Consider the following 103,516-nt stretch of genomic DNA (forward strand, 5'->3'; position numbering starts at 1 on the left):
TAGGTCTGGATCAGATAAGCGCGCTGGTTGCGGCCGGCGGCGAGACCCGCGGGATCGTTGAAGATGCGGCGGTTGCGGCTGTTGGCCGTATTCCAGGCGACGTCGCCGGGCCGCTGCGGATGCGAATACACCTTGTTGTGAACCGGCAGATAGCCGTTGCTGTCGATCATGACGCAGAACGCCATCCGCTTGTCCTTGGCGAGGAACGCTTCCTGGAAGGACGGCAGTGCGCGATCGGCCCAGTCGAGCATTCTGGTGCGGTACTGCACCGGATTGGAGCCTGCGATCTCGACATAATCGGTGTCGAACATGTCGTCCATCGAGATGGCGCCGCTGGCGACGCCGCTCTCGAAGATCTTGCTCAGCGCGGAGCCGGCTTCCATGGCGCGGGCGACGAGTTCGGCGTTCTCCTCATGGATCGCCCACATCTTGTCTTCGATCTTTTCGCGCAGCTCGGCATTCACGGCCTCGAACCGTGCCTGCATGCCGGCCTTGCCGTGCTCGGTGCAGCGGATCCGGCAGGCGCCAACGTCCTGCAGCGTGGCACTGAGCGTTTCATTGCGCGGCAATGTCTCGGCATTCGCGCCGCCGATCAGAATGCCGGCCATCGCAATCTCGTAGACCGGGGCCGTGATCGTGCCGCGCGCGGTGATGATCTCGATGGTGAGGCTGCAGGGCAGCCGCTCGTTCTTGCGGCGATCCTCGCGCTCGCCCTGGCGCAGCAGCACCGCGCAGCGCGCCTTGAGCTTTTGCGCAAACGCGGTGACGGCCTTGCCGGCCTTGCTGACGTCGTCGCCATGCGCTGCGGCGTCCCGCGTCGCGCTGTCGATCTCGCCGGCGCTGTCGCCGACGGAGTGGATGAAGTGGGATGCTTGTTCGGCATTCCGGCCCATCTCGCCGGTGATCTGGTTCTGCTCGGCGACCGCGCCGTTGACATGCGCGAACACCGGGCGGATCGCGTCGATCGCCTGCGAGATGCGATGCACCGCGTCCGCCGATCCGGTGGCGTCGCGCTGCAGTGCTTCGATCTTCCGGGTGATTTCCTCGGTCGCGCTCTGGGTCTGCACCGCGAGCGCCTTGACCTCGGTGGCGACCACCGCAAAGCCCTTGCCGGCGGCGCCGGCGCGCGCCGCCTCGATGGTCGAGTTCAGTGCGAGCAGCGTGGTCTGGCGCGCGATCTGCGCGATCAGATTGACGACATTGCCGATCGCCGCCGAGGATTCGCGCAGGCGATCGACATTGGCGGTGGCTTCGCGCGCGGCGGCGGCGGCGTCGTCGGCGAGCTTGCCGGCGTCGCGCACCTGCTGGCCGATGCCCTCGGCGGAATGGGTGAAGCGCTCGGCGGCTTGCGAGAACGTCGTCGCCGTGCTCTGCGCCGCGCTGGAGCGGCCGGTCAGGGCATCCGTGCGCTGGCGGATCGTGGCGAGCGTTGCGGCGGTTGCGTCGGCGCCGCCGGCAACCGACTGAGCAGCCCGCTCCAGCTGGCGGATCATGGCGCCGAGCTCGAGCTCCAGCAGTTCGAGGATTTCCTTGGCCGAATCGGTCTCGGCGGAGGCGGGGGCGGCGTCGGCCGCAGCGGGCGCGGCAGGGCCCTTCGCCTCGACGGCAGGCGCGACCGGCTCAGGCGATCGCTTTCGAAACAAACCGAAGGCCATGGCAATGATCTTGGGAACTCTTGGAAGTTGAAATCGGGCGCGAAAATCCTCTCATCCGAGCATGAAGTCAGGGTTAACAACTGCCTCATATTACCCCGAGCGGTACTAGTACCTAGGTAGAACCGCCGCGTGATTCTTTGATTTTCAGGGGTGAGGGGCCTATAAGGCCGCGTTTCCACCCTCATTTCAGACGCTTGCAAGAGACCTTCGCATGGCCGGCCATTCCCAATTCAAGAACATCATGCACCGCAAGGGGCGGCAGGATGCTCAGAAGTCGAAGCTTTTCGGCAAGCTGGCCCGCGAAATCACGGTGGCGGCCAAGCTCGGCACCCCCGATCCCGCGATGAACCCGCGGCTCCGTGCGGCCGTGGTCGCGGCCCGCGCCGAAAACATGCCCAAGGACAATATCGAGCGCGCCATCAAGAAGGCGGCCGGCAGCGACGGCGAGAACTATGACGAGATCCGCTACGAGGGTTATGGCCCCGGCGGCGTCGCCGTCATCGTCGAGGCGCTGACCGACAACCGCAACCGCGCCGCCTCCGACATCCGCTCCTTCTTCACCAAGTCCGGCGGCAATCTCGGCGAAACCGGCTCGGTCGCCTTCATGTTCGACCGCACCGGCATCATCGAATACGACTTAAGCGTCGCCTCCGACGACGCCATGCTGGATGCTGCGATCGAGGCCGGCGCCGACGACGTCGCCTCCAGCGAAAGCGGCCACGAGGTCTACGCCTCACAGGAGACTTTTCGCGAGGTGGCAAAGGCGCTGGAGGCGAAGTTCGGCGAGCCGCGCAAGGCGGCGCTGACCTGGAAGCCGCAGAACACCGTCGCGGTCGACGACGAGACCGGCGAAAAGCTCTTGAAGCTGATGGATCAGCTCAACGACCACGACGACGTCCAGAACGTGTTCGCCAATTTCGAGGTGTCGGACGCGCTGATTGCGAAGATGGGTGGGTAATTCTCGTGTCCCGGACGCGGTGCAGCGTGCAACGCTGCTCCGCTGAGCCGGGACCCATGTCTCCTTGGATTCGTTTGCCGATAGATGGGCCCCGGTTCAGCGGTGCACCACTTCGTGCTGCGCTGCGCCCGGGGCACGAACGTCACCGGGGATTCCCGTTCTCTTTATGTTTCGTTCACAGCCCTCTGGCGTTATCACTACGCCATGACAGTCCAGCCGATTCGCTCCCCCGTCCGCATCATCGGTATCGATCCCGGTCTCCGCCGCACCGGCTGGGGCGTGATCGAGACCGAGGGCAACCGCCTCGTCTATCTCGGCTGCGGCTCGGTCGAGCCGCCGGACGATCTGCCGCTGGCGCAACGTTTGCTCGCGATCCATGAGGGGCTCGCCGCCGTGCTCGGCGACTACAAGCCGATGGAAGCCGCGGTCGAGCAGACCTTCGTCAACAAGGACGGCGTCGCCACGCTGAAGCTCGGCCAGGCGCGCGGCGTCGCGATGCTGGCGCCGGCGATGTTCGGCATCTCCGTTGCGGAGTACGCGCCGAACCAGGTGAAGAAGACCGTGGTCGGCGCGGGACACGCCGAGAAGAATCAGATCCAGGTGATGCTGAAGATCCTGCTGCCGAAAGCCGAACCTCCGTCGGCCGACGCAGCGGATGCGCTCGCCATCGCCATCACCCATGCCCATCACCGCCAAAGCGCCGCACTCCGGCTGAAGGTGGCGAGCCTATGACGCACGTATCGCAGAGTGAGGCGAGCACGCTGGTGGGGCTCCCTCCCCCCTTGTGGGGGAGGGTTGGGGAGAGGGGTAAGCCCCGGGCGAGATCATCGATGGGTGCATCGCTCTCACAACAATCCTTTCGCAGCGGCACGGACAGAGCACGTCGTGTGGTACCCCTCTCCCTAACCCTCCCCCACAAGGGGGGAGGGAACCCTTCCGCCGGTGCGTCCCTCACTAACTCTTTCATCGGTGCTTCCCTTACTGCGCGCCTCGCATCCGGATTCCCCTCATGATCGGCAAGCTCAAAGGCCTGATCGATTCCTATGGCGAGGATTATGTGATCCTCGACGTCGGCGGCGTCGGCTATCAGGTGCATTGTGCCGGCCGCACGCTGCAGGCTCTGCCGTCGCCGGGCGAGGCGGCGGTGCTGTCGATCGAGACTTATGTCCGCGAGGATCAGATCAAACTGTTCGGCTTCCGCAGCGATCACGAGCGCGAGTGGTTTCGGCTGCTGCAGACCGTGCAGGGCGTCGGCGCCAAGGTTGCGCTCGCGGTGCTCGGCACGCTGCCGCCGACCGATCTCGCCAATGCGATCGCGCTGCGCGACAAGGCCGCGGTGGCGCGCACGCCGGGCGTCGGGCCGAAGGTCGCCGAACGCATCGTCAGCGAGCTCAAGGACAAGGCGCCCGGCTTTGCCAATGTCGATCCGGCGGTGGTGCAGCTCTCGGGTGCGATCGACAACAACCGCGCGCCGCGGCCGGTGACGGATGCGATCTCGGCGCTGGTCAATCTCGGCTACGGTCAGCCGCAAGCGGCGGCCGCCATTGCCGCCGCCTCGCGCAGCGCCGGCGAAAATGCCGAAACGGCCCAATTGATCCGGCTGGGCCTGAAGGAACTGGCGAAGTAGGCTATATCAGCCATTCATTGACCAAGGACTGTGTTTTCAGGAAATGCTGAGCAAGAAGGACAAGGAATTGATTGCCGCCGCCACCGACGCGATCAGCCAGCGATACCGCAACGACTGGCAGGAAGTGGGTGCTGCCATGCGCACGCGTGATGGCCGCATCGTCACCGGCGTAAATATCGATGCCTATATCGGACGCATCGCGGTCTGCGCCGAGGCGATCGCGATCGGGCGCGCCATCACCGAGACCGGCGACCACGGCATCGAGACCATCGTCGCGGTGCGCCATCCGAAGCCCGACGAGCCCGGCACCATCGCGGTGGTCTCGCCCTGCGGCATCTGCCGCGAGCTGATCCACGATTACGACGCCAAGGCGAAAGTGATCGTGCCCGACAACGGCCGCACGCCGAAGGTCGTCGCGATCGGCGAGCTCTTGCCGAACAAGTATCGCAGAGGCAACGAGTGAACACGCCCTCCCGCATCGTCACGCCCGAGCGCCGCGCCGACGATGTCGGCGACACCGCGCTGCGCCCGCAATCGCTGTCCGATTTCGTCGGCCAGGCGCAGGCGCGCAAGAATCTCTCGATCTTCATCGAGGCGGCGCGCAAGCGCGGCGAGGCGCTGGATCATGTGCTGTTCGTCGGCCCCCCCGGCCTCGGCAAGACCACGCTGGCGCAAATCGTCGCGCGCGAGCTCGGCGTCGGCTTCCGCGCGACGTCGGGTCCGGTGATTGCCAAGGCCGGCGATCTTGCGGCGCTGCTCACCAATCTCGAAGAGCGCGATGTGCTGTTCATCGACGAGATCCATCGCCTCAGTCCCGCGGTGGAAGAGGTGCTCTATCCCGCGATGGAGGACTTTCAGCTCGACCTGATCATCGGTGAGGGGCCGGCCGCGCGCTCGGTGAAGATCGAGCTCGCAAAATTCACGCTGGTCGGCGCGACGACGCGTGCGGGCCTGCTGACCAATCCGCTGCGCGACCGCTTCGGCATTCCGATCCGGCTCAACTTCTACACGGTGGAAGAGCTGGAGAAGATCGTCACCCGCGGCGCCCGCGTGCTCAACATCGGCATGACCGCCGATGGCGCCAACGAGATCGCGCGCCGCGCCCGCGGCACGCCGCGCATCGCCGGCCGTCTGCTGCGCCGTGTTCGCGACTTTGCCTCCGCTGCCGATGCCGACACGGTCGATCGCGAGATCGCCGACCGCGCGCTCTGCGCGCTGGAAGTCGACAGCGCCGGCCTCGATGCGATGGACCGCCGTTATCTGACGACGATTGCGATGAACTATGGCGGCGGCCCGGTCGGCGTCGAGACCATGGCCGCGGCGCTGTCGGAGCCGCGCGATGCGATCGAGGACATCATCGAGCCCTATCTGATCCAGTGCGGCTATCTGCAGCGCACCCCGCGCGGCCGCTTGCTGACCTCGCACGCGTTCCGGCACCTCGGCCTCACTGAGCCGAACCGCGATGCCGCGCAGTTCGGCCTGTTCGGCAACACCGAGGATGAGGACTGACCTTACGCCTCTCGCGCGTAACCCTTTAGCTTCGCATCGAGCACGGCGAGCATCTCGTCGCGGATCGGATCGCGCGAGCCTTTCAGCCAGGCGGCGGCGAGCGGCAGGCGGCCGGCGTGGCTGCCGCGTTTGAGTTTCAGCGACACGAAGCGGACACCGGAGATCGCCATCCGCGACGTCCAGCGCGGCACGATGGCTACTCCCAGCCGTGCCGCGACCATGTTGACGATGGTCTGCTTCTCGTCGGCGATCTGGTGGATGCGCGGGCTCAAGCCCGCCTCCTCGAACAGCTTTACGGTGAGATCGTGGCTGTGCGGCCGGGCGCGGCGCTCAGGCACGATCAGTGGCTGCTCGGCGATGTCTGACAGCGTCACCGACGTCCGCCGCGCCAGCGCATGCCTCTGCGGCAATGCGACGACGGCGCTCTCCTGCAAGAGCGCGCGGAATTCGATGCGCTTGTCGGCGCGCTCGGGCGGCCGCACGAAGGCGAGGTCGAGCGCGCCGGACAAGAGGCGCGGCAGCAGGCGAATGGTCTTTTCTTCCAGCAACTGCACCACGACGTCGGGATGCGCATGACGGAAATCGCGCAGCAGCGATGGCAATAGGCCCGCGGCCGCGCTGTCGACCGCGCCGACCCGGAAGCGCCGCAGCGCGCTCTTCCGGTCGCGCTTGCGAAAGCCGGCCTCGATTGCCTCCGCCTGCTTGAGCAGCGCGCGCCCGTCGCGCAGCAGCGTCGCGCCGTCCTCGGTCAGCGACACCGCGCGGGTGGTGCGCGCGAACAATCTCACGCCGAGGTCTTGCTCCAGGAGCTTGATGTGGCGGCCGAGCGCGGAGGGCAGCATCTCCAGCCGCTGCGCCGCGCGGCCGAAATGCAGCTCCTCGGCAGCGGCGACGAAGCAGCGGAGCTGGTGCAATTCCAAGAGCGGTCCTTTCTATGCCGGCAGGCTCGCGCCGGATTATATCATTTTTTTGTATAAACCGCCGTCGATTGAAGCGGAAGGGTGCGGCCTCCTAGTCTTTGCCCAAGGCGACACGAGATGCGCCTTGCCAATGACAATGGAACCAGGGAGGCCCGACCTATGGCCGGCGAGCTCGAGACGCGTGTGCTGCGCAGGATTACCTGGCGCATCGTTCCCTTCATCATGCTGCTGTATTTCGTGGCCTTCATCGACCGCGTGAATATCGGCTTCGCCTCGCTGACCATGAACAAGGATCTCGGCCTGTCGCCGACGGTCTATGGCTTCGGCGCCGGCATCTTCTTCTGGGGCTATTTCCTGTTCGAGGTGCCCTCCAACATCATCCTGCACAAGATCGGCGCGCGCATCTGGATCGCGCGGGTGATGATCACCTGGGGCATCGTGTCGGCTGCGATGGCCTTCGTGCAGGGGCCGAACAGTTTTTACGTGCTGCGCTTCCTGCTCGGCGCGGCCGAAGCCGGCTTCTTCCCCGGCATCATCCTTTATCTCTCCTACTGGTTCCCGGCGCGCCAGCGTGCCGCGGTCACCGCGCTGTTCATGGCGGCCGCGCCGCTGTCGACCGTGCTGGGCTCGCCCGTCTCAGGCGCGCTGCTCGAAATGGACGGCATGCTCGGCTTCAAGGGTTGGCAATGGCTGTTCGTGCTGGAGGCCATCCCGGCCGTGCTGCTCGGCTTCGTCGTGCTCGGCTTTTTGACTGACCGGCCGGAGAAGGCAAAATGGCTCGCCGATGATGAACGCAACTGGCTGGTCACGACCATGAACGCCGAGAATGCCAGCAAGGCGGCAACTGCGAGCCACAGCATCTGGCGCGGCCTCGCCGACCCCAGAGTGCTCGCGCTGTCGCTGGTCTATTTCGGCACCTCGGCGGGCCTCTATACACTCGGCGTCTGGGCGCCGCAGATCATCAAGCAGTTCGGCCTCTCGGCGCTGCAGGTCGGCTTCCTCAACGCGGTGCCGCCGACGGTCGCTGTGATTGCGATGGTGCTGTGGGCGCGGCATTCCGACCGCACCGGTGAGCGCACCTGGCACGTCGTGCTGATGTGCCTCCTGGCCGCCACCGGACTTTGGCTCGCGGGCCTCTCCAGCAGCATCCTCGCGGTGATCGCCGCGCTGACCCTGGTCAACATCGGCATCTCCTCGTCGAAGCCGCCGCTGTGGAGCATGCCGACCATGTTCCTGTCGGGCTCGGCGGCTGCAGCAGGTATCGCCACCATCAACTCGATCGGCAATCTCGGCGGCTTCGTCGGTCCGGCCATGATCGGCTGGATCAAGGACCAGACCGGGAGCTTTGTCGGCGGGCTCTACTTCGTCGGCGGCTTGCTGGTGCTGTCGGCGCTGCTCACCTGGCTGTTGTCGCGAGCCCAGACCGTCAAGGCCGGAGCTGAGCCTCATTCCGCTTCCATCCAAACCCACTGACCATTACACACTCACACCGGAGACCACATCATGCGTACCCATTCCATCGCCGCCATTCCCGCCGACGGCATCGGCCCCGAGGTTATCTCCGCCGGTGTCCGCGTGCTCGAGGCTCTGGCCAAGCGCAGCGGCGATCTCGCCTTCAACGTCAAGACCTTCGATTGGGGCTCGGACTATTACAAGAAGCACGGCGTGATGATGCCGGCCGACGGCCTCACGGAGCTGAAGACGTTCGACGCGATCTATTTCGGCGCGGTCGGCGCGCCCGACGTGCCCGATCACATCACGCTGTGGGGCCTGCGGCTGCCGATCTGCCAGGGCTTTGACCAATACGCCAACGTGCGGCCGACCAAGATTTTGCCGGGCGTGGCCTCGCCGCTGCGCAATGTCGGCGTCGGCGATCTCGACTGGGTGATCGTGCGCGAGAACTCGGAAGGCGAGTATGCCGGCATGGGCGGCCGCGCCCACAAGGGCCTACCGGAAGAGGTCGGCACCGAGGTCGCCGTGTTCACCCGCGTCGGCGTCACCCGCATCATGCGCTATGCTTTCCAGCTCGCGCAATCGCGGCCGCGCAAGCTCTTGACCGTCGTGACCAAGTCGAACGCGCAGCGCCACGGCATGGTGATGTGGGACGAGATCGCCGCTGAAGTCGCGACCGAATTCCCTGACGTGACCTGGGACAAGATGCTGGTCGACGCCATGACGGTGCGGATGACCCTGCATCCGAAGAGCCTCGACACCATCGTCGCGACCAATCTGCACGCCGACATCCTGTCCGATCTTGCCGGCGCGCTCGCCGGCAGCCTCGGCGTGGCGCCGACCGGCAACATCGATCCGCAGCGCCGCTATCCCTCGATGTTCGAGCCGATCCACGGTTCGGCCTTCGACATCACCGGCAAGGGCATTGCGAACCCCGTCGCGACGTTCTGGACCGGCGCGCAGATGCTGGAGCATCTCGGCGAGAAGGAGCCGGCGGCGCGGCTGATGGCGGCGGTCGAGAAGGTCTGTGCGGCCGGCGTGCTGACGCCCGACGTCGGCGGCAAGGCGACAACGAAGGAAGTCACCGACGCCGTGATCGACGCGATCCACGGCTCCAACGTCTGACACGAGAGGCGCCCGATGCGAGCCGAATGGACGGACGCGCGGGCGCGCACCGCGCTGCGGCGGATCTTTGATGCCGCCGTCGCCAGCGCCGATCCGAAACTGGCGGTCGCGCGCGGCCTGCCGGACAAACCGCGGGGACGTTGCGTGGTCGTCGGCGCCGGCAAGGCGTCGGCAGCAATGGCCGCCGGCCTCGAGGCGGCCTGGCCCGATGTCGAGATGTCCGGCGTCGTCGTCACACGCGACGGCCACAGCGTGCCGACGCGCCGGATCGAGATCATCGAAGCGTCGCATCCGGTGCCGGATGCGGCCAGCGAGACCGCAGCGCGCCGCATCCTGCGGGCGGTCGAAGGCTTGAACAGCGACGACCTCGTCATCGCGCTGATGTCCGGCGGCGGCTCGGCGCTGATGACGCTGCCGGCGGAGCCGATGACGCTCGCCGACAAGCAGGCCGTCAACCGCGCGCTGCTCGCCAGCGGCGCGACGATCGCTGACATGAATGTCATCCGCAAGCATCTCTCCGCCATCAAGGGCGGACGGCTTGCGCTGGCCGCGCGACCGGCGCGGGTCGTGACGCTTGTCATCTCAGACATTCCCGGTGACGATCCCGCCGCGATCGCCTCGGGCCCGACCTTGCCGGATAGCAGCACGAAAGCGCGGGCGCGCGAGATCATCGAGCGCTATGCGATCGATCTGCCGCCGGCCGCACGCGCTGCACTGGACGCATCAAGCGAAACGCCCAAACCCGGCGAGATCGCAGCCGACATCCGGATGATCGCGACGCCGTCACTTGCGCTGGCAGCAGCTGCCGAGGCCGCGCGAGCCGAAGGTCTCAATCCAATCATCCTCGGCGATGCCCTCGAAGGCGAAGCATGCGAGCTCGGGACTGTGATGGCGGGAATTGCGCGGTCGGTGGCTGAGCACGGCCATCCCGTGACGGCCCCCGCGGTGCTGCTGTCGGGCGGCGAGACCACCGTCAGCATCGGCCGCGGGCCGGCCGGCCGCGGTGGCCGCAACACCGAGTTCCTGCTATCGCTGGCGGTTGCGCTGTCAGGCAGGTCAGGCATCTGGGCGATCGCCGGCGACAGCGACGGAATTGATGGAACCGAGGACGCCGCCGGCGCCTTGATTGGGCCTGACACGCTGCAGCGCGCAGGCAGCACGGGGCTCGATGCTCGCCACGCTCTTGTCGCGCATGATAGCTACACGTTCTTTGATCGAATCGGCGATCTCGTCCGTACCGGACCGACACTGACCAACGTCAACGATATCAGGGCCGTGCTGATCGCTACCAGAGCGTTTTCAAGCGAAGTGGTGGCCGGTTCGCGTGAAGAAAACGCGTCAAGATAAGAGACTAAGAGGAGCACCTGACCATGCGCAGACATCGACGTGCCAAGATTGTAGCCACCGTGGGCCCCGCGAGCTCTTCGCCGGAGATGCTGAAGACGCTGTTCGCCGCGGGTGTCGATACGTTCCGCCTCAACTTCAGCCACGGCAAGCATGAGGATCATGCCAAAGTCCACGCCGCGATCCGGCAGCTGGAAAAAGACATCAAGCGGCCGATCGGCATCCTGATGGATCTGCAAGGGCCGAAGATTCGTGTGGGCACGATTGCCGGAGGCAAGATCAATGTCGAGCCGGGCGAGGCCATCCGCTTCGTGCTGAACGGGACCGAGGGCGACCGCTCGGCGATTCCGCTGCCGCATCCCGAGATTTTCGCCGCCGTCGCGCCCGGCCACGATCTTTTGATCGATGACGGCCGCGTGCGCGTGCGCGTGAAGGGGCTCGGCGATGATTTCATCGATGCCGAGGTCGTGGTCGGCGGCGTCATCTCCAATCACAAGGGCGTCAATCTGCCGGGCACGATGCTCAATCTGTCGCCGCTGACGAAAAAGGATCGCATCGATCTCGAATTCGGCCTGTCTCTCGGCGTCGACTGGGTCGCGCTGTCCTTTGTGCAGAAGCCGTCCGACGTCATCGAGGCGCGCGCGCTGATCGGCGAGCGGGCCGGGCTGATGGCCAAGATCGAAAAGCCCGCGGCGCTGGAGCGGATCGACGACATCATCCAGATGTCTGACGCCATCATGGTTGCGCGCGGCGATCTCGGTGTCGAAATCCCGCAGGAGGACGTGCCCGGCCGCCAGAAGGAGCTGGTGCGCGCCTGCCGGCTGGCGGTGAAGCCGGTGATCGTTGCGACCCAGATGCTCGACTCCATGGTGAACGCGCCGACGCCGACGCGCGCCGAAGCGTCCGACGTCGCGACCGCGATCTATGACGGCGCCGATGCCGTGATGCTGTCGGCGGAATCGGCGACCGGCAAATATCCGCGCGAGGCGGTCGAGACCATGGACCGGATCATCAAGAGCACCGAGCGGCACAAGATGTACCGCTCGATGATCGAGGCGACCCAGCCGAACGAGGACCAGACGCCGCCGCACGCGGTCGCCACTGCCGCGGCCGATCTCGCTTGCGCGATCCCAGCAACCTCGATCGTCGCCTATACGTCGAGCGGCACCACCGCGGCGCGCATCGCGCGCAAGCGGCCGGCGCTGCCGATCCTCGCGGTGACGCCGAACCCCGCCACGCTGCGCCGGCTCTGCCTCTTGTGGGGCGCGCATGGCGTGCTGTCGGAGGACGTGCACAGCTACGAGCAGATGGTCGATCACGCCTCCGAGCTCGCTGTCAGCGAGGAGTTCGCGCAGCCCGGCGATCTCGTGGTGATCGTCGCCGGCATTCCCTTTGCGCAGGCGGGCACGACCAACAATCTGCGCGTCGCGGCGATTCCGCGCTGAGCGATCGATGCAACTTTGTGAGGGAGCCACCGGCGGAAGGTTCCCTCCCCCCACGCAACCGGGGTTTACCCCGGTTGCGCATCATGAATTTGCGCAAGTCGGGCAAGCCCGACTTGCGTGCGGGGGAGGGTTAGGGAGAGGGGTTCACACGGCATGCTCTTTCCGTATGTGCGTTGATGATGCTCAATTGAACGAGCGATCTGCTCATCAATTATCTCGCCCGGTAACACCCCTCTCCCCAACCCTCCCCCGCAAGGGGGGGAGGGAGCCCGCTGAGTGTGCTCACCTCACGTCGCAGAGCTAATGCCACATGGTCTCACGCCGGCACTGGGGCCTCGGGGCAATTGGTCAGCCGCGCCGGCGTGCCGACGGCGGTGCAGCCGGCCGGCACGTCCGATGTCACCAAGGCGCCGGCGCCGACCTTGGCGAATTCGCCAATCGTGAGATCGCCGATGATCGTTGCGCCGGCGCTGAGGAAGACGCCGCGACCAATCCGCGGCGCGCGGCGGGGATCGTTCTCGGGCCGGCTGATGGTGACGTTCTGCAGGATCGTCACCTCGTCGCCGATGCTGGCGAGCGCGCCGACGATGATGCCGGTGGCGTGATCGAGGAACACCGCCGTGCCGATCGACGCCGAGGGATGGATGCTGACCTGCAACTGCTCGGACGACGCACTCTGCATCATCCGCGCCAGATCGACGCGCTCATAGCGCCACAACCAGTTCGTCACGCGCCAGGCCTGCAGCGCGACAAATCCCTTGAAGTTGACGAACGGTGGTAGAAAGCCCTTGATCGCGGGATCACGGCGAATGATGGCCTGCAAGTCGAGGCTCGCGGCATCGACGAGCGTGGGCTCGGCCGCAAAGGCTTCGGTGGCGACACGCGTGAACCGCGTCCGCTCGGCCTCGTTCATGCCGAGCCGCTGCCCGATCAGCGCGGCCAAAGCGGTCGGAAGATCGGGATGATCGAGCAGCGCCGCGGCTGACGTCCCGAGCACAGGATCGCCGGCGAGCGCAGCTTCCGCTTCACGCCGGATTGATCGCCAGAGCTCATCGGCCGACAGGATTCGATCCATTGTCATGACGCTTACCTCGCCACCCGGATTTCCGAGATGATCAAGTATGCGCAGCCATCCCCAAACGCAAACCGCTATGACCTCGCGTGCGGTTGTAATGGGCGCACCGGCCGTCGGCTCCCTCACCCTGAAAGGGGGAGGGTGGGGTGGGGGTCAAGTCGCGGGCGCTGGCGTCCGAGGAGAGACCTGATCCCCACCCGGTTTGCGCTTCCAGCGCAAACCGACCTCCCCAACAGGCAGGCGTCGTGCATCAGATGGATCATCTCCCCAAACGCAAACCGCCCGCTTGCGGTCATCGCAAACGGGCGGCTCGCGGCCATTCAGACTCTATGGGGGCACATCGCCTGAAGGCTCAGTGCTTGGAAACTAGCCCTGCGGGGGCTGGTCGTTCGGCGGGGTCGGGCGCGTCTTGTGCTGCGCCATGAACTGGTCGAACTCTTCCTTGTCCTTGGCGTGACGCAGGCGGTCCAGGAAGTTCTTGAACTCGACCTGCTCTTCCTCGAGGCGACGCAGCGTTTCCATGCGGTACTCGTCGAAGGCGCGGTTGCCGCTCGTCGGCTGGCCGAAGCCGCCGAACGGGAAGCCGCGGCGCTCCATGCGCGAGCGCATCCGGTCCATCTTGTACTGCATGCGCTCCATCTTGTTCGACCAGCGATCGCGATCCGAGTGAGTCCAGCAACCCATTTTTCTGCTCCCGAGTGTGAAGAAGAGAAGTGCAAGTCCGATCGGCCACCAGATGATGAAGCCGAGGATGGTGACGGCGATCCAGCCGGGATGCCAGGGGCTCTCCAGCATGTGGGGTCGATAGGGCTCTTCCACCGGACCGCGCCAACGTTGATTGACATCTGCGGTGTAGGACATGTCCTTCTCCATGGAACGGCATCACGCCGTTGTGAATGTAAATAACATTTACATAGGTAGCCGATCCCTTGGGAAAGTCAAGCGGTGCGGATGACGCACCATGAGCTTTATTTTTGGAATCTTATTTCGCCTTGCCCCAAGGACCTGAAAACGGACCGGACGGCTTCTCATCCAGCGGCGGCGGCTCGGCGGGCTTCCGTTCGTCAGGCTTGCGGTCGGTCGGGAAGCCGAGGCCGCGCAGGTAGATCAGCACTTCGGCCTCGAGCAGATCTTCCGGCGACATCGGCAGCTTGCGCCGCGCTGCATCGCCACGTCCGAACAGCGAGGCGACGCCATGCGACATCGCCCAGATGTGCAGCGCCATCATCATCGCCGGCGGCCGCGGCTGGCCGGGCGGTGCCAGCGCTGCGAGCCGTTCGGCCGCCGCGCGGATGATCGCGAAGGCGCGCTCGCTCGCTGCCATCAAAGTGGGATTGGAGTCGACGGGCAGGCCGGATTCGAACATCGCCGAATAGAACGCCGGCTCCTCACGCGCGAATTTCAGATAGGCCTTGCCGACGCGCTCGAACGCCGAGACAGTGTCGGGGCGGCCGTCGTCCCAGGCTTGCGTCAATGCGGATTCGAACTGCTCGAAGCCGCGCTGGGCGATGCTGGCGATCAGCTCATCGCGGTCACGGAAGTGACGGTAGGGCGCGGCAGGGCTGACGCCGGCCATGCGCGCGGCATCCGCGAAGGTGAAGCCGGCAGGGCCCTTCTGTCCGATCAGATCGAGCGCCGCCTGCAGCAGCGCCTCTTTCAGATTGCCGTGATGATAGCCGCGCTCGGCGCGGCGCTCGTCCTTGCGCCAGCTCATGTGAACGATCTTTACATGAGCCGGCGTGAAAGGTCACTACAAACGACCGTTAATGATGATTAACGGGGGCTCTCTTCACCTTTCCCCGCTCTTTGGCGGGGAGAGGTCGGATCGCGCTCGGCGATGCGCAGCATCGTCCGACGCGATCCGGGTGAGGGGCCGTGCACCACGGTGCCGCACAATCAGCCCCTCCGACTCCGCGATTGATCCAGTCGGCTAACCGCGACACTCCCGGCTGGCGTCTGCCATGCCCCTCACCCGCCGCCTGCGCTGCGCTCCGGCGTCGACCTCTCCCCGCCAAGTGCGGGGAGGTGATCACCTCACTGTCCCGGAATCGGCAGCACCGGCATGATCTCGACGCGCTCGCCGGGGAAGATCGCGAAATGCGGGTGGTTCTCGAACATCTTCGCCGCCGCCTCGTGCGAGGCTGCGCGCACCACGGTGAAGGCGCCCATCTCGTTGGCGATGTCGGCGATGCCGGAGAGGCTCGCCTGCTTGGTCTTGCCGAGCGGTCCACCCATGGTGACGAGCGCGGCCTGGTGCTTGTTGGCCCAGGCGTGCCACGCCGCCATGCCTTCGTTCTCCTTGGCGCGGCGCTCGGCCTCCGGCAGGGCGTTCCAGGCTGCCATCTTCGCGCTGGTCTTGCTGCCGAGGAAAACGGCGAGATAGGTGTCGTTGCTCATGCGTCTTCTCCTGTTGATCTCTGGCGTGGATGATTGTTGACGTGATCAGCGCAGCGCTTTGCCCCAGCCGCCGTTCGGCGCCTCGAAGGTGGCGGCGGCCTGTTGCACCTCCTCGGAGAAGTCGGCCATCTCCTGCACCTGGCGGATCTCGATGATCTCGTTGGCGGAGGCCGGGCATTGCTTCGCCCATGCGATGGCCTCGGCGCGCGAGGCGACATCGATCATCCAGTAGCCGCCGAGCACCTCCTTGGATTCCGTGAACGGGCCGTCGGTGACCACGGGCTTGCCGGTGGCGAAGGAGACGCGCGCGCCGGCTGCAGGCGGATGCAGGCCGTCGAGCGTGATCAGCACGCCGGCATCCTTGAGCGCCTGGTTGTAGGCCATCATCGCGGCGACGCGTTCGGGGTCGAGATCGATCTCCTTCGGCGCGTTCTCGTAGCCGAGCGGGATCATCAGCATCATGAATCGCATGGTCTTCTGCTCCATTCTGTCCGGCCGAGGCCGTCGCCTGCTTCAAAGACGAAGCAGCCTGTACCGCACCGACATCGCCAGGAAAATTATTTCGGAGGTTATTGCAGTGCGGCGCCTCAGGTCTCCCGCGGCACCATCCTGAAGTAAGGCTCGGCCTCCGCGATGACGCGCGCGACCGCGGGCCGCGCCTTCAGCCGTTCGAGATAGGCGGCAAGCTGCGGCCGCTCCGCGCCGAACGGCTCCACGGTGCTGCCGTAGAACAGCGCCGGCAGCGCCGCGCAATCGGCCAGCGTGAAGTCAGCGCCCATCGCAAAGCCGCCGCCGGCGACCTGCCGCTCGATCATGTCATAGGAGGTGCGAAGCTGCGCCCGCGCCTCGGCGACGCCATGCGGATCCTTTGCGTCGGCCGGACGCAGCCGGTCGAGCATGATCTTCTGCATCGGCAGATGGACGTAGAGATCGAAGACGCGGTCGCGCAGCCGTGTCTCGCGAGCGGTATCGGGATCGTCGGGGATGAATCGTGTGGTGCCCGGATAATGCCGGTCGAGATATTCGATGATGATCGTCGACTCCGGCACGGTCTCGCCGCGCGCCGCATCGCTCAGCACCGGAAACTTGCCGATCGGCCACAGCTTGCGCAGCGCGGCGCGCTCACCGGCATCACCGAGATTGACCAGGTTCGGCGTGAACGGCGTGCCGTTCTCGTAGAGTGCGATCAGCGCCTTCCAGCAGAATGACGACAGCGGGTGGTAATGCAGGGTGAGCGACATCGAGCTTTCCTTGAAACGTTCTGAGCTTGCGAAGGACGAATCACGTTTCGCAATTCCGACATCGACGATGAAACAGTTTCGTCGAACGAAACGCCTGGTTGCAGCAAGCGTTGACTTCGCCGGTATGCTGATATTTGTGCGACGAACGACCGCACGCGCGACGTAAAATAATCTCTGCGTCGCGTCCGTAGGAGTACGGGCGAGCAAATCCGCATCGCTATGTACCCTGGCGTGCATTGTCGGGAAAAAGTTGCACATCCTGAGCCACATAGGCGATCGCTGCGCGCGGCGGCGCTGGCGCTGCCTGAAAATCAGGCTTTACGCTTTTCTAAACAGCTGCCTGCAACTTTTACGGTAGTCGCGTTCGTCTGCGTTGCCGACAAATCCATACCCGAACATTCCATGGAGTCGACGTTGTTCAATTTCAACAACAAGGCCACCCGTAACGCCCTCGCGCAGGCTGCCGCGATCAACAGGTCGCAGGCGGTCATCGAGTTCAGGCTCGACGGCAGCATCGTCACGGCGAACGAGAATTTCCTGAAGGCGATGGGCTACGCGCTCCCGGAGATCCAGGGCAAGCATCACAGCCTGTTCGTCGATCCCGCCTATCGCGACAGCGCCGAATACCGCGCCTTCTGGGCCAGCCTGAACCGCGGCGAATTCCAGGCCGCGCAGTACAAGCGCCTCGCCAAGGGCGGCCGCGAGATCTGGATCCAGGCCTCCTACAATCCGATCCTGGATGCCGGCGGCAAGCCGGTCGGCGTGGTCAAGTTCGCCACCGACATCACCGCGCAGAAGATCCAGAGCATGGAAGACGCCGGCAAGATCGCCGCGATCAACCGGGCCCAGGCGGTGATCGAGTTCAACATGGACGGCACCATCGTCACCGCCAACGAGAATTTCCTCAAGGCGATGGGCTACTCGCTTGCGGAGATCCAGGACAAGCATCACAGCATGTTCGTGGCGCCGGCCGACCGCGACAGCGCGGGCTATCGCGATTTCTGGGCGCGGCTGAACCGCGGCACGTTCGAGGCCGGCGAGTACAAGCGGATCGCCAGGGGCGGCCGCGAGATCTGGATCCTCGCCACCTATAACCCGATCCTCAACGAGGCCGGCAAGCCGTTCAAGGTGGTCAAGTTCGCCACCGACGTGACCGAGCAGAAGATGAAGGCGGCCGACAATGACGGCCAGATCGCTGCGATCCAGAAGTCTCAGGCCGTGATCGAGTTCAACATGGACGGCTCGATCCGCGACGCCAACCCGAATTTCTGCGCGGCGATGGGCTATGGATTGTCGGAGATCAAGGGTCGGCACCACAGCATGTTCGTCGAGCCGGTCGAGGCGAACGCACCTGCCTATCGCGAATTCTGGGAAGCCCTCAACCGCGGCCAGTACCAGGCCGCCGAGTACAAGCGGATCGCCAAGGGCGGCCGCGAGATCTGGATCCAGGCGTCCTACAATCCGATCCTCGACCTCAACGGCAAGCCCTACAAGGTGGTGAAATACGCCACCGACATCACCGCGCAGGCGATCGGCCGCAAGAAGGCGGACAATGCGCGCGGCCTGATCGAGGCGGTCGCCGCCGGCAGCGAGGAGATGAGCGCCTCGATCCGCGAGATTTCCGAGACCATGGCGAAGTCCAAGGTCGATGCCGCGACCGCGACCGGCCGGGTCGAGGCGGCCGACGTGCAGGCGCAAAAGCTCAATGCCGCAGCGCAGGCGATGAGCGGTATCGTCGAGATGATCGGCAGCATCACCGGTCAGATCAATCTGCTGGCGCTGAACGCCACGATCGAGTCGGCGCGCGCGGGCGAGGCCGGCCGCGGCTTCGCGGTGGTTGCCTCCGAGGTGAAGAACCTCGCCAACCAGGCGCGCCAGGCCACCGATACGATCTCCTCGGAGATCGAGGCGCTGAACGGGATCGCCGGCGACGTCGTCGGCTCGCTCTCCGCCATCAAGGCGGCGATCGCAGGGGTCAACGAGTTCATCGCCTCCACCGCGGCCGCGGTCGAGGAGCAGGCCATCGTGACCCAGGACATGTCCTCCAACATGCAGCGCGCCTCGGCCGAGCTCGCGGTGTAGCGGCGAGGAGACGCTGACGACCTGACAATGCCCGGCTGAGCCGGGCATTTTGATTTGGGTGTCTTCATTCGGCGGGTTAAGAAGGCGCGCGCCTTCGCCGGCGCCTTCAGATCAGCAAGCCAAGACGGACCCGCGCCCATGAACTCTTCCTCGTCGAAAGTCGCCCTCGTCACCGGTGCCGCGCGCGGGATTGGTCTGGCGACCGCAAAGCGTTTCCTCGCCGAAGGCTGGCGCGTGGCGTTGCTGGATATCGAGGGTGAGCTGCAGGCGAACGCGGTGGCGGCGCTGAAAAACCCCGACAACACGCAGGCGATCACCTGCGACGTCTCCGATGCCGCAGCCGTGGGAGCCGCGATGGCCGCCGTCATGAGCCGCTTCGGCCGGCTCGATGCGCTCGTCAACAATGCCGGCGTCGCGGTGTTCGCGCCGGTGCTGGAGACGTCGGATGCCGACTGGAACCGGATCATGGCCGTGAACCTCACCGGTCCGTTCCTGTGCACCAAGGCGGCAGCACCCCTGATGCGCGAGCAGGGCGGCGGCGCCATCGTCAACATCACCTCGATCTCGGCGGTGCGCGCCTCGACCTTGCGTTCGGCCTACGGCACCAGCAAGGCTGGCCTGGCGCATCTCACAAAACAGCTCGCGGTCGAGCTCGCTTCATCGGGCATCCGCGTCAATGCGGTGGCGCCGGGGCCGGTCGAGACCGCGATGGCGAAGGCCGTGCATACCGCCGAGATCCGCGCCGACTATCACGACGCGATCCCGCTCAATCGCTACGGCCTGGAAGAGGAACTGGCGGACGCCATCTTCTTCCTGTGCTCGGAGCGTGCAAGCTACATCACCGGCCAGGTCCTCGCCGTCGATGGCGGTTTCGACGCGGCCGGCATCGGCCTGCCGACCCTGCGCGGTCAGCGGCGGAACGGCTGATCGCGTTACCCGAGCATGATCCGGAAAAGTGTGAAGCGGTTTTCCGAGAAGATCATGCTCAAACAAAGAGATAAAGCGCGATGACGATTTGGCCTAACATCGCGCTTTAGGCAGCGCGCTTTCACCGGCGACCTTGATCTCGCCACGTCGCCGCGACAGAGTTGCGGCCATGCCAAACCGACTCCGCAAGATCGTGTTGTGCGCCTCGGCGTTTGCCGCGCTGGTCACCCCTGCCATGGCCGAGATACGCATCCTCGCCAGTCCCGGCGGGCAGGTCGGCCCGTTCCTCGAACTGTTCGACCGCGTCCGCGCCTCCGGCGAGCGCGTCGTGATCGACGGTCCCTGCCTCTCGGCGTGCACGCTGGTGCTGTCGATCGTGCCGGATGATCGCATCTGCGTCACCCGCCGCGCGGTGCTCGGCTTCCACGCCGCGCGCTCGATCGACGGGCGCGGCCGCATCTACGCCGAGCCCGAGGCCTCGCAGGCCGTGCTGCAGGCCTATCCCGCCCCGGTCCGCGCCTGGCTGGTCCGCCGCGGCGGCCTGACCTCGCGACTGCTGCTGCTGCGCGGCAAGGAGCTCGCGGCGATCTATCCGAGGTGTCGCTGATGAATGCTCAGCTTGTAGGGTGGGCAAAGCGACCCCGTCCGCCGTAGCTCAACGAGCGAAGGCGGAAGCGTGCCCACCATCACGAGCACGCCGAGAATGGTGGGCACAGCGCTGACGCGCCTTTGCCCACCCTACGGCTACGACACCTTCGCCCTACATCCCCTCAGCCGGACAGTTCACCATCCAGGGGATGCCGAACTGATCGACGCACATGCCGAAGCCCTGGGAGAAGAACGTCTTGGCGAACGGCATGGTGACGGTGCCGCCTTCGGACAGCGCCTTGAAGCGACGCTCGGCATCCGCGGCGTCTTCGACCTGCAGCGAGACCGAAAAGCCCTGCGGCGTCTGGAAGTGGCCGGGCGGGGCGTCGGAGGCCATGATGATCTCGCCATCGATCGTGATCTTGGCGTGCATGATCTTGTCCTTCCACTCCGCCGGCACTTTCATCTCGGGTGGACCCTCGCCGAACGGGAACGACGCCTCGATCTGCGCGCCCAGAACCTTCTGATAGAATTTCAGCGCATCGGCGCAATTGCCGTTGAATGTGAGATAGGGATTGACCTGCATCGCGTGCTCCTTCCGATCTCGATTGCTGACGAATTATCTCTCGGTGATGGTCTTCAGATTGGCGAGGCCGACTTCAAAGTCCTTGCCGATCATGTTGTCGAGGTTGATGAACAGCTGCATCACCTTGGTCATGAACACGGCGGGGCCGTGCATCGTCCAGGTGAGATTGGTGACATCGCCCTGCGGCAGCATTGTGAACTCGGCGGTGTTGTGGCCCTCGAACGGCCTATAGAAGTCGAGCTTGATCACGATCTTCGACGGCGCTGCGGCGTCCAGTATTTCCATCCGCCCGGAGCCGACATTGTTGTTGCCGTCCCAGGCATAGACCGCGCCGGCGCCGCGCTCGGCGCCGCTGTAGCTGCGCTTCATCGCGGGATCCTTCTGCTCATAGGGCGACCATGTGACCCACTGATGAAAGTCGGAGATCAGCGGAAAGATCCGTTCCGCCGGTGCGCGGATATGGGTGGTGCGGGTAACGCGCAGCGTGCCCGGCTTGCGCAGTGCGAGGATCAGGACGAGCGCGATCGCGACGGCGAGGATCGCGGCGATGATGGCAATGATCTCGAGCATGATGGTCTCCGAAATAGCGAGAATAGCTCCGTCACCATGACGAACGGGGCGGTGCGAGGCCGACAATGGGTCGAAGACTTTTTTGAGCTCTGGCCTGCGTTCCCCGGATGCTGTGCAGCGTGCCGCGCATGCGGCGTGGTGCGCTGCTGATCCGGGGCCCACAGGCGCTTCAGAGGCATGGGTCCCGGCTCTGCGGTGCACCGCTGAAGAAGCGCTGCACCGCGTCCGGGACACGAGAGGCGCTGATTTTTACTTCCCGGCCTTCACATTGCGCCTCTCGCTGTCGCGCATCAGGCGGTCGATGTGCATGCGGATGTGGGCGGCTTCGGCGGTCGTGTTGGCGAGCGCAATGGCGCGGTCGAAGGCGATGCGGGCCTCGTCGTTGCGGCCGAGCTGCATCAGGAAGGCGCCGCGGACGCCGAAATAATGGAAGTAGTTGGAGAGCCGCGGCGCCAGCGGCTCGATCAGGTCGAGGGCGGCTTGCGGCCCGCGCACCTTCGACACCGCGACCGCGCGGTTCAGCGTCACCACGGGCGAGGGCTGCATCACCTCGAGCGCGCCATAGAGCAAATCGATCTGGGTCCAGTCGGTCTCGTCGGGCGTGGCCGCCCGCGCATGCAGCGCTGCGATCGCCGCCTGCACCTGATACGGGCCGCTCCTGCGATGGCGCATCGCCTTGTCGATCAGCGCCAGCCCCTCGGCGATCAGCTTCGGATTCCACAAGGCTCGGTCCTGGTCGTCGAGCAGGATCACCTGTCCATCAGCATCGAAGCGCGCGGCGGCGCGGGCGTGCTGCAGCAACAGCAGCGCGGTCAGACCCATGATCTCCGGCTCGCTCTGGAACAGCCTCAGCAAGAGGCGCGCCAGCCGGATCGCCTCCTCGCAGAGCGGAGACCGGATATCGGCGGTATCGCCGCTCGCCGAATAGCCCTCGTTGAAGATCAGATAGATCATCGCCGCGACCGAGACGAGGCGTTCGCTGCGCTCGACCGCGCCCGGCGTTTCGAACGGCACTTTTGCGTCGGCGACGCGCGCTTTCGCACGGGTGATGCGCTGCTCCATCGCCGCCTCCGAAACCAGGAAGGCGCGGGCGATCTGCTTGACGGTGAGGCCGGAGACGATGCGCAGCGCCAGCGCAATCTGCTGCGTCGTCGGCAGGTCCTTGTGGCAGCAGATGAACAAGAGTCGCAGAATGTCGTCGCGATAATGCGAGCCGTCGAGCCGCTCGGCGATCTCGTCCTCGGCATCGTCGAGGTCGGAGATCGCCTGGTCGTCCTCGGGCAGCGGCTGCTGCTTCTTGTTGCGTCTGACCTCGTCGATCGCGACGTTGCGGCCGACCATGATCAGCCACGCCGCCGGATCGCGCGGCGGGCCATTCTGCGGCCAGCTCCTCAGCGCCCGCAGGCAGGCGTTCTGGAACGCCTCCTCGGCGGTGTCGAGGTTGCGGAAATAGCGCAGGAGCGCGCCGACCGCCTGGGGACGCGCAGACGTCAGCGCTGCATCGATCCAGGCGGTATCGGTCATGTCGTCACCTGTCCGGGGTTGAGCACGCCGACGGGGCGGATCTCATAGGCGCCGCCGGGATTGGCCTTGCCGAGATCCCTGGCGACATCCAGCGCCTCGTCGAGGTTCTTGCAGTCGACGATGTAGAAGCCGAGCAGCTGCTCCTTGGTCTCGGCAAAGGGCCCGTCCAGCACCAGCGGCGGATCGTCCTTGCGCAGCGTGGTCGCCGCCGTTGTCGGCAGCAGCCGGGCCACCGGGCCGAGCCGGCCCTGTTTGGCGAGCTTCTCCTGCACCACGGCCAGTTTCTTCATCACGGCGGCGTCCTGTTCCTTGCTCCAGGAGCCGACCTGGTCTTCGTCGTGATAGCAGAGGATGGCGTACAGCATCGAAAGGCATCTCCGTTCATCTCAAGGAACGAACGATTATGCCCGCTGCCGACACCGGATGCGAAGAAATTTCGCCCGCTTGTTCCAAGGCCCTGGGGCGCCTGATAAGGAGACCGTAACGGACATCGCGCAACAGAGGTATATCGATATGAGCAAGGGCACGATCGCGTTGCTGGTGAACAGCAATGCGCAAAACTGGTCGCCCGAGCGCTGGAAGGCGCGTTTCGGCGAGGTGTGCCCGGACCGGCGCGTCGTGCTGCTGCCCGATCCTGCGCTCGATCCTGCCGAGGTGCATTACGCGGCGGTGTGGAAGCCGAAGCCCGGGGATCTCGCCGCCTTCAAGAATCTGCGCGCGATCTTCAATCTCGGCGCCGGCGTCGACGCGCTGATGGTCGACCGCTCGCTGCCCGACGTGCCGCTGGTGCGGGTCGCGGTCGGCGACCTCACCGACCGCATGACCGAGTATGTCGTGCTGCATGTGCTGATGCACCACCGCCAGGAGCTTTACTTAAGGGACTCGCAGCGCGCCAGGCGCTGGGAGCCGAAATACCAGTGGGTGGCGAGTGCGATCACGGTCGGCGTCATGGGCCTCGGCACGCTCGGCGCCGCCTCCGCCGATGCGCTGCGCGCGCTCGGCTTCCGCGTGGTCGGCTGGAGCCGCAGCGAAAAGCAGGTCGAGGGCGTCACCTGCTTCCACGGCAGTGACGGCCTCGATGCCTTCCTGCGCGCCACCAACATCCTGGTCTGCCTGCTGCCGCTGACGCCGGACACCCGCCACGTCCTCAACCGCGATGTCTTCGCCAAGCTCGATCGCAGCAGCCCGATGGGCGCGCCGGTCATCATCAACGCCGGCCGCGGCGGCCTGCAGAACGAGCCGGACATCTTGCGCAGCCTCGACGACGGCACGCTGGGCGCCGCGTCGCTCGACGTGTTCGAGACCGAGCCGCTGCCCGAGGCGAGCCCGTTCTGGACCCACCCGAAAGTGGTGCTGACGCCGCACAACGCCGCCGACACCGATGCCGACGAAATTTCAAAATACGTCGCGCGCCAGATCGCGCAGTTCGAGGCCGGCGGTGCGCTCGAGAACGTGGTGGATCGGGGGCGGGGGTATTAGACGGGTATTTGCCGTCGTCCTGGCGAAAGCCAGGACCCATTACCACCGAGTTCTGTTGTGAACGGGAACATGGCCCCAGCGTCGCGCAACAATGTGCATCTGTGGTAATGGGTCCTGGCTTTCGCCAGGACGACGTTGGAGGTCTACGCCGCCTTCCGCACAATCTTGACGTGGGTCGCGTTCTCGCCCGTCACGCGTTCAACCGTCGCATAGCCCAGCGCGGGCAGATCGAGTCCCGCAAACAGGCTTTCGCCCGCGCCGAGCAGCACCGCCGGCAACGCCAGATTCATCTCATCGAGCAGGCCGGCCGCGAGATACTGCCGCACGACCGAAGCGCCGCCGCCGATCCGGATATCCCTGTCCTTCGCCGCTTCACGCGCCTGCTTCAGCGCGGATTCAATTCCGTCGGTGACGAATTGGAACACGGTGCCGCCCTCCATCTCGATCGGCGCGCGCGCGTGATGGGTGAGCACATAGACCGGCGTGTGGTACGGCGGATTGGGGCCCCACCAGCCCTTCCATGACTCATCCGGCCAGGCCCCGCGGATCGGGCCGAACATGTTCCGTCCCATGATCCAGGCGCCGATATTCTCCATCGAACGCTCGGCGAACCCGTTGTCGACCCCGGTGTCGCCACCGTCCCGCCCGGTCATCTTGTGGAACATGCGCGTCTTCAGCATCCAGCCCGGCAACACCATGCCACCCTCGCCAAAGGGATTGTCGAGGCTCTGATGCGGCGCGGCGGCAAAACCGTCGATCGAGACCGAGAAGGCCGAAGTCCTGACTTTTCCCATGATGCTCCACTTCCACGAATGAGGGTCCAAACCGAGGACGAGCGGGATAGCCCGGAGCCGACATCGCGCGCGAGAAAAAATCGCGAGCCGCTATTTCGAGCCCACCATCACGTCGATCGCGCCCTTCACGATCTCTTCCAGCTCCTTGCGCGGCACCCGGGCGCGGGCGCGGATCGCGATGGTGTGGATGGTCGCGGAAGCAAGCTGGGCGAGGGTGGCGGGGTCGGCACTCTCGGGCAGCTCGCCGCGCTCCTTGGCCACGCGAAAACAGGTCGCAAACGCCTTGTCGAGCTCGACCAGGCCCTCCAGCACCATGCCGCGGATGATGGGATCCGCCACCGCCTCGGAGGCCGCCGTCATCACCGTGAAGCAGCCGCGCGGCGATTCGCCTTCGGTGTAGATGTCGAGCGCGATGGCGTAGATCCGCGCCAGTCGCTGCTTCAGCGGCGCCTCGCTGCGGAAGATGTCGGTCATCGCCGTGCGCGCATTGTCGCGGTAGCGCTGGTAGCTCTTGATGAACAGCTCGCGCTTGTCGCCGAACGCGCCATAGAGGCTCGGCCGGTTCATGCCGGTGGCGGCGCTGAGATCATCGAGCGAAGTCGCCGCAAAGCCGTTGTTCCGGAACAGGTCGAGCGCCTTGCCGAGCGCGACGTCAGGCTCATAGGCGCGCGGCCGGCCGCGCCGTTTCGGCGCGACGGGAGCATCGATCTTTCCGCGATCGATTTTGGCAGCAGATGGCGGCTTCTTAAGTTTTTGTACCATTTCGCAATAAATTCCTTGACGCCCTTTATATTATACGGGACAGTACAAAAATCAAATTCGGCCCGGATTGCCCGAGGCCACATCACCAGGAGGCCCCCATGGATCTCTACTATTCGCCGCTCGCCTGCTCGATGGCGACCCGCATCGCACTCTATGAAGCGAACCAGAGCGCCAACTACCTCGAGGTCGACAAGGCCAAGCAGGTCCGGGGCGATGGCTCGGACTTTCTGAAGGTCAATCCGATCGGTCTGGTGCCGACCCTGCGCACCGACGACGGCGTGGTGCTGACCGAGAACGCCGCGATCCTGCAATATGTCGCCGACCGCTTCCCGCAGGCCGGTATCGGCACGACATCTGACGTCGAGCGCTCCCGGCTGCAGCAATGGCTCTGCTTCATCGGCACCGAGCTGCACAAGGGCCTGTTCATCCCGCTCCTGGACAAGAAAGCGCCAGGCGAGATGAAGGCCTATGTACTGGAGAAGAACCTGTCGCGGCTCGACTATCTCGAGAGTTACCTGAAGGGGCGCGAATTCCTGCTCGACCATTTCAGCGTGGCGGATGCCTATCTCGTCACCGTCATCAACTGGACCATGGCGACGCCGCCGATCGAACTGGCAAAATGGCCGGCGCTGAAGGCCTATTACGACCGCCTCCGCACCCGCCCGTCGGTGGCGAAAGCGATCGCCGAAGAGTTCGAGCTCTACAAGGCCGAACTCGCCCGCCATAAGGCGGCGGCGTAAGTTTTCACCTCTCCCCGCCCTTCAGCGGGGAGAGGTCGAAATTCGCGCAGCGAATTTCGGGTGAGGGGCAAGGCACCCGATCGCCGCAAAGCCAGCCTCTCCGACTCCTCGAATGCCAATGAGCCAATCATCGCGAGCGCTGAAGACGGTGAGACCTGTACACCCGGAACGCATCTGACGATGCGTTCCGACCTCTCCCTGCATCCGCCTTCGCCCGAAGGCGGGCTTCGGCGGACAAGAGCGGGGCGAGGTGAAGAAAGAGCGTAGCCCGGATGGAGCGCAGCGAAATCCGGGGTCGTCTCCGCGGCGCAAGTGATCCCGGATTACGCTGCGTTCGTTAGGACACGGCCTGTGGTTCAATAAAGACGGGTTCGAACAGCTTCCACTCATCATAATATTCGATCGGCAATTTGTAGGGTTGGCAGGCGTTGATCGCCCTTAACGCGCTCTGTTGATAAGCGCGAAGGAAGCCGGACTCGGCCGGCTTTTCCAGGGACGGCTCCTCCGCGAGTCGGCCATCTTGTGTCAGCTTGATCCGGAAAACCGCCTCGATACCCGCCATGTTCTGGCCGGCGACATAAGGCTTGCTCCAGCACCTGCTGACTTGCGATCTGAACATCGGGCCCCAGTTCGCGGCATGGTTCGGCTTGCTTTGCGCGGCCGCAGTCTGAAGCGGAATAGATGCGAAGGCGAGCACAGCGAAGCCTGTGGGCGCCCAAAACTTGTTCGGCATGAAATTGACCCGGAAGTTGCGGTGGTTGCAATCGCTATCCAGAATAGAGCAGTCTTCGACAAATGCGTAGCCCGGACGTGATCGAAGTGCGGCCGCGTCGCAGCTTCACCTCTCCCTAAGGGAGAGGTGAAGAATCGCGAGCTATTCCAAATCCGCCTTCATCAACGCGCGGATCGTCTTCGGAATCGGCTGCGCCTTGCCGCCGCAAATGAACGCGACGCGGACCTGCGCCTTCACCAGCACGTCATCGCCGCGCTTGACCTCCTGCGCCAGCACGATCGAGGCGCCCTTCACCGCGACCGGCCAGGTCACGACGTCGAGCATGTCGTCCATCCGCGCGGGCTTGAGGAAGTCGAGCGTCATCGAGCGCACCACGAAGGCAAAGCCGCCGGTCTCGGCCTGCGCCTCCTCGAACAGCGCGTTCTGTTCGGCGCCCATCAGCCGCAGATGATTGGTGCGCCCGCGCTCCATGAAGCGCAGATAGTTGGCGTGATAGACGATGCCGGAAAAATCGGTGTCCTCGTAGTAGACCCGCACCTGCATGTGGTGGCGGCCGTCGCGGATCTCGCCGTCGATGTGGGGAAAGGTCACCTCGAAAATTCTTTCTTAAAATCTCTGCGGCCGTCGATCACACGCACAATCACGATCCGATCCGTTTCTACCCTGTAGAAGGCGACGTAGCCTTCGATCGAGAGCCCGCGTAGCGAGGGACGCAACTCGCTTCTGTCCGGTCCAAGAAAAGGAAACTCACGCAATTCGTCAAAGCGATGAGAAAAGCGGACAAGCAATCGATCCGCTGCTGCGGGACTACGCTCTGCAAGACATGAATGAATACCGAGGATGTCGGACCGTGCGCGGAAGGAAACAACGACTTGCAAGTCTGTTGCCTATCCCCGGGGAATGGCCCGAGCCTGCTTGAGGAATTCTTCCAGGTCCCACGGCACGACGCGGCCGGCCTCGACATCGGCCATGCCTTCATCAATCGCCTGTTTCAGCGCATGATATTTCTTGGCCTGCTCGAGTAGATAAGTCGCCGCCTGCTCCTGCATGTCTTCAGGCAATAGCTCGAGGGCTTCTACAGTTTTTTCAACGGCTGAACTCATAGAACAGATATAGCACCATTGGCCCCGGATTGTCAGCCTCGACAGTACTGGGGTCTGATCAGACCGTGGCCGCGCCCTTCATCCCCAGCGTCACCTGCACGATCTCGGGCGGCACGCCGAGGCGGAACGGCATGATGCTGCAGCCGAGGCCGCCGGAGACGATGACGTCGCATTTCAGCTTGAAGTGCCCGTAGGCGAGCCGCACGCCGTGGCGCTCGGGCACGGCCGGCGACCAGCCGAGCAGGCGGACCTGGCCGCCATGGGTATGCCCGGACAATTGCAGCGCGATCCGCGAGGGCGCGCGCAACGCAACGTCGGGCTCATGCGCGAGCAGGATCACCGGCGCGTCGTCGGTGACCTTGGCCAGCGTCGCGCCGAGATCGTCGACACCGATGCGCGCGATCTGGCGGTAGCGCCGCGCCGGCACAAAGGCAAGCTGGTCGCCGAGGCCGGCGAGCCAGAACGGCCGGCCGTCCTTGACGAGGCGCACCGCGTCGTTCTCGTAAACGGGAATGCCGGCGCTCTCCAGCGCGCGGCGCGCGATCGGCGTGCCGTGTCCGAGCCGCTGCAGCGCCTTGTCTTCCCAGTAATCGTGATTGCCGAGCACGGCGTGCACGCCGAGCGGCGCCTTGAGCTGCGCCAGCACCGCGGCCCATTCCGACGCCGGGATGAAGCGCGTGACATGCTTCAGCCCTGCGACATAGTCGCCGAGCAGCACGATGATATCAGGCTTGAGCGCATTGGTGCGCTCGACGATGGCGCCGATATGATCGAGCGACATCCAGGGATCGCAGGCGTGGATGTCGGCGAGCGCTGCGATCTTCAGCGGAAAGTTCGCCGGCCATTGCCGCGGCGTCAGGTCATAGCTGGTGAGGCCGAGCCGGATGACCGGCGAGCTGACGCCATAGGCCGCGGTCGAGGCGCCGAGCAGACCGAGGGCGCCGGTGGATTTGAGAAACTGACGTCGTGAGAACATGTGAGGTCGGACCGGTGATGCCACTTCAAATTGGTCGTCGATTACAGCGGAATTGGGCCGCGTTTGTGCAGATGGCCTGTAGACGCTCCGATGACGACTATGTGATGGGCGCGTGCGTTTCGTCCTCATCCTTGGTGAGGTGAGGCAGCGAGCCGGTTCAGGGGTCAGAGTAGGATGGGTGGAGCGGAGCGATACCCATCACTTTCGTGCCGCGTGGTGAGATGATGGGTATCGCTTTCGCTCCACCCATCCTACAGATCTGCACGCTCCCGCTGACATTAGACTGCTGATTTGCCCGACGAGGCAAGAGCTCCCGGCAAAAATATTCCTCTTTACACGAACTTCGGAATATGCTAACAATGGCCCATCTCACCCGACACGAGGGGCGCTCGCGAACGCCACGAACGTGGGTGACGATGCGGTGGCCGCCGGGCGTGCGACAGGCGTGTGTGCGCAAGGCGGACGGTGAAGTCGTGTGGGCCTGCCGCCCCGATGTTGGTGGCAAGCACGCGAACAGGCTAACGCCTGTCGCTGGCGATGGTGGCACAAAAGCAGAGTCTCACCAGGGCGAGCACGTATAAGCCGTAAGACCATCGCGCAGGGAAGGCCGGATGCCTCCGCCGAACCTGTATGCTCGTGCGCGCACTCTTTTGTGCACATGGCGCATGAGACCGTGGGTGCGGCGTGCACCCGGTCTTCCCTGCGCCCTCGCTATCGAGAGAGGGCGGAACGAGATGAAAGACTCGGGCAGATCATGTCGCGAGAACGCGAAGCCATACCCCGGTGTCGTCGCCCGCGCATGCGGGCGATCCAGTACGCCGCGGCCCATCGGCTCAATCACATCCGTCTCTGGAATACTGGATCGCCCGCATACGCGGGCGACGACACCGAGAGGGTGGCTTCGCTTCCATTCCAAAACCACCAGGACCACGGTGGGGAAGGGGCGGCGACCCCGTCCGGCCACCACCGGTCCCGCCGGCGCCCACCCCCGTCCACCTTGGCATCCCAGACCCCATGGAACTCTGTAACCACCCCGCCCGCCGGCCTTTCCCGGCTCGGAATATGCCTTTGGTAACCTCGCCTTAACCATGATTAGCGTTTGGTTAGAAACGGAAGGACGCGTGAAAAGCCCTCGTTTTGACATGTTGGCAGGGGAAGCAGGTCCCGGCTTTGGACGGGCCCCCCATGCGACAGATGAGAAGGCTCTCGCGCAGTTTGTGCCGCGCACGCGCGGCCGTGGAACCGGCAGCCATTTGCTCCCGGAGGATGGGATCGCGTTGAGAGGATTGCACTGATGACCGACGACGTTTCCCTGTTTGGCCTTTTCTGGAAGGCCCGATGGGAGGTCTGGCTCGTGATGGTCGGTCTGATGGCCTGTTCGGTCTGGGTCTGGGCGATCGTGATCGACAAATTCCTGATGTATGCCCGCACGCGGCGTTCAATGGACCGTTTTGAGCAGGCATTCTGGTCGGGACAGTCGATCGAGGAACTCTATCGCACCCTGTCGGCCAAGCCGACGCAGTCGATGGCGGCCTGTTTCGTGGCTGCGATGCGGGAATGGAAGCGTTCGTTCGAGAGCCAGTCGCGCTCGGTCGCCGGCCTGCAGGCCCGGATTGAGAAGGTCATGAACGTCTCGATCGCCCGCGAGGTGGAACGGCTGGAGCGGCGGCTCCTGGTGCTGGCGACCGTCGGCTCGGCCGGCCCGTTCGTCGGCCTGCTCGGCACGGTGCTCGGCATCATGACCAGCTTCCAGTCGATCGCGGCCTCGAAAAATACCTCCCTTTCGGTGGTGGCCCCGGGCATCGCGGAGGCGCTGCTGGCGACCGCAATCGGCCTGATTGCCGCAATTCCGGCGACTATTTTCTACAATAAGTTCACGTCCGAGGTGAACCGGCAGGCCCAGCGCCTGGAAGGGTTCGCCGACGAGTTCTCCGCCATCCTGTCGCGCCAGATCGACGAGCGGGGGTAGAGCATGATCCGGAAAAGTGGGTACCGGTTTTCCGACAAGATCATGCTCAAACAGAGAAGCATGATGAGGGCAGTCGACCTGGTGGGTACACGATCATGGCGATGAGCATGGCGGGGTCGTCCGGCGGCGGCGGTCGTCGCCGCGGACGCAAATCGGTCATGGCGGAGATCAACGTCACGCCGATGGTCGACGTGATGCTGGTGCTGCTGATCATTTTCATGGTGGCCGCGCCTCTGATGACGACCAGCATCGATGTCAGCCTGCCGTCCGCGACCGGCGGGGCGCCGCAGTCGCAGGACACGCAGCAGCTCAACATGACGGTGCAGCGGACCGGCGGCACCTGCAATTCCCAGGTGGCGGTCTACCTGAACGATGCCCCGCTTCCGGCCGGTGACATTGCCGACAAGGTCAGGGCCATCGGAACGATGCGATCGGAGACCCAGAAGGTGGTCAACGTATTGGCTGACAAGAGTGCCTGTTATTCAGATGTGATGAAATTGCTGGGAGCCCTCAGGGACGCGGGCTTCAAGGCGAGTGCTGCGGTGTTGCCCGAATAGGGAAGCGATGTAGTGGATCAGGCGATTGACACAACTGGGATCGGTCGGCGCATCTGGCTGAAGATCCTCAGTATCGACCCGGGCTTCCGGTACTCCGCGCTGGCGCACGCGGTGGTGCTGACGGTCGCCCTGTGGTCGGTGTCGTGGTGCTCGCTGGTGCAAATGCTGCCGTTCAATCTCGCGCAGCTCTCGGTGTTCGGCTATTCGCTCGCCTGCAAACCCAAGCAGATGACGGACTTCATTCCAGTCGATGTGATGTCGGCCGAGCAGGTCAACCGCGTGATGGCGGGCCTGAAGGATGGCAAGAAGGAAAATCAAAAGCCACTGGTCGAGAAGGTCGCCGAAGCCAAGCCGGTCGACGACACCGTCGGCAAGATCTCCGAAAAGCCGCCGGTCGTGACTGAAACCGCGCCTCCGAAATCCGACGCACCCGATGAAGCGGCGAAGGCCGCGGAGGCGGCGGCCGCTGCAAAGGCCAAGGCCGACGCGAAGGCCAAGGCGGAAGCCGACAAGGCTGCAAAGGCGGAGGCGGACAGGGCCAAAGCGGAAGCCGACAAGGCCAAGGCGGAGGCAAAAGCCAGGGCCGAGAAGGCCAAGGCGGAAGCCAAGGCCAGGGCTGAGGCCAAAGCGAAGGCGGACGCCGAAGCGAAGGCCAAGTCCGAAAACGCCATGGCCACCATCTCGCAGGCTCTCAACAAGCCGGAACTGCTCAACAAGAAGGACCCGACCCGCACCGCCGCGGCCGGCGATGTGCTCAATTCCAGCAGCGCGCAGGGCGTCGCGAAGGGCGCGGCCGCCGACAATTCGGCGACCTGGGGCGCGCTGTTCCGCCAACAGGTGGAGCGCTGCTGGAAGAAGCCCTATGGCGGCGTCGAGCAGCAGATGGCGGAAGCTGTGTTTTCGATCCGGCTAAAGCGCGACGGATCTCTGGAAGGCACGCCGGTCGCGATCGGCTCGCCGAAGACGCCCTATCTGCGCGTCTATCAGGAGAGCGGCTTGCGGGCGATCATCGAGTGCGCGCCCTACAAATTGCCGCCGCAGTTTTTCGACGAATGGCAGTTCTTCGAACCGGCCTTCACCGAAAAGAACATGAGTTGACATAGCGTTGCCGACCCCATGCATGAGCAAAGTTCGTAGCGATGATTGACAAGATCCGATTGCAAGACGCCATCATTCGTCCGACCCGCCGCCAGCTGCTGACAGGCATGGCCTCCGCCGGCGCACTGCTCGGCCTGCAGGGCACTTCGTTCGCCCAGAAGCGCATCACCATCACCGAGGGCGAATTCGCCCCGGTGCCGATTGCGATCCCGAACTTCGCCGCCGGCACGCCCGGCGATGCCGAGGTCGGCGTCGGCGTGACGCAGGTGATCACCAACAACCTCAAGCGCAGCGGCTTGTTCGCGCCGATCGACCAGGCGGCCTATCTCGAGAAGCAGATCAACATCGACGCGGCGCCGAACTTCAACAACTGGAAGGCCATCAACGCGCAGGCGCTGGTGACCGGACGCATGACGCGACAGGCCAACGGGCGCGTGAAAGCGGAATTCCGCCTCTGGGACGTCAACACGGGCCAGCAACTCGCCGGCCAGCAATACGACACCTCGGCGGATTACTGGCGGCGCATCGCCCACATCATCTCCGATCAGGTCTATGAGCGGATGACCGGCGAGAAGGGCTATTTCGACAGCCGCGTCGTGTTCATCGACGAGACCGGCTCCAAGGAGCGCCGCGTCAAGCGGCTGGCGATCATGGATCAGGACGGCGCCAATGTGCGCTACCTGACCCGCGGCGCCGACCTCGTGCTGACGCCGCGCTTCTCGCCGAACTCCCAGGAAATCACCTACATGGAGTTCGGGCAGGGCGACCCGCGCGTCTATCTCTTCAACATCGAGACCGGGCAGCGCGAGATCGTCGGCAACTTCCCGGGCATGTCGTTCTCGCCGCGCTTCTCGCCGGACGGCCAGCGCATCATCATGAGCCTGCAGCAGGGCGGCAACTCCAACCTGTTCGTGATGGACCTGCGTTCGAAGTCGACGACACGCCTGACCGATACGCCGGCGATCGACACCTCGCCGTCCTATGCGCCGGATGGCAGCCGGATCTGTTTCGAATCCGATCGCGGCGGCAAGCCGCAGATCTATGTGATGCCGGCGACCGGCGGCGGGGCGCAGCGCATCTCGTTCGGCGAGGGCAGCTACTCGACGCCGGTGTGGTCACCGCGCGGCGACTACATCGCCTTCACCAAGCAGGGCGGCGGGCAGTTCGCGATCGGCATCATGAAGCCCGACGGCAGTGGCGAGCGCATCCTGACCGCGGGCTTCCACAATGAGGGCCCGACATTCTCGCCGAACGGGCGCGTGGTGATGTTCTTCCGCGATCCCGGCGGCAATGGCGGCCCGTCGCTCTACACGGTCGACGTGTCTGGCCGCAACGAGCTGAAAGTGCCGACGCCGGGCTTTGCCTCCGATCCGGCCTGGTCGCCGCTGCTGTCATGAGGATCCGGTTCCACACGCTCTGCGAGAATACCGGCATTAACCGGCAAATATTACCTAGGGTGCTGATTTTCAAGGCGAATATTTACATTGTGAAACGTACGACAACGACTCGCTAACCGTGTTCCCTCAGAAAGACTTCACCTGCAGGGGGTAGAACTGCGCAGCCTAAAAGGGATGCGTACGTTTAAAATGCAGGTCGCTCGCCAGAGTGGAGAACCCGATCAGAAGGTGTCGCCGTATCTCCGCGCGGCGCTGATCGATTCGCTGTTTGAAACGTCCGCTCCGCTGCTGACCGGCATCGTGTTCGGCGCGATCGCAGCCGCCGTGACCGCGCTGAAGACGGAAAGTCCCTTCGTCTGGGCATGTGTCGCGCTGCTCATCGTGGCCGGCGCCTTCCGTGCGTTCAACCAGCATCGCTACCAGTCGTTCAAGTCGAACCAGACCGCCGAGGAAGCCGCGCGGTGGAAGATGCGCCACCAGATCGGGGCGACGATCCAGGCGACTTCTGTCGGCGTCTGGTGCTGCACCACCCTGTTGGTCAGCGACGATGCCGTGGCCCACATGATTTGCTTGTCGACGACCACCGGGTTCGTGGCGCTGGGCGCCGGCCGGGCTTATGGACGGCAGTGGGTGTTCCAGCTGCAGGCCTCGCTTTGCTTCGGTTCGACCGTGATCGCGCTGGCGCTGCGCGGCACGCCCTATTACATCGCGATGTCGGTGCTGTGCGCCGCATTCCTGGTCGCTGCCCTGCAGATTTCGGCCAACCTGCACAGAATATTCATGCAGGCGCTGATGGCGCGCGAGCGCGAGGCGGCGCTGGCCGGCCAGTTCGACACCGCGTTGAACAACATGCCGCACGGGCTGTGCATGTTCAGCCCCGGCGGACAATTGGCGGTCATGAATCATCGCTTCAGCGAGATGATGAACCTTGCTGATGATTTCGTGCAAAGCGGCGCGAGCGCATCCGACATCTGCAATGCCTGCGTCCTGTCCGGCGCGATCTCGGCAGCCACCGCGCGGCAGATCCTGTCGGAGATCGAGAATTCGCAGGCCGGCGACATCGTCACCGGCGATCCCGACGCCGACCGCAACCGTTCGCTGTCCTGGACGTTCCAGCCGATGGCCGACGGCGGCACCGTCGTGCTGGTCGAGGACATCACCGAGCGCAAGGACGCCGAGGCCAGGATCAGCCATCTGGCGCGCTACGACGAGCTGACGCAGCTGCCCAATCGGGTCAATTTCCGCGACGAGATCGGCCATCTGCTCGCCACGCGCCACGGCGCCGAGCAGCGCTCGGCGCTGCTGTTCGTCGACCTCGACCAGTTCAAGCAGGTCAACGACACGCTCGGCCATCCCTGCGGCGACCAGCTGCTCTGCCTCGTCGCCGAGCGGCTGCGCGAGATGCTGCGGCCGGAAGATTTCGTGGCCCGCTTCGGCGGCGACGAGTTCGTCGTGTTCCAGCAGAACATCCATTCGCACGAGGACGCGGCGAGCCTCGCCCGCCGCATCGTCGATCGCCTGAGCGAGCGCTACAAGATCGACAACCACCTGGTCGAGATCGGCGCCAGCATCGGCATCGCCATGACCGCGCCCGGCGTCAGCGCCGACACGCTGCTGAAGAACGCCGACATGGCGCTCTACCGCGCCAAGGCCGACGGCCGCGGCACGTTCTGCTTCTTCCGCGACGAGATGGCCCAGACCGTCGAGGCGCGCCGCATCCTCGAGCTCGACCTGCGCAAGGCGCTGGCCAACGAGGAGTTCGAGCTGTTCTACCAGCCGCTGATCAATTTGAAGTCCGGCAAGGTCTCGACCTGCGAGGCGCTGTTGCGCTGGAACCACCCGATGCGCGGCACGGTGTCGCCCGTCGACATCATCCCGGTCGCCGAGGACATGGGCCTGATCGTCGATCTCGGCCGCTGGATCCTGCGCAAGGCCTGCATGGAGTGCATGAAGTGGCCCGAGGCGGTGAGCGTCGCCGTCAACTTCTCGCCGCAGCAGTTCCACCAGCGCGACGTGCTGAGCGAAGTGCGCTACGCGCTCGAGGTCTCCGGCCTGCCGGCGCACCGGCTCGAGATCGAGATCACGGAATCGTCATTGCTGCACAACACGCAGTTGACCCATGATGTGCTCTCGCAATTGCGGACGCTCGGCGTGCGAATCTCGCTCGACGATTTCGGCACCGGCTATTCCTCGCTCAGCTACCTGCACAACTTCCCGCTGCAGAAGGTCAAGATCGATCGCTCCTTCCTCGAGGGCATCGACAGCGACCGCCCGCTGACGCTGCTGCGCGGCGTGGCGCGGCTGTCGGCCGATCTCGGCATGTCTGTCGTGGTCGAGGGCATCGAGACCAACGAGCAGCTCGAGCTGATCAGCAGCGACGGCGCAGTCACCGAGGCGCAAGGCTATCTGTTCAGCCGCCCGGTTCCGGCGGTACGGATCCGCCAGTTGCTGAATGCTTCTCACGGCCGGCGCGGGCCTGACGAGCAGCAGTTGATCGCGTTCCCCTCGCGCTCGATCGCCTGACACAACCTCCCACCGTAATCCTACGGGTCGCTGACGGCCGCATGGGTTAACCCTAACGTGTCAATAGCTTTGCAATTTTATTAAGAAGCTGTTAAGTTTTCATACTCGTTGAGGTTGTTGAGGTTGTTGTGGAAGTGTTGGAGCGCCAGATGAAGTCAGCCGCCGAACCGCGCGCTTCGCATGTTGTGCGGGGAGGAGCGCTGTTCGACCGCGTCGACTACCGCCCGATCGAAACTCCCGAGGAGAAAGATCATCTCTATGCGATGCGCTACAAGGCGTATACGCGCGGCGGACTGATCCCGCTGTCGGGCTCCGAGCGCTACAGCGATGATTACGATGACGCGCCCAATGCCTGGACGTTCGGCATCTATGTGGACGGGGAACTCTACAGCTCGATCCGCCTCCACGTCCTGACATCGGAACAGCGGATGTCCTGCACGACCGATTTGTTCGGCGACGTTCTCAATCCTCGGCTCGATCGCGGCGAAGTTTTCATCGATCCGGCCCGCTTCGTCGCCGATCCCGAAAAAGCCCAGCGGTTCCCCGAGCTGCCTTATCTGACGGTGCGGCTGGCCTATCTGGCCTGCGAGTATTTCAACGCCGATACCGGGCTTGCACTGGTTCGTCCCGCGCACGAAGCATTTTATCGCCGGGTCTTCCTCAACGAGACCATCGCCGAACCGCGCCTGTTTCCCAACGCATTGGCAAAGGTGGCGCTGATGGCGTCCGACTACCGGGCTGTGCGGGAAAAGGTCCTGGCCCGGTTTCCCATCATGCGTTCAAGCGCCTTCGAGCGGCGGATGCTGTTCCAGCGCACCGGCGAGCGGCATTCGGCGCGATCCGGGATTGTCACGTCGTTCGAACGCCCCTCGATCGTCCCGAACCCCTGAACCGGGAATCACCGATTCGCTGCGTTGGTCGTGCGGCCGCTCCTTCCGGGCGCGAGCCGCTATTTTCTGTTGTCCGAAGGGCACATCCGGGCCAGAAATGGCCTGTAAACGCTGCCGATTCCGGCCGCGCTGACGCTTGCCTTCACCGTCGCGCCACATTTACAACCCATTAACCATCCGGGGCGCTTTTCACCATTGGCCAGCATTTGATGGGGTTCGGCAAGGTTCCATCAAGGTTGACGGAACGTTCGCTTAACCATCGCCCTGTAGACCGGATGAAGTACGAAATACGTGAGCGTGGAGGCTCCGGAATGAAACATCAGATGCGTATCCTCCAGGGTATGAAACTGGCTGCGGTTCTGGCGGTGGCGCTGTCGATGGGCGCCTGCGCGAACAAGAACGGCATGGGCGCCAATGACGCGATGGCGAACGCCGCGACCCCGGGCAGCCAGCAGGATTTCGTGGTCAATGTCGGCGACCGCGTGTTCTTCGAGAGCGACCAGACCGATCTCAGCCCGCAGGCGATCGCGACCCTGGACAAGCAGGCGCAGTGGCTGCAGACCTATCCGCGCTACTCCTTCACCATCGAAGGCCACGCCGACGAGCGCGGCACCCGCGAGTACAACATTGCGCTCGGCGCGCGTCGTGCCCAGTCGGTCCGCTCCTATCTGGCTTCGCGTGGTATCGACGCCAACCGTATGCGCACCATCTCCTACGGCAAGGAACGCCCGGTCGCGGTTTGCAACGACATCTCCTGCTGGTCGCAGAACCGCCGCGCCGTCACGGTGCTGAACGCGAGCTCCTGAGCGATCGCAAGCTCGATTGGTTCGAAACCGGCGCCTTCGGGCGCCGGTTTTATTTTGGCCGGCAGGGCGTGGCCGATCTCCGTTCATCCCGATGAACGGCCGTATCGCGAAAGGTGACTTGCTTGTTGCGGGCCGAAGACTAAACCATACCCGCGCAAACGCGCGCCGGAATCGAAAGCCAGTCACAATTCCGGCGTACTCCGTGCCTCAATAAGGCTCGCTTTTCACGTCGATTGCGTCGTCAGGGCAAAATGTCATCGAGACTTCAATTCCTTTCCGGCGCCGCTGTTATCGCGGCGATGCTTGTCGTGTCCGCTCCCGTTATTGCGCAGGTGGACGATGGCGATGCCGAGATGCGGATCCAGCGGCTGGAGAACCAGCTTCGCCAACTGACCGGCCAGAACGAGGAGCTGCAGTACCGCAATCGCCAGCTCGAGGAACGGCTGCGGGCGCTCGGCGCGGCCCCGCAAGGCCCAGCTGGTCAGGCCCCCGTCGCCGCGATGCCGCCGGCCCAGCAGCCGGCCGCCTATCCGCCACCCCAGGGCCAGCCCGGTTATGGGCAGCCGCAGCAGGGCTATGGCCGGCAGCAGCAAGGTGGCTACGAGCAGCAGCAGATCGCGTCTCCCGCGCCGATCGTACAGGAGCAGGCCCCGCCGGCCGCACCCGGCCGCCGTTCGCGCGGCGATGCCTTCGATCCCTCGCAGAACCCGAATGCGCCCGGTGCGCCGCGTGCCCTGGGCGGCGGGCAGATGCCGATGCCGGCAGAGGCCGCCGTGGGTGCGCCCGGCGGCCGTGGCGCCGGCGAGCCGCTCAACCTCGGCGACACCAGCCCGCGCGACGGCGGTGCTCCTCGTGGGCCCGGCGCCACCGCGGCGCTGACCACGTTGCCGCCCTCGGCGACGTCGAAGGACGAGTTCGACCTCGGCATCGGCTACATGCAGCGCAAGGATTACGCGCTTGCCGAAGAGACGATGAAGAACTTCGCGCAGAAATACCCGAGCGATCCGCTGGTCGCGGATTCCCAATACTGGCTCGGCGAGAGCTATTTCCAGCGCCAGCAATATCGCGACGCTGCGGAGACCTTCCTCGGCGTGACCACCAAGTACGACAAGTCGGCCAAGGCGCCCGATGCGCTGCTGCGGCTCGGTCAGTCGCTGGCGGCGCTGAAGGAGAAGGAGGCGGCCTGCGCCGCCTTCGGCGAAGTGACGCGGAAATATCCGCGCGCCTCCGGCGGCGTGAAGGCCGCCGTGGATCGTGAGCAGAAGCGGGTGAAGTGCTAAACCGGTTCCGCGCAGGCCGCCTCTGGCCTTCGCTGACCTGGTCTGGCAATGCCCAAGGACGATCAATCTGTCATCTCGGCCGCCGACGCGAAACGTCTGTTCGCGAACTGGAGGGCTGCGCCAGCGCTGGTGCTCGCGGTGTCGGGAGGCCCCGACTCGGTGGCGTTGATGTGGCTGATGGCCCGCTGGCGCCGATCGCTGAAATCGGGACCGCGGCTGATCGCAGTGACCGTCGATCATGGGCTGCGGCCGGAGGCCGCGCGCGAGGCCCGCGACGTGAAGCGTCTCGCGCGAGAGCTCGACATGCCGCATCACACGCTGCGCTGGACCGGCGCAAAGCCCAAGACCGGACTGCCGGCCGCGGCCCGCGCCGCGCGCTACCGGCTGCTCGCGCAAACGGCGCGCAAGCACGGCGCGACCCACATCGTCACCGCGCATACCCGCGACGACCAGGCCGAGACGCTGCTGATGCGGCTGCTGCGCGGCAGTGGCCTCGCCGGCCTCGCCGGCATGGCGCGGGAAAGCGAGCGCGACGGCGTGGTGCTGGCGCGTCCATTGCTCGATGTCTGCAAGGCGCAGCTGATCGCGACGCTGCGAAAGGCGCGCATCGCTTTCGCCGACGATCCAACCAACCGCGATCCCGCGTTCACGCGGCCGCGGTTGCGCGCGCTGATGCCGGCGCTCGCCAAGGAGGGCGGGGATGCCAGAAATCTCGCGCGGCTCGCGGCGCGATTGGCGCGGGCCAATGCCGCGATCGAGGTGCAGGTCGACGGCGCCGAGCGCCATCTGGCGTTGAAGGACGGTGAGGTCGCGCGCCCCGGATTTGACGCGGCGCTGTTTGCCGCGATGCCCGAGGAAATCCGTCTGCGCATCCTCAAGCGCGCGATCGATCGCACCGGCCATGAGGGACCGGCCGAACTCGGCAAGGTCGAGACCCTGCTTGCGGCGCTCGATCAGGCCGTGGCGGGGGCAGGTCGGCTGAAACAGACGCTCGCCGGCGCCGTGATCAGCCTCGCCGGCGGCCAAATCCGGATCGATCCGGCACCAAGACGGCGCGGGATGGCGAATTGAACTTTAGGCGATAGGTTCAATCGTTGTCATAATCCGCCAAGGAGGCTTAACCACCCCCGAAAAACACCGGATCTGGCGCCATTATTTGACCGGGAATCGGGCTAGGATGCGCTAAATAGTCCTGCGTGGTTCCCTTGGCATCGACCCCATCGGCACCTAGATTGTATGCAGCCGACTGGGATGGATTCCCCGGGGATTCCCACAGTGCCTGCCCAAGGATAGAAGAGGCCGCGATCCGCGCGACCACGAAGGAAGATCGATGAACGCCAATCTGCGGAATTTCGCCCTCTGGGTCATTATCGTCTTGCTGCTGCTGGCGTTGTTCACGCTGTTCCAGAATCCGGGCCAGCGCACCTCTTCCACGGATATCTCGTTCTCGCAGCTCCTGACCGAGGTCGATAAGGGCAATGTCCGCGACGTCGTGATTCAGGGGCCGGATATTCACGGCACCTTCAACAGCGGCACCAGCTTCCAGACCTATGCGCCGAGCGATCCGAGCCTGGTGAAGCGTCTCTATGACGCCAAGGTCCAGATCTCCGCCAAGCCGCCGGGCGACAACGTGCCGTGGTTCGTCTCGCTGCTCGTGTCCTGGCTGCCCTTCATCGCGCTGATCGGCGTGTGGATCTTCCTGTCGCGCCAGATGCAGGGCGGCGCCGGCAAGGCGATGGGCTTTGGCAAGTCGCGCGCCAAGATGCTGACCGAAGCGCATGGCCGCGTCACCTTCGAGGACGTCGCCGGCGTGGACGAAGCCAAGCAGGACCTGCAGGAGATCGTCGAATTCCTCCGCGACCCCGGCAAGTTCCAGCGGCTCGGCGGCCGGATTCCGCGCGGCGTGCTGCTGGTCGGCCCTCCCGGCACCGGCAAGACGCTGATCGCGCGTGCGGTCGCCGGCGAAGCCAATGTGCCGTTCTTCACCATTTCGGGTTCGGACTTCGTCGAAATGTTCGTCGGCGTCGGCGCCAGCCGCGTCCGCGACATGTTCGAGCAGGCCAAGAAGAATGCGCCCTGCATCATCTTCATCGACGAAATCGACGCCGTCGGTCGTCACCGCGGCGCCGGTCTCGGCGGCGGCAATGACGAGCGCGAGCAGACGCTGAACCAGCTGCTGGTCGAGATGGACGGCTTCGAGGCGAACGAGGGCGTGATCCTGATCGCCGCGACCAACCGTCCCGACGTGCTCGATCCCGCGCTGCTGCGTCCCGGCCGCTTCGACCGCCAGGTCGTGGTGCCCAATCCGGACGTCGTCGGCCGCGAGCAGATCCTGAAGGTTCACGTTCGCAAGGTGCCGCTGGCGCCGGATATCAACCTCAAGACCATCGCGCGCGGCACCCCCGGCTTCTCCGGCGCCGACCTGATGAATCTCGTCAACGAAGCTGCACTCACCGCGGCGCGCCGCAACAAGCGCATGGTGACCCAGGCCGAGTTCGAGGAAGCAAAAGACAAGGTGATGATGGGCGCCGAGCGCAAGTCGCTCGTCATGACCGAGGAAGAGAAGCTGCTGACGGCCTATCACGAGGGCGGTCACGCCATCGTCGGCCTCAACGTCGTCGCGACCGATCCGATCCACAAGGCGACCATCATTCCGCGCGGTCGCGCGCTCGGCATGGTGATGCAGCTGCCGGAGCGGGACAAGCTGTCGATGTCGCTGGAGCAGATGACCTCGCGCCTCGCCATCATGATGGGCGGCCGCGTCGCCGAAGAGCTGATCTTCGGCCGCGAGAAGGTGACTTCGGGCGCTGCCTCCGACATCGAGCAGGCGACGCGTCTGGCGCGCATGATGGTGACCCGCTGGGGCCTGTCTGAAGAGCTCGGCACGGTATCTTATGGCGAGAACCAGGACGAGGTGTTCCTCGGCATGTCGGTGTCGCGCACCCAGAACGCCTCTGAGGCGACGGTCCAGAAGATCGACTCCGAGATCAAGCGTCTGGTCGAGGAGGGCTACAACGAGGCGACCAAGATCCTGACCGAGAAGCGCGAAGATCTCGAGGCTCTGGCCAAGGGCCTGCTCGAGTTCGAGACGCTGACCGGCGACGAGATCGTCGATCTGCTCAAGGGCAAGAAGCCGAACCGCGAGTCGGTGCTGGAGCCGACCACACCGCGCGCCTCCGCCGTCCCGCCCGCCGGCAAATCCCGCCCGCGTCCCGATCCGGACGCCGGCATGGAGCCGCAGCCGCAGGCGTAATGAAATCGAGAACGGCAAGTTGACAGAGCCCGGCCTTGAGCCGGGCTTTTGTTTTTCTGCCGATTGCGGAGAAGGCTTGCTCCCTTCCGTCATTGCAATGACGGTCGCACCAATCATACCGTCCCCATTGCCCCAAAGTGCCGCTCGAGCACTTGCTCCGGTGTCTCGCTCACCTCGATCCTCTCGCCATCGCCGCCGACAAAGGCGAGCACGGTGCGCTCGCCGTCGCGCCACATCGAGCCGACCAGCGCGATGTTGATGTGAATGGCCTGCCCCGTCTCAAACCGCGTGCATTCGATCCAGAAGCGCATGATGTCTCCTTCGGTTGTCGGTGTTTGAGAGTGGGGCAGGCCGCTCGCTTAGGCCAGCTCGCGGAGTTCGCGGGCCGCCGCAACCATGTTGGCGAGGGCCGGGCGGACCTCCTCCCATTTGCGGGTCTTCAATCCGCAATCCGGATTGATCCAGAGCTGGGCATCGGAGAGCCGCAGCCGCGCGAGCTTCATCAGCTCCGTCATCTCTGCGACCTCGGGCACCCGCGGCGAGTGGATGTCATAGACGCCCGGGCCAATCTCGTTCGGATAGCGGTAGGTTTGGAAGGCGTCGAGCAGCTCCATCTTCGAGCGCGAGGTCTCGATCGAGATCACGTCGGCGTCCATCGCGCCGATCGCGTCGATGATGTCGTTGAACTCGGAGTAGCACATGTGGGTGTGGATCTGGGTCTCGTCGCGCACGCCCGAGGAGCAGATACGGAAGCAGTCGACCGCCCAGTCGAGATAGGTCTTCCACTCCGCACGGCGCAGCGGCAGGCCCTCACGCAAGGCAGCCTCGTCGATCTGGATCATGCCGGCGCCTGCCGCCTCGAGGTCGCCGACCTCGTCGCGGATCGAAAGCGCGATCTGCCGGCAGGCTTGGCTGCGCGGAATGTCGTCGCGGACGAACGACCAGTTCAGGATGGTGACGGGACCGGTCAGCATCGCCTTCATCGGCTTTGATGTCAGCGACTGCGCGTATTGCCACCACTCCACTGTCATCGGCCGCGGCCGTGAGACGTCGCCGAACAGGATCGGCGGCCGCACGTAGCGCGAGCCGTAGGACTGCACCCAGGCGTTCTCGGTGAAGGCGAAGCCGGACAATTGCTCGCCAAAATACTGCACCATGTCGTTGCGCTCGAACTCGCCATGCACGAGGACATCGAGCCCGATGGTCTCCTGCCAGCGTACCGCGCGCTTGGTCTGGTTCTGCAGGAAGATCTTGTAGCCGGCATCGCTTAAGGCCCCCTTGGCATGCGCGGCGCGGGCTTTGCGGATTTCCGGCGTCTGCGGGAACGAGCCGATGGTCGTGGTCGGGAACGCCGGCAGGTTGAAGCGCGCACGCTGCACCTCGGCGCGCTCCTCGAACGGGCTGGCCCGGCGGCGCATCGCATCGTCGATGCCGGCGAGACGTTGCGTGACGCCCGCGTTATGGATCTTTGGCGAGATTTTTCGCGAGGCTGCCGCGGCATTGGACGCCTGGAGGAGGGCAGCGACGGCGCCGCGATCGCCGGCGAGCGCAGTGCCGAGCGCAGCCAGTTCCTCGATCTTCTGAACGGAGAAGGCGAGCCAGCTCTTCACATCGGCATCGAGCTGCGTCTCCAGCGCAAGATCGATCGGGACATGCAGCAGCGAGCAGGAGGGGGCGATCTGAACGCGATCCTTGCCGAGCTTCGCGATGACCGGTTCGAGCGTGTCGAGGGCGCGACTCAGATCGGCGCGCCAGATGTTGCGGCCGTCGATCACGCCGAGCGAGATCACACGATCGCGGGGCAGGGATGCGAGATCCCTGATCTGCTCGGGCGCGCGGACGAGGTCGAGATGCAGGCCGGCCACCGGCAACGCGAAGGCGGTGTCGCGGTTGGCGCCGAGACCACCGAAGTAGGTGGCCAGCATGATCTTGATGTCAGGCACCGCCCTGGCGATGTCGGCATAAGTCCGGCGCAACGCGTTCCGCGCGGCTTCGTCGAGATCGAGCACCAAACAAGGCTCGTCGATCTGCACCCATTCCGCGCCGCGTGCGGCGAGCTCGCGCAGCACCTCAATATAAACCGGCAGCAGCCGATCCAGCAGCGACAGCGGATCGAAGCCGGCGTCCTTGCTCTTGGCGAGTTTGAGGAAAGTGACCGGGCCGACCAGTACCGGGCGGGTCTGATAGCCGAGCGCCTTGGCCTCCTCATACTCCTCGATCGGCTTGCGCGAGGCGAGGGTGAAGCGCTGATCCCTGGTCAGTTCGGGCACCATGTAGTGGTAGTTGGTGTCGAACCATTTGGTCATTTCCTGCGCGGGCACGCCGTGGCCGTGGTGGACGTGGTTACAGGCTTGGTCATGCGCATGGCCTTCGGCGCCGCGCGCCATCGCGAAATAGGTCGAGAGCGGCACGGTGCCGCCGGTCCAGCCGTAGATTGCGGGAATCGCGCCGACCATCACTGAGGTGTCGAGCACCTGATCGTAGAACGAGAAATCGTTCGACGGGATCACCGTGACACCGAGCTTGTTCTGCCGCGCCCAGTTGGCCGCGCGCAGGCCGATGCCGGTATCGATCAGCGCTTGTTCGTTGGTCGCGCCGGACCAGAAACTTTCCAGCGCGAGCTTGAGTTCACGACGCGGACCGATCCGCGGCGTGCCGAGAGTCGCGACTGCGAGTGAAGAGAGAGTCGTGGAAGACGTTGTAGTGGAAGACATGGCTTAACCCCAAAAGTTTGGGGGCAAAGGCCGTAGTGACACGTCTGGATTCCGGGCGTGGATGCGCGCGGAATCGCAACCGCACCACCGGGACACCCCGCCCGAGGACGTGTATGTTGTCGAGGCAGGTCTCCTGGCTCGCGGGTCCTAGCTGCCGTCCGGCCTTCCCGAAGCTTGCGCCTCAGTGGCTTTGATTGGACGGCAACTCGCCGCTTACAGTTGCGGGGGCAGCTCCGGCATTGCACCGGCTTCCCTCTTAGCTTCGGAACAAAGCGCTGTCCGAAGAACCACGACGCGATCACTTACCGGCAACATCGCGCGCGCGTCAACACACGGCGACTTGACGGGACTTGTCCGCGATTCCCACAAGGTGCGAAAATTTTTCGACCGCCCGTGCAGTCCCGGTTGACACCTTCAGCCAAATCACACCAGATGTAGGCGTCACGGTCTGCCTCATCTCAAGATTTGGTGGCTAAGAGGGAAGTCGGTGAATCGCGTCTTTTGCCGCGAGATTCCGGCGCTGCCCCCGCAACTGTAAGCAGTGAGTTGCTCCCGCGCGTTCACGTCACTGATGCGACTTCGCATTGGGAAGACGAGGGAGCAACTGTGACCTGCGAGCCAGGAGACCTGCCGCGACACCGAAAAACTTACGTCCACGGGCGGGGTGTCCCGGCGGTCGCTTGCACTCTCATGCCTGCGCGTTGCCGCGGGCAGATCGCAGCGTCCCCTGACATCCAGCCCCAACAAACATCACGGGGTCTGCACGATGTCTCTCTCTCTCGATCGCGAAACCAAGCCTGCGCCGCTGATCCAGCTGCGTGTCGAATCTCTTGCCGCGCCGGAGGCGCAGCCGCCGATGCAGGTGATCCGCCGCAACGGCACGGTGTCGAAATTCGACGCGGGCAAGATCTCGATCGCGATGACCAAGGCGTTCCTGGCGGTCGAGGGGCACACGGCGGCGGCGTCGCGCCGCGTGCACGAGATCGTCGAGCAATTGACGGCTGAGGTCGTTACCGCGCTGTCGCGCCGCATGAGCGAGGGCCGTACCTTCCATATCGAGGACGTGCAGGACCAGGTCGAGCTCGCGCTGATGCGCAGCGAGCACCACAAGGTCGCGCGCGCCTATGTGCTGTATCGCGAGGAACGCACCCGCCAGCGCGCCGAGGAGGAAGCCGCCAAGGCCGTGAAGCCTTCAGCCGTGCCCGCGATCCACGTGACGCTGCCTGATGGCGCCAAGGTGCCGCTCGACACCAAGCGGCTGGCCCTGATCGTCAACGAGGCCTGCGCCGGGCTCGACGGCGTCGACGCCGCGCCTGTCATCGCGGAGACCCAGCGCAACGTCTATGACGGCATCAGCCAGGACGAGCTGGCGCTGGCCTCGGTGATGGCGGCGCGCACGCTGGTCGAGCAGGAGCCGAACTACGCCTATGTCAGCGCGCGCCTGCTGCTCGACAAGTTGCGTACCGAGGTGCTGTCCTATGTGCTGGATACGCCGACCAACGCCTCGCAGGCGGACATGGCCGTGCGCTACGGCGAGTATTTCCCGGCCTATATCAAGACCGGCATCAAGGCCGAGCTGCTCGATGCCGAGCTCGGCCGCTTTGACCTCACGCGGCTTGCCGCGGCGCTGAAGCCGGAGCGCGATTTGTCGTTCCAGTTCCTCGGGCTGCAGACGCTGTACGATCGCTATTTCCTGCATGTCCATGGCGATCGTATCGAGCTGCCGCAGGCCTTCTTCATGCGCGTCGCGATGGGGCTTTCGCTGCGCGAGATCGACCGCGAGGCGCGCGCGATCGAGTTCTACGATCTGCTGTCCTCGTTCGACTTCATGGCCTCGACGCCGACGCTGTTCAATTCCGGCACGCTGCGTCCGCAGCTGTCGTCGTGTTTCCTGACCACTGTCGCCGACGATCTCGACGGGATCTTCAAGTCGATCAAGGACAATGCGCTGCTGGCAAAATATTCCGGCGGTCTCGGCAATGACTGGACCCGCGTCCGCGGTCTCGGCGCCCACATCAAGGGCACCAATGGCGAGAGCCAGGGCGTGGTGCCGTTCCTGAAAGTCGCCAACGACACCGCGATCGCGGTCAACCAAGGTGGCAAGCGCAAGGGCGCGGTCTGTGCGTATCTGGAGACCTGGCATGTCGACATCGAGGAATTCCTCGACCTGCGCAAGAACACTGGCGACGACCGCCGTCGCACCCATGACATGAACACCGCGAACTGGGTGCCCGATTTGTTCATGCAGCGCGTCGAGGCCGACGGCGACTGGACGCTGTTCTCGCCGGACGAGACGCCCGATCTGCACGATCTCTACGGCAAATCCTTTGCCGAACGCTATGTGCAGTACGAGGCCAAGGCCGCGCGCGGCGAGATGCGGGTGTTGAAGCAGATCCGCGCCGTCGACCTCTGGCGCAAGATGCTGACCATGCTGTTCGAGACCGGGCATCCCTGGATCACCTTCAAGGATCCCTGCAATCTGCGCTCGCCGCAGCGTCATGCCGGCGTGATCCACTCCTCGAACCTCTGCACCGAGATCACGCTGAACACGTCCGACGACGAGACCGCGGTCTGCAATCTCGGCTCGATCAACCTGCTCAATCACGTGCACGATGGCGGGCTCGACGAGATCCGCCTGAAGAAGACTGTCGGGACGGCGATGCGGATGCTCGACAATGTCATCGACATCAATTTCTACACCATTCCCGAAGCGCGTCGCTCCAACCTGCGGCACCGTCCGGTCGGTCTCGGCCTGATGGGGTTCCAGGATGCGCTGCAGGCGCTGCGGATCGCGGTCGCATCCGATGCGGCGGTCGCTTTCGCCGACACCAGCATGGAGGCGATCTCCTACTACGCGATCTCGGCCTCGGTCGATCTCGCGGCAGAGCGCGGGCGCTATCCGTCGTTCGAGGGATCGCTGTGGAGCCAGGGCATCCTGCCGATCGATTCGATCGACTTCGTTGCCGACGCCCGCGGCGGCGTTGCGATGGATCGCTCGAGTACCCGCGACTGGGCGAGCCTGCGCGGCCGCGTCACCACAGTCGGCATGCGCAATTCCAACGTCATGGCGATCGCGCCGACGGCGACGATCTCCAACATCTGCGGCGTCGCGCAGTCGATCGAGCCCGCCTATCAGAACCTCTACGTCAAATCCAACATGTCCGGCGACTTCACCGTCGTGAACGAGTTCCTGGTGCGCGACCTTAAACGCCGCGGGCTGTGGGACGAGGTGATGGTCAACGACCTCAAATATTTCGACGGCAGCATCGGCGCCATCGACCGCATCCCCGACGATCTCAAGGCACTCTATGCCACCGCGTTCGAGATCGACAGCTCCTGGCTGGTCGAGGCGGCCGCGCGGCGGCAGAAGTGGATCGACCAGGCGCAGTCGCTCAACCTCTACATCGCCAATCCCTCCGGCAAGAAGCTCGATGCGCTCTACCGGCTGGCGTGGTCGCGCGGGTTGAAGACGACCTACTATCTGCGTTCGCGCAGCGCCACCCATGTCGAGAAATCGACGCTGAAGGGCACCGACGGCAAGCTCAATGCCGTGTCCTCGGTGACGCTGATGTCGCCGGCGCCGGATCTGGCCGGCGTCATGGCCTGCTCGATCGACAATCCCGACTGCGAAGCCTGCCAATAAGCAGCAACAAGAAAAGGAATCAACAACATGCTCGACTGGTCAGACACTGCCGCCGCGCGGCAGGCACCTTCCTTCGTGCCGCAGTCGCTTGCACCGACCGAGGCCACCGGCCTCGGCACCATCGACCGCCGCGGCGGCCGGGTCTCGGTCGACGAGAAGCGGATGATCAACTGCCGCGCCGACGTCAATCAGCTGCTGCCGCTGAAATACAAATGGGCCTGGGAGAAATATCTCGCCGGCTGCAACAATCACTGGATGCCGACTGAGGTCTCGATGCAGGCCGACATCGCGCTTTGGAAGTCGCGCGATGGCCTCACCGAGGACGAGCGCCGCGCCATCAAGCGCAATCTCGGTTTCTTCGCGGCGTCCGAGAGCCTGGTCGCCAACAACATCGTGCTGGCGATCTATCGCCATCTCACCAATCCCGAATGCCGGCAGTATCTGCTGCGCCAGGCGTTCGAGGAGGCCGTGCACACCCACACCTTCCAGTACATCGTCGAAAGCCTCGGGCTGGACGAGGGCGAGCTGTTCAACATGTACCGCGAGGTGCCCTCGATCACCGACAAGGCGGCGTGGGCGCTCAAGCATACCCAGCATCTCGACGATCCCGATTTCAAGACGGGGACGCCGGAGGCTGACCAGGCGTTCCTGCGCGATCTCGTCGCGTTCTATGTGATCTTCGAGGGCATGTGGTTCTACACGGGCTTTGCGCAGATCCTCTCGCTCGGCCGACGCAACAAGATGGTCGGGATCGCCGAGCAGTATCAGTACATCCTGCGCGACGAATCGATCCACCTGAACTTCGGCATCGACGTGATCAACCAGATCAAGATCGAGAACCCGCATTTGTGGACGAGAGCGTTCCAGGACGAGGTGCGTGCAATGGTCCGCGACGCCGCTGAGCTCGAAGCCGCCTATGGCCGGGACACCATGCCGCGCGGCTTCCTCGGGCTGAATGCGGCGCTGTGCGAAAGCTACATGCACTTTATCGCCAATCGCCGCTGCGCCCAGCTCGGCCTGGCGCCGGTGTTCGCCGAGACGGAGAACCCGTTTCCCTGGATGTCGGAGGCGATGGACCTGAAGAAGGAGAAGAACTTCTTCGAGACAAGGGTGATCGAGTATCAGAACGGCGGCGCGTTGAACTGGGAGTAGCGCACACACGCTCATCCGCCGCCCTGCGGCGGATGAGCCAAATCGGGTGTCACGGCCCAAAAGCTTAAGAAATCTTCAATGCAGTCCGCCTATTGCTGTTGATGCGTGCGCCTCCACGGCGCCCGGTCAGGATCCTGCATGGCCACTTCCGTTCCGATCACCGCACCGCCGCCGCGCGCCATTCCCGAGGCGCTGCAGAAGGTCTGCTTTGCGCTGTGCATGATCAACATCGTGTTCTTCCCGATCGCATACCATTCGCACTGGTGGATCTACGACGTGAACGGGCAGGGCATCCCGACCGACTTCGTCAACGTCTGGGCGGCCGGAAAGCTGGTGCTCGATGGCGTGCCGGCGCAGGCCTATGACTGGGACATCCAGAAGAAGATCGAGGTCGCGCTGCTCGGGCAGGATTTCGTCGGCTATTTCGCCTGGCACTATCCGCCGCCGTTCCTGTTCGTCGCGTCGTGGCTGGCGAAATTTCCCTATGCCGCCTCCTTCATCGGCTGGATGGCGATCAGCATCATTCCCTACATCGCGGTGATGCGCTTAATCGTCGGCCGCAACTTCGGTTTCCTGCTCGCGATCGCGGTGCCGACGGTGTTCAGCAACATCTTCGTCGGGCAGAACGGCTTTCTCACCGCCGCGCTGATCGGCGCCACGCTGTATCTCATTCCGGTGCGTCCGGTGCTCGCCGGCATCTGCCTCGGCCTGCTCAGCTACAAGCCGCAATATGGCCTGCTGTTTCCGATTGCGTTGATCGCCGCCGCGCAATGGCGCGTGTTCATCAGCGCGGCCGCGACCGGTTTGGCGCTCGCCTTCGTCTCATGGCTCGCCTTCGGCACCGAGAGCTGGCAGGCCTTCTTCCACTGGCTGCCGACCTTCTCGCAGGCCTTTCTCACCGAAGGCAAGGCGCCGTGGTGGAAGATGCAGAGCATCTTCGCGCTGGTGCGTTACTTTGGCGGCAGCGAGCCGATGGGCTGGGCATTCCAGTGGGTGCTCACTGCATCCGTTGCCGTGACGCTGGTGCTGATGTGGCGCAGCCGCGTGCCCTACACGCTGAAGGCCGCCGCGCTTGCCGTCGGCACGCTGCTGACGACGCCCTATCTCTTCACCTATGACATGATGGTGCTGGCGATCCCGGTCGCTTTCCTCGTTCGCATCGGATTGCAGAGCGGCTTCCGCGCCTACGAGTTGCCGGCGCTGCTGGCTGCTGCGCTCTGCATCGTCACCTTCATCCTGACGGGCACGCCGCTCGGCTTCGCCGCCACGCTGATCGTCGCGAGCCTGGTGCTGCGTCGGGCCGGGCCCTGGTGGCGCCGCGAATCGGTGCCGGCGCTGGCCCCGGCGGCCGGCTGAGCCGGCGTAAATTGTCCCAGTACCGTCGCGAAACCGTCTTGTCAGGCGGTCTGAATAGTTGTTCACTTCTTCATGCGATTGGGGGATCAGTCGCACAAAACATTGAAGACGTGAGCGTTCTGCCGGTGGGCGCCGGTCGGCCGCCCGCGGGGGGACGGACAACGCCATGGTATACCGGCGAACCCATCAGGTGGTGAAGCGACTGGCCGCGCGGCGCAGCGCAATCTTGTCGGCGGCGCGTGATGCTGCAGCCGACGGCGGTATGGCCGCGGTGCAGATCGCTCCGGTTGCGATCCGCGCCAATGTCGCAGCGGGCACGGTCTATCGCTACTTTCCATCAAAGGCGGAATTGATCTCGGAGTTGATCTCCGAAGTCTCGCGCGATGAGCTCGCCGCGATCCGCCGTGCCGCGGATGCCGCGCCCGGGCCGTCATCGGCACTCGCTGCCGCCGTCACCACCATCGCCGTGCATGTGCTATCCCAGCGCAAGCTCGCCTGGGGCATTCTGGCCGAGCCGGTCGATGTCGACGTCACGGCATCCAGGCTCGCCAGCCGCCGCGAGATTTCCGGCGAGCTCGCGACCCGCATCGATGCGGCCGTCCGTGCCGGCCATCTGCCGGCGCAGGATACGGCGCTTGCCGCCACCGCGCTGCTCGGCGCGCTGCACGAGGCGCTGGTCGGTCCGCTGGCGCCCGACAATCTCGACGACACCGTCAAGCTGCGCGACGCCGTGCAGACCGTGACGCTGCTGGCGCTGCGCGCCGTCGGCGTGATGGACGCCCGCGCCCGCGGCCTCGTGGTGCAGGCGACGACGCCGGCCAAGGCGCTGGTCGGGGCTTGAACGGGTAAGCGAACATTTTCCGTCGCATTGGCGTTGTAGCACTGGGCTGGTCTGAACCAACTCAGGGAGCAACGCATGACGACGACCCATGGCTCGGCCAAATGGCAGGGCGGCATCAAGGACGGCAAGGGCGCGATCTCGACCAAGAGCGGCGCGCTGAGCGACTATCCCTATGGCTTCGCCAGCCGGTTCGAAGGCAAGCCGGGCTTCAATCCCGAAGAGCTGATCGGCGCCGCGCACGCCGCCTGTTTCACCATGGCGCTGTCGCTGATCCTCGGCGAAGCCAAGCTCACCGCCGAGCATATGGAGACCAAGGCCGACGTCACGCTGGAGAAGGTCGGCGACGGCTTCGCCATCACCGCGGTGCATCTGGCGCTGAACGCGAAGATTCCGGGGGCGGATAACGCCAGGTTTCAGGAACTGGCCGGCAAGGCCAAGGCCGGCTGTCCGGTGTCGAAGCTGCTCAACACCGAGATCACGCTCGACGCGACGCTGCAGGGCTGACGATCAGTCCCTACGTTCCGGGTCATGCCTTCGCGTGACCCGGATGGGATCACATCATCTCGGCGTCGCCATTCGGTCCGACCGAGGCGATGCGTAGCATGTTGGTGGTGCCGGGCGCGCGCAGCGGTACGCCGGCGACGATGATGACGCGCTGGCCGGCCTTGGCGAAGCCGTCCCGGAAGGCGATCGAGCCGGCGCGGCTGACCATATCGTCCAGATCCTGTGCATCCTCGGCGACGACGCAATGCACGCCCCACACGGCCGCAAGCTTGCGGCCGGTCGCCATGTTGGGTGTGATCGCAACGACAGGCACTTTCGGCCGTTCGCGGGCCACACGGATCGCGGTCGAGCCCGACGAGGTCCAGCAGATGATCGCCGACAAATCGAGCGTTTCGGCGATCTGCCGCGCCGCGTCGGCGATGGCGTCGCCGACGGTCGGCTCGGGCTCGGCGCGCTGCGCGTTGATCACGCCGCGATAGGTCGGATCGCGCTCGACCTCTTCGCCGATGCGGTTCATGGTCGAGACCGCCTCGACCGGATATTTGCCGGCCGCCGATTCCGCCGACAGCATGATGGCGTCGGCGCCTTCATAGACGGCGGTGGCGACGTCGGAGACCTCGGCGCGGGTCGGCACCGGCGCCTGGATCATCGATTCCAGCATCTGGGTTGCGACCACCACCGGCTTGCCGGCGCGGCGCGCCATGCGGGTCATCTGCTTCTGCAGGCTCGGCACCCGCTCCAGCGGCAGCTCGACGCCGAGGTCGCCGCGCGCCACCATCAGCGCGTCGGAGGCATCGATAATGTCGGCGAGACGGTCGATCGCCTGCGGCTTCTCGATCTTGGCCATCACGGCGGCGCGGCCGCGGATCAGCTTCTTGGCCTCGATCACGTCTTCGGCCCGCTGCACAAAGGACAGCGCGACCCAGTCGATGCCGGTCGGCAGCGCGGCTTCGAGATCGGCGCGGTCCTTTGGCGTCATCGCCGAGACCGGCAGATCGGTGTCGGGCAGGCTGACGCCCTTGCGGTCCGACATCTTGCCGCCAATCACGACCCGCGTCACCGCACGCTCGGGCGAGGTTTCCTCCGCGATCAGCCGCACCTTGCCGTCGTCGAGCAGCAGCGCATGTCCGGGCCTGAGCGCTGCGAGGATCTCCGGATGCGGAAGATGCACGCGGCTGTTGTCGCCCGGCGTCTTGTCGGAATCGAGCGTAAAGCTCTGGCCATTGTGGAGCTGGGTCGAGCCACCCTCGAACGCGCCGAGGCGCAGCTTCGGGCCCTGCAGATCGACCAGGATGCCGATCGGGCGGCCGTAGCTGCTTTCGACATTGCGGATGGTCTTGACCAGCTCCCGCATCTTGTCATGCGGGGTGTGGCTCATGTTGATGCGGAACACGTCGGCCCCCGCCTCGAACAGCTTGCGGATCATCGCGCTGTCTGACGAGACCGGTCCGAGGGTGGCGAGGATCTTGATACGACGCAGGCGTCTCATTGCTTGTTTCCGGGTGCGGCTGGTGGAAGACCAGACGCGCCCGGTGGCGCTGCGCCCGGCGGATTCGGGAGGCCGGGCATCGTCCCGGGGCTTCCCGGGCCGACGCCGCCCGGCATTCCCGGTAGCTTCTGTGGCGGCTGTTCGTTGGCTTCGGTCAGTTGTACCGTCCATGCACGTTGCTCGCCCGTATCGACCTCGAAGAAGCCGGTGCGGTCGAAGCCGCGCGCCAGGCAATTCTCGGTACCCTTGATGGTGAATTCCTTGTCGCGCGAGCACATGAACGCCTGGCCGGACCATTCGCCGCCGCGGTCATAATCGAGCGCGTAGATGTAATAGAAGCGCGCGACGAGGTTGCCGCGCAGCAGGGTCTCACAAGTTCGCGAGGACACGTTCCACCAGCCCTCGGTGGTCCAGCCTTCGGCATCCTTGTAGCCGAGCGCGATCCCGACCCGGCTCGACGTATTGTTGCAGAGCCGGAAATCGGCGGCCGCAGGGTTCGACCACAGGCCCATCACGACCAGCGCCAGCAGCGGAATCGCTCCACGCAGCAGGCGGGTTAGTCGGGATGTCGAGGAGGGAGAATCTGTTGCGGTCATGCGGCGAGGCTATATCAATTCGCTGATGATTTCGCTCGCTCCGGGGAACCTGTCAACGCCCGGGCGGCGCGTTTCCCACCTCGTGGGAAGCCGATATCGGGCCTGTTTGCGCCGCGATATGGCAAAATCTGTGACAAATCCCACCTGATATCCATATGGTGCGGAACGAGATTGGGATGATGGCGATGAGCATTGACGACAAAACCAGAACGGAACTCGAAGCGGCGGTTTTCCGGCGCCTGGTCGACCATCTGCGTGGCCGGACCGATGTGCAGAATATCGAGCTGATGAATCTCGCCGGCTTCTGCCGCAATTGCCTGTCGAACTGGATGAAGGAGGAGGCTGACGCCAAGGGCGTTGCGATCAGCAAGGACGAGAGCCGCGAGGCCGTCTACGGCATGCCCTATGAGGAGTGGAAGACGAAGTACCAGGGCGCGGCGACGCCGGAGCAGCTTGCCCAGATGAAGAAAGTCCATCCCGGTCACTGAGTTTACCCGTGGAAATACGCAGCTTTCCGCGCGAGTCCGCATCTCCTGTGGGCGCGCTGTGGATGAGCGCGATGTTTCCTTGACGGAAGCCGCCCCAAAATCGAGGGTCCTCCGCAACAAGCGGTGCGCAGAACGCGCATTCGCCTGACCTTTCAATGCCAGTTCAGGAGTAAGGGATGGCCACCTCTGCCGCCGTCAAGGAAGACGAACCCGCAACGCGCTTCGCCAAGGACCAGCTCCGCTCGATCATCGAGCGCATCGAGCGGCTGGAAGAAGAAAAGAAGACGATTTCCGACGACATCCGTGACGTCTATGCGGAGAGCAAGGGCAACGGCTTCGACGTCAAGGCGCTGCGCGCCATCATCCGCCTGCGCAAGCAGGATCCGGACGAGCGGGTCGAGCAGGAAACCATCCTGGAAACCTATATGCAGGCGCTCGGGATGATTTGAGCCGTTGGCCTTGCCGGCCCGGCGAGGCATGGTTCAAGGCTTAACTCTCAAGGCTTAGTTCTCAAGCTTCAATTCTCAAGCCTCAGTTCTCCTTGGGCCAAATCCCGGGATTTGCTAGACTGTCCGGCAAGAGAACCGGGCAGATCGCAGATGGACGTGCCAGGACCAGAGCGGCGGCTCGCTGCGGTCCTCGCCGCTGACATGGTCGGCTACAGTCGACTGATGGAGGCTGACGAGACCGGTACGCTCGCGCGCCTGAAAACCCACCGGATCGAATTGATCGATCCCGCCATCACCAAGAATCGCGGCCGCATCATCAAGACGACCGGCGACGGCCTGCTGGTCGAATTCCACAGCGTCGTCGACGCGGTGCTGTGCGCGGCGGAGGTGCAGCGGCGGATGGCGAAACGCAATGCCGACGTCGCGCCGGCGCGGTGGATGCAGTTTCGGATCGGCATCAATCTTGGCGATGTGATCGTCGACGGCGCCGATATCTTCGGCGACGGCGTCAACGTCGCCTCGCGCCTCGAAGTGCTGGCTGAGCCCGGCGGCATCTGTATCTCGGGCGCCGTCCGCGATCAGGTCGGCGATCGCCTGGAGGATCTGAGCTTCGAGGATCTCGGCGATCAGAGCGTCAAGAACATCGCCCGGCCGATCCGGGTGTTTCGCGTCCATCTGCAAACCGATTCGAGTGCCGCTCCCGAGCGTTCGGCGCGTGCGGCGGGAGGGCCTTCGGTTGCGAAAAAACCCTCGATTGCCGTGCTGCCGCTCGCCAACATGAGCGGCGATCCGGAGCAGGAATTCTTCGCCGACGGCCTCACCGAAGACATCATCACCGAGCTGTCGCGCTTCCACGATCTCCTGGTGATCTCGCGCAATTCGACCTTCGTGTACAAGGGCAAGGCCGTGAAGGTGCAGGACGTCGCGAAGGAGTTCGCCGTCGACTATGTGCTGGAAGGCAGTGTGCGCAAGGCGGGTGATCGGATCCGCGTGACCGTGCAGCTGATTGACGCCGAGGCCGACCGGCACGTCTGGGCCGAGCGCTATGACCGCGAGCTTGCCGACATCTTCGCGATCCAGGACGAGATGACGCGCGCGATCGTGTCGACCTTGCCGGGCCGGCTCGAGGCGGCGGCCCATGACCGCGTCAAGCGCAAGCCGACCGACAACATGGCGGCCTACGAATGCGTGCTGGCCGCCAAGGTTCTGCACCATCGCTCGGCGCGCGACGACAATGCGCAGGCGCAGCGTCTGCTCGAGCGGGCCATCGTGCTCGACCCGAATTATGCCCATGCTCACGCCTGGCGCGCCTGCGTGCTCGGGCAGACCTGGGTCTACAACTGGTGCGAGGATCGCGACGCGACCTTCACGCAGGTCGCTTCCGAGCTCGAGATCGCGCTCAGGCTCGACGACAACGACAGCGACGTGCACCGCATTCTCGCCGCGCTCAACCTCAATCGCGACGATCACGACAAGGCGGCGCATCACCAGGAACGCGCGCTGGCGCTCAACCCCAATTACGACCTCGTGGTCGTGCAGCAGGGCGAATTGCTGACCTGGCTCGGGCGGCCGGAAGAGGGCATCGACTGGATCAAGCGGGCGATGCGGCTCAACCCGTTCCATCCGGAACGGTTCTGGAGCCATCTCGGCCGGGCCTGCTACTGCGCGGAGAAATACGCCGATGCCGCCGAGGCGTTCTCGCGCATCACGCGGCCCGACCACACCCATCACGCCTTCCTGGCGGCGACCCTGGCGCAGATGGGAAATGGAGTGGCAGCCGCTGCGCACGCCGCCGAGGTGCTGAAGCGCGAGCCGGGATTCACTGTCGCGAGCCATCTCACGACGCAGCATTACAAGCGCGAGGCGGACCGCGCCCGTTACGAGACGGGTCTGCTCAAGGCCGGGCTGCCGGCCTGACAGACACGGCCGCGGTCAAAATCGAACTTTCAGGACGGGCTCAGCGCAGCGAGGCGGTGCGCATCACGAACGACTGGGTGGCCAGCGTCGCGGTGGCGGAGCCGGAGAAGCGGTCGCAGGTCATGCCCATCATCGGATCATCCGAGAAGGTCATGGCGATCGTCGCCTGCGGCTTGATGAAGTGGGTGCGCATCAGGCTCATATTGTTGTCGCCGAGCATCGTGGTCAGCATGCCCGTGCTCGCGCTCGGCGCCAGCATCACGACGCGCATCCAGATGTCGTTGCCCTTGGCGGCGGCGATCCGGGCCGAGGCCGTGACGATGCCCGCGCCCTGGGCGCCCTTTGGAATCACCGTGTTGATCTCAGTCGGGGCGATTGCGGCGTTGCGGGCCGGGCGGCCGTTGCGCGGCATCGGCAGCGAGGCGGCGACGATGTTGCTGCGATCGGTCGGCGAGGCCGCAGCCGGCGCATAGGCCAGCGCCTTGTTGACGCTCTCGGAGACGCTGGCGGTCGACTGCGGATCGCTCGCGCTGCCGACGGCTTCGCGGGCCCTGAGCGCGGCGAGCTGCGCCGGCGAGGCCTGCTTCGGCGTCGCCTGGTCATCGCCCCAGAAGCCGCGGGCATTGATGATGTCGGCCGGCGATTGCGGCTTCGGCTCGCCCTTGTCGGCGGACGCGGTCTCGGTTGCGGGCTTGGCCTTCGGCGCCGGAACGATCTGCGCGTCAGCCGCGGCGAGCTGGATGGTCGCGGCGATCTGCGGTTTTGCGCGCGGCATCGGAATCGGATCGGCGGACTTGGTATCGGCGGACTTGTTATCAGCCGACTTGGCGGCCGCGACGACAACCGGTGCTGGCTTGTCGTTGGCAGCGGAGGCGCCTGCCTCCTCGTCGTCCTCGCTCGACTTGCCGCCCTTGAACAGCCTGGCGAACAGGCTCGGCTTGCTGATGGTGGCGGCATTGTCGCCATTGCCGCGGCGCTCGATGTCGGCCCGGGCCAGCTCATAACCCTTCAGCGGCGTGCCGTCGGTCGGCAGATGCACGGTGCGGCCATCCGGGAACACCCGGACCAACTGCTCGCGGGTCATGCGCGGCCAGTGGCGGATGCTGCCGGTGTCGAGATGGACGAAGGGCGATCCCGAGGTCGGGTAGAAGCCGACGCCGCCGCGCTGCAGGCGCAGGCCGGCGGCACGGATCTGCTCCAGCGGCACGCCGGGAATGAAGAAGTCCATCGCATGCCCCAGCATGTGCTGGCTGTGGCGCGCCACGCCCGAGGAGCGGCGGCGGAGCATGGCGTTGGTGGCGGGGGAGCGGTAGGAGGAGATGATCTGGATCGGCTGCTTGCCGTCGACATCGCGATAGACTTCCCAGAGGATGTCGAACAGGTGACGGTCCATCACCGTCTCGTCCTGATTGCGCCAGTCGCGGAGGTAGTGATTGAGCTGCTTCAGCGCGGCCTCGTCGTAGCGACCATCGCGCTTGAAGGTGACGGTGAGGTCTTCGCCGGAATGGGTGTGGTGGAAGGAGAGGGTGCGGGTCTCGTTCAGCGCGGCGGCGTCGTGAACCGAGCCGGCGCCGGCCAGCAGCAACAGCGAAGCGAGACCGAATTGATATCCGGTCTTCGGCAACGACAGCGATTTGCAGCGGCGTGCGAGAACAGCCAGCACTCTGAGCCCACCCAGTCGACGAGCGTTCAGTTGGCTCCTTCGCAGACCCCCTGCGAAAGACGGTGAACGCTTTCTTAAAGCGGGAGGGTTAACCGAGGTTTACCGACCCGCCCCCAAGTTAGCCTTAACTAACCGGTCGAGTGTGGCGAAAAAGTGCTCGGTGCCGATATAGAGATGGATAATGGTTAACGTAAACGGTCCCGCCTTTGGGGGCGAGACCGTTGATTTCGCTTCAAAATTGACCGGAATCGGGCTCGGCTCGGCCTGATTAACGGGTGAACACCCGCCGCGGCTGCTGCGGCTGGCCCCGGCGTCCTACGGGTGCCGGCGGGGTCAACGACGGGCCGCCGAACAGGCGCTCGAAGAACGACGGGCCGGACGACGAGTAGCCTGAGTTGTCGCTGGCGAAGTTCACGCCGGCCGGAATGTTGGCGCCCGACGGCCGCGAGTAGCTCGGCTGCGAATGCGCGACCACCATCTCGAGGTCCTTGCCGCGGTTGTTCTTCATCAGCGACAGCATGGTGGCGTCGCGGCCGTAGATGTCCTTGCGGAATTGCAGCTTGCCGGCATCGTCCACGAACGCGGTCTGGTAGGTGATGTTGACCGGGATCGGTGTCGGGAATTTCAGGTCGACCTCACCCGAGCCGTACATGCTGCGAATGCGCTCGGGCGTGTAGCGGCTGCCGTCGGGCATCGTGATGTTGAGCAGCACGGAGGCGTACTGATCCGGATACTGCACGCGCATGCAGCCGTGGCTGTAGGCGCGCTCTTCCTTGGCGAACAGGTTCTTGTCCGGCGTGTCGTGCTGATAGACCAGAAACTTGTTCGGGAAGTTGAAGCGGATGCGGCCCAGCGCATTGGCCTCACCCGGCGGCTGCGAGATGTGCACCGAACCGTCGCGGTTGCGCTCCAGCCGCAGGCCCATGCGCTGCAGCACCGTCGGGTCCTGCTGCAGGGCCGGCAGATACTCATTGTAGACGATCGAGGGCGGCACGTTCCAGGTCGGGTTGACCGTGATGTACTTCATCGTCTCGGTCAGCAGCGGGGTTGCGTGCTGGCCCGGCTTGCCGGTCACGACGCGCGTGGTCCAGGCCTGCGCGCCGTTGTGCATCACCTTCAGCGTGTAGTCCGGGATGTTCAGGATGACATAGGCGTTGCCAAGGTTGGACGCGCCGAGCTGGCGCGGCAGCCAGCGCCAGCGCTCCATGTTGACCAGCACGGTATCGATCTGCTTGTCGCGCTTCGGGCTGTTCAGCGCCTTGACCGTCTTGTCGTCGAGGACGCCGGTCGGCTTCAGATCGGCGCTGTTCTGGAATTTCTCGACCGCCGTGGCGACGGCGGCATCGTACTTGGTGCTCTGCGGATCCTCGGTGATGCCGAGCTTGGCGCGCAGGTCAGGCACGCGCGGGTCGTCCATCTCGACCGCGGCCTGCTTCTTGCGAGCCGGGACGTATTTCAGCGCCGGACCGTCGGCGATCTGCACCACCGGGCCTTCGCCCTGACCGCGCAGCTCGGCGAGCTTCTTCTTCAGTTCCTTGTAGAGCTTGTGCGGCGGGTTGTAGCCGTCGAGCGCGGCGGAGGCGTCCTTCGCCGAGGTCACGTTGGCCAGCACTTCCGCCGGATCGGTCGGATGCTCGGGATAGAGGATGTCGGCGGACACCTGCGACCAGTGCATGCGGCCGCTCTGCGCCTGGCGCGCATAGTCGAGCATGCTGGCGGTGAGCTTCAGCTCGGCATCGGCCATCGCATCGGGCGAGCTGGCGGCCGCGAAATCCGGCACCGGATAGTCGGACGGATTGAGGCCGTCCGAGCCGGCGTCCTTCAGCCGCGCGATCACGCCCTTGCCGGTCTCGGTGAGCTTGCCGGCTTGCGTGAACACCGGCGCGTAGTCGCGCGCGGAATAGAACTTCTCGACGGCCGCGCGCTCGGTCTTGCGATCGAAGGTGCGCAGCGTCTTGCTGGCGAGCAGCTCGCGCAGCTTGTCGGCGACCGGCTGGTCCTCGGCGGGTACGTTGCTCGCGGCCTTCACCGGCTCCTTGGCGGGTTCGGCGGCGGGAGCCGCAGCCGTTGCGGGGGCAGGTGCTGCGGCGGGGGCCGTTGCGGTGGCCGGAGCGGGAGCAGCAGCCGGTGCGACGGCGGTGTCGGACTTCGGCGCTTCCGCGGGCTTGCCGTCGGTGGCGGGCGTGGTTGCGACGTCGGCCGGCTTGGGCTCAGCTGCCTTCGGCTCCGGTGCTTTCGCAGCCGTCGCCGCCTCGGCCGGCTTGCTGTCGGAAACTGTCGCCGTCGTATCGGCCTTGAAATCGCCGGCGGTCGGCGGCGGCACGTTGGCGGGCTCGGGGCGGGGGATCGCTGCGTCGATTGCAAGTTCCGCGGCGCTGGCGCGAGGCGTGCTCTGCGCGAAGGCTGAGGTCGCGGACACCGTGAGGAAGGTCGCCGCGACGGCCATCAGTACGCGGTCAAATCCCCGACGGTTGTTCGAACAGTCACGCATTATCTCACCCCCTGGGCGACACTGCCCCGGCACGGGAACAGTTCAAATCAGTGATTGGTTTCTCAAGCTCGCGCGAAAACGTTGGACTCACCGAGAACGTAGGTCTCACTTTGTCAAATTTCAGAACGCCTGCACGCAACGAACGCAGACGATACATGGGCCCCTTTCATGCAGCCAGCGCCATGCGGGGCAACTCACGACAAACTGACCTCAAACAGGCCGGATTTATTCCGACTTGTGCGGTTTTGCCACGCAGCCCGACATTTGTCTGTCACCGCCAAGCCACGGTTCGAAAGGTTCCGCCGGGCGTGGCCTCGGGGCCACCATGCCGTTGGCGTCACACGACTAGTTCGTCTCGCCACCACGTTCATCGGCCGCAGCTTCGTCGAGCTTGCGGTACAGGGTCGAGCGGCCGATCTTCAACCGACGCGCGACTTCCGACATCTGTCCGCGGTAGTGCGAGATCGCAAAGCGGATGATCTCGTTCTCGAGCTCCTCCAGCGGCCGTACTTCTCCGGATACGTTCAGCATTGCGAGGTTGCCTGCGGTGGGCATGGGAGCAAGAGGTATTTCGTTACCGGAGTTCATCGCCGGCGCGGTCGAGGGCGACACCACCAGCGGCTCGCCATGCAGGGCCTTGCCTTCGGAGGCCACATGGAAGCTCGCCTGCGGGAAATCGCCGAGCGCGAGCTGGTCGCCTTCGCTCAGCACCACCGCGCGATACACCGTGTTTTCGAGCTGGCGGATGTTGCCGGGCCAGTCGAGCTGCGCGAGATGCGCCATCGCCTCGCCGCTGATGCCGGTGATGTTGCGATTCTCCTCCGCACAAAAACGCGCGAGGAAATGCCGCAGCAGATGCGGGATGTCCTCGCGGCGCTGGCGCAGCGGCGGGATCGTCACCGGCAGCACGTGCAGGCGGTAGAACAGATCCTCGCGGAATTGGCCGCCCTTCACGAGGTCGAGCAGTTTGCGATTGGTCGCCGAGATGATGCGGACGTCGACCTTCACCGGCTTGCGGCCACCGACGGCTTCGACGGTGCCTTCCTGCAGTGCGCGCAGCAGCTTCACCTGCGCGGTGAGCGGCAATTCGCCGACCTCGTCGAGGAACAGCGTGCCGCCATGGGCTTCGAGGAATTTGCCCTGGTGCTTCTCGGTGGCGCCGGTGAAGGCGCCCTTCTCATGGCCGAACAGGATCGATTCCACGAGATTGTCCGGGATCGCGCCGCAGTTCACCGCGACGAACGGCTTCGATTTGCGCTCGCTGCTGCCGTGGATGGCGCGGGCGAACAGCTCCTTGCCGACGCCGGATTCGCCTTCGATCAGCACCGGAATGGCGGAGGAGGCCGCCTTCTGCGCGGTGCGCAGCACGCCGGTCATGGTCTCGCTGCGGGTGATGATGTCGGAGAAGGTCAGCCGGCCCTCGCGGCTGTGGCGGATGCGCTGCAATTCGCCCTTCAGCGCCGAGGCGTTGAGCGCGTTGCGGAGCGAGACCTGCAGCCGCTCGAAGCTGGCCGGCTTGACCACGAAATCCTGCGCGCCGGCGCGCATCGCCGACACCACGTTGTCGATGCCGCCATGCGCGGTCTGCACGATGACGGGGACGTTCAAACCAGATTCACGAAGCTTTGCGAGGACTCCGAGACCGTCGAGGCCGGGCATCACGAGGTCGAGCACGACAGCGTCGATGGTATGGGCTTCGGAGGCAGTCAATGCCGCGATCGCGGCGTCGCCGCTATCGACGACGAGGGCCTCATAGCCGCACTTCTGCACCATGTTTTCAACCAAACGGCGCTGTACGGCGTCGTCATCGGCGATCAAAATGGTGGCAGCCATGGTTTTCCCCGCACGTTACGATTATCTGTCTCGAATCGGGGCAATGTCGCCGATGCCGATTAACGCACTCTTAAACGTTGCCATCCCGCCGTCTTTCCGCTGCCGCCGTGCTTCCGAACGAAGTCTCTCCGACTGAACCTTCTCTCCGGCTGAACCCAAGGTTACGAACAAGATGACCTCGCGCTCCAAAACCGCTCTCCGCAAAACGGCCGCCCTTCGCAAGACGACCGCACAACGCAAATCAACGGCGACCCGGCCTACAGCGAAATCGAAAGCCGCGAGCAAGTCCGGCAAACTGCCGGAATGGAATCTCGCGGATCTCTATTCCGGGATCGACGCGCCAGAAGTCGCGCGTGATTTGCAGAAGATGGATGCAGATTGCGTCGCGTTTGAGACCGACTACAAGGGCAAGCTCGCCGATTACGTGGCTCGCAACGACGGTGGCAAATGGCTCGCCGAAGCGGTGCGGCGCTATGAGGCGATCGACGATCTTGCAGGCCGCTTAGGCTCTTACGCGGGTCTCGTGCATGCCGGCGACAGCGTCGACCCCGCTATTTCAAAGTTTTATGGCGACGTCTCGGAGCGGCTCACGGCGGCGTCGGTGCATTTGCTGTTCTTCCAGCTCGAGCTCAATCGCGTTGACGATGATGTGATCGAGCGCGCGATGCAGGCGGCCGAGCTCGGCCACTACCGTCCCTGGATCGAGGATCTGCGCAAGGACAAGCCGTACCAGCTCGAGGATCGCGTCGAGCAGCTGTTCCACGAAAAGGCGCAGAGCGGCTATGCCGCGTGGAATCGCATGTTCGACCAGACCATCTCGGGCCTGCGCTTCAAGGTCGGCGGAAAGGAGCTTGCGATCGAGCCGACGCTCAACCTGTTGCAGGACAAGGCCGGCGACAAGCGCAAGGCCGCGGCGCAGGCGCTGGCAAAAACCTTCAAGGGCAATGAGCGCACCTTTGCGCTGGTCACCAACACGCTCGCCAAGGACAAGGAGATCTCCGACCGCTGGCGCGGTTTCCAGGATGTCGCCGACTCCCGCCATCTCAACAACCGCGTCGAGCGCGAGGTGGTCGATGCGCTGGTTGCTTCGGTGCGCGCCGCCTATCCGAAACTCTCGCACCGCTATTACGCGCTGAAGGCGGGCTGGTTCAAAAAGAGGAAGCTGGCGCATTGGGACCGCAACGCGCCGCTGCCGTTCGCGGCCACCGGCACCATCGACTGGCCCGAGGCGCGCAACATGGTGCTGTCGGCCTATCGCGGCTTCTCGCCGCGCATGGCCGAGATCGCCGAGCGCTTCTTCACCGATCGATGGATCGACGCGCCGGTGCGTCCCGGCAAGGCGCCGGGTGCGTTCTCGCATCCGACCACACCGTCGGCACATCCCTATGTGCTGATGAACTACCAGGGCAAGCCGCGCGACGTGATGACGCTCGCGCACGAGCTCGGTCATGGCGTGCACCAGGTGCTGGCGGCGAAGAACGGCGCGCTGATGGCGCCGACGCCGCTGACGCTGGCCGAGACTGCCAGCGTGTTCGGCGAGATGCTGACCTTCAAACGGCTGCTGTCCCAGACCAAACATGCGAAACAGCGCCAGGCGCTGCTCGCGGGCAAGGTCGAGGACATGATCAACACCGTGGTGCGGCAGATCGCGTTCTATTCCTTCGAGCGCGCGGTCCATACCGAGCGCCGGAACGGCGAGCTCACCGCGCAGCGCCTCGGCGAGATCTGGCTCAGCGTGCAGGGCGAGAGCCTTGGGCCGGCGATCGAGATCAAGCCGGGCTACGAGACGTTCTGGATGTACATCCCGCACTTCATCCATTCGCCGTTCTACGTCTACGCCTATGCATTCGGCGATTGCCTGGTGAACTCGCTCTATGCGGTCTACGAGCACGCCACCGAAGGCTTTGCCGAGCGCTATCTCGACATGCTCGCGGCCGGCGGCACCAAGCATTATTCCGAGCTGCTCCGGCCGTTCGGGCTCGATGCGAAGGATCCGAAGTTCTGGGACGGTGGTCTGTCCGTCATATCAGGCATGATCGACGAGCTCGAGACGATGGGCTGATCAGCCCATCGCCTCGTTGCATCAGACGCGCTGGTCCGCGCTGCGGCCGAGGCTGCCGGGCCCGGCTGCCGCTGCGTTGACGTCGACGAAGCCGAGCATCGCGCCGAGCCGGTCGCTGGCCGGCTGGTCGAAGCCCGCCGCGCCTTCGAAGGTCGCGGGATTGCGGAAGGTGCCGAACAGGATGTCCCAGATCGGGAGGTCGCCGTAATTATAGGCGTGCACGTCGCGCTGGTGATGGATGCAGTGCGCCTCCGGCCGCTGGATCAGATAGCCGAGCCATTGCGGCGTGCGGATATTCATGTGCTGGAAGTAGCCGTAGAACGCGGCGATGTAGCCGGTCAGCGCGGCGGCCACCGGATCGAGCCCGAGCACCAGCGTGGTGGTCACAGTCGCGATGGCGAAGAACGCGAACGTCTCCAGCGGATGAAACAGGGCGGCGCCTGACATGTCGACGCGCTGCGGGCTGTGATGGATCTGGTGGAAGAGGCGCCACATCAGCGGGAAGGTGTGGGCGCTGCGGTGCCAGGCATAACTGACCAGCGAGACTACGGCATAGCCGAGCGCGGCGCCGCCGATCACGCCGAGGCTTTCCAGATTCATCAGCCGGTGCTGCGCCAGCCACGGCTCCGGGATCAGCAGCGGCGTCAGCGCCGCCATCAGGCCCTGCACGATCAGGAACAGCAGGCCCTTCAGCCGCCAATAGGAAATCACGGGAAACTGCCGCGCCGGAAACAGCGTCTCGATGCCGAGCATCACGAGATAGGTGACGGGGACGAGCAGGCCAAACACATCGACTGCAGACATCAGTGCCTCCAACCTTACAGTGTAAGTCTGATTTCACGTTATAGCCTTCCAGTGTAAGGTTGCAAGCGAATCCTTATCGGGCGAGGGTGCTCAATTGGCCAAATCGAAAGCGGCGCCGCGCCGCACGGCCGGCGGCTCACGAAAAAAGACCCAGACGCGGCCGGCCGCGGGGCTGTCGCGGGAGCGGATCGCAGCGGCCGCGATGGCGCTGGTCGACCGTGAGGGGCTGGATGCGCTGAGCACGCGCCGGCTCGGCAGCGAGCTCGGCTGCGAGGCGATGAGCATCTACCACCACTTCCCCGGTAAGGCGCATCTGATGGACGCGCTGGTCGATCTGATGCTGGCGGAAGCCCGGGTGACGATGGCGGACGGATGGGATTGGCTGCAGCGCTTGCGCCACGCCGCCCACGGCTATCGCAACATGGCGCTGAAGCACCCGAAATTCTTTCCCTATTTCGCGATCCACCGTCTCAACACGCCGTCCGGCGTTGCCTTCATCAACGGCATCATCGGCATCTTGCGCGAGGCAGGCTTCTCCGACCGCGATGCGGCGACCTATTTTCGCGAGCTCGGCTACTATCTCACCGGCGCGGCGCTGGACGAGACGGCGGGTTACGCCAAGGGGCCGTCAGCCGCGGAACCCGTGTCCGGCGAAACCATCGCCGCGGATTTCAAGCATCTGGCGGCCGCCGCGCCCTATTTCCAGCCGCAGCATTTCCAGGCGACGTTCGAGACCGGGCTCGAGATCCTGCTGGAAGGGATTGCCCGCGCGCACCCGACGCGGTGTGGAGCATAAAACATCTGTCGACCGATGCGGTCAGGCCGCTACCATTCGGAGCTCATTGGCATTTTGACAATTGGCATTCCGAATGACCCCATAGGGAGGGTGCCGTTGCCCTGCCTGCTTGTTTGCGGTATGCGACGCCTAGGAAGCGAACTTTCTGACTGGGGACATCAATGGCAAATCACGGCGAAGTGGCCTACACGACCGCGGACGGCAACGACTATCCGGCCCATGAGCAGACCTATGAAGGGTTTCTCATGCTGGTCAAATGGGGCACCATCTCCGTCATCGTCATCCTCGTCCTGATGGCGTTCTTCCTGCTCTGATCCCCATAGATCCGGCCCTGGTACCGCCGTCCCGCGGCGGTGCGGGATGCCGTACTGAGCCTGGTTGCAAAAACCGGGTATCCAATCTGGCGAAAATAACGCTAGTTTTCGATTGCGTGCGCTGCTTGCGCCGCCGGAGGGCCCATGAAGATTGCCGTTGCCAAGGAAATCGATCCGTCCGAGCCGCGCGTTGCGGTCTCGCCCGACACCATCAAGAAGTTCAAGGCGCTCGGCGCCGAGGTGGCGATTGAGCCCGGCGCCGGCGTCAAGTCGGGCCTGCCCGATTCGGAGTTCACCGCGGTGGGCGCCACCGTCAGCGCCGACGCGCTTGCCGATGCCGACATCATCATCAAGGTGAAGCGCCCCGAGGCGTCCGAGCTTTCCAAGTACAAGCGCGGTACCCTCGTCATCGCGATCATGGATCCCTACGGCAACGAGGCCGCACTGAAGACCATCGCGGACGCGGGCGTCGCGGCCTTCGCGATGGAGTTGATGCCGCGCATCACCCGCGCGCAGGTGATGGACGTGCTGTCCTCGCAGGCCAACCTCGCCGGCTACCGCGCCGTGATCGAGGGTGCCGAAGCCTTCGGCCGCGCCTTCCCGATGATGATGACCGCAGCCGGCACCGTCCCGGCCGCCAAGGTGTTCGTGATGGGTGTCGGCGTCGCCGGCCTGCAGGCGATCGCCACCGCACGCCGTCTCGGCGCCGTCGTCACCGCGACCGACGTGCGCCCCGCCACCAAGGAGCAGGTCGAATCGCTCGGCGCCAAATTCCTCGCCGTCGAGGATGAGGAGTTCAAGAACGCGCAGACCGCCGGCGGCTACGCCAAGGAGATGTCCAAGGAGTACCAGGCCAAGCAGGCCGCGCTGACCGCCGAGCACATCAAGAAGCAGGACATCGTGATCACGACCGCGCTGATCCCGGGCCGTCCGGCGCCGAAGCTCGTCAGCGCTGACATGGTCAAGTCGATGAAGCCGGGTTCGGTGCTGGTCGACCTCGCCGTCGAGCGCGGCGGCAATGTCGAGGGTGCCAGGGCCGGCGAGGTCGTCGACGCCGACGGCATCAAGATCGTCGGCTACACCAATGTCGCCGGCCGCGTCGCGGCCTCCGCCTCGGCGCTCTACGCGCGCAATCTGTTCTCCTTCATCGAGACCATGGTCGACAAGAAGGAGAAGAAGCTCGCGGTGAACTGGGACGACGAGCTGGTGAAGGCCACCGCACTGACCAAGGACGGCGCCGTCGTCCATCCGAACTTCCAGCCGAAATAAGGAGAGAAGCCATGGAGCATCTCGCGCAGGCCGTCGATCCCTTCGTGTTCCGGCTGTCGATTTTCGTCCTCGCCGTGTTCGTCGGCTATTTCGTGGTGTGGTCGGTGACCCCCGCGCTGCATACGCCGCTGATGTCGGTGACCAACGCGATTTCCTCGGTGATCGTGGTCGGCGCGCTGCTGGCCGGCGGCGTCGCCAACGTTTCGAGCGGCTCGGGCTGGGCGCGCGGCTTCGGCTTCATCGCGCTGATCTTCGCCTGCGTGAACATCTTCGGCGGCTTCCTTGTCACCCAGCGCATGCTGGCGATGTACAAGAAGAAGGCAAAGTGAACGGCAACCACCTCGGGGTGATGAGGATTTAGGGGGACCTGAGATGAGCGCCAATCTCTCTGCACTGTTGTATCTCGTGGCAGGCGTGCTGTTCATCCTGTCGCTGCGCGGGCTGTCGAGCCCGGCGTCGTCGCGCCAGGGCAATCTGTTCGGCATGATCGGCATGGCGATCGCGGTCGGCACCACGCTGGCCAACCATCCGCCGGCCGACGGCCTGGCCTGGTTCCTGGTGATTCTCGGCATCGCGATCGGCGGCGGCATCGGTGCGGTGATCGCCCGCCGCGTGCCGATGACCTCGATGCCCGAGCTGGTCGCCGCCTTCCACTCGCTGGTCGGCATGGCTGCGGTGCTGGTCGCCGCCGGCGCGTTCTACGCGCCCGAAGCGTTCGACATCGGCACCCCCGGCAACATCCACAAGCAGAGCCTGGTCGAGATGTCGCTCGGCGTCGCGATCGGCGCGCTGACCTTTACCGGCTCGGTGATCGCGTTCCTGAAGCTGTCGGCGCGGATGAGCGGTGCGCCGATCATCCTGCCGTTCCGTCACGCCATCAACATCGTGCTCGGCATCCTGCTGGTCGTCTTTATCGTCGGCCTCGTGATGAGCGGCAGCGCGCTCGACTTCTGGCTGATCACGATCATCGCGCTGGTGCTCGGTGTGCTCATGATCATTCCGATCGGCGGCGCCGACATGCCGGTCGTGATCTCGATGCTGAACTCCTACTCCGGCTGGGCCGCGGCGGGCATCGGCTTCACGCTCGGCAACTCCGCGCTGATCATCACCGGCGCGCTGGTCGGCTCCTCCGGCGCGATCCTGTCCTACATCATGTGCCACGCGATGAACCGCTCCTTCATCTCGGTCATTCTCGGCGGCTTCGGCGGCGAGACCGCGGTGGCCGGCGGCGGCTCGGGCGAGCAGAAGCCCGCCAAGCTCGGCTCGGCCGACGATGCGGCCTTCATCATGAAGAACGCCTCCAAGGTCATCATCGTGCCCGGCTACGGCATGGCGGTGGCGCAGGCCCAGCACGCGCTGCGCGAAATGGCCGACATGCTGAAGAAGGAAGGCGTCGAGGTGAAATACGCCATTCACCCGGTCGCCGGCCGCATGCCCGGCCACATGAACGTGCTGCTGGCCGAAGCCAACGTGCCCTATGACGAGGTGTTCGAGCTCGAGGACATCAACTCCGAATTCGCGCAGGCCGATATTGCCTTCGTGATCGGCGCCAACGACGTCACCAACCCGGCCGCCGAAGAGGACAAGACCTCGCCGATCTACGGCATGCCGGTGCTGCAGGTCTGGAAGGCCGGCACCGTGATGTTCATCAAGCGCTCGCTGGCGTCCGGTTACGCCGGCATCGACAATCCGCTATTCTACCGCGACAACACCATGATGCTGCTCGGTGACGCGAAGAAGGTGACCGAGAACATCGTCAAGGCGATGTAAGGCAGGAAGAAATGAGGCTATCGCGATGGCCTTGAACCGGGAGTGGCATCGACTTCATCGCATACCGCCCCGGGCCACGCGCGAGCAGCGGATCAAGTGGCACGTCGCGCACGCCAAGGCCTGCGCGTGCCGCGCCATTCCCGCCAGCATCAAGCCTGACGTCGAGAAGCTGCTGAAGCCTCGGCGCGGCAAATAGCAGGGCAGGTCGGATTGCGCATCGCGATGACAATCCTGAAATGGGTCCTGATCGTCAGCGCCGTCTTCTATCTGCTCGGCCTCGCCGTGCTGTTCTTCAAGCAGCGCGACATGCTGTTTCCGATCCCGCCGGTCGGCCGCACTGCGCCGGCCGCTGCCGGCCTTCCCGAGGCCGAGGAGCATGTGCTGACCACCGCCGACGGCGAGAAGGTGATCGTCTGGCATGTGCCGGCGAAGCCGGGCCGGCCGGTGGTGCTGTTCTTCCACGGCAATGGCGACTTCCTCGCCGGCCGTGTTGCGCGCTTCAAGGGGATTACCGCCGACGGGACCGGCCTCGTCGCGCTGTCGTTTCGCGGCTATGCCGGCTCCACGGGATCCCCGAGCGAACAGGGTCTGCTGCAGGACGCCGCAGCCGCCTACGCATTCACCACGCAGCGATACAGTGCCGATCGAATCATCGCCTGGGGCTTTTCGCTCGGCACCGGCGTAGCGGTGGCCATCGCCGCCGAGCACCCCGTCAGCAAGCTGATCCTGGAGGCGCCCTATAGCTCGACCGTGGATGTCGCCGGCGCCATGTTCCGGATCGTGCCGGTCAGCCTACTGATGCACGATCAATTCCACTCCGACCAGCGCATCGCGCGCGTCACGGCGCCGCTCCTGATCATGCATGGTACCAGCGATCAGGCGATCCCGATCGCCTTCGGCGAACGCCTGTTCGCGCTGGCGCATGAGCCCAAGCAGTTCGTGCGCTTCCCCGGTGGCGGCCACGAAAATCTGGACGATTTCGGTGCGGTCGAGACGGCGCGGCAATTCATCAATGCCCCGAGAGGCTGACGGCGGCGATTGCATGCCGCATAATCCCGTCGACTGACATAGGGGACACGACGACATGAGCGCACACGGACCGATGCCGCGATCGGCCTGGCTATTTCCTGCACTGGCAGTGGCGCTGTTCGTGATCGCCACCGCGACCGGCTACGGCTTCACCGTTTCGGTCGGCGGGTTCGCGTTTGCGGTCGTCCTGCTGGTGATCCTGTTCGGAACCGTGTTCGCGGCCGTGCATCACTCCGAAGTGATCGCGGAGCGGATCGGCGAGCCCTACGGGACGCTGCTCCTCACGCTTGCGGTGACCATCATCGAAGTCGCGCTGATCACCACGATCATGCTGGGCGACAAGCCCGCGCCCGAGCTCGCGCGCGACACCGTGTTCGCCGTGGTGATGATCGTCTGCAACGGGCTGGTCGGCCTCTGCGTCCTGATCGGCGGCCTGCGTTACCGCGAGCAGGGATTTCAGGTGTCGGGCGCCAACGTCTATCTCAGCGTCCTGTTCGTGCTGGCGACCATGACCCTGATCATGCCGAACTACACGCTGACGACACCGGGACCGTCTTTTTCGGCACTCCAACTCGGCTTCGTCGACCTCGTGACGATCGTGCTCTACGGCGTGTTTCTCTACACCCAGACGGTGCTGCACCGGGATTATTTCGTGCATGCAGCCGGGGATGGCGAGGGCGGCGCAGCCCAGCTGTCGGCAAAAATGCTGGGGCTCAGCATCGTGCTGCTGCTGATCTCGCTCGGCGCCGTGGTGTTGCTGGCCAAGAAGTTCTCGCTGGTGGTCGATGCCGTCGCCGCGATGATCGGCGCGCCGCCGGCCTTTGCGGGCCTCGTGGTCGCACTCCTGATCCTGATGCCCGAGGGCGTCTCCGCCATCGCCGCCGCGCGCAAGAACGACCTGCAGAAGAGCATCAACCTGGCGCTGGGGTCCTCGCTCGCCACCATCGGCTTGACGATTCCCGCAGTCGGGATCGCAACCTATCTGCTCGACCAGCCGCTGGTGCTGGGCCTCAACCCGCAAAACACCGCCTTGCTGGTCCTGACATTCCTCCTGAGCATGCTGACCTTCGGCACCGGGCGGACCAATGTGCTGTTCGGGCTGGTCCATCTGGTGGTATTCGCGGTCTACGTGTTCATGGTCTTCGTACCGTAAGGGGAAATAGATGCTCAGCGCCAAATCAGACGTCCAGGTGGATACCGCCGAGGTTCGCGTCACCGAATGGCGGCTGGCGCCGGGCAGCGCCACCGGTCCCCACACCCATGAGATGGACTACGTGATCGTGCCGATCACGACCGGCGAGATGACCATCGTGGCGCCGAGCGGCGAGCGGTCCAAGGCCCAGATCATCGTCGGCAAGTCCTACTTCCGCAAGGCCGGGGTTCAGCACGACGTGCTCAATGAAACGGCAACCGAGATCGTGTTCCTCGAGGTCGAACTCAAGCCCTGAGGGGGCTCTTGGTGGGCTGCAGCTTTTGCCGCGCCCAAGGGCGGAAATTCATCGATCGTTAACCGCCAAGCGCTGATCTGGAGGAGGGGTGGGATCGGCGAGCCGTCGCGCGGATTCGTCTCCGGCTGAAACCAGGGCGACACCAAAGGTGAACTGTGGAACGGGGGCTTTGCCACCGATCTGTCGCAGTTGATCCCTTAATATGCCCAGAAGTTCCAGCATGAAATCCGGGGCTGGGAGTGGCAGGCAATGCTGAACTACTTGAAGAAATTTGCGATGGACATCTTTCCCTCGGTGGCGGCGACCATCATCGGGGCGTACATCGTTAACCACTACATCGTTGCCAAGCCCGAAGCCCCTGCCGCCACCGTCACGACCCCTGCCGCCGCCAAGCCCGCTGACAAGCCCACCGAAGTTTCCAACGCTCCCGAAGCCGGCGTGAAGGCGCGCGGCATGTCCGAGCGCACGCTGATGGAGCGTTCGGCCTCCGAGAAGGCTGTCGTCACCGAAAAGCCGGCCGAGAAATCCGCCGACCTGAAGCCCTCCGTCGACGCGCCCGCCGAGACCGCCAGCATCCCGACCGACCAGCGCCGTCACCAGCCCACGGCTCCCAAGGCGGTCGCCAAGCTGACGCCGGCAGCCCAGCCGGCTGCGCCCGCGACGACGCCGGCCGCCCCGACTGAAGCTGCCGTCACGCCCGACGAGAGCCGCGATGCCAACGATCTGGCCCGCGCCGCGATCGAGCGGCTTCGCAAGGAGCAGCGCCCGCAGGAAGCCGCCCGCCCGCAGGAGGCGCAGCGCCCCACCGATATCGCCCGCGTCCCGGAGACGCCGCATGTGGTGATGGCGCCCTCGCTGAAGCCGCTGCCGCCGCCGATCATGGTGTCGAACCCGGCGAACGAGAATGCCGACCAGCCGTCGCAGCCGCGTCCGCCCTACGCCAACGCGCAGGACCCGAACCGCCCGACGCCGCCGGCCGAGATTCCGGTCGCGCCGCGCCCGCCGCTTGACCTGCGTGCGGAAGCCTCCATGCCGGCGCCGAAGGAGGAGCGCACCTCCGTCGCCGACGACATGCTGTCGTCGATGAAGTCGGTCTTCCACTCGGTCTTGCCGAAGTAAGCGGTCCTGCCGAACTAATTTGAAGAACTAACCGCCAGTGCGGGCGAGTCCGCTGCGCGCGGCCTCGTCCTTGGGCCGTAGCGCGAGCGCGCGATTGTACGACGCGGCCGCTTTCGCCTTGTCGCCGAGCCGCTCATAGGCCTGCCCACGTGCGGACCAGGCCGCTCCACTGTTGGGGTCGGTCTGCACCGCCTCGTCGAGATCGCTGGCGGCTTCCTTGGCCTTGTCGAGCGCGAGATAGCTGATGGCGCGGCCGATCAGCGGCTCGACCTTCTGCGGCGAGAGCCCGCTCGCCGCAGTGAAATCATCGATCGCCTGCTGGTGCTGGCCCTGGGCCTGGAAGATCAGCGCGCGGCCGTACAGTGCCTGGATGTTGTAGGGATCGGTCGCCAGCGCCTGCCCGAACTCCGCCAGCGCTTCTTCGGTCTTGCCCGAATGCACCAGCACCTGTCCACGCGTGGCGTGTCCCTGGGCGTCGCTGATGTTCTGCGGGGTGATGACATCGGCGGCCGGCTTCTCGGCGACGGCGGGCGGCTTCGGCTTGTCGTCGGATCCCCAGGAGCCCAGATCAAACGAGCAGCCAGCCAGCGGCAGGCCGAATGCGATCGCAAGCCACACGGCTGCGGAGCGGCGCCAACGGATTCGTGCGTGAGAGGGCGGGGACGCCGGACCAGCCATTATGCAAAATGCTCGGACAGGAAATTTTGCATTGGTAACCCGGAACCGGCCCTGCTTCCAAACGACAACGCGGGCCCGAGGCCCGCGTTGTTAGACTTCCAGAGCGGTAAAAGGGTTCAGCGCGGACCGCGCGGACCTGCACCCGGGCCACCACGGCCGCCGCCGGCGCGATCACCACCGGGGCCGGCGCCGAACACCGGCTTCGGCTTCATCGGCAGCAGGCCTTCGCGCTGCAGCTTCTTGCGGGCCAGCTTGCGTGCACGGCGCACGGCCTCGGCCTTTTCGCGGGCCTTCTTCTCGGAGGGCTTTTCGTAATGACCGCGGAGCTTCATCTCGCGGAAAATGCCCTCGCGCTGCATCTTCTTCTTGAGCGCCTTGAGAGCTTGATCGACATTGTTATCGCGAACGAGAACCTGCACGCGGCATCCTCTTTCAATTGATCGGATCTGAATTCTGGCAAGCGAAGGGGCGGCAGAGGCCTGCCCCTTAACCCTGAGCGGGCGCATGTATCAGACAAAAGTGCAGATGTCCACCTGAGAACCCGCTTATCGGGCCAAGTTAAGCCATGAAATGAGGCGAAAGTGCCTTCGTGCGGCCCCGATTTGGGAAGTTTGGCGCCAAGGGCGGGGCCTTTCCCGGAGTTTTTGACGACCGGGATACAAATCAGGGGAGATGCGCCATGGATATGAAGAAATATGCCGCCGAGGCTATCGGCACGTTTTGGCTCACATTCGCAGGCTGCGGCAGTGCAGTCATCGCAGCCGGATTCCCGGAGGTCGGAATCGGTCTCGTCGGGGTGTCGCTGGCGTTTGGCCTGAGCGTCGTCACCATGGCCTATTCGATCGGCCACATCTCCGGCTGCCATCTCAATCCAGCGGTCACTGTTGGCCTTGCCGCGGGCGGACGTTTTCCCGCAGGCCAGATCCTGCCCTACATCATCGCGCAGGTTGCCGGTGCGATCGTCGCCGCGGCGCTGCTCTATGTGATCGCGAATGGCGCGCCGGGTTTCGACGTCACCAAGGGCTTTGCCTCCAACGGCTATGATGCGCATTCGCCCGGGCAATACAGCATGGTTGTCTGCTTCATCACCGAGGTGGTGATGACCATGATGTTCCTGTTCATCATCATGGGCGCGACCCATGGCAAGGCGCCGGCGGGATTCGCACCGCTCGCGATCGGGCTCGCGCTGGTGATGATCCATCTCGTCAGCATCCCCGTCACCAACACCTCGGTGAATCCGGCGCGCAGCACGGGCCCCGCGCTGTTCGTCGGCGGCTGGGCGATGGCGCAACTCTGGCTGTTCTGGGTGGCTCCGCTGATCGGCGGCGCGCTCGGCGGCGTCATCTATCGCTGGCTCAGCGAGGAGCCGAGCGGCATCGTCGCCGGCGTGAAGACCGCGTGATCAAAACAAAAATGGGACCGCGATCAATCGCGGTCCCATTCGTATCCGAAGGGATGAAGTGCGCCGCGCGCTAGCTCTTGATCGGCGGACGCACTTCGGTGACGTGGCCCATCTTGCGGCCGGGGCGCGGCGCGCCCTTGCCGTAGAGATGCACGGTCGCACCGGGCACGCTCAGCCAGTCGCCGTAGCTCAGGATGTCGTCGCCGATCAAATTGGTCATGGTGACGAGCTCGCCATGGCGCACCGGCTTGCCGAGCGGCCAGCCGGCGATGGCGCGGATGTGCTGCTCGAACTGCGACACCGAGGCGCCGTCGAGCGTCCAGTGGCCGGAATTGTGCACGCGCGGCGCAATCTCGTTGACCAGCACGGTCGGCCCGTTCTTGCCCGGCACCACGAATAATTCGACTGCGAGCACGCCGACATAGTCGAGCGCGGTGGCGATCTTCTCCGCGATACCGCGGGCCTCTGCCGCCAGCGCATCCGAGATCGCGGCGGGCGCGCGCGAAAATTTCAGGATGTGGTCGCGGTGCTCGTTCTCGGTGACGTCGAAGCATTCGACCTCGCCGGTGGCCGAGCGTGCGGCGATGACGGAGATCTCGCGCTCGAACGGCACGAAGGCCTCCAGGATTGCCGATTTGGTGCCGAGGCTTTCCCAGACCTGCTCGAAATCGTCGCCCTCACGGATGATGGCCTGGCCCTTGCCGTCATAGCCGAAGCGGCGGGTCTTGATCACGGCGGGCAGGCCGATCTTGGCGATTGCCGTGCGCAGCGCGCCGACCGAGGTGACATCGGCATAGGCGGCGGTGCCAATGCCGAGCTTGCTGACGAAATCCTTTTCGATCAGCCGGTCCTGCGTGGTCTCGAGGATCTTTTGCGCAGGGATCACCGGGCGCCGCGCGGCCAGCACCATGGCGGTCGCCGCCGGCACGTTCTCGAATTCATAGGTAACGACCTGGACGTCGTTGGCGAACAGCTCCAGCGCCTCGACATCGGCATATTCCGCGCAGGTCGCGTGCTGCACGACGTCGAAGGCCGGCGAGTCAGGGTCCGGCGAGAACACCTGGCATCGCAGGCCGAGCCGCGCCGCCGCCATGGCCAGCATCCGGCCCAACTGTCCGCCGCCGAGAATTCCGATGGTGTCGCCCGGCTTCAGCTTCACCCGTGTCGAAGCTGTCACGCCGATGTCTCCGGATGGTCCTTGACCGCATCGGTCTGCGCCTTGCGCCAGGCGGCGAGGCGTGTCGCCAATGCGGGATCGTTGAGGGCGAGCACGCTGGCGGCGAGCAGCGCCGCGTTGGTCGCGCCGGCCTTACCGATCGCGAGCGTGCCGACCGGGATGCCGGCCGGCATCTGCACGATCGAATAGAGCGAATCGACCCCGGACAGCGCCTTGGATTCCACGGGAACCCCGAACACCGGCAGTTCGGTCAGCGCCGCGGTCATGCCGGGCAGATGCGCGGCACCGCCGGCGCCGGCGATGATCACCTTGTGGCCGGCGGCCTTGGCGCCCTTGGCGAAGGCGTAGAGCCTATCAGGGGTGCGATGGGCGGAGACGATGCGGGTGTCGCAGGGGACACCCAGCGCAGCCAGCGTGTCGGCGGCGTGGCGCATGGTCTCCCAATCGGATTGGCTGCCCATGATGATGGCGATGGGGGCGGTCATGTCGTCAATTCTGTACGGGAATCCAGAAACATAGGCCGATTATAGGGTCGGCCCGGGCGTCATCCAAGGCGTGGCAAGGAGTTCAGAATGGACTATCCTGTCTTGGTGAATCCCGGCAAGCCTTCATAGCAGGCCTCAACAAGGATGCGCATGAAGAAGAAATCGAGGGCGGCCGCGTCAGGGGCTGCAAAACGGCAAAAAAGCGCCGCGGCGGTGCGCAAAACGGCCCCGCGCCGGCCTGGAACCGCGCCGGACACCCGCGCGACGGTGGCCTCCGACGACAAGGCGACGATTCGCCGGCTCAAGGCCCAACTGGCCCGGGCGCAGGCGCGGATCGAGGAACTGCAGGCGGTCGCCGAGACCGATTTCCTGCTCGACATCCCGAACCGCCGGGGCTTCGAGCGCGAGCTCACCCGCGCGATCGCCTACATCAAGCGCTACCGCGCCAGTGGCGCGCTGATCGTGCTCGACGTCGATCGCCTCAAGCCGATCAACGATTCGTTCGGGCATGCCGCGGGCGATGAGGTGCTGAAGGCGATCGTTGCGACCGTCGCAGGCCAGGTGCGCGCCTCCGACGTGATCGGCCGGCTCGGCGGCGACGAGTTCGCGGTGCTGCTGTGGAATCTCAGCAAGACCGACGCGCGCGCCAAGGCGGCGACGCTGGAAGAGGCGATCGACCGCCTGACCTTCGTGTTTCGCGGCAGCAATGTCACCGCGGGTGCCTCCGCCGGCGTGGCGATCCTGGACGCGCATTCGGATCCCGACCGCGCGCTCGATGAGGCCGATCGCGCGATGTATGTGCGCAAGGCGCAGCGGCGTCACGAGACGCAGGGCTGAAATCGGTCTTTTATTTGAGCATGATCTCCGCGCAAACGCCTTCGGCGTTTGTCGCGAGGGAAAACCGCTTCACACTTTGCGCTGACGCGGCCCTTCGGGTCCGGATCACGCTTAGAGGCTGCTCAGATCCGGCACATTGCCGAACGAGCGGAGCAGCTTGGCGTCACCGAACTCGCCGATCATGGGGTCGCCGGTGCGGCTGAACGCGACTGCGCCGATGCTGCCGGGCATGCGCGCCATCGTCTCGGCGCGGCGCAGTGCCGTGGTCGAGCTCTGGCATTCCTCCGCATTGCCGGCGACCGGCGCGCCGTCTTCATCCAGTGTGAAAGGCAGTGCCACGTAGTAAGTGACATCGGCCATGTCGTCCTCCTCAGGGGTGATCAGGCGGCGTCGCTCGCCGCCTGCGCGCGCGCGGGCACGCAGCCGGCCGATATCGCGGCCTGCAGTTCCTCAAGCTCGGTTTCGAGATATTCGTTCGCCATGATCAGCGCCTTGATGGTCGAACGCAGATTGCCGTCGCACATCGCGATCGCCTGGTCGCAGGCCTGCTCGTAGCGGCTGTTGTCGGACAGCGATGACGGTGCGGACATGGCAGGCTCCCTTACTTTTTCTGGCGGCTGAGAGGTCATGTTCTCTCTTTGTTCTTTTGGAGTCAAGGGCTGAAAATCAGGCTCGCGCACCGCTTGCCGGGAATGTGAACGCACCGGCTGTTGTGGATGACGGGGAAAAACGTCCGATCGGGCGCGGCCGCGTTCAGCCGGGCCGCGGTGAACGCACGCGCAAATTTCACGCGATGATGTCGGGCGTGATCTGGTCTTCGATGAAGGCGATGCGGTCGCGCAGCTGCAGCTTCCGCTTCTTCAAACGTTGCACCATCAGCAAATCCGGCGCCGGCGACTGATGCAGCGCGTCGATCGCCGCGTCGAGATCGCGGTGCTCTTGTTGCAGCCGCGCGAGTTCGGCGAGAAGTTCGCGCTCATCCTGGTCGTTCATGGTGTACGTTAACTAAAAGCACGGTGAGGTTGTGGCGGCCGGGCGGCCGCCATTTCCCGCGAAATATCGTCCCTGAACGCGCGCTGCGCAAGCTGGACTGGTTCCATAGTCACGATTGGTTACAGATAACTTCGAAAACATGAGCGCGACATTTTACCGATACCCATCGACAGATTCGCTGGCTTGTGTACACTCCTTTGTCCCCGTCGAAATCGAATCTGAGGTTTAATCCACCGAGGAGAATGCGGCATGGCAATACAGGCGCATCTGGTCGAACTGGAACGCAAGCACAAAATACTGGAAAACGAACTGCACGAAGCACTCGTGCACCCCTCCGTAGACGACCTGCACATCTGCGAGTTGAAGCGCCGCAAGTTGATGGTCAAGGATGAGATCGAGCGGTTGAGAAATTCCGCGGACGATACTCTCCACTAGTCAGTCCCCCCGTCGAGTTTTCGTAAAGCCAAGTCTTTCGTCGTCGGATGGGCGCTGATGCGCTCATCCGCAGAAGGACTTGTTGCTCGTGCTCAGAGCTGGGCCAGATCGCCGACATGATCGGCGATCGCCAGCGATGACGTCAGGCCCGGGGACTCAATTCCAAACAGATTGATCAGGCCGTTCACGCCGTGATCGTGCGCGCCCTGGATCATGAAATCCTGGGTCGCCACCGCGGGCGGCACGATCTTCGGGCGGATGCCGGAATAGCTCGGCATCAACGCGCCGTCGGGCAGTGTCGGCCAGTATTTCCGGATCGCCGGATAGAACCGCTCGGATCGCGCCGGGTCGACGGCATAGTCGATATGATCGATCCATTCGACATCGGGCCCGAACCGCGCCTGGCCGGCCATGTCGAGCGTGAGATGCACGCCGAGCCCGCCGGGCTCCGGCACCGGGTAGATCAGTCGCGAGAACGGTGCCCGCGCGCTGCAGCTGAAGTAATTTCCCTTGGCGAGATAGGCCGTTGGAATGAGCTCGATTGGCATCCCGTCGATCTGTCGCGCCGCCGCCGGCGCGTTCAATCCTGCGGCATTGATCAGGAGATCGCAGGCCAGCGTCATCGGTGTTTCGCCGCCGGCCTCGATCTCGAAGCGGCCGCCGGTCGCCTTGCCGGTCACCTTGGCGTGCAGCAGCGGCGTGTGGAATGCGAACGCCGCGCCGGCCGCTTCCGCATCGCCGCGCAGCGCCAGCATGTAGGCGTGGCTGTCGATGATCCCGGTTGATGGCGACAGCAGCGCCGCGTCGCAATTCAGCGCCGGCTCCAGTGCCCGCGCGGCCTCGCCCGACAGCAACTGCATGTCGTCGACGCCATTGGCCTCGGCATGCGCGCGGATCGATTGCAGCTTCTCGGTTTCCTTACGTGTGGTCGCGACGATCAGCTTGCCGCAATTCTTGTGCGGGATGCCGTGCTCGGCGCAATAGCGGTACAGCATCCGCTTGCCGCTGACACACATCCGCGCCATCAGGCTGCCGGCGCGATAGTAGATCCCGGCGTGGATCACCTCGCTGTTGCGCGACGAGGTCACGGTGCCGATGCCTTCGGCCTCCTCCAGCACGATCACCTCGCGCCCGGCCTGGGCCAGCCGCCTTGCCACCGCAAGCCCGATCACGCCTGCGCCGACGATCACACAATCAACCCTGTCCATCGTGTCCTTCAGAGTGCCGATTTGGGCGCCGCACGGCCACGCCGTTGCGCGTATTTTTCATTGTTCGGTTCCGGAATCCATCCCGGCAAGTGATTGGACGGCCTCAACTTAGTGCAAAGGTCGTGCCCCGTTAGTGGACCATTAATCATGTCAGGGCAATTGCCATAAATTAAGTCACATTTTCCAGTTGCAGCGGTGTGCGTTTACCCGATCCAAACCGCCGAAGTCCGACACTCCGGCCGGAAATCCGCGGGTGAATGATGGCTGGCAAGAATTGGCAGGCAGGCGGGACGACTTCGATTCCGGCAAAGGCCGTGCTGTGCCTTTTCGCCGTCGTCGCGCCGTGCGGATTCGCCTTCGCCGCATCCGGCGGTTTTGCGCCGTCGACCTATCTCGGTGACCTCGATCCTCACATGGTCTGGGAGCTCCTGATCGGTGGCATCGCGGCCGCATCCTTCCTCGGCGCGGTCGGGCTCTGGGTGCTGTCGTCGCTGCGCAAGGTCAAGCGCGCGCAGCTGCGCCGCAACGCCTTCATCTCGTCCGCGCTCAACCACCTCAACCAGGGCGTGGTGATGACCGACCCGAAGGGCCGGATCATCTTCTGCAACGATCGCTATCTCGACATCTACGGGCTGTCGCGCGCCGACGTGCCGCGCAACATGAACCGCGAGGAGCTGCTCGAATTGCGCCGCCAGCGCAGCGCGCTCGATCTCAGCGACGATGAATTCTTCGCCAGGGCCGCGACCGCGGAAGGGCTGGTCACCGAGCTGCCGAACGGGAAGTCGGTGCTGGTGAAATATTTCGCGCTGCCGAACGGCGGCTCGGTCGCGACGCATCTGGACTGCACCGACCAGCGCCAGCTGTCGCGCAAGCTCGCCTCGACCACGCAATTCCTGGAATCGGTGCTTGACAACGTGCCGGTCTGTGTCGCCGCCAAGAATATCGAGGACGGCCGCTACATCTTCGCCAACCGCGCCTTCGAGCGCTTTTCCCGCTTCTCCCGCGACCATATCGTCGGCAAGCACGCCGACGAGATATTCCGTCCCGAAACGGCGGCCAGCATCGCCGCCGCGGATCGCGCCGCGCTGGAGACGCCGCAGGGCTATCACCGCAGCGAATTCTTCGTCGAGCGCGGTTCGGAGAAGCGCATCCTCGCCTCCAACCGCGTTGTCGCGCGCAACGAGGCCGGTGATCCCGAATTCCTGATCGCGTTGTTCGAGGATGTCACCGACCGCCGCGCGCTGTCGCGCGAGCTCGAGAACAACAAGAAATTCCTCGAGCTCGTCGTCGACAACATCCCGGTCGCGCTGATCGTCGAACGCGTCAAGGACGGCCGCTATCTGCTCGCCAACCGCAGCGCCGAAACCATCCTCAACCGCCGCCGCGAGGACGCCACCGGGCTGACCGCCTCCGACATCTTCAATCCGCGCGAAGCCAAGCTGATCATCGCGCGCGACGAAGCGGCGCTACGCAAGCGCAGCATGGTCGCGGAAGAGCATCCGATCTCGACCAAGGACGGCCTGCGGTTGTTCCTGACCCGCCGCATGACCGTGCTCGACGATTCCGGCGAGCCGCAATATCTGATCAAGACCCATGAAGACGTCACCGACCGGCGCCAGACCGAGTCGCGGATGGCGCACATGGCCTATCATGACGGCCTGACCGATCTGCCGAACCGCGCCGCCTTCCTCCAGGCGCTGACCCAGATGATCGAGGCCTGCGCCGGCACCGACGAGGAATTCGCGGTGCTGTGCATCGACCTCGACGGGCTGAAAGAGATCAACGACGTGTTCGGCCACGCGATGGGCGACAAGGTGTTGGTCGAGGTCGCCCAGCGGCTGCAGTCGGTCGCCCGCGGCGGTGTGGTTGCACGGCTGTCCGGTGACGAATTCGGCCTGATCATCGACGGCAAGCAGCCGGCCGCCGGCATCGCGCTTGCCGAGCAGGCCGCCGAGGCGCTCGGCCGCGAATTCCCGATCGACGGCAAGTCGGTGCGCACCGGCGCCACCACCGGCATCTCGGTGTTCCCGCATAACGGCTCGGACGCCGCCTCGCTGCTCGCCAATGCCGGCGCTGCGCTGTTCCGCGCCAAGGCGAAGTCGCGCGGCACGATTTCGATCTACGAGCCGGACATGGATCAGCAGATCCGCGACCGCCGCGTGCTGCATCAGGAGCTTTCAGTCGCGATCAAGAACGGCGAATTGTCGCTCTATTATCAGCCGCAGGCGGCCTCCGGCGCCACCGTGGCCGAGAGCGAGGTGATCGGCTTCGAGGCGCTGGCGCGCTGGCATCATCCGGTGCGCGGTTTCGTGCCGCCGGGCGATTTCATTCCGCTCGCGGAAGAGAGCGGCCTGATCGTCGAGATGGGCGAGTGGATCCTGCGCGAGGCCTGCCGCGAGGCCGCGTCCTGGAGCGCGCCGCTGCAGGTCGCCGTCAACCTGTCGCCCGCGCAGTTCACCCATGGCGACCTCGTCGGCCTCGTGCACTCGATCCTGCTGGAAACCGGCCTGTCGCCCGACCGCCTCGAGCTCGAAATCACCGAGGGTGTGCTGATCGAGGACCTCGATCGCGGCCTCGCGCTGTTGCGCCGGCTGAAGGCGCTCGGCGTCCGCATCTCGATGGACGATTTCGGCAGCGGCTATTCGTCGCTGAGCTATCTGCAGGCGTTCCCGTTCGACAAGATCAAGATCGACCGTGCCTTCGTCATCAATCTCGGCCGCAACCCGCAATCTGCCGCGATCGTGCGCGCGGTGATCGATCTCGGCCATGGCCTGGAGATGTCGATCGTCGCCGAGGGCGTCGAGACCGAGGCACAATTGTCCTTCCTGGCCGAGGAGGGCTGCGATGCCGTGCAGGGCTATCTGATCGGCCGGCCGGCGCCGATCGCGCAGTTCGCCGCGCTCGTCGGCGGCAGCCCGCTTGCGGACACCGTGCGCAAGGTCGGGTAAGCGGGTCTCACCTTCGGACCGGATCGCCGGCCGAGCTTGCCATCGCTGGTACGTGCGGGTACCGTCAAGCCGTCCGATCATTTCAACCGGAAAGGAGGGCTGCGTCGTGGTGAGATATTCCGATCCCCACCTCAAGCGTGGCCCCGTCAACGCCCTGCAGACGCGTTTGCAGGGCTGACCGGAAACCCCTCCAGAATCTCTTCCTGGTCTGCCCTCCGTGGCCGTGCGGCATCGAACGCTTCTGCGTTTCGTACCCGCACTTGATCCCCCGCCGTGCTTCGACACGTGCATCCGACGATGGCTGACGGCCTCGGGGTGTCGTGATGGCCGGCAAGACCAGAGCATGATCGTGACCCTCATCAATGTCCGCAATCTCGGCGTGACGCTGAACGCGCCGCTGTTTTCCCAACTGAATTTTGTCGTCAACGGCGGCGACCGGATCGGCCTCGTGGCCGCCAACGGCCGCGGCAAGTCCACCCTGCTGCGCTGTATCGAGGGGACGATGGAGCCCAACGAGGGTGACATCACCCGAACGCGGGGACTGACCCTCGGCCATGTCGAACAGCACGTTCCATCGAGACTGTTGGATATGCACTTCCATGCTGGTGTGCTCGAGGTGCTTCTCCCGGAGCAACGCGTCAGCGAAGCCTGGCGGGTCGACGTTGTCCTGCAGTCGCTCGAGGTGCCGGAGGAATTGTGGGAGCGGCCCCTCAAGCAGCTGAGCGGTGGCTGGCTGCGATTTGCCTTACTTGCCCGCGTGATGGTGACCGAGCCCGATCTGTTGCTGCTGGATGAACCGACCAACCATCTCGATCTTGCCAAGATCAGCCGGCTCGAAGCCTGGCTGAACGCGCTGCCCCGCGAGATGCCGGTCGTGATCGCGAGCCACGATCGCGCCTTTCTCGATGCGACCACGAACCGGACGCTGTTCCTGCGCCCGGAGCATTCTCCTCTGTTTTCGTCGCCCTATACATTGGCGCGGGCGGCGCTCGATTCATCAGATGCATCAGATGCGCGGCGCTATCAGCGGGACATCAAGACCGCTCGCCAACTGCGCCAGCAGGCGGCGAAGCTCAACAACCTCGGCATCAACTCGGGCAGCGACCTGTTGCTGTCGAAGACCAGGCAATTGAAGCAGCGTGCCGAGCGACTGGAGGAGACGGCAAAGCCCGCACACATCGAACGGTCGGCCGGAACGATCCGGCTCGCCAACCGCGACGCCCACGCCAAGGTCCTGGTCCGGCTGAACAACGCCGGCATCGCCACGCCCGACGGCACATTGCTGTTCAGGATCGGCCAGCAATTCATCTGCGGGGGCGACCGGATCGCGCTGCTCGGCCCCAATGGCGCCGGCAAGACCCGCCTTGTCGGCGCGTTGCGGCGGGCGATCGAGAGCCCGCAGGGGGCAGCCGACGAGATTCGGGCGACGGAATCGCTGGTGCTCGGCTATTGCGACCAGTCACTCGCTGATCTGTCCGACGCGGACACGCCGATGCGCATGCTCACGCATCGCTTCGAGGTCGGCGATCAGCGTGCGCGCAGCCTGCTGGCCGGCGCCGGGCTCTCGATCGAGATGCAGGGCCGTCCGATCGGGCGGCTGTCGGGTGGGCAGAAGGCCCGCCTCGGCATGCTGGTGCTGCGGCTTACGCAGCCGAACTTCTATCTGCTCGACGAGCCGACCAACCATCTCGACATCGAAGGCCAGGAGGCGCTCGAGCAGGAACTGATGGAGCAGCAGACCAGTTGCCTGTTGGTGTCGCACGACCGCCAGTTCGTGCGGACGGTGGCCAACCGGTTCTGGGTGATCGCGGGGAACAAGCTGATCGAGGTCGACAGTCCGGAACAGTTCTTTGCTTCGGTTGGCGCGAACTAGATGTGGCGGCTGCGCCTCGCTCTATTTTTTTATGCGAGCACGTATGTCGTTCTCACGGAAATGCGTTAGGCGTTGCGGATGGCGGACTACGATCTCGCGATCATCGGCGGCGGGTTGAATGGTGTTTGCGTCGCGCGCGATGCTGCGGGTCGTGGCCTGCGCGTGATCCTGCTGGAGCAGGGCGATCTCGGCTCCGGCGCCTCTTCCGCTTCGCCGCGGCTGATCCATGGCGATCTCGCGCGCCTGGAACGGCGGCACTTCCTCCGCGTCCACACCGCGCTCAGGGAACGCGACGTCTGGCTGAGGATTGCGCCGCATCTGGTGCGGCCGATGAGCTTTGCCGTTCCGGCCCATGCCGAGGCGCGGCCGCCATGGCAGTTGCGCTCATGGCTGCTGTTGTACGACCGGCTCGCCTCGCGCTCCGGCCTGCCGGCATCTGCAACCGTCGACGTCACCCATCATCCGATCGGTCACGCGCTGAAGCGGCCGATCGGCACCGCCTTTGAATATTCGGATTGCGTGGTCGACGATTCCCGCCTGGTGGTGCTTCACGCCGTCGACGCCGCCGCGCGCGGGGCCGCGATCCACACCGGAGCCCGCGTAACGCGCGCCGAGCGCGGCGACACCTGGCGGCTGATCGTGATCGATCGCGGCTACCGCAAGGCGATCACGGCGCGGGCGCTGGTCAATGCGACCGGCGCCTGGACCGCGTCCGTCGCCGACACGATCCTGCGCGTGCCGGCGCCACAGCTCGGCACCGCGCAGATCTGCCAGGTCGTAGTGCGCAAGCTGTTCGACAGCGACAATGTCTATGTGTTTCAGAACACCGATGGCCGGCTGATTTTCGCCAGTCCGTACGAGCGCGATTTCACCCTGATCGGCACCATCGGCCACGCCTTCACCGGCGACCCTGCCATCGTCGCGATTGGCACGCGCGATGTCACCTATCTCTGCGAGGCCGCCAACCGCTATTTCCGCGAGCCGATCGGCGGGGCGGACGTGGTGCGGATGGTGACCGGGGCCAATTCCGTCATCTCGCCTAAGGGCCGACGTGAGCGCGACGGCATGATGCGCCTCGACGCCAGGGGTCGCGCCACGCCACTGATCACGATCTTCGGCGGCGACGTCACCACCGCGCGCCGCCGCGCCGAGAAGGCGGTCTCCGAACTGACGCGCTTCTATCCGATGTCGCCGCGCTGGACCGCGACCGCGCCGCTCCCGGGCGGCGAATTCGCCTGGAGCCGCTTCGAGACCGAAGTCGACATCGCGTGCGACCGCTGGCGTTTCCTCAGCGACGAGCAGGCGCGCCGGCTGGTCGGGGCGTACGGCCTCAATGTCAGGGATATCCTGGGCGATGCGAAGCAGAGGAGTGATCTCGGTCCCAGCTTCGGAACCGAATTGACCGGCGCCGAGGTGCGCTATCTCATGCAGAAGGAATGGGCCCGCTTTCCAGACGATGTGCTGTGGCGCCGCTCGAAACTCGGCCTGACCATGCCGCCGGCCGATCGCGAGCGGTTGGCGGTATTCATGGCGACGGAGAGTTGAGGGGGACCGTTGATGCGCCGCGCGATTACGCCAACGATGTTTGTCGCCATCTTCGGCCTGCTGTTCGGAATGCTCCTGCGCTATCTCCTCGACGAATCGGATGAGGCGTCGGCGGCGAATTATGCGCGGAGCGGCTTGCACGGCGTAGCCGTCGCGCTCGCCGGCTGGGCGGTCCATCTTTACTTCACCTCGCGGCGAACCGATTGGATCAGCCGCTGGCCGCTGCTGACGGACCTCGCTGTACGGTCCGCGACCATGGCGATCGTGATCGCAACCGTCGTGCTTGGCCTGCAGCCGCTGCTTTATGGGTACCGTATTGAGAGCGACTGGCTGGTCGATAGATTTCCCAAGATTACTGTAACCGCGTTCGTCGCGACCCTTCTTGTTGGCGGCATCTTCGAACTGACCCGGCTGATCGGCAGCCGGGTGCTGCTCAATGTGGCGCTCGGCCGTTATCGAACGCCGGTGCGCGAAGAGCGCGTGCTGATGTTTCTCGATCTCGTCGGCTCGACCACGCTCGCGGAATCGATGGGGGAGCTGCGCGTGCAGAATCTCCTGACCCGCTTCTTCTTCGACATCGATGCCGCCATCGTCGCCCATGGCGGCGAGGTTCACGCCTATGTCGGCGACGAGGTGATTGTGACCTGGCCGACCAATGCCGGTGGGCGCTGTATCGATTGCTTCTTCGCGATCGCCGATTGCATCGCCGGCAAGGCGGAGTCCTATCGGCAGGAGTTCGGCATGGTCCCGAGCTTCCGCGCCGGCCTGCACGCCGGCCCCGTCGTGATCAGTGAATGCGGCCGCTCGCATCGCCAGCTCGCCTATTTCGGCGACACCGTCAACGTCACCGCACGGCTGCAGGAGCACTGCAAACAGACTGGTCGCGATTTGCTGGCCTCCGGCGACCTGCTCCAACGCATCCGGTTGCAACGGGGATTCGCCGCCGAGCCGCTCGGTCAGGCTCAGTTGCGCGGCCGTGCGGCGGCGATGGAAGTGTTTGCAGTTCAGCGTAAGACCTGAGCCTCTCGTGCCCAGGCCTCGTCGCGCCGCGACGGCCGGCGGTGCAGCCGCTCCGAGATCAGGCCCGCCGCCTTGTGGCCCTGGCCGGCGCGCAGGCTCGCGACGATGAAAGTATCCTCCCACAATTCGCGCTGCGCGTGGCTGCCGCCGATCCGCACCAGGTCAGGCATCAGCGGTTCGAGGATGCGCGCCGCGCTCTCGTGATCGCCGGCCGCGAAGGCGGCGATGCCGCGGCAGAGGCCGATGGCGGACGGGCCCGGTGCGAGTTTGCCATCGGCGTCTCTTGCCTGCATCTCCGATAGCCGTGCTTCGAGTGCGGTGTTGTTCGTGGTGGCCGCGACGAGGGCGTGATGGACGTCGGCAAAATGCGCGCCCGCCTTGGCAAAGAATCCATCGCCATATCTCGCGACGTCCTGCCAGTGCGCGTCTAGCCCGGTCTTGCCCGCGAGCGACAGCCGCCACAGCAGCGAGGCCGTGTCGGTGTAGATGTTGAGCGGCGGGTAGGGCCGGCCTGACGGCTTGATGTGACGCTCGTAGATGTCGAGCGCGCCGTCGGCGTCGTCATCCTCGATGGCGATCAGCGCAAGATGCCAGGCGAGGTGGCCCTGCAGGAAGCTGGTGCGGTCATTGGCCGGCAGCCAGGCCGACAGGAAGCTGCGGCCCTCGGCGCCATTGCCCTGTTCGAACAGCGCGTGGGCGACGGCATGCGCGGCCCCGGCATTCGACGGCTTCAGCGCATAGCCGCGCTCGGTGATGGCGCGGCCGTTGATGAGATCGCCAGCCTCGGTCTTCGCCCAGCCGAGATAGGTCAGGAACCACCAATCGTCGCCATAGTCGTCCGCATAGCGTTCCGAGATGGCAAGCCGTGCGGCGTCGTGGTCAGCACGACCCGAGAAGGCGTAGAGGCCGAACGCGCCGAGCAGCAACGCCAGCACCTGCGCGTCGCGTGGATATTCCTGCAGATGCTGTTCGGCCGCCGTCACGGCCTTTTTGGGCTGGCCTTCGATTGCCGACGCGAAGATCTCGACATGCTGGCGTTCGCGCGGTGTGGCGTTCGCCACGAACTGCCGGGCGGCGGCCACCCTGGCGCGGGCATCCGCGCCTTCCATGTTGAGCTGATGGACGCGGGCGCGGCCGAGATGCGCCAGCGCGAAATCCGGGTCTTCCGCAATTGCGGCGTCGAAGGCGGCGTCGGCGCCGAGCAGGGCCGCCAGCATGCGGTCGACGCCGTCGACGTAAAGCGCGGCGGCGCGGTCCGAGTTGGTTGAAAGCGTCAGGCCGTAGCGGTCCTGCGGCATCGGTTGTTCTCCCGAGTGGGACCTGAACTGTAGCAGAGCCGGGTGACGCCACAATATTGCGGGAGACATGCGTGAGGCGATTGAGCCGCCGGCGATCCGCCGCTAGTTTGCGGCCGGCATCATACCCCACGGGAATCATGGCTGAGGACGCAGAGATCGACGAGCACGGAGCCGCCGCAAGACCGGCGCCGCAGTCCTTCGCCGCCGACATGCCATTGCTCCGCATCGAGGGTGTGGCGAAGACGTTCGGCACCTTCCGCGCCGTCGACACGCTGTCGCTCGACATCCGCGCCGGCGAGTTCTTTGCGCTGCTCGGCCCCAGCGGCTGCGGCAAGACCACGCTGCTGCGCATGCTGGCCGGTTTCGAGACGCCCGACGAGGGCCGCATCCTGCTCGATGGCAAGGACATCGCGCCGGTGCTGCCGCATGAGCGGCCCGTCAACATGATGTTCCAGAACTACGCGCTGTTTCCGCATCTGTCGGTCTACGACAACATCGCCTTCGGCCTGAAGCGCGCCGGCATGGCGCGGGCCGAGATCGCGGCCCGCGTCGCCGAGATGGTCGCGCTGGTGAAGCTCGAAGGCATGGAGAAGCGCAAGCCGGACCAGCTCTCCGGCGGGCAGCGGCAGCGCGTGGCGCTGGCCCGCTCGCTGGCGCGCCGGCCGCAGGTGCTGCTGCTCGACGAGCCGCTGGCCGCGCTCGACAAGAAGCTGCGCGAAAGCACGCAGGCCGAATTGATGGAGCTGCAGCGCCGGCTCGGCACGACCTTCATCATCGTCACCCATGACCAGGAAGAGGCGATGACGATGGCTGGTCGAATCGGCGTGATGGACGCCGGTCGGCTGGTGCAGGTCGAGACGCCGCGTCATCTCTACGAGGCGCCGGCGACGCGCTGGATCGCCGAGTTCGTCGGCGACATCAATCTGTTCGAGGGACGCCTGACCGCGCGCGAGCACAGCCGTCTGACTGTCACAACCGCAGGCGCCGGTGCGTTGATGGTCAGCGAGCTCTGGCCTCCGGTGACCAAGGATGTGGTCAATGTGGCGATCAGGCCCGAGAAGGTGAAGCTGTCGCGCCGTGCGCCCGCGGTAGGCGAGGGCGCCGCGCACACCATCAACCGCCTCGACGGCGTCATCACCGACGTCAACTATCTCGGCGGGCTCACCACCTACAAGGTGAAGCTCGAATCGGGCGCCATGATCCGCGCCTCGGCGGCGAACACCGCGCGGCTCGATGTCGATGCCTATCTGGCGGGCCAGCGCGTGGTGGCGTGGTTCACGCCCGACGATTGCCTGGTGCTGGAGCAATGAGCGCGCGCCGCATCTTCGCCCGCCCGGCACGGTTCGCCGCGATCGCGCCCTATCTGTGGATGGTGCTGTTCTTCCTGGTGCCGTTCGGCTTCGTGCTGAAGATCAGCCTGTCGCAGACCGCGATCGCGCAGCCGCCGTATACGCCGGTGTTCGATCTCGCGGAGGGATGGCAAGCATTCACGGCGGCGCTCTCGCAATTGTCGTTCGAGAATTTCAAGCTTCTGATCTCAGACAATCTCTACATCCTGTCGTATCTGCGCAGCCTTGTCGTCGCCGTCACCTCGACGCTGATCCTGCTCCTGATCGGCTATCCCATCGCCTACGGCATGGCGCGGCTGCCGCAGCGCTGGCAGGGCGTGGCGATGACGTTGGTGATCGTGCCGTTCTGGACCTCGTTCCTGATACGCATCTATGCCTGGATCAACATCCTCCAGCACGACGGGCTGCTCAACAAGATCCTGCTTACGCTGCACATCGTGCCTGCGCCGGTGGTGTGGCTGTCGACCGACAGCGCGATGTATCTCGGCATCGTCTATTCTTATCTGCCGTTCATGATCCTGCCGCTCTACGCGACGCTGGCCAAAATGGACACCTCGCTGCTGGAGGCCGCCAACGATCTCGGCGCCTCGCCGCGCGAAGCATTCTGGCTGGTGACGTTTCCGCTGTCGCTGCCCGGCGTCGGCGCCGGCGCGCTGCTCTGCTTCATCCCTATCGTCGGCGAGTTCGTGATCCCCGATTTGCTGGCCGGCTCGGATTCGCTGATGATCGGGCAGACGCTGTGGCTCGAGTTTTTCACCAACAAGGACTGGCCGGTGGCCTCCGCCGCCGCGGTCGCGCTGCTGGTGCTGTTGGTGCCGCCGCTGTTGCTCTATGACCGCCTGCAGCGGCGCCAGCTGGAAGGCGGGCGCTGATGGCAAGCAGGGTCGTCAGGATCACGCGGTTCAACATGACGTCGCTGGCGCTGGGGCTGGCGTTCCTCTATCTGCCGATTGTCATCCTCGTGATCTATTCCTTCAACGCCTCGCGGCTGGTGACGGTGTGGGGCGGCTGGTCGCTGCGCTGGTATCACGAGTTCTTCAACGATCGCGCCATGCTGGAAGCGGCCTGGATGAGCCTGCGGGTGGCCGCCGTCTCCGCCACGCTCGCCACCTTGCTCGGCACGCTCGCGGCCGTCGGCCTCGCCCGTGGCGAGCGGTTTCGCGGCCGCGCGCTGTTCTCCGGCATGCTGTATTCGCCGCTGGTGATACCGGAGGTGATCTCCGGCCTGTCGCTGCTGCTGCTGTTCGTCGCGCTGAATGCCGAGCGCGGGTTCTGGACGGTGACCATCGCCCACACCACGCTGACCATGTGCTTCGTCACCGTGGTGGTGCAGTCGCGCCTGACCTCGCTCGATCGCAGCCTCGAGGAGGCCGCGATGGATCTCGGCTGCGATCCCGTCCGCGCCTTCCTGCTGGTGACGCTGCCGCTGATCCTGCCCGCGATCGCCGCCGGCTGGATGCTGGCCTTCACGCTGTCGCTCGACGACGTCGTGATCGCGAGCTTCACGACCGGTCCGGGCTCGGCGACGCTGCCGATCCGGATCTATTCGGAAGTGCGCCTCGGCGTGAAGCCCGAGATCAACGCGATCTGCACACTGGTGATCGCGCTGATCGCGGTCGTCATCGTGGTCGCGTCCTTTGCCTCGAAGCTCTCGTCGTCGCAGGGCGAGAGCGCCGCGCCGCTGTAGTGAACTGAGGTGACCATGCCGTTCGCCTATGGAATCCTGACCCATACCCCGCTCTGGGCGTGGTTGCTGCTCGGCTATCTCGTCTGGCAGGGCATCAAGGCGACGCAGCCACGGACGACGACGATCTGGCGCGCGCTGATCGTGCCGGCGGTGTTCATCGTCTGGGGCGTCTCGCGGTTGGGCTTGCGGCAGGACAGCATCTGGCCGCTGATCGCATGGGGCACCGCCGTAGTGGCTCTCGTGCCGGTCGGCATCCTGACGCCGCGACCGTTTGAGCTCGATCACAAGACGGGGCAAATCATGCGGCCCGGCAGCTTGTTTCCGTTGGTCCGCAATCTCGTCGTGTTCGGCCTGCAGTATGCTGTCGCTGTGATCTCGGCCATCGATGTCCACGATCGCCTCCTGGCCGCGATCGTCGGCCGCACCATCGCGGGCGCGACGTCGGGCTATTTCATCGGCTCGGCGATCGCGCTGCTGCTGGCCTATCAGCGCAAGCGACAACACGATGCGGGTGCCTGACCGGCGTTACGGTCGCTTCCGTCGCTTCGCTATCCCTGCGCTTGTGGGCCGTGGGCGCGCCGTTGCTGCCGCCTTGTGTCCCGCGAGGCCCCGGACGCCGTCCTGAAGCGCACCGCCGAGCTGTCGCAGCGCCAGGCTGTTGAGCGGGAATTCCAGCAGGATGTGGGTGAGGCTCAGCGCGAGCAGGAAGGTGAAGCCGAACGCGTAGTCGTAGAAATAGAGCGCCGTCGACGCCGCGCTCGCGGCGATCATCAGCGCCAGCCGCGTCCGTGAGATGTCGGTCCAGCGGATGACGTCGGCTTTGATGAACCAGTTCAGGTAGTGATAGGTGTAGACGAAGGCGAGCAGGCTGGTCAGCCGCGTGTCGAGCTTGAGACCGGGAATGCCGAACAGCCGGCTCAGCGCTGGGCCGACATTGCCGAAATAGTCCTTGGCCGCCTGGGCGAAGGCCGCGATCCGCACCTCGGCCGTCGGCGGCGCCAGTAGGATCACCGCGACTGCGACAAGATAGACGATCACCAGCGCCACCTGCGCCGGGCTGCCGGAGCGGGTGGCGCCGAGCGCCATGAACACCAGCGTGAACAGCGAGACGTGGATCAGCGTCGGGATCAGGATGCCAATGACGGCGAATGGCGCGTCGCTCGCATACATCACGCCGGCAAGGCCGATCGCGACGATGAACAGCAGCGTGCCCTCAGCCGCGGATTTGGTCGCCGCCAGCATCGCGCAGCCGATCAGCGCCGCCCACATCGCAAAGCCGAACCAGGACGCGTTGTCGATCAGGGCTGCGGCAATCGCGAGAGCGACCAGCGCGACGGCGATGCCGCGATGGGGCAGGAAATAGCTGCGGTCATGCAGCCAGGAGATCTCGGTGAAGTAATGGGCCGGGCCGAGCACGACATAGGCGAGCAGCAGCAGCTCGAACGGCACCAGATAGGCCGCAGCGAGCGCGAGCAGCATCAGCCCCAGATGGATGGCGTCGGTGGTTCGCAACGCCCCAACTCCCCAGCATTCCCCGGACGATCCGGCGCGCCGCGCGGCGGGTCGTTACGACTTGACCGCGCCCGCCGTCAGCCCGCCGACCATGTAGCGCTTGAAGGCGTAGTAGACCGCGGCCGGCGGCAGTGCGTAGATGAAGCCGGTGGTCATCAGCAATTCCCACGGCGAGTCGTCGGCGGCGAGGAAGTTGCCGAGCGCGACGGGGAGCGTGATGTCGGTGTCCTTGGAGAGCAGCAGGAACGCGTAGAGATATTCGTTCCAGGCGAGCAGCACCGCATAGGTGCCGATCGCGACCAGCGACGGCATCATCAGGGGCACATAGACCAGGCGGAACAGCTGCAGCGTCGTCGCGCCGTCCATGGTCGCGGCCTCGTCGAGCTCGACCGGCAGCTTGTCGGAGGCCTGCTTGAGCACCCAGATCGCGTAGGGGCTCGCGATCGTCACCATCGCGAGAATCAGCGACCAGTGATTGTTGAGCAGGCCGTAATTGCCCATGGTGCGGTACATCGGCACGGCGAGAAACGCCGCCGGGATGAAGTAGGTGAACAGTGCCAGATTCATCACCCAGCGGCCGCCGGGCACCTTGAGCCGCGAGATCGAGAACGCGGCCGCGGTCGCCACGAACAGCGTCAGCGCGCCCGCGGCGAGCGCGATCACGGTCGAATTCCAGAACTGAATCCAGAAGTCGCGCAGGAAATAGTGCTGCTGGTAGAACACGATCTCGAAGTTCTTGAACGTCGGATGCGCCGGCCACAGCTTGCCCGAGAACGCGTCCTCCTTCGGCGAGATCGCGAACAGGAACATGTGATAGATCGGCACCATGGTCCAGATGAAGACCGGGATGCCGATCAGGAGCAGCTTGGCTTCCGTGCCAACTTCGCGGAGGGAGGGAAGCTTCATCGCGACAACCGTTTCATCATGAAGTAGACCAGCGGCAGCACCAGCGGCATCGCCACGACGATGGAAGCCATCGCGAGCGAGAGCTGGTCGAGCCGGAGATAGCGGATACCGAGCGTCGACAGCACATGCGTCAGGTCGGCCGGCCCGCCGCCCGTCAAGAGATAGACGCTGTTGAAGTCGCCGAGCGTCCAGATCATCGAGAGCAAGGTGCAGGTGACATAGAGCGTCTGCATCGACGGCCAGGTGATGAAGCGGAACTTCTGCCACCAATTGGCGCCGTCGACCTCGGAAGCCTCGTAGAGGTCGTGCGAGATCGCGAGCCGTCCGGTCAAAAGGATCAGCGTCCAGAACGGCAGCGACTTCCAGATGTGCACGCCGATCGCCATCGCGAGCGCGACCGCGGGATCGTTCAGCCAGTTCGGGCCGTCATCGCCGGTGAACTTGAAGATCAGCTGGTTGACCACGCCCCATTCGGGATTGAGCATGAAGCGCACCGAGAGGATGGTCGGGATCGACGGCACCGCCCAGGGCAGGATGAAGATCACCGACAGCCATTTGATCCACGGACGCTGTTGCGCGAAGAAGCCGGACAGGAACAGCGCGATCAGCATCTTGACGTTGATGCCGACGACCAGGAAGATCAGCGTGTTGACCGCGGCGCGCGTGAAGATCGGGTCGTTGTACAGCGCGACATAGCTCGCGGGATTGCGCGCCAGCCACAGGCCATAGCCAACCGGATAGACCACGAAGGCAAGGAAGACGAGCAGATAGGGCGCCAGCAGCGCGATGCCCCAGACCTGCTGCGTCGTCAGGCGCGAGGACAGAGGCGGGCCAGGGATTGAGTCGGAGCCAGAGATCGTGATCGCCATATCGCATACTCACCGAAAGCAACCGGCCGCGGCAATCCGCGGCCGGCGTTAGCATATACCTATATCAGGCCGGGTTTAACCCGCGACCTCCTTGATGCGGGCGATCAGCTCGTCGACCGCCTTGTCAACCGGCACCTTCTCGCTGACCACGCGGTTCATCGCCTTGGCCCAGACGTTCTCGTTGTTCAGGATGGTGAACTTCCAGTTCTTGGTGAAGTCGAACGCCGAGGTGCCGCCCTTGAACTGGGTGTAGACCGCCTTGCGATGCCGGTCGGCCTGCCAGAAGGGGCTCTCCTGGCTCGCCTTGGTCACCGGGAACCAGCGGCCGAGCGCGCCCTCGATGTAGGGCCGCACATTGTCTTCCTCGAGCAGGAAGCTGATGAACTGCTTGGCCTCGGCCTTGTTCTTGGCCGCGGTGAAGACCAATCCGGTCTTGACGTCGGAGCGGTACTGGATGGTCGAACCGTCCGGCGCCTTCGGGAAGGACGCGGTGATGATGTCCTCGCCATAGGCCTTCTTGCCGGCCTCACGCTGCTCGGGCGTCAACGCCTGGTTCTGCGAGTCCTCGTACCACTTCGCCGCGATCGAGATCGTGAAGTTGTGGGTCATCACGATGGTCTTGTTGTGGAAGGCAACGTTGTTGTCCGGGTCCTTCCAGGTCGTGGACGAGGGCGGGGTGCAGCCCTTGATGTAGGTGTCGGTATAGTCCTTCATCGCCTTGATCAGGCCGTCGCGGACCTTGGGGTCGTCGACCAAGAGCTTGCCGTCATTGTCGACCAGCTTGACGTGATAGGCGTCCATGAAGGTGTAGAACGACTGGAAGGCGTCGGTGGATTCCACGCCCATCGGCTGGCCGACGGCATAGATGCGCTGCCCGGTGGCCTTGCGGATCGCCGGCTGCACCTTGTCGCACCAGAACGACCAGTAGCCCGTCCAGTCGTTCGGGATGTCTTCCGGCTTGTAGCCGGCCTTCTCCAGCATGTCCTTCCAGATCTGGACGTGCATGCTCTGCTGCTTCAGCGGGAAGCCGTAATAGGATTTCTTCTTGGCGACGTTGTTGTAGAGGATCGACGCATCCAGCGTGTTCTGCACGAACCGATCCTTGATCGGCTCCATGATATCTGTGAGGTCCTCGAGCTTGCCTTCGTAAGCCCACTTGCCCTGCACCTGCACGTCATACGTATCGGAGTAGGCGACGTCGGGCACGGTGCCGGAATCGAGCGCGGCCACCGTCTTCGGAATCATGTCCTGGATCGCGTATTGCGACAATTCGACCTTGATGCCGGTCTTGGCTTCGAACTTCTTGATGGTCTCGATCAGCGCGTCGTCTTCGGAGCGATAGAAGCCCTTGCCCCACCAGACCGTAATTGTCTTGCTCTGGGCAAATGCGGGTGCAGTGGCCGCAAACAGGCCGACCGCAGCGACCGCGAGTGATACTGCGCCAATTACCTTGGATCTCACGTTGTTCTCCCTCAAATCGCCGGATTGTTAACCGGTTGGAGAAACCCTAGCCCATGCCTGCGGGGCGATCTAGCGGCATGTTGTCAGACATAGGTCGAGGGTGAGGATGGCTCGCGAAGCCGCTGCGATGGCGCATCGATCCACACTTCGCATCAATCAATCCACACTTCGCATCGATGGTTATAATCATTTGGCACGGCGCTCACGCGTCGCGCAGTCCGTTGCTAGATGCGTCGCGCGTCCAATCAATTCGATTTCGAAGTTTCAGCCGCGGATGGCGCGCTCGTCGGCGCAGGCGCCGCAGCATCCGGCGCGGCCGGCCGCACGCCGGTGAGACGTTCGATCACCGACTTCACGGCATCGCGGGTCTTGCGATCCTTCACCGCATCGAGCAGCGGCGCGGCCGCGGGCGCGCGGCGGATCAGGCTTTCCGGATCGGGAAAGATCAGGGGATCGTCCCACGGCCCCTGCACCACGAAGGGCAGGTCGAAATCCTTGCCGCCGCTCGCCGAGCCGGTCAGGCTCGCGACGCCCTTCATGTCGTATTCGCGCGACGGCACCGAAGCCGTGCCGGTCAGCGTGATCTTCGCCGCCGGTCCCTCGACGCGGATGTCCTCGGCGGTGGCGACGCCGTCGGAGAACTTCACCGAGAGATTGAGATTGTCGTAGGGCGTCGAGCCGGAGCGGAAATTGCCGCCGCCCGACAGCGGCCGCTTCTCCAGCCGCTTCAGCAACTGCTCGACGTTGAAGCCCGCGATCGCGCCGTCATGCCCGGTCAGGGTCGCGGTGCCGTCGAGCGATTGTGCGAGCCCGAACGGGCTCGAGCCCGAGGCCATCAGCGAGACGTTGAGATTGCCGCGGCCCGACAGCTTGGTGATGCCGAACAATTCGCCGGCGCAGGCCTGCAGGTCGACATCGATGAACTGGAATTGCGCCTTGATGTCGGCGACCGCGTCCGAGCGCGCGACCCCGAACGAGCCCTTGGCGATGCCGCCATAGACCTGGGCCTCGCCGATCGACAGCGCCAGCGCGCCGCCGCGCAAATTGGCGCCGAACGCGGTGCGGCCGAGCTTGGTCGGGCCGATCGTCACCCGCGCCGCCGACAGGCGCATGTCGAGATCGGTGGTCGACAGCGACGACAGATCGAACAGCTGCCTGTTCCAGTCGCGCTGGCCGCTGGCCAGCAGGCGGAAGGTCGAGATGTAGGGCGTGAAGTCGAGATTGCCGGCGGCCAGCGTCGCCTGCAGCGTCTGCCGTCCGTTGTTGGCATAGGTCATGACGCCCTCGGCGACATTGCCGTCGAGCTCGACATTGACATTGGTCAGCGCCACCGAGCCGCCGACCACGTTGGCGCGCGCCTTCAGGGCGAAGCGGCCGAACCCGCCGCTGCCGGGCGGCGCCTGGCCCATCCAGCGCAGCGCGTTGCGCAGCGAGGGGCTGTCGATGGTGGAGACACCCTCCATCATCAGGCTGGTGCGATTGGCGACCGTGCCGTCGAAGGCGACCTTGAGCGGCGCGCTGACGAGCCGCGCCTTCAGGCCGGAGCGTTCGCCGGACAGCAGCGCGAGGAAATCGCCGGCGGAGACCGAGCCGTCGATGCGCTCGCCGCGCCAGTCGAACTGGCCGGTGGCGGCAAAGGAGCGCGAGATCGAGGGCCAGGCGAGCGACAGATCGATATCGCCGAGTTTCTCCGAGACATGGTTCGTCTCGTCCTCGTAATTGAGCTCGCCGTCCTGGATGCGGATTTCGGAGAACGACACCTGGTTCTCGGCGCCGGGCTTCATCGCCTTGGCGATGGTCTCGACGAACGGCGTCCAGTTGCTCTCGCCATTGCCGTCGCGCACCACCTGGATATGCGGACGCAGCATCATGACGTCGGCGATCTCGAACCGCCGCAGCAGCAGCGGCAGCAGCCGCAGATTTGCGGTCAGCACGTCGACCTGCAGCGCGGGGTCGATGGTCGCAGCGCCCTTCAAGCCGACGTTGTGGAAGGAAACGTAGCTGCCCGGAAAGACCGAGACGTCGATATGGCCGTTGACGACCAGCTCGAGCCCGGTGACGGCGCGGATCTGCGCCTCGACCGCGCGCTGCAGCGCGTCCCGGTTGAGGAACCAGGACGTGCCGATCAGGCCGATCAGCGCCAGGCCGAGCAAAGCCGCAATCGGCATCCCCAGGCGCTTCATTCCTTGGGCCATCGTCAGTGACATATCCAGGTCGGATGAAAAGCTGTCAGGTTGAGGTTTGTCGGGTCGTTGAACACGGCGGGCCGCGTTTCGCAGGCCCCCGCCAACCCACGCAACTTGAAGGCTTTTCTTGTCGCTTTCAAGGCCGTCCTGGCGTCGCAGGCAGGCCCGTCCAGGCCTGTCCAGCCGCCCGGGACCCGTCATTGACGCACTGCGAAGATTTCGCCTAATAATCCGCTGATCACCGCCGCTCGCGCCCCGCAAGGTATTTGTCGCATGAACAAGGTCTATCCCGACGCCAAGTCGGCCCTCGACGGTCTCCTCAAGGACAACATCATGATCATGTCGGGCGGCTTCGGCCTCTGCGGCATTGCGGAAGCCCTGTCGGATGCGATCCGCGACAGCGGCGTGAAGGGCCTGACGGTGGTCTCCAACAATGCCGGCGTCGACGGTATCGGCTTGAGCCGGCTGCTGGAAACCCGGCAGATCAAGAAGATGATCTCGTCCTATGTCGGCGAGAACAAGCTGTTCGCCCAGCAATATCTGGCCGGCGAGCTCGAGCTCGAATTCAACCCGCAGGGCACATTGGCCGAGCGCATCCGCGCCGGCGGCGCCGGAATTCCGGCCTTCTACACAAAAACGGGGGTCGGCACGCTGATCGCCGAAGGCAAGGAAGTGAAGGAATTCGACGGCCATAAGTACATCATGGAACGCGGCCTGTTCGCCGACCTCGCGATCGTCCACGCCTGGAAGGGCGATACCGCCGGCAACCTGGTCTACCGCAAGACCGCCCGCAATTTTAACCCGATGATGGCGACCGCCGCCAAGGTCACCGTCGCAGAGGTCGAGCACCTGGTGCCGGCCGGCGAGATCGATCCCGACCACATTCACACGCCCGGCCTGTTCGTGAAGCGCATCATCGAGGTCGGAACGGCCAACAAGCGGATCGAATTCCGCAACACCCGTCCGCGGCCCGCCGCTTAACCCGCAATTCGTCAGGAGAACGTTATGGCCTGGACCCGTGAACAGATGGCCGCGCGCGCCGCCAAGGAGTTGCGCGACGGCTTTTACGTCAATCTCGGCATCGGTATCCCGACGCTGGTGTCGAACTACATTCCCGATGGCGTCGACGTCAGCCTGCAGAGCGAGAACGGCATGCTCGGCATGGGCCCGTTCCCCTATGAGGACGAGGTCGATGCCGATCTGATCAATGCCGGCAAGCAGACGGTCAGCGAGCTGCCGTCGACCAGCTATTTCTCCTCGGCGGATTCCTTCGGCATGATCCGCGGCGGCCACATGGACCTGTCGATCCTCGGCGCCATGCAGGTGGCCCAGAACGGCGATCTCGCCAACTGGATGATCCCCGGCAAGATGGTGAAGGGCATGGGCGGCGCGATGGATCTCGTCGCCGGCGTCAAGCGTGTCGTCGTGGTGATGGAGCATTCCGCCAAGGACGGCCCGAAGCTCCTGAAGAAGTGCAATCTGCCGCTGACCGGCGAGCGGGTGGTCGACATGGTCGTGACCGACCTTGCGGTGTTCACCATCGACAAGCATGGCGACGGCGGCATGGCGCTGATCGAGCTCGCCGACGGCGTGACGCTCGACGAGGTGAAGTCCAAGACCGAGGCCGAGTTCCGCGTCGCGCTGAAGAACACCTGAGATGGCCCCGGGACGGAGTTCGATCCGTCCCGCACGCCCTGACGACGCCGGCTTCATCGCCCGCATCATCGTCGCCGCACAGCGCGGCCCAATGCCGCGCGGCTGGTTCGATATCGCGCTCGACCGCGATGAGGCCGCCTGTCTTGCCTTCATCGCGCGCCTCGCGGTCGCCCGCACGCGATCCTGGTATCATGTCGCGCACTTCCTGGTCGCCGAGGCTGATGGCTGGCCGGCCGCGGCGCTGTGCGCGATGCCGGCCGCGGGAACGCTGGTGTCAGCGCGCGCGGCGATCGCCGAGATTGCCGCGGAGAGCGGGATCGATGCCGCTGCGATCGGCCAGCGCGGCGCCTACGCCAGGGATTGCTGGGTGCAGGGCGGCGACGGCGAATGGCTGATCGAGCATGTCGCATCAAATCCGGCCTATCGCGGTCGTGGACTGGCGCAGGCGCTGATCGCCCGCGCGCTCACCGATGGAAAGGCGGCCGGCTATGCGCAGGCCTCGATCTCGTTCCTGATCGGCAACCAGGCCGCCGAGCGCTGCTATGCCATGGCGGGATTTGCGTTCGCCGAGGAGAAACGCGATGCGGCGTTCGAGGCGCTGACGGGTTCGCCGGGGTTTCGGAGATTTGTGCGCGCGATGTGAGGCGTTCGTCGCGCCCCATTCCGTATTTTGGCCGTACCCACAACCGTCATCCTGGCGAAAGCCAGGATCCATTACCACCGAGCTTTGTTGTGAAAGGGATCGTGGCCCCAGCGTCGCGAAACAATCAGCATTTGGGGTCATGGGTCCCCTGAGTTCACAAACGAAGTGCAACACTTCCGACTGGAGGTGTTGCCATGGGGCGGACTTACAAGCAGC

97 protein-coding genes and 2 riboswitches (1 of these 99 only partly in view) are annotated in these 103,516 nt (G+C 64.9%); of the genes, 56 read left to right on the plus strand and 41 right to left on the minus strand.

The window, feature by feature from the left end:
* Nucleotides 1-1,655 carry the 5' portion of a methyl-accepting chemotaxis protein gene (locus JQ604_RS27650; RefSeq protein ID WP_212363837.1) on the minus strand. 109 nt of this gene lie to the left of the window's left edge, so only the first 1,655 of its 1,764 coding nucleotides appear in the window; the start codon lies at nt 1,653-1,655; its stop codon lies off the left edge, out of view.
* 211 nt (nt 1,656-1,866) lie between these two features.
* Here JQ604_RS27650 and JQ604_RS27655 point away from each other — a divergent pair, with 211 nt between their 5' ends.
* From JQ604_RS27655 to ruvB, 5 genes are all read left to right on the plus strand, one after another.
* Nucleotides 1,867-2,613, plus strand: coding sequence for a YebC/PmpR family DNA-binding transcriptional regulator (locus tag JQ604_RS27655; protein WP_212363838.1), 747 nt, complete (start codon nt 1,867-1,869; stop codon nt 2,611-2,613).
* 204 nt (nt 2,614-2,817) lie between these two features.
* Complete coding sequence (ruvC, locus tag JQ604_RS27660) at nt 2,818-3,345, plus strand: crossover junction endodeoxyribonuclease RuvC (RefSeq protein ID WP_212363839.1); 528 nt, start codon at nt 2,818-2,820, stop codon at nt 3,343-3,345.
* Between the two features lie 277 nt (nt 3,346-3,622).
* Complete coding sequence (ruvA, locus tag JQ604_RS27665) at nt 3,623-4,240, plus strand: Holliday junction branch migration protein RuvA (RefSeq protein WP_212363840.1); 618 nt, start codon at nt 3,623-3,625, stop codon at nt 4,238-4,240.
* A gap of 43 nt (nt 4,241-4,283) precedes the next feature.
* Entirely contained in the window at nt 4,284-4,703 is a 420-nt protein-coding gene (locus JQ604_RS27670; RefSeq protein ID WP_212363841.1) for a cytidine deaminase, read from the plus strand.
* Entirely contained in the window at nt 4,700-5,749 is a 1,050-nt protein-coding gene (ruvB, locus tag JQ604_RS27675; RefSeq protein WP_212363842.1) for a Holliday junction branch migration DNA helicase RuvB, read from the plus strand. Before JQ604_RS27670 ends, ruvB begins: the two co-directional genes overlap by 4 nt.
* A 2-nt stretch (nt 5,750-5,751) precedes the next feature.
* Here the strand turns inward: ruvB and JQ604_RS27680 are convergent, their stop codons facing one another.
* Entirely contained in the window at nt 5,752-6,669 is a 918-nt protein-coding gene (locus JQ604_RS27680) for a LysR family transcriptional regulator (protein WP_212363843.1), read from the minus strand.
* Nucleotides 6,670-6,828: 159 nt separating this feature from the next.
* Here JQ604_RS27680 and JQ604_RS27685 point away from each other — a divergent pair, with 159 nt between their 5' ends.
* From JQ604_RS27685 to pyk (JQ604_RS27700), 4 genes are read left to right on the plus strand one after another with little or no spacing between them, the layout of a single operon-like run.
* The gene (locus JQ604_RS27685) at nt 6,829-8,142 is read left to right on the plus strand and encodes an MFS transporter (RefSeq protein WP_212363844.1); all 1,314 of its coding nucleotides are present in this window, start codon (nt 6,829-6,831) and stop codon (nt 8,140-8,142) included.
* Between the two features lie 30 nt (nt 8,143-8,172).
* Nucleotides 8,173-9,246 (plus strand): tartrate dehydrogenase, encoded by a 1,074-nt coding sequence (locus JQ604_RS27690; RefSeq protein ID WP_212363845.1) that lies wholly within the window; start codon nt 8,173-8,175, stop codon nt 9,244-9,246.
* A 15-nt stretch (nt 9,247-9,261) separates the two neighbouring features.
* A complete protein-coding gene (locus tag JQ604_RS27695; protein WP_212363846.1) occupies nt 9,262-10,593 on the plus strand; it encodes a glycerate kinase type-2 family protein in 1,332 nt (443 codons plus the stop codon).
* A gap of 23 nt (nt 10,594-10,616) precedes the next feature.
* Nucleotides 10,617-12,035, plus strand: coding sequence for a pyruvate kinase (gene pyk / locus JQ604_RS27700; protein WP_212363847.1), 1,419 nt, complete (start codon nt 10,617-10,619; stop codon nt 12,033-12,035).
* A gap of 316 nt (nt 12,036-12,351) precedes the next feature.
* Here the strand turns inward: pyk (JQ604_RS27700) and JQ604_RS27705 are convergent, their stop codons facing one another.
* The 6 genes from JQ604_RS27705 to JQ604_RS27730 form a co-directional block, all read right to left on the minus strand.
* Nucleotides 12,352-13,116 (minus strand): serine O-acetyltransferase, encoded by a 765-nt coding sequence (locus JQ604_RS27705; RefSeq protein WP_249158734.1) that lies wholly within the window; start codon nt 13,114-13,116, stop codon nt 12,352-12,354.
* 360 nt (nt 13,117-13,476) lie between these two features.
* Nucleotides 13,477-13,971, minus strand: coding sequence for a DUF2852 domain-containing protein (locus JQ604_RS27710; RefSeq protein ID WP_212363848.1), 495 nt, complete (start codon nt 13,969-13,971; stop codon nt 13,477-13,479).
* Nucleotides 13,972-14,092: 121 nt separating this feature from the next.
* On the minus strand, nt 14,093-14,824 hold the full coding sequence (locus tag JQ604_RS27715) for a TetR/AcrR family transcriptional regulator (protein ID WP_212363849.1): 732 nt from the start codon (nt 14,822-14,824) through the stop codon (nt 14,093-14,095).
* Between the two features lie 320 nt (nt 14,825-15,144).
* The gene (locus JQ604_RS27720) at nt 15,145-15,507 is read right to left on the minus strand and encodes a hypothetical protein (RefSeq protein ID WP_212363850.1); all 363 of its coding nucleotides are present in this window, start codon (nt 15,505-15,507) and stop codon (nt 15,145-15,147) included.
* Between the two features lie 45 nt (nt 15,508-15,552).
* The gene (locus JQ604_RS27725) at nt 15,553-15,978 is read right to left on the minus strand and encodes a YciI family protein (protein ID WP_212363851.1); all 426 of its coding nucleotides are present in this window, start codon (nt 15,976-15,978) and stop codon (nt 15,553-15,555) included.
* A 116-nt stretch (nt 15,979-16,094) separates the two neighbouring features.
* Nucleotides 16,095-16,748, minus strand: a complete 654-nt coding sequence (locus tag JQ604_RS27730; RefSeq protein ID WP_212363852.1) for a glutathione S-transferase family protein — start codon at nt 16,746-16,748, stop codon at nt 16,095-16,097.
* 414 nt (nt 16,749-17,162) lie between these two features.
* Between JQ604_RS27730 and JQ604_RS27735 the strand changes: the two genes are divergently transcribed.
* The 3 genes from JQ604_RS27735 (at nt 17,163) to JQ604_RS27745 (ending at nt 20,364) form a co-directional block, all read left to right on the plus strand.
* On the plus strand, nt 17,163-18,830 hold the full coding sequence (locus JQ604_RS27735) for a methyl-accepting chemotaxis protein (RefSeq protein ID WP_249158743.1): 1,668 nt from the start codon (nt 17,163-17,165) through the stop codon (nt 18,828-18,830).
* A gap of 138 nt (nt 18,831-18,968) precedes the next feature.
* On the plus strand, nt 18,969-19,757 hold the full coding sequence (locus JQ604_RS27740) for an SDR family NAD(P)-dependent oxidoreductase (protein WP_212363854.1): 789 nt from the start codon (nt 18,969-18,971) through the stop codon (nt 19,755-19,757).
* A 235-nt stretch (nt 19,758-19,992) separates the two neighbouring features.
* On the plus strand, nt 19,993-20,364 hold the full coding sequence (locus tag JQ604_RS27745) for a hypothetical protein (protein ID WP_433996290.1): 372 nt from the start codon (nt 19,993-19,995) through the stop codon (nt 20,362-20,364).
* Nucleotides 20,365-20,517: 153 nt separating this feature from the next.
* Here the strand turns inward: JQ604_RS27745 and JQ604_RS27750 are convergent, their stop codons facing one another.
* From JQ604_RS27750 to JQ604_RS27765, 4 genes are all read right to left on the minus strand, one after another.
* On the minus strand, nt 20,518-20,931 hold the full coding sequence (locus JQ604_RS27750) for a VOC family protein (protein WP_212363856.1): 414 nt from the start codon (nt 20,929-20,931) through the stop codon (nt 20,518-20,520).
* Between the two features lie 33 nt (nt 20,932-20,964).
* Nucleotides 20,965-21,501: an SRPBCC family protein gene (locus tag JQ604_RS27755; RefSeq protein ID WP_212363857.1), complete on the minus strand. Its 537-nt coding sequence runs from the start codon at nt 21,499-21,501 to the stop codon at nt 20,965-20,967.
* Nucleotides 21,502-21,750: 249 nt separating this feature from the next.
* Nucleotides 21,751-23,025 carry an RNA polymerase sigma factor gene (locus JQ604_RS27760; protein ID WP_212363858.1) on the minus strand — a complete coding sequence of 425 codons (1,275 nt, stop codon included), beginning with the start codon at nt 23,023-23,025 and terminating at the stop codon, nt 21,751-21,753.
* Entirely contained in the window at nt 23,022-23,390 is a 369-nt protein-coding gene (locus JQ604_RS27765; RefSeq protein ID WP_212363859.1) for a YciI family protein, read from the minus strand. Before JQ604_RS27765 ends, JQ604_RS27760 begins: the two co-directional genes overlap by 4 nt.
* Nucleotides 23,391-23,538: 148 nt before the next feature.
* Between JQ604_RS27765 and JQ604_RS27770 the strand changes: the two genes are divergently transcribed.
* Complete coding sequence (locus JQ604_RS27770; protein ID WP_212363860.1) at nt 23,539-24,504, plus strand: 2-hydroxyacid dehydrogenase; 966 nt, start codon at nt 23,539-23,541, stop codon at nt 24,502-24,504.
* Between the two features lie 143 nt (nt 24,505-24,647).
* On the opposite strand, the gene JQ604_RS27775 is transcribed toward JQ604_RS27770, so the two are convergent.
* Nucleotides 24,648-25,298: a dihydrofolate reductase family protein gene (locus JQ604_RS27775; protein WP_212363861.1), complete on the minus strand. Its 651-nt coding sequence runs from the start codon at nt 25,296-25,298 to the stop codon at nt 24,648-24,650.
* Between the two features lie 90 nt (nt 25,299-25,388).
* Complete coding sequence (locus JQ604_RS27780) at nt 25,389-26,060, minus strand: TetR/AcrR family transcriptional regulator (RefSeq protein ID WP_212363862.1); 672 nt, start codon at nt 26,058-26,060, stop codon at nt 25,389-25,391.
* Between the two features lie 98 nt (nt 26,061-26,158).
* On the opposite strand from JQ604_RS27780, the gene JQ604_RS27785 reads away from it, so the two are divergent.
* Entirely contained in the window at nt 26,159-26,800 is a 642-nt protein-coding gene (locus JQ604_RS27785) for a glutathione binding-like protein (RefSeq protein ID WP_212363863.1), read from the plus strand.
* A 337-nt stretch (nt 26,801-27,137) separates the two neighbouring features.
* Here JQ604_RS27785 and JQ604_RS27790 read toward each other — a convergent pair whose 3' ends face one another.
* The 5 genes from JQ604_RS27790 to JQ604_RS27810 all read right to left on the minus strand — a co-directional run bounded on the left by JQ604_RS27790 (nt 27,138) and on the right by JQ604_RS27810 (nt 29,612).
* Nucleotides 27,138-27,533, minus strand: a complete 396-nt coding sequence (locus JQ604_RS27790) for a cell envelope integrity protein TolA (RefSeq protein ID WP_212363864.1) — start codon at nt 27,531-27,533, stop codon at nt 27,138-27,140.
* Between the two features lie 141 nt (nt 27,534-27,674).
* Entirely contained in the window at nt 27,675-28,124 is a 450-nt protein-coding gene (ybgC, locus tag JQ604_RS27795; protein WP_212363865.1) for a tol-pal system-associated acyl-CoA thioesterase, read from the minus strand.
* Nucleotides 28,121-28,411: a type II toxin-antitoxin system RelE/ParE family toxin gene (locus tag JQ604_RS27800; protein ID WP_212363866.1), complete on the minus strand. Its 291-nt coding sequence runs from the start codon at nt 28,409-28,411 to the stop codon at nt 28,121-28,123. The genes ybgC and JQ604_RS27800 overlap by 4 nt, the downstream gene beginning before the upstream one ends.
* Before the next feature lie 9 nt (nt 28,412-28,420).
* Entirely contained in the window at nt 28,421-28,636 is a 216-nt protein-coding gene (locus JQ604_RS27805) for a hypothetical protein (RefSeq protein ID WP_212363867.1), read from the minus strand.
* Between the two features lie 58 nt (nt 28,637-28,694).
* Nucleotides 28,695-29,612, minus strand: coding sequence for a metallophosphoesterase (locus JQ604_RS27810; protein WP_212363868.1), 918 nt, complete (start codon nt 29,610-29,612; stop codon nt 28,695-28,697).
* A gap of 1,294 nt (nt 29,613-30,906) precedes the next feature.
* On the opposite strand from JQ604_RS27810, the gene tolQ reads away from it, so the two are divergent.
* The 10 genes from tolQ to ftsH all read left to right on the plus strand — a co-directional run bounded on the left by tolQ (nt 30,907) and on the right by ftsH (nt 43,385).
* Nucleotides 30,907-31,581, plus strand: a complete 675-nt coding sequence (gene tolQ, locus JQ604_RS27815) for a protein TolQ (RefSeq protein WP_212363869.1) — start codon at nt 30,907-30,909, stop codon at nt 31,579-31,581.
* A 95-nt stretch (nt 31,582-31,676) separates the two neighbouring features.
* A complete protein-coding gene (locus JQ604_RS27820; protein WP_212363870.1) occupies nt 31,677-32,138 on the plus strand; it encodes a biopolymer transporter ExbD in 462 nt (153 codons plus the stop codon).
* Between the two features lie 12 nt (nt 32,139-32,150).
* Complete coding sequence (gene tolA / locus JQ604_RS27825; RefSeq protein WP_349631152.1) at nt 32,151-33,236, plus strand: cell envelope integrity protein TolA; 1,086 nt, start codon at nt 32,151-32,153, stop codon at nt 33,234-33,236.
* A 107-nt stretch (nt 33,237-33,343) separates the two neighbouring features.
* Nucleotides 33,344-34,633, plus strand: a complete 1,290-nt coding sequence (tolB, locus tag JQ604_RS27830; protein ID WP_433996291.1) for a Tol-Pal system beta propeller repeat protein TolB — start codon at nt 33,344-33,346, stop codon at nt 34,631-34,633.
* A 189-nt stretch (nt 34,634-34,822) separates the two neighbouring features.
* On the plus strand, nt 34,823-37,156 hold the full coding sequence (locus JQ604_RS27835) for a putative bifunctional diguanylate cyclase/phosphodiesterase (RefSeq protein WP_212363872.1): 2,334 nt from the start codon (nt 34,823-34,825) through the stop codon (nt 37,154-37,156).
* Between the two features lie 149 nt (nt 37,157-37,305).
* On the plus strand, nt 37,306-38,046 hold the full coding sequence (locus JQ604_RS27840; RefSeq protein WP_212363934.1) for an N-acyl amino acid synthase FeeM domain-containing protein: 741 nt from the start codon (nt 37,306-37,308) through the stop codon (nt 38,044-38,046).
* Between the two features lie 311 nt (nt 38,047-38,357).
* Nucleotides 38,358-38,852 carry a peptidoglycan-associated lipoprotein Pal gene (gene pal / locus JQ604_RS27845; protein WP_212363873.1) on the plus strand — a complete coding sequence of 165 codons (495 nt, stop codon included), beginning with the start codon at nt 38,358-38,360 and terminating at the stop codon, nt 38,850-38,852.
* Nucleotides 38,853-39,103: 251 nt separating this feature from the next.
* Nucleotides 39,104-40,132 (plus strand): tol-pal system protein YbgF, encoded by a 1,029-nt coding sequence (gene ybgF, locus JQ604_RS27850; RefSeq protein WP_212363874.1) that lies wholly within the window; start codon nt 39,104-39,106, stop codon nt 40,130-40,132.
* Nucleotides 40,133-40,180: 48 nt separating this feature from the next.
* Nucleotides 40,181-41,203 (plus strand): tRNA lysidine(34) synthetase TilS, encoded by a 1,023-nt coding sequence (gene tilS, locus JQ604_RS27855; RefSeq protein WP_212363875.1) that lies wholly within the window; start codon nt 40,181-40,183, stop codon nt 41,201-41,203.
* Between the two features lie 259 nt (nt 41,204-41,462).
* Nucleotides 41,463-43,385: an ATP-dependent zinc metalloprotease FtsH gene (ftsH, locus tag JQ604_RS27860; protein ID WP_212363876.1), complete on the plus strand. Its 1,923-nt coding sequence runs from the start codon at nt 41,463-41,465 to the stop codon at nt 43,383-43,385.
* Between the two features lie 113 nt (nt 43,386-43,498).
* On the opposite strand, the gene JQ604_RS27865 is transcribed toward ftsH, so the two are convergent.
* Nucleotides 43,499-43,696, minus strand: a complete 198-nt coding sequence (locus JQ604_RS27865; RefSeq protein ID WP_212363877.1) for a hypothetical protein — start codon at nt 43,694-43,696, stop codon at nt 43,499-43,501.
* A 48-nt stretch (nt 43,697-43,744) separates the two neighbouring features.
* Nucleotides 43,745-46,099: a 5-methyltetrahydropteroyltriglutamate--homocysteine S-methyltransferase gene (gene metE, locus JQ604_RS27870; protein ID WP_212363878.1), complete on the minus strand. Its 2,355-nt coding sequence runs from the start codon at nt 46,097-46,099 to the stop codon at nt 43,745-43,747.
* A gap of 106 nt (nt 46,100-46,205) precedes the next feature.
* A riboswitch (cobalamin riboswitch) is annotated at nt 46,206-46,406 on the minus strand.
* 120 nt (nt 46,407-46,526) lie between these two features.
* Nucleotides 46,527-46,748: riboswitch (cobalamin riboswitch) on the plus strand.
* Between the two features lie 117 nt (nt 46,749-46,865).
* On the opposite strand from metE, the gene JQ604_RS27875 reads away from it, so the two are divergent.
* The 5 genes from JQ604_RS27875 (at nt 46,866) to JQ604_RS27895 (ending at nt 53,595) form a co-directional block, all read left to right on the plus strand.
* Nucleotides 46,866-49,742, plus strand: a complete 2,877-nt coding sequence (locus JQ604_RS27875; protein ID WP_212363879.1) for a ribonucleoside-diphosphate reductase subunit alpha — start codon at nt 46,866-46,868, stop codon at nt 49,740-49,742.
* A gap of 27 nt (nt 49,743-49,769) precedes the next feature.
* The gene (locus tag JQ604_RS27880; RefSeq protein WP_212363880.1) at nt 49,770-50,894 is read left to right on the plus strand and encodes a ribonucleotide-diphosphate reductase subunit beta; all 1,125 of its coding nucleotides are present in this window, start codon (nt 49,770-49,772) and stop codon (nt 50,892-50,894) included.
* A gap of 138 nt (nt 50,895-51,032) precedes the next feature.
* Nucleotides 51,033-52,250: a glycosyltransferase family 87 protein gene (locus JQ604_RS27885; RefSeq protein WP_212363881.1), complete on the plus strand. Its 1,218-nt coding sequence runs from the start codon at nt 51,033-51,035 to the stop codon at nt 52,248-52,250.
* A 166-nt stretch (nt 52,251-52,416) separates the two neighbouring features.
* Nucleotides 52,417-53,091 (plus strand): TetR/AcrR family transcriptional regulator, encoded by a 675-nt coding sequence (locus JQ604_RS27890; protein ID WP_212363882.1) that lies wholly within the window; start codon nt 52,417-52,419, stop codon nt 53,089-53,091.
* 75 nt (nt 53,092-53,166) lie between these two features.
* Complete coding sequence (locus tag JQ604_RS27895) at nt 53,167-53,595, plus strand: OsmC family protein (protein WP_212363883.1); 429 nt, start codon at nt 53,167-53,169, stop codon at nt 53,593-53,595.
* A gap of 49 nt (nt 53,596-53,644) precedes the next feature.
* Here the strand turns inward: JQ604_RS27895 and pyk (JQ604_RS27900) are convergent, their stop codons facing one another.
* The gene (pyk, locus tag JQ604_RS27900) at nt 53,645-55,084 is read right to left on the minus strand and encodes a pyruvate kinase (RefSeq protein WP_212363884.1); all 1,440 of its coding nucleotides are present in this window, start codon (nt 55,082-55,084) and stop codon (nt 53,645-53,647) included.
* Complete coding sequence (locus tag JQ604_RS27905) at nt 55,081-55,680, minus strand: DUF1036 domain-containing protein (protein ID WP_212363885.1); 600 nt, start codon at nt 55,678-55,680, stop codon at nt 55,081-55,083. Before JQ604_RS27905 ends, pyk (JQ604_RS27900) begins: the two co-directional genes overlap by 4 nt.
* A 185-nt stretch (nt 55,681-55,865) precedes the next feature.
* Here JQ604_RS27905 and JQ604_RS27910 point away from each other — a divergent pair, with 185 nt between their 5' ends.
* From JQ604_RS27910 to JQ604_RS27920, 3 genes are all read left to right on the plus strand, one after another.
* Nucleotides 55,866-56,168: a DUF1244 domain-containing protein gene (locus JQ604_RS27910; RefSeq protein ID WP_212363886.1), complete on the plus strand. Its 303-nt coding sequence runs from the start codon at nt 55,866-55,868 to the stop codon at nt 56,166-56,168.
* Nucleotides 56,169-56,344: 176 nt separating this feature from the next.
* A complete protein-coding gene (locus tag JQ604_RS27915; protein ID WP_212363887.1) occupies nt 56,345-56,617 on the plus strand; it encodes a DUF2312 domain-containing protein in 273 nt (90 codons plus the stop codon).
* A gap of 150 nt (nt 56,618-56,767) precedes the next feature.
* Nucleotides 56,768-58,534, plus strand: a complete 1,767-nt coding sequence (locus JQ604_RS27920) for an adenylate/guanylate cyclase domain-containing protein (RefSeq protein ID WP_212363888.1) — start codon at nt 56,768-56,770, stop codon at nt 58,532-58,534.
* A gap of 40 nt (nt 58,535-58,574) precedes the next feature.
* Here JQ604_RS27920 and JQ604_RS27925 read toward each other — a convergent pair whose 3' ends face one another.
* The 3 genes from JQ604_RS27925 to JQ604_RS27935 form a co-directional block, all read right to left on the minus strand.
* Nucleotides 58,575-60,197 carry a DUF882 domain-containing protein gene (locus JQ604_RS27925; RefSeq protein ID WP_212363889.1) on the minus strand — a complete coding sequence of 541 codons (1,623 nt, stop codon included), beginning with the start codon at nt 60,195-60,197 and terminating at the stop codon, nt 58,575-58,577.
* 268 nt (nt 60,198-60,465) lie between these two features.
* On the minus strand, nt 60,466-62,688 hold the full coding sequence (locus tag JQ604_RS27930) for a L,D-transpeptidase family protein (RefSeq protein WP_212363890.1): 2,223 nt from the start codon (nt 62,686-62,688) through the stop codon (nt 60,466-60,468).
* Between the two features lie 345 nt (nt 62,689-63,033).
* Nucleotides 63,034-64,521: a sigma-54-dependent transcriptional regulator gene (locus tag JQ604_RS27935; protein ID WP_212363891.1), complete on the minus strand. Its 1,488-nt coding sequence runs from the start codon at nt 64,519-64,521 to the stop codon at nt 63,034-63,036.
* A 172-nt stretch (nt 64,522-64,693) separates the two neighbouring features.
* On the opposite strand from JQ604_RS27935, the gene JQ604_RS27940 reads away from it, so the two are divergent.
* A complete protein-coding gene (locus tag JQ604_RS27940; RefSeq protein WP_212363892.1) occupies nt 64,694-66,583 on the plus strand; it encodes a M3 family oligoendopeptidase in 1,890 nt (629 codons plus the stop codon).
* 21 nt (nt 66,584-66,604) lie between these two features.
* On the opposite strand, the gene JQ604_RS27945 is transcribed toward JQ604_RS27940, so the two are convergent.
* Nucleotides 66,605-67,387 (minus strand): sterol desaturase family protein, encoded by a 783-nt coding sequence (locus tag JQ604_RS27945; protein ID WP_212363893.1) that lies wholly within the window; start codon nt 67,385-67,387, stop codon nt 66,605-66,607.
* Between the two features lie 94 nt (nt 67,388-67,481).
* Here JQ604_RS27945 and JQ604_RS27950 point away from each other — a divergent pair, with 94 nt between their 5' ends.
* The 9 genes from JQ604_RS27950 (at nt 67,482) to JQ604_RS27990 (ending at nt 75,132) form a co-directional block, all read left to right on the plus strand.
* Entirely contained in the window at nt 67,482-68,183 is a 702-nt protein-coding gene (locus JQ604_RS27950) for a TetR/AcrR family transcriptional regulator (RefSeq protein WP_212363894.1), read from the plus strand.
* 161 nt (nt 68,184-68,344) lie between these two features.
* A complete protein-coding gene (locus tag JQ604_RS27955) occupies nt 68,345-68,497 on the plus strand; it encodes an aa3-type cytochrome c oxidase subunit IV (RefSeq protein WP_212363895.1) in 153 nt (50 codons plus the stop codon).
* A gap of 144 nt (nt 68,498-68,641) precedes the next feature.
* Complete coding sequence (locus JQ604_RS27960; RefSeq protein ID WP_212363896.1) at nt 68,642-69,766, plus strand: Re/Si-specific NAD(P)(+) transhydrogenase subunit alpha; 1,125 nt, start codon at nt 68,642-68,644, stop codon at nt 69,764-69,766.
* An 11-nt stretch (nt 69,767-69,777) separates the two neighbouring features.
* Nucleotides 69,778-70,095, plus strand: coding sequence for a proton-translocating transhydrogenase family protein (locus tag JQ604_RS27965; RefSeq protein WP_212363897.1), 318 nt, complete (start codon nt 69,778-69,780; stop codon nt 70,093-70,095).
* Between the two features lie 43 nt (nt 70,096-70,138).
* Nucleotides 70,139-71,536 carry an NAD(P)(+) transhydrogenase (Re/Si-specific) subunit beta gene (locus JQ604_RS27970; protein ID WP_212363898.1) on the plus strand — a complete coding sequence of 466 codons (1,398 nt, stop codon included), beginning with the start codon at nt 70,139-70,141 and terminating at the stop codon, nt 71,534-71,536.
* A gap of 222 nt (nt 71,537-71,758) precedes the next feature.
* Nucleotides 71,759-72,565 carry an alpha/beta hydrolase gene (locus JQ604_RS27975; RefSeq protein WP_212363899.1) on the plus strand — a complete coding sequence of 269 codons (807 nt, stop codon included), beginning with the start codon at nt 71,759-71,761 and terminating at the stop codon, nt 72,563-72,565.
* Between the two features lie 55 nt (nt 72,566-72,620).
* On the plus strand, nt 72,621-73,718 hold the full coding sequence (locus tag JQ604_RS27980) for a calcium:proton antiporter (RefSeq protein WP_212363900.1): 1,098 nt from the start codon (nt 72,621-72,623) through the stop codon (nt 73,716-73,718).
* 10 nt (nt 73,719-73,728) lie between these two features.
* The gene (locus tag JQ604_RS27985; RefSeq protein ID WP_212363901.1) at nt 73,729-74,013 is read left to right on the plus strand and encodes a cupin domain-containing protein; all 285 of its coding nucleotides are present in this window, start codon (nt 73,729-73,731) and stop codon (nt 74,011-74,013) included.
* A 249-nt stretch (nt 74,014-74,262) separates the two neighbouring features.
* Nucleotides 74,263-75,132 (plus strand): hypothetical protein, encoded by an 870-nt coding sequence (locus JQ604_RS27990; protein ID WP_212363902.1) that lies wholly within the window; start codon nt 74,263-74,265, stop codon nt 75,130-75,132.
* Nucleotides 75,133-75,159: 27 nt separating this feature from the next.
* On the opposite strand, the gene JQ604_RS27995 is transcribed toward JQ604_RS27990, so the two are convergent.
* Both JQ604_RS27995 and rpsU read right to left on the minus strand, forming a co-directional pair.
* Complete coding sequence (locus JQ604_RS27995; RefSeq protein ID WP_349631153.1) at nt 75,160-75,750, minus strand: tetratricopeptide repeat protein; 591 nt, start codon at nt 75,748-75,750, stop codon at nt 75,160-75,162.
* Nucleotides 75,751-75,926: 176 nt separating this feature from the next.
* On the minus strand, nt 75,927-76,229 hold the full coding sequence (gene rpsU, locus JQ604_RS28000) for a 30S ribosomal protein S21 (RefSeq protein ID WP_212363904.1): 303 nt from the start codon (nt 76,227-76,229) through the stop codon (nt 75,927-75,929).
* A gap of 260 nt (nt 76,230-76,489) precedes the next feature.
* On the opposite strand from rpsU, the gene aqpZ reads away from it, so the two are divergent.
* Nucleotides 76,490-77,212 carry an aquaporin Z gene (aqpZ, locus tag JQ604_RS28005; protein WP_212363905.1) on the plus strand — a complete coding sequence of 241 codons (723 nt, stop codon included), beginning with the start codon at nt 76,490-76,492 and terminating at the stop codon, nt 77,210-77,212.
* 70 nt (nt 77,213-77,282) lie between these two features.
* Here the strand turns inward: aqpZ and JQ604_RS28010 are convergent, their stop codons facing one another.
* Together JQ604_RS28010 and purE are read right to left on the minus strand one after the other, a co-directional pair.
* Nucleotides 77,283-78,389, minus strand: a complete 1,107-nt coding sequence (locus JQ604_RS28010; RefSeq protein ID WP_212363906.1) for a 5-(carboxyamino)imidazole ribonucleotide synthase — start codon at nt 78,387-78,389, stop codon at nt 77,283-77,285.
* Nucleotides 78,386-78,874: a 5-(carboxyamino)imidazole ribonucleotide mutase gene (gene purE / locus JQ604_RS28015; protein ID WP_212363907.1), complete on the minus strand. Its 489-nt coding sequence runs from the start codon at nt 78,872-78,874 to the stop codon at nt 78,386-78,388. The genes JQ604_RS28010 and purE overlap by 4 nt, the downstream gene beginning before the upstream one ends.
* Before the next feature lie 150 nt (nt 78,875-79,024).
* Between purE and JQ604_RS28020 the strand changes: the two genes are divergently transcribed.
* Nucleotides 79,025-79,711 (plus strand): GGDEF domain-containing protein, encoded by a 687-nt coding sequence (locus JQ604_RS28020; RefSeq protein ID WP_249158735.1) that lies wholly within the window; start codon nt 79,025-79,027, stop codon nt 79,709-79,711.
* Nucleotides 79,712-79,822: 111 nt separating this feature from the next.
* On the opposite strand, the gene JQ604_RS28025 is transcribed toward JQ604_RS28020, so the two are convergent.
* From JQ604_RS28025 to JQ604_RS28035, 3 genes are all read right to left on the minus strand, one after another.
* Nucleotides 79,823-80,071 (minus strand): hypothetical protein, encoded by a 249-nt coding sequence (locus JQ604_RS28025; RefSeq protein WP_212363909.1) that lies wholly within the window; start codon nt 80,069-80,071, stop codon nt 79,823-79,825.
* A gap of 20 nt (nt 80,072-80,091) precedes the next feature.
* Complete coding sequence (locus JQ604_RS28030; RefSeq protein WP_212363910.1) at nt 80,092-80,301, minus strand: hypothetical protein; 210 nt, start codon at nt 80,299-80,301, stop codon at nt 80,092-80,094.
* Between the two features lie 196 nt (nt 80,302-80,497).
* Complete coding sequence (locus tag JQ604_RS28035) at nt 80,498-80,704, minus strand: YdcH family protein (protein WP_212363911.1); 207 nt, start codon at nt 80,702-80,704, stop codon at nt 80,498-80,500.
* 249 nt (nt 80,705-80,953) lie between these two features.
* On the opposite strand from JQ604_RS28035, the gene JQ604_RS28040 reads away from it, so the two are divergent.
* The gene (locus JQ604_RS28040) at nt 80,954-81,139 is read left to right on the plus strand and encodes a YdcH family protein (RefSeq protein WP_212363912.1); all 186 of its coding nucleotides are present in this window, start codon (nt 80,954-80,956) and stop codon (nt 81,137-81,139) included.
* A 92-nt stretch (nt 81,140-81,231) separates the two neighbouring features.
* Here JQ604_RS28040 and JQ604_RS28045 read toward each other — a convergent pair whose 3' ends face one another.
* A complete protein-coding gene (locus JQ604_RS28045; RefSeq protein ID WP_212363913.1) occupies nt 81,232-82,347 on the minus strand; it encodes an NAD(P)/FAD-dependent oxidoreductase in 1,116 nt (371 codons plus the stop codon).
* Nucleotides 82,348-82,607: 260 nt separating this feature from the next.
* Here JQ604_RS28045 and JQ604_RS28050 point away from each other — a divergent pair, with 260 nt between their 5' ends.
* The 4 genes from JQ604_RS28050 to JQ604_RS28065 all read left to right on the plus strand — a co-directional run bounded on the left by JQ604_RS28050 (nt 82,608) and on the right by JQ604_RS28065 (nt 89,733).
* On the plus strand, nt 82,608-85,295 hold the full coding sequence (locus JQ604_RS28050) for a sensor domain-containing protein (RefSeq protein WP_212363914.1): 2,688 nt from the start codon (nt 82,608-82,610) through the stop codon (nt 85,293-85,295).
* A 343-nt stretch (nt 85,296-85,638) separates the two neighbouring features.
* The gene (locus tag JQ604_RS28055; RefSeq protein WP_212363915.1) at nt 85,639-87,168 is read left to right on the plus strand and encodes an ABC-F family ATP-binding cassette domain-containing protein; all 1,530 of its coding nucleotides are present in this window, start codon (nt 85,639-85,641) and stop codon (nt 87,166-87,168) included.
* Nucleotides 87,169-87,246: 78 nt separating this feature from the next.
* Complete coding sequence (locus tag JQ604_RS28060) at nt 87,247-88,713, plus strand: glycerol-3-phosphate dehydrogenase (RefSeq protein WP_212363916.1); 1,467 nt, start codon at nt 87,247-87,249, stop codon at nt 88,711-88,713.
* 36 nt (nt 88,714-88,749) lie between these two features.
* Nucleotides 88,750-89,733 (plus strand): adenylate/guanylate cyclase domain-containing protein, encoded by a 984-nt coding sequence (locus JQ604_RS28065; protein WP_249158736.1) that lies wholly within the window; start codon nt 88,750-88,752, stop codon nt 89,731-89,733.
* On the opposite strand, the gene JQ604_RS28070 is transcribed toward JQ604_RS28065, so the two are convergent.
* On the minus strand, nt 89,718-90,950 hold the full coding sequence (locus JQ604_RS28070; RefSeq protein ID WP_212363935.1) for a tetratricopeptide repeat protein: 1,233 nt from the start codon (nt 90,948-90,950) through the stop codon (nt 89,718-89,720). The two genes, JQ604_RS28065 and JQ604_RS28070, sit on opposite strands and share 16 nt — an antisense overlap.
* A gap of 218 nt (nt 90,951-91,168) precedes the next feature.
* On the opposite strand from JQ604_RS28070, the gene JQ604_RS28075 reads away from it, so the two are divergent.
* From JQ604_RS28075 to JQ604_RS28090, 4 genes are read left to right on the plus strand one after another with little or no spacing between them, the layout of a single operon-like run.
* Nucleotides 91,169-92,341: an ABC transporter ATP-binding protein gene (locus JQ604_RS28075; protein WP_212363918.1), complete on the plus strand. Its 1,173-nt coding sequence runs from the start codon at nt 91,169-91,171 to the stop codon at nt 92,339-92,341.
* Nucleotides 92,338-93,252 (plus strand): ABC transporter permease, encoded by a 915-nt coding sequence (locus tag JQ604_RS28080; protein WP_212363919.1) that lies wholly within the window; start codon nt 92,338-92,340, stop codon nt 93,250-93,252. The genes JQ604_RS28075 and JQ604_RS28080 overlap by 4 nt, the downstream gene beginning before the upstream one ends.
* Entirely contained in the window at nt 93,252-94,067 is an 816-nt protein-coding gene (locus JQ604_RS28085) for an ABC transporter permease (RefSeq protein ID WP_212363920.1), read from the plus strand. The genes JQ604_RS28080 and JQ604_RS28085 overlap by 1 nt, the downstream gene beginning before the upstream one ends.
* Before the next feature lie 15 nt (nt 94,068-94,082).
* The gene (locus JQ604_RS28090; RefSeq protein ID WP_212363921.1) at nt 94,083-94,586 is read left to right on the plus strand and encodes a DUF6622 family protein; all 504 of its coding nucleotides are present in this window, start codon (nt 94,083-94,085) and stop codon (nt 94,584-94,586) included.
* Between the two features lie 6 nt (nt 94,587-94,592).
* On the opposite strand, the gene JQ604_RS28095 is transcribed toward JQ604_RS28090, so the two are convergent.
* The 5 genes from JQ604_RS28095 to JQ604_RS28115 all read right to left on the minus strand — a co-directional run bounded on the left by JQ604_RS28095 (nt 94,593) and on the right by JQ604_RS28115 (nt 101,010).
* A complete protein-coding gene (locus JQ604_RS28095; RefSeq protein WP_212363922.1) occupies nt 94,593-95,579 on the minus strand; it encodes a hypothetical protein in 987 nt (328 codons plus the stop codon).
* Between the two features lie 54 nt (nt 95,580-95,633).
* A complete protein-coding gene (locus JQ604_RS28100; protein ID WP_212363923.1) occupies nt 95,634-96,485 on the minus strand; it encodes a carbohydrate ABC transporter permease in 852 nt (283 codons plus the stop codon).
* Nucleotides 96,482-97,354, minus strand: a complete 873-nt coding sequence (locus tag JQ604_RS28105; protein ID WP_212363924.1) for a carbohydrate ABC transporter permease — start codon at nt 97,352-97,354, stop codon at nt 96,482-96,484. Before JQ604_RS28105 ends, JQ604_RS28100 begins: the two co-directional genes overlap by 4 nt.
* Nucleotides 97,355-97,429: 75 nt before the next feature.
* Complete coding sequence (locus JQ604_RS28110) at nt 97,430-98,815, minus strand: ABC transporter substrate-binding protein (RefSeq protein WP_212363925.1); 1,386 nt, start codon at nt 98,813-98,815, stop codon at nt 97,430-97,432.
* A 245-nt stretch (nt 98,816-99,060) separates the two neighbouring features.
* Nucleotides 99,061-101,010 carry an AsmA family protein gene (locus JQ604_RS28115; protein WP_212363926.1) on the minus strand — a complete coding sequence of 650 codons (1,950 nt, stop codon included), beginning with the start codon at nt 101,008-101,010 and terminating at the stop codon, nt 99,061-99,063.
* A 264-nt stretch (nt 101,011-101,274) separates the two neighbouring features.
* Between JQ604_RS28115 and JQ604_RS28120 the strand changes: the two genes are divergently transcribed.
* From JQ604_RS28120 to JQ604_RS28130, 3 genes are read left to right on the plus strand one after another with little or no spacing between them, the layout of a single operon-like run.
* The gene (locus JQ604_RS28120; RefSeq protein ID WP_212363927.1) at nt 101,275-101,982 is read left to right on the plus strand and encodes a CoA transferase subunit A; all 708 of its coding nucleotides are present in this window, start codon (nt 101,275-101,277) and stop codon (nt 101,980-101,982) included.
* Nucleotides 101,983-102,006: 24 nt separating this feature from the next.
* On the plus strand, nt 102,007-102,657 hold the full coding sequence (locus tag JQ604_RS28125) for a 3-oxoacid CoA-transferase subunit B (protein ID WP_212363928.1): 651 nt from the start codon (nt 102,007-102,009) through the stop codon (nt 102,655-102,657).
* A gap of 1 nt (nt 102,658) precedes the next feature.
* The gene (locus JQ604_RS28130) at nt 102,659-103,300 is read left to right on the plus strand and encodes a GNAT family N-acetyltransferase (RefSeq protein ID WP_212363929.1); all 642 of its coding nucleotides are present in this window, start codon (nt 102,659-102,661) and stop codon (nt 103,298-103,300) included.
* Nucleotides 103,301-103,516: the final 216 nt, after the last annotated feature.

It is taken from the genome of Bradyrhizobium jicamae (assembly GCF_018130695.1).
Taxonomy (GTDB): domain Bacteria; phylum Pseudomonadota; class Alphaproteobacteria; order Rhizobiales; family Xanthobacteraceae; genus Bradyrhizobium; species Bradyrhizobium jicamae_B.

Bases quoted from the DNA above. Each gene is read 5' to 3' on its own strand.
- JQ604_RS28060 (WP_212363916.1), top strand. From the start codon at position 87,247: ATGGCGGACTACGATCTCGCGATCATCGGCGGCGGGTTGAATGGTGTT.
- JQ604_RS27890 (WP_212363882.1), top strand. From the start codon at position 52,417: ATGGTATACCGGCGAACCCATCAGGTGGTGAAGCGACTGGCCGCGCGG.
- JQ604_RS28090 (WP_212363921.1), top strand. From the start codon at position 94,083: ATGCCGTTCGCCTATGGAATCCTGACCCATACCCCGCTCTGGGCGTGG.
- JQ604_RS27960 (WP_212363896.1), top strand. From the start codon at position 68,642: ATGAAGATTGCCGTTGCCAAGGAAATCGATCCGTCCGAGCCGCGCGTT.
- JQ604_RS27730 (WP_212363852.1), bottom strand. From the start codon at position 16,748: ATGTCGCTCACCCTGCATTACCACCCGCTGTCGTCATTCTGCTGGAAG.
- JQ604_RS27750 (WP_212363856.1), bottom strand. From the start codon at position 20,931: ATGCAGGTCAATCCCTATCTCACATTCAACGGCAATTGCGCCGATGCG.
- JQ604_RS27715 (WP_212363849.1), bottom strand. From the start codon at position 14,824: ATGAGCTGGCGCAAGGACGAGCGCCGCGCCGAGCGCGGCTATCATCAC.
- JQ604_RS28025 (WP_212363909.1), bottom strand. From the start codon at position 80,071: ATGGCCGATGTCACTTACTACGTGGCACTGCCTTTCACACTGGATGAA.
- JQ604_RS28105 (WP_212363924.1), bottom strand. From the start codon at position 97,354: ATGGCGATCACGATCTCTGGCTCCGACTCAATCCCTGGCCCGCCTCTG.
- tolQ (WP_212363869.1), top strand. From the start codon at position 30,907: ATGACCGACGACGTTTCCCTGTTTGGCCTTTTCTGGAAGGCCCGATGG.
- JQ604_RS27835 (WP_212363872.1), top strand. From the start codon at position 34,823: ATGCAGGTCGCTCGCCAGAGTGGAGAACCCGATCAGAAGGTGTCGCCG.
- pyk (WP_212363884.1), bottom strand. From the start codon at position 55,084: ATGAGACGCCTGCGTCGTATCAAGATCCTCGCCACCCTCGGACCGGTC.
- JQ604_RS27905 (WP_212363885.1), bottom strand. From the start codon at position 55,680: ATGACCGCAACAGATTCTCCCTCCTCGACATCCCGACTAACCCGCCTG.
- JQ604_RS27740 (WP_212363854.1), top strand. From the start codon at position 18,969: ATGAACTCTTCCTCGTCGAAAGTCGCCCTCGTCACCGGTGCCGCGCGC.
- JQ604_RS28085 (WP_212363920.1), top strand. From the start codon at position 93,252: ATGGCAAGCAGGGTCGTCAGGATCACGCGGTTCAACATGACGTCGCTG.
- JQ604_RS27985 (WP_212363901.1), top strand. From the start codon at position 73,729: ATGCTCAGCGCCAAATCAGACGTCCAGGTGGATACCGCCGAGGTTCGC.
- JQ604_RS27695 (WP_212363846.1), top strand. From the start codon at position 9,262: ATGCGAGCCGAATGGACGGACGCGCGGGCGCGCACCGCGCTGCGGCGG.
- JQ604_RS28115 (WP_212363926.1), bottom strand. From the start codon at position 101,010: ATGGCCCAAGGAATGAAGCGCCTGGGGATGCCGATTGCGGCTTTGCTC.
- JQ604_RS28030 (WP_212363910.1), bottom strand. From the start codon at position 80,301: ATGTCCGCACCGTCATCGCTGTCCGACAACAGCCGCTACGAGCAGGCC.
- JQ604_RS27880 (WP_212363880.1), top strand. From the start codon at position 49,770: ATGCTCGACTGGTCAGACACTGCCGCCGCGCGGCAGGCACCTTCCTTC.
- JQ604_RS27965 (WP_212363897.1), top strand. From the start codon at position 69,778: ATGGAGCATCTCGCGCAGGCCGTCGATCCCTTCGTGTTCCGGCTGTCG.
- purE (WP_212363907.1), bottom strand. From the start codon at position 78,874: ATGACCGCCCCCATCGCCATCATCATGGGCAGCCAATCCGATTGGGAG.
- JQ604_RS28075 (WP_212363918.1), top strand. From the start codon at position 91,169: ATGGCTGAGGACGCAGAGATCGACGAGCACGGAGCCGCCGCAAGACCG.
- JQ604_RS27655 (WP_212363838.1), top strand. From the start codon at position 1,867: ATGGCCGGCCATTCCCAATTCAAGAACATCATGCACCGCAAGGGGCGG.
- JQ604_RS28080 (WP_212363919.1), top strand. From the start codon at position 92,338: ATGAGCGCGCGCCGCATCTTCGCCCGCCCGGCACGGTTCGCCGCGATC.
- JQ604_RS27790 (WP_212363864.1), bottom strand. From the start codon at position 27,533: ATGCCGAACAAGTTTTGGGCGCCCACAGGCTTCGCTGTGCTCGCCTTC.
- JQ604_RS28050 (WP_212363914.1), top strand. From the start codon at position 82,608: ATGGCTGGCAAGAATTGGCAGGCAGGCGGGACGACTTCGATTCCGGCA.
- JQ604_RS27710 (WP_212363848.1), bottom strand. From the start codon at position 13,971: ATGTCCTACACCGCAGATGTCAATCAACGTTGGCGCGGTCCGGTGGAA.
- JQ604_RS28120 (WP_212363927.1), top strand. From the start codon at position 101,275: ATGAACAAGGTCTATCCCGACGCCAAGTCGGCCCTCGACGGTCTCCTC.
- JQ604_RS28125 (WP_212363928.1), top strand. From the start codon at position 102,007: ATGGCCTGGACCCGTGAACAGATGGCCGCGCGCGCCGCCAAGGAGTTG.
- JQ604_RS27770 (WP_212363860.1), top strand. From the start codon at position 23,539: ATGAGCAAGGGCACGATCGCGTTGCTGGTGAACAGCAATGCGCAAAAC.
- JQ604_RS27895 (WP_212363883.1), top strand. From the start codon at position 53,167: ATGACGACGACCCATGGCTCGGCCAAATGGCAGGGCGGCATCAAGGAC.
- tolB (WP_433996291.1), top strand. From the start codon at position 33,344: ATGGCCTCCGCCGGCGCACTGCTCGGCCTGCAGGGCACTTCGTTCGCC.
- JQ604_RS27705 (WP_249158734.1), bottom strand. From the start codon at position 13,116: ATGACAATGGATCGAATCCTGTCGGCCGATGAGCTCTGGCGATCAATC.
- JQ604_RS27670 (WP_212363841.1), top strand. From the start codon at position 4,284: ATGCTGAGCAAGAAGGACAAGGAATTGATTGCCGCCGCCACCGACGCG.
- JQ604_RS27785 (WP_212363863.1), top strand. From the start codon at position 26,159: ATGGATCTCTACTATTCGCCGCTCGCCTGCTCGATGGCGACCCGCATC.
- JQ604_RS27755 (WP_212363857.1), bottom strand. From the start codon at position 21,501: ATGCTCGAGATCATTGCCATCATCGCCGCGATCCTCGCCGTCGCGATC.
- JQ604_RS28020 (WP_249158735.1), top strand. From the start codon at position 79,025: ATGAAGAAGAAATCGAGGGCGGCCGCGTCAGGGGCTGCAAAACGGCAA.
- JQ604_RS27720 (WP_212363850.1), bottom strand. From the start codon at position 15,507: ATGAGCAACGACACCTATCTCGCCGTTTTCCTCGGCAGCAAGACCAGC.
- JQ604_RS27910 (WP_212363886.1), top strand. From the start codon at position 55,866: ATGAGCATTGACGACAAAACCAGAACGGAACTCGAAGCGGCGGTTTTC.
- JQ604_RS27875 (WP_212363879.1), top strand. From the start codon at position 46,866: ATGTCTCTCTCTCTCGATCGCGAAACCAAGCCTGCGCCGCTGATCCAG.
- JQ604_RS27980 (WP_212363900.1), top strand. From the start codon at position 72,621: ATGAGCGCACACGGACCGATGCCGCGATCGGCCTGGCTATTTCCTGCA.
- JQ604_RS27810 (WP_212363868.1), bottom strand. From the start codon at position 29,612: ATGTTCTCACGACGTCAGTTTCTCAAATCCACCGGCGCCCTCGGTCTG.
- metE (WP_212363878.1), bottom strand. From the start codon at position 46,099: ATGTCTTCCACTACAACGTCTTCCACGACTCTCTCTTCACTCGCAGTC.
- JQ604_RS28130 (WP_212363929.1), top strand. From the start codon at position 102,659: ATGGCCCCGGGACGGAGTTCGATCCGTCCCGCACGCCCTGACGACGCC.
- JQ604_RS27915 (WP_212363887.1), top strand. From the start codon at position 56,345: ATGGCCACCTCTGCCGCCGTCAAGGAAGACGAACCCGCAACGCGCTTC.
- JQ604_RS28045 (WP_212363913.1), bottom strand. From the start codon at position 82,347: ATGGACAGGGTTGATTGTGTGATCGTCGGCGCAGGCGTGATCGGGCTT.
- ybgF (WP_212363874.1), top strand. From the start codon at position 39,104: ATGTCATCGAGACTTCAATTCCTTTCCGGCGCCGCTGTTATCGCGGCG.
- JQ604_RS27745 (WP_433996290.1), top strand. From the start codon at position 19,993: ATGGCCGAGATACGCATCCTCGCCAGTCCCGGCGGGCAGGTCGGCCCG.
- JQ604_RS27935 (WP_212363891.1), bottom strand. From the start codon at position 64,521: ATGGCTGCCACCATTTTGATCGCCGATGACGACGCCGTACAGCGCCGT.
- JQ604_RS27840 (WP_212363934.1), top strand. From the start codon at position 37,306: ATGAAGTCAGCCGCCGAACCGCGCGCTTCGCATGTTGTGCGGGGAGGA.
- JQ604_RS28070 (WP_212363935.1), bottom strand. From the start codon at position 90,950: ATGCTGGCGGCCCTGCTCGGCGCCGACGCCGCCTTCGACGCCGCAATT.
- JQ604_RS27775 (WP_212363861.1), bottom strand. From the start codon at position 25,298: ATGGGAAAAGTCAGGACTTCGGCCTTCTCGGTCTCGATCGACGGTTTT.
- JQ604_RS27690 (WP_212363845.1), top strand. From the start codon at position 8,173: ATGCGTACCCATTCCATCGCCGCCATTCCCGCCGACGGCATCGGCCCC.
- JQ604_RS27885 (WP_212363881.1), top strand. From the start codon at position 51,033: ATGGCCACTTCCGTTCCGATCACCGCACCGCCGCCGCGCGCCATTCCC.
- JQ604_RS28100 (WP_212363923.1), bottom strand. From the start codon at position 96,485: ATGAAGCTTCCCTCCCTCCGCGAAGTTGGCACGGAAGCCAAGCTGCTC.
- JQ604_RS27765 (WP_212363859.1), bottom strand. From the start codon at position 23,390: ATGCTGTACGCCATCCTCTGCTATCACGACGAAGACCAGGTCGGCTCC.
- pyk (WP_212363847.1), top strand. From the start codon at position 10,617: ATGCGCAGACATCGACGTGCCAAGATTGTAGCCACCGTGGGCCCCGCG.
- JQ604_RS27805 (WP_212363867.1), bottom strand. From the start codon at position 28,636: ATGAGTTCAGCCGTTGAAAAAACTGTAGAAGCCCTCGAGCTATTGCCT.
- JQ604_RS27865 (WP_212363877.1), bottom strand. From the start codon at position 43,696: ATGCGCTTCTGGATCGAATGCACGCGGTTTGAGACGGGGCAGGCCATT.
- JQ604_RS27930 (WP_212363890.1), bottom strand. From the start codon at position 62,688: ATGCGTGACTGTTCGAACAACCGTCGGGGATTTGACCGCGTACTGATG.
- JQ604_RS27970 (WP_212363898.1), top strand. From the start codon at position 70,139: ATGAGCGCCAATCTCTCTGCACTGTTGTATCTCGTGGCAGGCGTGCTG.
- JQ604_RS28065 (WP_249158736.1), top strand. From the start codon at position 88,750: ATGTTTGTCGCCATCTTCGGCCTGCTGTTCGGAATGCTCCTGCGCTAT.
- JQ604_RS27920 (WP_212363888.1), top strand. From the start codon at position 56,768: ATGGACGTGCCAGGACCAGAGCGGCGGCTCGCTGCGGTCCTCGCCGCT.
- ruvA (WP_212363840.1), top strand. From the start codon at position 3,623: ATGATCGGCAAGCTCAAAGGCCTGATCGATTCCTATGGCGAGGATTAT.
- JQ604_RS27975 (WP_212363899.1), top strand. From the start codon at position 71,759: ATGACAATCCTGAAATGGGTCCTGATCGTCAGCGCCGTCTTCTATCTG.
- JQ604_RS28040 (WP_212363912.1), top strand. From the start codon at position 80,954: ATGGCAATACAGGCGCATCTGGTCGAACTGGAACGCAAGCACAAAATA.
- JQ604_RS27945 (WP_212363893.1), bottom strand. From the start codon at position 67,387: ATGTCTGCAGTCGATGTGTTTGGCCTGCTCGTCCCCGTCACCTATCTC.
- JQ604_RS27760 (WP_212363858.1), bottom strand. From the start codon at position 23,025: ATGACCGATACCGCCTGGATCGATGCAGCGCTGACGTCTGCGCGTCCC.
- ftsH (WP_212363876.1), top strand. From the start codon at position 41,463: ATGAACGCCAATCTGCGGAATTTCGCCCTCTGGGTCATTATCGTCTTG.
- JQ604_RS27685 (WP_212363844.1), top strand. From the start codon at position 6,829: ATGGCCGGCGAGCTCGAGACGCGTGTGCTGCGCAGGATTACCTGGCGC.
- JQ604_RS27820 (WP_212363870.1), top strand. From the start codon at position 31,677: ATGGCGATGAGCATGGCGGGGTCGTCCGGCGGCGGCGGTCGTCGCCGC.
- tilS (WP_212363875.1), top strand. From the start codon at position 40,181: ATGCCCAAGGACGATCAATCTGTCATCTCGGCCGCCGACGCGAAACGT.
- JQ604_RS27725 (WP_212363851.1), bottom strand. From the start codon at position 15,978: ATGCGATTCATGATGCTGATGATCCCGCTCGGCTACGAGAACGCGCCG.
- JQ604_RS27955 (WP_212363895.1), top strand. From the start codon at position 68,345: ATGGCAAATCACGGCGAAGTGGCCTACACGACCGCGGACGGCAACGAC.
- JQ604_RS27780 (WP_212363862.1), bottom strand. From the start codon at position 26,060: ATGGTACAAAAACTTAAGAAGCCGCCATCTGCTGCCAAAATCGATCGC.
- JQ604_RS27990 (WP_212363902.1), top strand. From the start codon at position 74,263: ATGCTGAACTACTTGAAGAAATTTGCGATGGACATCTTTCCCTCGGTG.
- aqpZ (WP_212363905.1), top strand. From the start codon at position 76,490: ATGGATATGAAGAAATATGCCGCCGAGGCTATCGGCACGTTTTGGCTC.
- pal (WP_212363873.1), top strand. From the start codon at position 38,358: ATGAAACATCAGATGCGTATCCTCCAGGGTATGAAACTGGCTGCGGTT.
- JQ604_RS28035 (WP_212363911.1), bottom strand. From the start codon at position 80,704: ATGAACGACCAGGATGAGCGCGAACTTCTCGCCGAACTCGCGCGGCTG.
- JQ604_RS27940 (WP_212363892.1), top strand. From the start codon at position 64,694: ATGACCTCGCGCTCCAAAACCGCTCTCCGCAAAACGGCCGCCCTTCGC.
- ruvC (WP_212363839.1), top strand. From the start codon at position 2,818: ATGACAGTCCAGCCGATTCGCTCCCCCGTCCGCATCATCGGTATCGAT.
- JQ604_RS28055 (WP_212363915.1), top strand. From the start codon at position 85,639: ATGATCGTGACCCTCATCAATGTCCGCAATCTCGGCGTGACGCTGAAC.